The following is a 113,413-nucleotide window of genomic DNA, read 5'->3' as shown; positions in this document are numbered from 1 at the left end:
TGTGGAATTACGTCGGCATCGTGCGCACCGACAAGCGTCTGGAGCGCGCACAACACCGCATTTCCCTGCTGCGCGACGAAATCCAGGAGTACTACGCGAATTTCCGCGTGACGCGCGATCTGCTGGAACTGCGCAACCTCGTCGAAGTGGCCTCGCTGATCGTCGAGAGCGCGCGCTCGCGGCGCGAAAGCCGCGGTCTGCATTACAGCCGCGACTGGCCGAATTCGCTGCCGAAGGCGCTGCCGACCGTGCTCGCGCCCGAGCGCGTGCGCAACCGCAACGTCGCGTAAGCCGTCGCGCGAATAAAAAAGGCCGCCTCTCGCGAGGCGGCCTTTTTGCCTTTTTGCATCTGGAAGCGCGTGATGTATTGCGCTCAGACGATCCGCATCGAGTAGTCGGTCGCGCGCACGTCCTTCGTGAGCGCGCCGATCGACACGCGATCGACGCCGGTTTCGGCAATCGTGCGCACCGAATCGAAGTTCACACCGCCCGAGACTTCGAGCAGCGCGCGCCCCGCCGTGCGCTTGACCGCCTCGCGCATCATTTCGAACGAGAAGTTGTCGAGCAGCACCGAGGTCGCGCCGTGCACGAGCGCCGTGTCGAGCTGGTCGAGCGTTTCGACTTCGATCTGGATGGGCACGCCCGCGTTCAGGGCGAGCGCCGCGTCCATCGCCGCGCCCACGCCGCCCGCCGCCGCGATGTGGTTTTCCTTGATCAGAATGCCGTCGTACAGCGCGAGGCGCTGATTCGCGCCGCCGCCCACGCGCACCGCGTACTTCTGCGCGAGCCGCAGGCCCGGCAGCGTCTTGCGCGTGTCGAGAATGCGCGTTTGCGTGTGCGCGATGGCGTCCACGTAACGGCGCGTCGCGCTCGCCACGCCCGACAGCAGCTGCAGAAAGTTCATCGCATTGCGCTCGGCCGTGAGCAGCGCGCGCGCCGGTCCGCGCAACGCGCACACCACCGAGTCGGCCGCCATGCGCTCGCCTTCGCGATAGTGCCAGCGCACGTCGATGCGCGCGTCGACCTGCTTCACCACGGCGTCGAACCACAGCACGCCGCACAGCACCGCCTCTTCGCGCACGATGATGCGCGCGTCGCGCATCTCGTCGGCGGGCACGAGGCGACCGGTCTGGTCGCCGGTGCCGACGTCTTCGTTCAGCGCATCCGCAACGTTGCGCGCGATCGCCGCGTCGAACGCCGCGCCGTACTGCGCGCGCACCCCGGGCAGCACGGACGACACCGCGTCCACGGCCAGCAATTCCAGTGCTCCCATCACGCCGCTCCCACGTTCGAGAACAGCGCGCCGTCGCGCGCGAGATCGCCGCTCGCCTGCACGCGACGCTTGTGTTCCGCCGCGAACGCCAGCATGCGGTCGATCGGCAGACGCGCGCGCTCGCCGATGGCGGCGTCGACGAAAATTTCGTTATGGCCGCGTTCGAGCACGTCCGCGAGATTCGCGAGGCCGTTCATCGCCATCCACGGGCAATGCGCGCAGCTCTTGCAGGTCGCGCTGTTGCCGGCCGTAGGCGCTTCGATGAAGGTCTTGCCCGGCGCCGCGAGGCGCATTTTGTGCAGAATGCCCAGATCGGTCGCGACGATGAAACGCTGCGCGTCGAGCTTCACGGCGGCGTCGATCAGTTGCGTGGTCGAGCCGACCACGTCCGCGAGCGCGACCACGGCTTCGGGCGATTCCGGGTGAACGAGAATCTTCGCGTCGGGATATTCGGCGCGCAGCAGATCGAGTTCGATGCCCTTGAACTCGTCGTGCACGAGGCACGAGCCCTGCCACAGCAGCATGTCGGCGCCGGTTTTCTTCTGGATGTAGCTGCCCAGATGGCGGTCCGGCGCCCAGAGGACCTTTTCGCCCTTCGCGTGCAGATCGGCAACGATTTCGAGGCCGATCGACGAGGTGACCATCCAGTCCGCGCGCGCCTTCACGGCCGCGCTGGTGTTCGCGTACACGACCACGGTGCGGTCGGGATGCTGGTCGCAGAACGCCGAAAATTCGTCGACGGGACAGCCGAGGTCGAGCGAGCAGGTCGCGTCGAGGTCCGGCATGAGAATGCGCTTGTTCGGGCTCAGGATCTTCGCGGTCTCGCCCATGAAGCGCACGCCCGCGACGACCAGCGTCTGTGCGTCATGATCGCGACCGAAACGCGCCATTTCGAGCGAATCGGCCACGCAGCCGCCGGTTTCGTCCGCCAGCTCCTGCAATTCGGGATCGACGTAATAGTGCGCGACGAGCACCGCCTTCTCGCGCTTGAGCAACGCGCGAATGCGCTCCTTCAATGCAACGCGCTCCGCCGCCGACGGCGCGTCGGGCACCGTCGCCCACGCCTGCCCGACGCTGCACACCGCGCCTTGCGGCCGGTCGTACTCGACCGCTCTGATTGCCTGACTCATGATCTCCTCTACCGGCCGAAACGCGTGCTTTCGCCCTCGTTCCGGCCCCATGCCAGTTGCAGCCCTGCCGATCGCCACGGTACGCAACCCGCGCCAAGCACCGGTTTTTCCGCGGCCCAAAAAGAAAAACCCCGCCAGCGCGGGGTTTTGTGACGTACCTGAATTCTAATGGATTTTTCCGACGCTCACGCAGGCCGCATGGGCCGGGAGCGCGTATCCATCCACGAAATCAGGCGTAGCGGCGCAGGCGCGTCGCGAATTCCTGGAGTGCCTTGATGCCGCTTTGTTCGGCGCGATGGCACCAATCCTGGAGCTGCGTGAGCAGTTGTTCGCGCGAGGCGCTCGAACGTTCCCAGATGGCCGCGAGTTCGTTGCGCAGCTCGATGAACGTGCGCAGCTTCTGGCTGTTCGCGAAGATCTGCGGCAGTTGACGCTTTTGCGGCTCGTTCAGGCTGGCTTCTTCCTTGTCGAACCACTTGCGCGCGCCGCGCATGACCTTGTACTTCTCGCGCTCGCCGACTTCCTTCAGATGCGCCAGCTCCTGGCGATACGCCTGCTTCACGACCGTGGCGTAACGCGCCATGACTTCATAGCGGTTCGACAGCACGGCTTGCAGCGTTTCGTGGTCGGGCACGAGCTTGGTCTTGGTCAGACGCGGCGTGGGCGCGACCTTCTTGACCTTGGCGAGACCGACGGCCTGCATCATGCGGATGTACATCCAGCCGATGTCGAACTCGTACCACTTGCTCGACAGCTTCGCCGAAGTGGCGAAGGTGTGGTGATTGTTGTGCAGCTCTTCACCGCCGATGATGATGCCGAGCGGGAACAGGTTCGTGCTGGCGTCCGACGAATTGAAGTTGCGATAGCCCCAGAAGTGGCCGAGACCGTTCACGACGCCGGCGGCCCAGAACGGGATCCACGCCATCTGCACGGCCCAGACGGAAAGACCGACCAGACCGAACAGCGCCACGTCGATCACCATCATGATGCTCACGCCGAGGATCGGGAAGCGCGTGTAGACGTTGCGCTCCATCCAGTCGTTGGGCGTGCCGTGGCTGAAACGGCGCAGCGTTTCTTCGTTCTTCGCTTCGGCGCGATAGAGTTCGGCGCCTTCGAGCAGCACCTTCCAGATGCCGCGCGTTTGCGGGCTGTGCGGATCTTCCTCGGTCTCGCATTTGGCGTGGTGCTTGCGGTGAATCGCGGCCCACTGACCCGTCAGCATGCCCGTGGTCATCCACAGCCAGAAACGGAAGAAGTGACTCATGATCGGGTGCAGCTCGAGCGCACGGTGCGCCTGGCAGCGGTGCAGATACACCGTAACGCCGACGATCGTGATGTGGGTGGCCACCGCCGCGAACAGCAGGATCTGCCACCACGTGAAATGCAGCACGCCGTGCGCGAGGAAATCAAGCAAGGAATTCAACAAGGTTTGTACCCGTGAAACGTAGCGCGGCGGCCTTTCAGCCCGAAACCGCTGTCAAGAAAGTGAAAGCGTACAGCAGGAGGTTGGACGGCATTCTACTAGAACCGTTCCAAGTGTTTGTAACAAATGAAGATTTTTTTCTTTAACGGCCGCGGAGTCAACCGTCTTGAGGGCGCCAGAGGCGGTTTGCCGCACATTTCGCGCGCCCTTCCGACCCCTTCTTACCTTTCGCCGGCTGCCGCCTGGGGTTGATCCTGGTGTCGATCCGCGCTCGGCGCCTCGTTCTGTCCCCGAACGGGCGGACCGGCCACCGGCATCGCGCCGCCGATGATGCGCACCTCGCGCTGCGCGAACGGGATCGAAATACCCGCCTCGTTGTACAGACGCCAGATATTCATGTTCACCGCCGAACGCACGCTCGACGTGCCGTTGGCCGCGTCGGCGATCCAGAAACCGAGTTCGAGATTGATGCCGTCGCCGCCGAAACTCGCCAGATATGGCGTCGGGGCCGGATCGGTCAGCACGCGCTCGACGCCCTCGCCCGCTCGCGCGAGCAGCGCCATCGCCTGATCGAGATCCGTGTCGTAGGCGACCTGCACCGCCGCCTTGGCGTAGCCGCGCGTCAGATACGAGGACTGGTTCTGCACCACATCGGTGATCAGTTTTTCGTTCGGGATCAGCGTCTCCACGCCGTCGAGCCCGCGCACGACCGTGTAGCGCGTGCGGATCTGCGTGACCTTGCCCGCGAGTCCGCTCACGTTGATGGTGTCGCCCAGACGCAGCGAGCGGTCGATCAGAATGATGAAGCCCGACACGTAATTGCTCGCGATCTTCTGCAAGCCGAAGCCGAGACCCACGCCGAGCGCGCCGCCGAACACGCCCAGCACCGTGATGTCGATGCCGACGATCGACAGGCTGAACAGAATGGCCGCGAACACCAGCAGCGCGCGGCCCACGCGCGCGAGCACGACGCGCAGATTGGCGTCGATGGTGGTCGCGCGCATCAGCCGGTCCTCGAGCGCCGCGCCCGCCCAGACCGCCACGACCATCGTCACGCAGACCCACAGCACGCCGTTGGACAGCGACAGCAGGCTCACATGCGCGGTGCCGATGCGAAAGCGCACGCTCTCCATCCACGTGAGCACGTCGTCCTGAATGCCGAGCACGGTGAACAGCATGCCGAGCCAGACGATCAGCGACACGAGTTTTTCGACGATGCCGAGCCACGCGTGCGTCTGGCCGTTGCGGCCGAACACGCGCCGCGCGAAGAAGAACGCGATATAGATGAGCCCGATGCCGAACAGCGGCACCAGCGCGAGATTGAGCAGCGACGTGTGGATGAAATTGCTGGCGATCTCGCGCGCGATCCAGACGCAGCCGGCGCCGATCAGCGGGAAAAAGGCGCGCGACAGGCTCTCGGCGCCGAAACGCAGGCCTTCATAGCGATCCTGGCGGCGCGCTTCGAGCACGCGCCGCAGCAGCCGCGCGAGCAGCCACGCCAGCACGAGCGCGCCGATCAGCACGCCGGCCTGCCAGAGCATGACCGGCTGTCCGAAATCGCGGATCACGCCGCCCAGCATGTGCGAAAAAATGCGGTTTTCCATCATGGGTATGCAAATTCAAACGGCGCGGGGCCGCCCGATCGGAATCGGACGGCCCCGCGTTGCTACAGCTTCTGACACGTTCACCGCACTTCCAGCCCGCGGTGAGTTCAAGCGCTTATTCCTGCGTCGCGTCCGGCTCGGCGGCTGCGGGCTGCTGAGCCTTGGCGATCGCGTCGGCGGCTTCGGTCGCGGCAGCGGCCTCTTCCGGCGTGGTCGCGGCGGCGGCCTTTTTCGTCTTCGGCTGCGCGTCGCCGCGGCGCTCCAGCACGGCGGCGAAGAAGCCGTCCGTGGCGTGGCGATGCGGCCACAGCGAGAGGTAGTCGCCGGTATCGAGACCCACGCGCTGTTCCGCCAGCACGTCGCGCGCGCTGACCAGCACGAAGTCGGGATGCGCGTCGAGGAACTGCTTCACCACCGCTTCGTTCTCGGCTTCGAGAATGCTGCAGGTCGCGTAGACCAGACGGCCACCGCGCTTGAGCAGACGCGCGGCGCTCGTGAGAATCGACAGTTGCTTGGGCGCGAGTTCGGCCACCGACTCGGGCGACTGGCGCCACTTGAGGTCGGGATTGCGGCGCAGCGTGCCCAGCCCCGAGCACGGCGCATCGACCAGCACGCGGTCGATCTTGCCGATCAGGCGCTTGATCTTGGCGTCGTGTTCGCTGTCGATCAGCACCGGATTGACGTTCGAGAGGCCGCTGCGCGCAAGGCGCGGCTTGAGCTTCGCGAGACGGCGATCGGAGATGTCGAACGCGTAGAGACGGCCCGACGAGCGCATCATCGCGCCGAGCGCCAGGGTCTTGCCGCCCGCGCCCGCACAGAAGTCCACCACCATCTCGCCGCGGCGCGGCGCGACCAGCGAGCACAGCAGCTGGCTGCCTTCGTCCTGCACTTCGAACCAGCCGTCCTTGAAGGCGTCGAGGCGCGACAGCGCGGGCTTGCCCGTCACGCGCACGCCGTTCGGCGCGAACGGCGTCTCGCCCGCCTCGATGCCGGCCGCGGCCAGCGCGCGCATCAGCTCGTCGCGGTTCGCCTTGATCGGATTCGAGCGCAGGTCGAGCGGCGCCGGATAGTTGAGCGCGGACGCCAGTTGCGCCATTTCGGCGGCGTCGAAACGCGATTCGAGCGCCTTCAGGATCCACTCGGGCAGATTGAGCTGCACGCGCTGCGGCAGGCTCGCCGGATCGATCTTCGCGACGTGTTCGAGCCAGTTCGCCTCGGCGTCCGAGACGAACGGACGGATCGCCGAACGGCCGGCCGTGGCCATCAGACCGAGCAGCGTGAGGCGGCGCGTCGGGCTGCCCGTGCCGCTTTCGGCCAGGTGCGCGAACTCCATGCGACGGCGCAGCACGGCGAACACGGCTTCGGCGATCACGCCGCGCTCACCGTGGCCGAGCTTCGGATGCTCGCGGAAAAAACGACTCGTGATCGCGTCGGCGGGGCCGGCGAACTTGAGCACATCGGCGAGCAGCGTCTCGGTTTGTCCAATCAAAAATCCATGCAGCCTCATGCGCCCTCCCCGGCGTTGTGTGCTTGTGCTTCGTTTACATCGTCAAGGAAGAGCCATTGCGGCTCGGGCGGCGAGAGCGTCACACGTCCGCCGTCGAGCGCGAGGCGCCCTTCGACGAACCAGCGCACCGCGCGCGGATAAATAACATGTTCGGTCTTGAGCACGCGCGCGGCCAACGCCGCGGCGTCGTCGCCCGCGCGCACCGGAATGCCCGATTGCGCGACGATCGGCCCATGATCCAGCGTGGGCGTGACGAAATGCACCGTGGCGCCGTGCACGCGGCAACCCGCGTCGAGCGCCTGCTGGTGCGTCTTGAGGCCCGGAAAGCTCGGCAGCAGCGACGGATGGATATTGAGCATCCGACCCGAATAATGCGTGACGAAACCTTCGGTGAGCACGCGCATGAAGCCCGCGAGCACGACGAGATCAGGTGCATAACCGTCGATGGTTTGCGCGAGCGCCGCGTCGAAGGCGGCGCGATCCGGATACTGGCGATGATCGACCACCGCCGTGGCAATGCCGTGTGACGCCGCGAACGCAAGGCCCGCGGCGTCGGGACGGTTGGCAATCACGGCGGCGATGCGCGCCGGCCAGGCTTCGTGCGCGCACGCGCGCACGATGGCTTCCATGTTGCTGCCCCGCCCCGAAATCAGGATGACGAGATTTTTCATCCGCGGATTTTATCATCGGGGACGACGCCCGACGCTCGGGCGGGAGCGATCGCCCTCGCGTGCGTTTATAATCTCCTGTTTAGTCGCGGCCCAGGCCGCACCACCGGTCATATCGAGCGCGCACGGCCCGCGCGCTTTTCGAGGTTCCTCCAGGTTCCGCTATCGTGAGAGTTTTCCGCGGTCTTCCCAACGCCGAAAGTCGCGCGCCCTGCGCGCTCACCATCGGCAATTTCGACGGTGTCCACCGCGGACATCAGGCGCTGCTCGCGCGCGTGCGCGAAGCCGCGAACGCGCGCGGCCTGCCGGTCTGCGTGATGACCTTCGAGCCGCATCCCCGCGAGTTCTTCAATCCCGCCAGCGCCCCGCCGCGCATCGCCATGCTGCGCGACAAGCTCGAAGCGCTGCGCGAGAACGGCGTGGACCGCGTGGTGGTCGAGCATTTCAACCACACCTTCGCGAGCCAGTCGCCGGACGCGTTCGTCGAACGCATCATCGTGGGCGGCCTGCACGCGCGCTGGATGATGATCGGCGACGACTTCCGCTACGGCGCGAAGCGTGCGGGCGATTTCGCCTCGCTGCAGCTCGCGGGCCGCGAACACGGCTTCGAAGTCGAACAGATGGCCACCGTCGCCGACCCGTCGGGCGTGCGCATTTCCAGCTCCGCCGTGCGCACGCAGCTCGCGGCCGGCGATCTGGACGCCGCGCGCGCCTCGCTCGGCCGGGGCTACGAAATCAGCGGACACGTCGTGCACGGCCTGAAGCTCGGCCGCGACCTCGGCTTTCCCACGCTGAATCTGCCGATCGGCCACAAGCGCCCCGCGCTCAAGGGCATTTTCGTCGTGCAGGTTCACGGTATCGCCGACCACCCGCTGCCGGGCGTCGCGAGCCTCGGCCTGCGGCCCACGGTCGACGACTCGGGCCGCGTGCTGCTCGAAGTGCATCTGCTCGACTGGCACGGCAGCGCATACGGCAAGCTCGTGCGCGTCGAGTTTCTGAAGAAGCTGCGCGACGAGGAGAAGTTCGCCGACCTCGAAACGCTCACCGCCGCGATCGCACGCGACGTAAGCAACGCCCGCGCATGGTTCGCCGCGGCGGGCACGGGCGCGGCCGGCGGCGCGTCCACCGGCTTCGCCACCTCGGCGACCGATCGAATTTGACCCGCGGCCCGCGCGCGTCTTGCCGAGCAAGGCACGCGTTTCGGGCCGCCCGCCCCCAGGCGCCGCCGTGCAGCACGCGTGCGGCGCCCGAGGCGACGGTTGCGCGGCATCGCCCGCAATGCTGACGCCATGCATCCCCCGAATTCCACGTGATCTCACCATGAGCGACAAGAAAGCATCCTCCGGCAAGCCGCAAAAGTCCGAATCGAAGTACCCCGTCAACCTGCTCGACACGCCGTTCCCCATGCGCGGCGACTTGCCCAAGCGCGAGCCGCAATGGGTCAAGGAGTGGGAAGAGCAAGGTATCTACAAGAAGATCCGCGCAGCCTCGAAGGGCCGCAAGAAGTTCATCCTGCACGACGGCCCGCCGTATGCGAACGGCGACATCCACCTCGGCCACGCGGTGAACAAGATCCTCAAGGACATGATCGTCAAGGCGCGCAATCTCGCGGGCTTCGACGCGGTCTACGTGCCGGGCTGGGACTGCCACGGCATGCCGATCGAAATCCAGATCGAAAAGCAGTTCGGCAAGTCGCTGCCCGCGCAGGAAGTGATGAAGAAGGCGCGCGAGTACGCGGCCGGCCAGATCGAAACGCAGAAAAAGGGCTTCAAGCGCCTCGGCGTGCTCGGCGACTGGGACAACCCGTACAAGACCATGAACTTCGCGAACGAGGCGGGAGAAATCCGCGCACTCGCGAAGATCATGGAGAAGGGTTATGTGTTCCGCGGCCTGAAGCCGGTCAACTGGTGTTTCGACTGCGGCTCGGCGCTCGCTGAAGCCGAAGTCGAGTACAAGGACAAGACCGATCCGACCATCGACGTGCTGTTCACGTTCGCGCAGCCCGCGGAAACGGCGGCCGCGTTCGGCCTCGCCGCGCTGCCGCGCGAGGAAGGCGGCATCGTCATCTGGACCACGACGCCCTGGACGATCCCGTCGAACCAGGCGCTCAACGTGCATCCGGAAATCGAGTACGCACTCGTCGACACGCAGCGCGGCCTGCTGATCCTCGCGAGCGAACGCGTCGAAGCCTGCATGAAGGACTTCGGCCTCGAAGGCACCGTCGTCGCCACCACGCAGGGCGAAAAGCTCGCGAACCTGCGCTTCAATCACCCGCTCGCCTCGGCGCATCCGGGCTACAAGCGCACCTCGCCGATCTATCTCGGCGACTACGTGACGACCGACACCGGCACGGGCATCGTGCACTCGGCGCCCGCCTACGGCGTGGAAGACTTCGTGTCGTGCAAGGCGCACGGCATGGTCGACTCCGACATCATCAGCCCGGTGATGGGCGACGGCCGCTACGTCGAATCGCTGCCGCTGTTCGGCGGTCTCTCGATCTGGGACGCGAATCCGAAGGTCGTCGAAGCGCTCGACGCCGCCGGCACCCTGCTGCGCAGCGAGAAATACCTGCACAGCTACATGCACTGCTGGCGCCACAAGACGCCCATCATCTACCGCGCGACCTCGCAGTGGTTCGCGGGCATGGACGTCACGCCGAACGACGGCGGCAAGACGCTGCGCGAAACCGCGCTCGAAGGCATCGAAGCCACGGCGTTCTATCCGTCGTGGGGCAAGCAGCGCCTGTTCTCGATGATCGCCAACCGCCCGGACTGGACGCTTTCGCGCCAGCGCCAATGGGGCGTGCCGATGGCGTTCTTCGTGCACAAGGAAACCGGCGAACTGCATCCGCGCACGCCGGAGCTGCTCGAAGAAGTCGCGAAGCGCGTCGAAGTGTCGGGCATCGAAGCGTGGCAGACGCTCGACCCGCGCGAGCTGATCGGCGACGACGCGAACCTGTACGAAAAGAACCGCGACACGCTCGACGTGTGGTTCGACTCGGGCACGACGCATTGGCACGTGCTGCGCGGCTCGCACAAGGACGACCTGCAATTCCCGGCCGACCTCTATCTGGAAGGCTCGGACCAGCATCGCGGCTGGTTCCATTCGTCGCTGCTGACGGCGTCGATGCTCGACGGCCGCCCGCCCTACAACGCGCTGCTCACGCACGGCTTCACCGTCGACGGCGAAGGCCGCAAGATGTCGAAGTCGCTCGGCAACGGCGTCGACCCGCATGAGGTGGCGAACCGTCTGGGCGCGGAAATCATCCGTCTGTGGATCGCGTCGACCGACTACTCGGGCGAACTGGCGATCTCGGAAGAAATCCTGAAGCGCGTGACGGAAGGCTATCGCCGTATCCGCAACACGCTGCGCTTCCTGCTCTCGAACCTGTCGGACTTCGACTTCGAGAAGCACGCGCTGCCCGCGGATCAATGGCTCGAAATCGACCGTTACGCCGTGGCGCTCACGCACACGCTGCAAAACGACGTGCTCTCGCACTACGACCGCTACGAGTTCCACCCGGTCGTGGCGAAGCTGCAGACGTTCTGCTCGGAAGATCTCGGCGGCTTCTATCTCGACGTGCTGAAGGACCGCCTCTACACGAGCGCGCCGGATTCGGCCGCGCGTCGCGGTGCGCAGACGGCGCTGCATCACATCACGCACAGCCTGCTGCGCATTCTCGCGCCCTTCCTCTCGTTCACGGCCGAGGAAGCGTGGAAGGTGTTCCAGCCGCAAAGCGAAACCATCTTCACGGAAACCTTCCATGCGTTCCCGGACATCGCCGGCGCGCAGGATCTGATCGTGAAGTGGTCGCTGCTGCGCGAAGTGCGCGGCAACGTCACGAAGGCGCTCGAAGAGGCGCGCGGCGCGAACCAGATCGGTTCGTCGCTGCAGGCCGAAGTGCGCATTCTCGCGAGCGGCGCGCGTTACGACGCCCTCACCTCGCTCGGCGACGACCTGAAGTTCGTGCTGATCACCTCGGCGGCGGAAGTCATCAAGGTCGAGAACGAAGCGGACGAAGGCGTCGAAGTCGTGACCTCGAAGTACCTCAAGTGCGAACGCTGCTGGCACTATCGCGACGACGTGGGCGCGAACGCCGAGCATCCGGGCCTGTGCGGCCGCTGCGTCGCCAATCTGTTCGGCAACGGCGAAACCCGGAGCGCCGCATAATGGCCAAGACCATGACGAAGCAAATGAAGTCGAATGGCGCGAGCGGCACGCTTGCGCCGTGGCTCGGCATCGCGGTGATCGTGATCCTGGCGGATCAGCTCACCAAGATCGCCATCGCCAAAGTGTTCGCATACGGCGAAGGCCGCGTGATCACGCCGTTCTTCAACCTCGTGCTGGTCTACAACAAGGGCGCGGCGTTCAGCTTCCTCGCGGCGGCCGGCGGCTGGCAGCGCTGGGCGTTCACGGCGCTGGGCGTCGTGGCCGCGCTGGTGATCGGCTATCTGCTCAAGCGTCACGCGGGCCAGCGCATGTTCTGCACGGCGCTTTCGCTCATTCTGGGCGGCGCGCTCGGCAACGTGCTCGACCGCCTGATGTACGGCCATGTGATCGACTTCCTGGACTTCCATCTGGGCCGCTCGCACTGGCCGGCGTTCAACGTCGCGGACAGCGCGATCTGCGTCGGCGCGGCCTTGCTGGTGTTCGACGAGCTGCGGCGCGTGCGCGGCTCGCGCTAAAGCTCGACGCCAAGGCACGACGTCAAGATACGACACGATTCGGCGCGCCTCGCTGCGCCGCTTCGCGTCACGCTGCGTCACTGGAGAGAACCGACTTGAACACCTCCGCAGCCCATCCGGGCGAACTGGCCGGGCGCCATCTCGTGCTCGGCATGACGGGCGGCATCGCCTGCTACAAGATCGCCGAACTCACGCGCCTGCTCGTCAAGGCGGGCGCGACCGTGCAGATCGTGATGACCGAGGCGGCCACGCAGTTCATCACGCCGGTGACCATGCAGGCGCTCTCGGGCCGCCCCGTCTACACGAGCCAGTGGGACGGCCGCGTGCCCAACAACATGGCGCACATCGACCTCTCGCGCGAGGCGGACGCCATCGTCATCGCGCCCGCTTCCACCGACTTCATCGCCAGGCTCGCCCACGGTTTGGCCGACGACCTGCTCTCGACGCTGTGCGTTGCGCGCGACTGTCCGCTGCTGGTCGTGCCCGCGATGAACCGGCAGATGTGGCAGAACCCGGCCACGCAGCGCAACGTCGCGCAGATCCGCGCCGACGGCATCGAAACGCTCGGCCCCGATTCCGGTCCGCAGGCTTGCGGCGAAGTCGGTGACGGGCGCATGCTGGAGCCGGAAGCCGTGTACGAGGCGATCGTCGCGTTCTTCACGCCCAAGCTGCTCGCGGGCCGCAAGTTGCTGATCACGGCCGGACCGACGTTCGAGCCGCTCGATCCGGTGCGCGGCATCACCAACCGTTCGAGCGGCAAGATGGGCTTCGCGCTCGCGCGCGCCGCGCAGCAGGCGGGCGCCGAGGTGCATCTGGTGGCCGGCCCGGTCGCGCTGGACACGCCGTGGGGCGTCTACCGCGAAGACGTGCAGACCGCGCAGCAGATGTACGACGCCGTGATGCACGCCGCGCCCGACGCCGACGTGTTCATCGGCGTGGCGGCGGTGGCCGACTGGCGCGTCGATCACGTCGCCGAGCACAAGATCAAGAAAACGGCCGAGCATCGCATGCCGACGTTCACGTTCGTCGAGAACCCGGACATCCTCGCCTCGGTCGCGGCCATGCCGAATGCGCCGTACTGCGTCGGTTTCGCTGCCGAAAGCGGCGACCTCGACGTGCACGGCGAAGAGAAGCGCGCGCGCAAGAAAGTACCGCTGCTGATCGGCAATCTCGGCCCGCTCACCTTCGGTCAGGACGACAACGAAGTCGTGCTGTTCGAAGCCGCCGGCCGCACGCCGCTTCCGCGCGCGGCCAAGCTGGCGCTCGCGCAGACGCTCGTCGCCGAAATCGCGAAGCGTCTGCCGGCACCGGGCATCATCTCGTGATGCATGCGCGCGGGCGCCGCCCGCGCGCCGCTTCGCGAACGTCATCGAGGAGCAGTACGCCATGACGCTGCTTTCCGTACTGGATCAATCGCCCGTCATTGCCGGGCACACCGCGGCGGACGCACTCGCCGCCACGCTCGACCTCGCGCAACTCGCCGACGAGCTCGGCTACACGCGCTACTGGTGCGCCGAGCACCACGGCCTGCTCGGCGTGTGCAATCCCTGCCCCGAAGTCCTGCTCGCGCGCATCGGCAGTCTGACGAAGCGCATCCGCATCGGCTCGGGCGGCGTCATGCTGCCCTACTACAGCGCGTTCAAGGTCGCCGAGCAATTCATGATGCTGGAGGCGCTGTTTCCCGGCCGCGTCGATCTGGGCGTCGGACGCGCGCCCGGCGGCGACATGCGCACCGCGCAGGCGGTCGCGGCGGGCGCCTACAATCGCGGCGACCAGTTCACGCAGCAGGTGCAGGATCTCGTCGGGCTGATGGACGGCACCCTGCCCGCCGATCACCTCGCGCACGGCGTCGTCCTGCAACCGCAAATCGAGACTCGCCCGCAACTCTGGGTGCTCGGTTCGAGCGATTTCGGCGGCCTGCTCGCGGCGCAACTGGGCCTGCACTTCTCGTTCGCGCATTTCATCAACGCGCACTTCGGGCATCTGGTGTCCGAGGCGTATCACGATCGCTTCAAGGCAGGCCACGAAGCGAAACCGTACCTGGCCTGCGCCGTCTTCGTGATCTGCGCCGATACCGAAGCCGAGGCCGCCGACCTCGAAAAAGCCGTCGATCTGCGCCGCGTGCAGATGGCCTACGGTCTGAACGCGCCGATCCCGAGCCTCGAACAGGGGCGCGCCCAGGAATACGGCGAGCGCGAGCAACTCGTGATCGACCGCGAGAAGCCGCGCAGCATCATCGGCACGCCGGACAGCGTGACGGAGCGCCTGCTGGCGCTCAAAGACCGCTTCCGCGCCGACGAACTGATCGTGCTGACCGTCGCCGGCAGCTACAAGGCGCGTCAGCGCTCCTACGAACTTCTCGCCGAGGCCTTCGAACTGCCTCGCTCAAACTGACCTGAACGCCAACTCATGAAAATCGACGTCAAGATCCTCAACGAACGCATGCGCGACCAGTTGCCCCACTACGCCACGCCGGGCAGCGCGGGCCTCGACCTGCGCGCGTGCCTCGACGCGCCCGTCACGCTCGAACCGGGCGAAACGAAGCTGATCCCGACCGGCCTCGCGATTCATCTCGCCGATCCGGGCTATGCGGCGCTGATCCTGCCGCGCTCGGGCCTCGGCCACAAGCACGGCATCGTGCTCGGCAACCTCGTCGGCCTGATCGACTCCGACTACCAGGGCGAGCTGATGATCTCCACCTGGAATCGCGGCCACACGACCTTCACGCTGAACCCGCTGGAGCGTCTCGCGCAGCTCGTGATCGTGCCGGTCGTGCAGGCGCAGTTCAACGTCGTCGAGAGCTTCGAAGAGAGCGAGCGCGGCGAAGGCGGCTTCGGCAGCACGGGCAAGCACTAAGCTGCACGCGCCGCGCACGGCCATAAAAAAAGCACGCTTTCGAGCGTGCTTTTTTGTTGTCCGGCGCGGGTCGTTTAGCGCGGTGCATCGGGCGAAGCCGCGAGCGGCGCACGACGTCGATACCAGAGCGCGTAGATCACGACCAGCGCGACGAGAAACGCGACGCCATACGCGAGCGTCATGCGGAATTCGCGCGTGAACGCCGTGCCCACCAGAATGCCGAGCATCAGGATCGCGCCCAGCACGCTCGTCAGCGGAAAGCCCCACATGCGGAATGCGAGCGGCGTCTTCGCGTTCTGCATGCGGAAGAAAATCTGCGTGACGAAGATCATCAGCCACGTGAACATCGCGCCGAACATGGCGATCGACATCATCAGCGTGAAGGCCGTTTGCGGCCAGAGCGCGTTGAGCACCGCCGACACCGCAATGCCGATGGTCGAGAGCGAGAGCGCCGCCGTCGGCACGCCCTGACGCGTGAGACGGCCGAACACGGCAGGCGCGTAGCCCGCGCGCGAGAGGCTGAACATCATGCGCGTGGTGATGTAGAGCTGGCTGTTCATGGCCGAGAGCGCCGCGACCAGCACGACGAAGTTGATCGCGCCCGCCGCGTACGGCACGCCGGTTTCGGCCATCACCTTCACGAACGGGCTTTCGTTGCCGCCCGCCTCGGTCCACGGCACGATCGCGAGCATCAGCGCGAGCGTCAGCAGATAGAACAGCACGAGGCGCAGCACGGTGGCGCGGAATGCGCGCGTGACGGCGCGCGCCGGATCCTGCGCCTCGGCCGCGGCGACCGCGATGGTCTCCACGCCCAGGTAGCTGAACAGCGACACGATGGTGCCCACCCACACGCCCCACCAGCCCTTCGGCAGCAGCCCGCCGTGCGACGTGTAGTTCGCGAAGCCCACGCCCGAACTCGCGGGCGCGTGCCACACGAACCATGCGCCGAGCACGATGAAGGCCACGATGGCCGCGATTTTCAGGCTCGAAAACAGATATTCGATCGAGCCATACGCGCGCACGCTCATCGCATTCACGACGATCAGCGCCGCCGAAAATCCGACGATCCAGTACAGCCCCGGCACGTGCGGGAACCAGAATTTCATGTAGACGGCGATGGCCGCGACTTCGGTGCCGACCGCCAGCACATACGCCGACCAATACGCGTAGCGCACCACGAAACCCGCGAGCGGCCCGATGTAGTGCTCGGCGTAAGCGCCGAACGAACCCGAGGTGGGATGCGCGACCGTCATTTCGGCGAGCGCGCCCATCAGCAGCAAGGCGATCAGCGCGCCGATCGCATAGGAAATCAGCACGCCCGGACCGGCGAAGCCGATCGCGAAACCGCTGCCGAGAAACAGCCCCGTGCCGACCGCGCCGCCGATGGCGATCATCGTCATCTGACCGGCGGACAGCCCGCGGCGCAAACCGCGCTCGCGTTCGACGATCGATTCGAACGCACCCTTTTTATCTGAACTCACCTTCACCCTCGACGGCATGCGGCCATTTCACCGGCAATGCGCGCAATTACGACGACGTTCGCAGAAATTACGCGCACAAAACAAAACGGCGCGGACCGTGAAGTCCGCGCCGTTCCGGCTGGCCTGAAGCGGAAACCGCTTATTCTACTTCGACCGCCTCCGGCGGACGCGGCGCAGGCTGCTCGTCGAACGTGAGCAACACCTTGTCGTCGGCGTCCACATCCACGGTCACGCGACCGCCACTCATGAGCTTGCCGAACAGCAGTTCGTCGGCGAGCGCCCGGCGGATCGTGTCCTGGATCAGACGTTGCATCGGCCGCGCGCCCATCAGCGGGTCGAAGCCGTGCTTGGCCAGATGCTGGCGCAGCGCGTCGGTGAACAGCGCATCGACCTTCTTCTCGTGCAGCTGGTCTTCGAGCTGCATGAGGAACTTGTCGACCACGCGCATGATGATTTCCTCATCGAGCGCACGGAAGCTGATCGTCGCATCCAGACGGTTACGGAACTCCGGCGTGAACAGGCGCTTGATGTCGGCCATTTCGTCGCCTTGTTCGCGGCGCGTCGTGAAACCGATCGTCGACTTGTTCATCGTGTCGGCGCCCGCATTCGTCGTCATGATGATGATGACGTTGCGGAAATCCGCCTTGCGGCCGTTGTTGTCCGTCAGCGTGCCGTGATCCATCACCTGCAGCAGCACGTTGAAGATGTCCGGGTGCGCCTTCTCGATTTCATCGAGCAGCAGCACGCAGTGCGGCTTCTTCGTGACGGCTTCGGTGAGCAGACCACCCTGGTCGAACCCGACATAGCCCGGCGGCGCGCCGATCAGACGGCTCACCGCGTGACGCTCCATGTACTCGGACATGTCGAAACGGATCAGCTCGATGCCGAGCGTGAACGCGAGCTGACGCGCCACTTCGGTCTTGCCGACGCCGGTCGGACCCGAGAACAGGAACGAGCCGATCGGCTTGTCCGTCTTGCCGAGACCCGCGCGCGCCATCTTGATCGACGCCGACAGCGCGTCGATGGCCGGATCCTGGCCGAACACCACGGCCTTCAGATCGCGGTCGAGCGTCTGCAGCTTGCTGCGATCGTCCTGCGACACGCTTTGCGCCGGCACGCGCGCGATCTTCGAGATGATCTCTTCGATCTCGCTCTTGCCGATGGTCTTCTTCTGCTTCGACTTCGGCAGGATGCGTTGCGCCGCGCCCGCTTCGTCGATCACGTCGATCGCCTTGTCGGGCAGATGACGGTCGGTGATGAAGCGTGCGGACAACTCAGCCGCCGCATTGAGCGCGCCCGACGAATACTTCACGCCGTGGTGCTCCTCGAAGCGCGACTTCAGACCGCGCAGGATCGCCACCGTCTGCTCGACGGTCGGCTCGATCACGTCGACCTTCTGGAAACGACGCGACAGCGCCGCGTCCTTCTCGAAGATGCCGCGATATTCCGTGAAGGTGGTCGCGCCGATGCACTTGAGCGTGCCCGACGAGAGCGCCGGCTTCAGCAGATTCGAGGCGTCGAGCGTACCGCCCGATGCGGCGCCCGCGCCGATCAGCGTATGAATCTCGTCGATGAACAGGATCGCGTGCGGGCGTTCCTTCAGCTCCTTGAGCACCGTCTTCAGACGTTGCTCGAAGTCGCCGCGGTACTTCGTGCCCGCGAGCAGCGCGCCCATATCGAGCGAATACACCTGCGCGTCGGCGAGAATGTCCGGCACTTCGCCGCGCGTGATGCGCCAGGCGAGGCCTTCCGCGATCGCGGTCTTGCCGACGCCGGCTTCGCCCACGAGCAGCGGATTGTTCTTGCGACGACGGCACAGCACCTGCACCACGCGCTCGACTTCCGACTCGCGCCCGATCAGCGGATCGATGCGGCCGTCCTTCGCCATCTGGTTCAGGTTCTGCGTGAACTGCGCGAGCGGCGTTTCCTTCTGGCCTGCCGCGTCTTCGGCTTCCGCATTCGCGTCGCTGGCCTTGGCGGCTTCGCCGCTGCCGGTCTTCGCGATGCCATGCGAAATGAAGTTCACGACGTCCAGACGCGTGACGCCCTGCTGTTGCAGGTAGTACACCGCGTGCGAGTCTTTCTCGCCGAAGATCGCCACCAGCACGTTCGCGCCCGTCACTTCCTTCTTGCCGTTGGAAGTGGACTGAACGTGCATGATCGCGCGCTGGATCACGCGCTGGAACCCGAGCGTCGGCTGCGTATCGACGTCATCCGTGCCGGGAACCGTAGGGGTATTGTCATGAATGAAGTTGCGCAGGTTCTGTCGCAGGTCTTCAATATTCGCGGCGCACGCGCGCAACACTTCTGCCGCTGTCGGATTGTCCAACAGCGCCAGCAAGAGATGCTCGACCGTGATGAACTCGTGCCGCGCCTGACGTGCTTCCATGAACGCCATGTGCAGGCTGACTTCCAGTTCCTGGGCAATCATGCTTCCTCCATCACACACTGCAGCGGATGCCCGGCCTGCCGTGCGTGGGTAACGACTTGCTCAACCTTGGTCGACGCGATGTCCCGCGTATAGACCCCACAAACGCCCCTGCCCTCGCGATGAACCTTCAACATGATCTGCGTTGCGGTCTCGCGGTCCTTATTGAAATATTCCTGCACGACCATCACGACGAATTCCATCGGCGTGTAGTCGTCGTTCATCAGCACGACCTTGTACATGGAGGGCGGTTTGACCTTGTGCTCCTGCCGCTCCAGTACGGTTGAATCCTGCTTGTCCGGGATAATTGCCATACACCCATTCTAAACAACTCGGACAGGCCCGCAATCCTGCCGAAACCCGACCGGCCGTCCGGTGAAGCTGGCTCCGGCGCCCGCCACATGTGAGCAAAACCTGCGCCTTCCCCGTTCCGGGCCCGATCAACTCCGCCCAGGCGACTGCATGGGCGCCCGGCTGCGGGGCCGGTTCGATCCGCGCTTCGTTCCAACGTCGAAACCGCGGTTTGAATCACTGCCAGCAGCTTTCGGGCCACCGTCGAATCGAGTATCGCACAACCTGCGGCGTCAGGTGGTCGCCTACTGTCGGCGCCCGCACGCTCACTGTCAGATTCCACGCCACTCGATGTCAAACCTGCCTGACGCGCCGTGAGTCCCATGTGCGTCGATTATGCGACTTTTCAAGATGCACCGCTCACATGACCCCGCCGCGCGTCCGACTTCATGCGTCATCGATACTGATCGAAGACCGGACATTGTCCGACACGTTGCGATGCGGCGTTGTCTGTTGGCGGTGCAACCGATGCACCATGAAAAACGGGCACGAGCAGTTCGGGAGCATGACGCGCAACATCGCGTCGCAGCACGCAAGAAAAGCCGGAAAAACCCTGGAAATGCGATCTTTACAACGCGTCCGGCACGGTCTCAAAATATTCTTGACAGCAGAATAAAGAGCCTCAACAATCAAGCTGGCACTTTTTTCAACCGCCTTTAATTTCGAAAAAATGCCGTTGGTGAGCTTGTGAGGAGGGGGCGATTGCATAGCGATCGTTAAGCTTTTCGAACTGCTCGTGGTAGTGACATGAGTTACAGGGGAAGTTGGTATGGCAACCGGTACGGTCAAGTGGTTCAACGACGCGAAGGGTTTCGGATTCATCACGCCGGATGAAGGCGGCGAGGATCTGTTTGCTCACTTTTCGGCCATCCAGATGAATGGCTTCAAGACCCTCAAAGAAGGGCAGAAGGTGAGCTTCGAGGTCGTGCAAGGCCCGAAGGGCAAACAGGCATCGAACATTCAGGCAGCTGCCTGATACGTTCGGTACCCGTACCTTTTGGAAACCCGGCTTCGGCCGGGTTTCCTTTTTTCAGCGCCTGTTTTTGAGCTTTTTTGACACTCTTGCCGACTGGCTCACATGCTGCGCGCTTGCGTCTCCATTCGCTTCTTCTTTCGCATCTTCCTTCGCTTCGTCCTTCATTCGCACTCCGCATGTCATCGTTTCTTAACGATGCGCATGCTATACACCGCGCTCGCTGAACGCGGTCTCGCGCTGCGTCGCGGCTCAGATCACGCGCAATGTGCCCATCATGCCGAGGTCCTCGTGTTCGAGGATGTGGCAATGGAACATGCGATCGCCCGCTTCATGCTGCACGGTCGCGATATGCACGATTTCCCCCGGCCTCACGTTGATCGTGTCGCGCCATGCAAGATAAGGCTCGGCGATGCGACGACCGTCGAACTCGCGCGACAACACCTGGAACTGCGTACCGTGCAGATGGAACGGATGATCCATGTCCGTGCCGTTCGCGATCGTCCAGTTTTCGACGTCGCCGCGCCGGCTCGTGAGCGTCGCGCGGCCCGGCACGTAAGTCTCGCCGTTGATCATGAATTTCATGCCGGGCGGCATCGCGCGCGTCGACGCACCCGGCTGGTGCATCGCGTGCATGTCCATCGCTTCGCTGAAGCCCACCGACTTCTGCGCACGCGCGGGTCCGAGCGGCGCGATGGCGCGCAATGACGCAGGCAGCGCGGCAGACTTATCGGCAGCGGACGCATCGGCGCCCGACGCATCGGCGCCCGGAGCAAAGCGCACATCGGCGAGCACGACGTTCGGACCCGGCGGCAGGCTGCCGTGCGACATCGCCATTTTGTGACGGTCGTATTGCGTGGCCAGCCAACGCGCCTGCGACGCGCCCTGCCCCGCGCGCACGATCAGTTCGGCGCGCTCGCCCGGCGCGAGCACGAGCGCGGTGAGTCCGTCGCGCGGCGCGGCGAGCAGACCGCCATCGGTGCCGACTTGCGCAAACGCGCGCCCATCGTCGAAAGCGAGTTGCAGATAGCGCGCGCTGCACGCATTCCAGACGCGCCAGCGCTCGTCGCGCACGACCTCGATGCGCGGTTCGCGCGCGCCGTTGACGAGCACGAACTGGCCTTCGCGGCCATTCATCCAGTCCATCATGCTGTTGGGCGCGATGCTCGCATCGGCGGCGAGCTTGAGGTCGGAGACGAACAGATGACGCTCGGGCCACGCGACGAGCGGATCGTCGGCCGCGCGCACGACGATCGGGCCCGCGAGGCCGCGAAACACCTGCTCGGCGGTTTGCATGTGCGGATGCGGGTGATACCAGTAAGTGCCCGCGCTGCCCTTCGGCAAGGTAAAGCGATAGACGTGCTCGCCGCCCGGCGGGATCGGATTCGACGGATTGCCGTCCTGATCGGGCGGCACGGGCAAGCCGTGCCAGTGCATCGTGGTCGGTTGTTCGAGACGGTTGACGACGCGGATCTCGACGCGATCGCCTTCACGCAACGCGATCAGCGGACCGACCACCGGCCCCGACGTGTCGCCTTTGCCCGCCGCTGCGAGGCCGCCGTCGAACTGCCAGAACACGGTGTCGCGCTGACCTTGCACGAGCGCGCGCGCAACCGGTTGCGCGAGCAACGTTGCGCGGAACTCGCCAGGCGTGCGGCTTTCGTTGACGAGCGTGCGCAGGCTCGCGAGCGGCGCGCCGGCAGGCAGCGCATCGACGGGCGCGAGTTCGCTGCCTTGCATCGCGTCGTGCATGCCGGACATCGACGCCATGCCGTTCATTTTGCTCATGTCGTGCATCGGCATGCTGTCGTCGCCAGCGGCGAACGCGCTGCGCGAAAACCAGGCGGCGGCGACGGCGCTGGCCGCGCCCGACAAAAAATCTCTTCGTTTCATTGCTGCATTCCTCGTGCTCGATGGCGCGGCGCGCCGCATGAGCGGACCGCGCATAGGATCGTGCGCACCGCGCGCGGCGTGTGAGCTGCGCGGGTGCCAGGCGTATAACGCTTGGGGCGAACGTCGATCAGACGATCGGAGGAGGCAGAAGCGGCGCGTGCGTGATGCCCGCGCGCAAGCTCACGGCGACGAGGGGCGGCGCATGCGCGCCTGCGCCCGAGGCTTCGAAGCGCGCGGCGAGCGGCGGCGCGCCGCAGTGAACACCGCAGCCGGCCACGCAGCAACTGGCGTGACAATGCGATGAACCCTGATGCGCCGATGAAGACATGCAGCCCGCATCCGCGGCGTGCAATGCAGCCGACTGCGCGACAGACTGACCAACGTGCTGCGCGGCGTGCGTCATCGGCATGACCGCTGCGTGCTCGCACGCGCTCGCGCCGCGCATCGACAGAAGCGCGAAGGCGAACACGAGAAGGAGACGGCGCAGAAACGGCATCGGAAAAGGTGCGGCCAATGAGCGTGCGGGAACCGCTACATCATAGCGCAAGGCAATAAAAATCCCGGCGAACCGTCGGTGCGCCGGGGTGTCGTTCAGCGCGAGCGCTCAGACAGGACGCTCTCGATCATTCTGTTGAATTCTGGTGCTACGCCTCTGCTGGGCGCCCTTCGAATTTCAATGATGCGCAATTTCCCTCAGTTTTTCCCTCACTCGCGTTGAGATGCGTTGGTATCCGTAGCGCGCCTCAGACCTGAACAAACCTGAACATTCCGTCAGCAGAGAGAAGCGGCGTCGCTGTTGCTAGCGGCACGGCGGTCGCCCATTCCGCGCATCCTCACCGGTTCATGCCGTCGGCATCGAGTCGCCTGGTCCCGGTTTACCGCAAGGTGCGGTGTGCGGGCGCGTGCTAGGTATACGGCCCGCACAAACCGCCTGTGAGGTGGCATGGAGATGCTGTTTCGTGATTTGTACCTTGGCCCGGCCTCCAACTTCTGCAGCCGATTGCCCGAGGCGGCTTTCATCTTCTGGGGGAGCCTGCATGACGAACCCATTTACCTGAGGCTGCACCCTCAGCGCGAGGTGCGGTTGCTCCAGCATTACGCTACTGGCGAGCGGAGCGATGCGTCCGACGTGAATCAAGCCGACTGGGGTGAGTTTGTCGAGGCCATGCAGGAAGCCCGCGCCGCCTTCCTTTTGATGATGCCGCTGGCGGTGCTGGATCTCAGGGGGCGAGACGGACTGGATAGCGTGCTTGGTCGCTTTCGTCTGTCCGGTGGTGGCGCCGGGGTTCGAGATAGCAGCCCGGCGCAGGCGGTCTATCGGGCCGTGAAGGATGGCGATCTGGTTTTCCTGCCCGGCCCGCAAGCCCTGCGGGATTGCGTTCAGGCTGTCCGGAGGCGGTGGGCGAGCGCACAACGTGACGCAGCACCCCGTCAACCCACCATTGCGGAGCAAGCCGAACCGCTCTACGGCAACAGGCCACGTATGCCGAGCGGTCTTGGCGACCCGACTCCGCTCGGCGATGCGCAAGCGTTCGACTACCGGCCCGATTTGCCGGAAGGCGACGTCCTAGAGCTAGCGGGCGGCGAGGGCACGCCAGGAAACAATCAGGCTCAGAACAAGCAGTTCAAAGCCGTCGTAAAGGCATTGGGCTTAAATAAGGATCAGGCCCGGCAACTCCACGACGACATTAGTAAGCAAGGCCTCGGATATCACGAGATGCTGGAGCGGGGTCAAGATTTGTTCGGAGGTGGTGATGACTGATACCAAGGCAGAAATTACGAAGCGGCTTGCTGTGCTTGTCGGGCTTGAGGTGAGCTGGGTCAGCCACGCAGGCGACATGCTTACGATGCAATTCGGCCCGCAAAGGCGGCATACGCTCAGGGGCAGAGAGCGAGAGGATGGGGCTTGGGCGCTCCACGTGCAATGTGACTGGCGGATCGAGCGCGATGGGCGCGCCGCATCATCAAGGGAGGATCTGCGCGGTGCGGATGAAAAGGCACACGACACTGCCACGCGTTTGCACGGAATGCTCGTAGGCCAAGGCCCTATCAAGGTCGAGAAGTTGTCGGCATACGATACGGGCGGCATGGTCATTGTGCTTTCGCGTGGGTATCGTCTGGAGGTGGTGCCGGATGGAATCGAAGATGACGAGGACTGGCGTTTTTTTGCGCCAGGCATCGATGCTGCGCATCTGGTAATCGAGGGCGGCAAGGTTGCCGCCGAGTCGTTCGACTGAGATGCGATCAACCGCGAAGCGTGCGCGCCTTGTCGGACAGCTCGGCACTTTCGTCCAGCGGTACGGCCGCAAAGCACAAAAGCAGGGAGACCCAAACGACCGCCACTATGACAGGAAGGTCGAAAAGACGATGCGGGCGCTGCGCCCGGACGAGCTTTCCGAGCTGCTGTCTGGCGATGGCGACGAGGCCGAGCCGCCAGCGATGGGCGGCACGGTTGAGATTGACGAGTACCGGTAAGGCATGCGTATCGATGCAGTCACGGTCTCGCCTTTGGCTGCGTCACGCGCACCACTGCAAAGTGCGTAGACCTTTCTAAGTGCGTAGCTATGCCCACATGCGCCGTTGCACCGACTCGCCGTTGATTGCGTAAGTGACGGTCAGGCCGTGTTCATGCGTGCGAATGCCAATGCTCAAGGTGCGTTCGCCGCGGTCATTTGTCCACTGCCAGCCATACGAGAGCCCTGGCCGTAGCAGGGCCTCGCGATGCAACCGTCGCGCGTCGAGCGAATGCAGCCCGCTCGTCTTTGCCTTCGTGGCCGGCCGACCCGAGCCATACCTCGCTCCACCACGCATGACGCCTCCGCTGAACACGAAATCATCTGCGCGATCACGTTCCGTACCAGCGGCTTTCTCAATTTGTGGCGGACAGTCAGGCGATCGGTGAAGGATGACCTGACTCCAGGTGAAGCAGCCTGAAACAAACAACCCCGATAGACTTTTCGTCTATCGGGGTTGTTGATCCGCGACGATATGCCCTGAAATTTGCCTTCGATCATTCTGTTGAATTCTGGCGCTACGCCTTTGCTGGCGGCCCTTCGAATTTCAATGATGTGCAATTTCCCTCAGTTTTTCCCTCACTCGCGTTGAGATGCGTTGGTATCCGTAGCGCGCCTCAGACCTGAACAACCCTGAACATTCCGTCAGCAGCGAGAAGCGGAGTCGCTGTTGCTAGCGGCACGGCGGTCGCCCATCCCGCGCATCCTCACCGCTTCATGCCTTCGGCATCGAGTCGCCTGGTCCCGGTTTACCGCAAGGTGCGGCGCGCGAGCACGTGCTAGGTATACGGCCCACGCCCAATGCGGCGCTCGGTGAGGAAATCCATCTATGCTCTCTATCGGCTCGTATTTCGACATTTACGACGAGAACGAACGACACGCTTATTTTTTCTGGCCCAGCCTTCGGCAGCCGCTCAGCCTGAGCCTGGTCAGTCCGCGCATGTTCGAACCGGCGCACCACTACAGTTTCGGGACGAACCGCCATTTCACCGAAATCACCCGCGACGAAATCGAGGACATCACGACGGCCATGCAACTTGCTCGTCGCGCCTTCCTTTCGGGAGGCGGCATGATGCACGCCCGGTCGACGGCCGGTGAAAGCGAGCTGCGCGCCGTACTCGGTAAGGTTGGCATGTGCGGTAGTGGATCGACGGGAGGGCAACCGCTCCAGAATTCCCGGTTGCTTTGGGATGCTGTGCGAAGAGCAGTCAGGGAGGGCGCGCTCATCTTTGTGCCCGAGCGCGAGGATCTGCACGCGTGCGTCAAGGCCGTTCAGGAGGATCGCGAGAAGCGGTCCTCACACGGCGCACAGCGGACACAGGACAACAATCCCTACGCGACCGTCCAGCAGATGATGGGCAAGCCGCCGCGCGTGCCGAGCGGCCTGAAAACTCCGCTGGGCGATGCGCAACCGTTCGAATACCAGGCGGCCGGACTAAGCGACGTTACAGAAGAGCTTGCCGCGAGCACGAACAATCCTCGCTACGCCGCGAAGATGCTTGGATACGACCAAAATACGTTCAGCGAAATGCTTCACGTGTTCAAGCCAGCGAACGGGCTTGGGCCCGCCGATAACGTGATCTTTCACGATGATGGAAGCGTCGAATTCAAACTCCGAATCCTGGATGACAACATTCACAACTATGCGCCCTGACGAGAAATCCACCCCCATCGCTCACGCGCTCGCACATGCGGCGTTCATTATTTCCGGGGACTCCGTCTTGCCGCAGTTCTGGTCCGCCTACTTTGGCGTGCGGCCTGATCGCGAAATAACGAAGGGACAGCCATTCGAGCTTCCTTCGGGTAAGCAGAGTCCGCGACCGGGCAAGCTCGGTCTCTGGGCCGTCGAGAGCAAGCCGGCGGTGCGCAGCGACAGCCTTGGCCCGCACCTGAAATACCTCGTCGGCCGCCTTGGCCTACCGCGCGCCGACTTGCGCGAGGTGGCAGCCGCACAGGGCGCCAAGGTCGCGCTATGGTGCTACTGGATGAACGAGCGCGGCGACCGCGTACCCGACGTTCCCGACGACATTCGAGCGTTGCTGGAAGCGATGGGCGGCACGGTGGAGATTGACGAGTACCGGTAAGGCGTGTGTATCGTTGCGGTCACGGTCTCGCCTTTGGCTGCGTCACGCGTACCCCTGCAAAGTGCGTAGACCTTTCTAAGTGCGTAGCTACGCCCACATCGCGGCTCAATTGCGCCCGTGTGGCCTTGGTCGCTGGAAGGACCCGCCGCATCGACCGGCGTTGCTCGCGCGCGCGGGCGTAGTGGCAACGACGCTCCGCAGCCCTCACCAGCCAAGAAACCGCCGCGCGGCCGCAATGAATGCCACCTCACGGGCTTCCACCACGTGCGCCAGCTCGGCCTCCAGCCGCTCGCGCGTGCCGTACGTCATGCGCCTGCCCGATTCGAGCCGCGCCTCGATCTTGCACTGCCGACGCCACGTGCGACCGACTGCATCATCGGACTGGCTCGGATAGGCCAGATGGAAGCATCGACGGCAGGCAACCCGTCGCGAGAGGTACAGCACCGCCACGCGGTGCCGACAGTACGGACATTCGAACCAGACGCGCACGCCGCCGTAGTTGCAGCGTGTCGTGCGCAGGGCGATGCGCCGTTGCACCGACTCGCCGTTGATTGCGTAAGTGACGGTCAGGCCGTGTTCATGCGTGCGAATGCCAATGCTCGAGGTGTGTTCGCCGCGGTCATTTGTCCACTGCCAGCCATACGAGAGCCCTGGCCGTAGCAGGGCCTCGCGATGCAACCGTCGCGCGTCGAGCGAATGCAGCCCGCTCGTCTTTGCCTTCGTGGCCGGCCGACTCGAGCCATACCTCGTTCCACCACGCATGACGCCTCCGCTGAATACGAAATCATCTGCGCGATCACGTTCCGTACCAGCGGCTTTCTCAATTTGTGGCGGACAGTCAGGCGATCGGTGAAGGATGACCTGACTCCAGGTGAAGCAGCCTGAAACAAACAACCCCGATAGACTTTTCGTCTATCGGGGTTGTTGATCCGCGACGATATGCCCTGAAATTTGCCTACATATTGTCGATCATCACCTGCCCGAAGCCCGAGCACGACACCTGCGTCGCGCCTTCCATCAGCCGCGCGAAGTCGTACGTCACGCGCTTTTGCTGGATCGACTTTTCCATCGACGCGAGGATCAGATCCGCCGCCTCGAACCAGCCGAGGTGACGCAGCATCATTTCCGCCGAGAGAATTTCCGAGCCCGGATTCACATAGTCCTTGCCCGCGTATTTCGGCGCCGTGCCGTGCGTGGCTTCGAACATCGCCACCGAATCGGACAGATTCGCGCCCGGCGCGATGCCGATACCGCCGACCTGCGCCGCGAGCGCGTCCGAAATGTAGTCGCCGTTGAGGTTCAGCGTGGCGATCACGTCGTATTCGGCGGGACGCAGCAGGATCTGTTGCAGGAAGGCGTCGGCGATCACGTCCTTGATGACGATGTCGCCGCCCGTCTTCGGATTCTTGATCTTCATCCACGGGCCGCCGTCGATCAGTTCCGCCGCGAATTCCTTCTGCGCGAGCGCGTAACCGTAGTCGCGGAACGCGCCCTCGGTGAACTTCATGATGTTGCCCTTGTGCACGAGCGTCACCGAGCGGCGATCGTTGTCGATCGCGTACTGGATGGCCTTGCGCACGAGGCGCTCCGTGCCCTCGCGCGACACCGGCTTCACGCCAAGGCCCGAGCTGTCCGGGAAACGGATCTTCGAGACGCCCATCTCGTCGCGCAGGAACCGGATCAGCTTCTTCGCGCCTTCGGATTCGGCGGGCCATTCGATGCCCGCGTAGATGTCTTCCGAGTTCTCGCGGAAGATCACCATGTTGACCTTCTCCGGCGCGCGCACCGGCGACGGCACGCCCTTGAAATACTGCACCGGACGCAGACACACATAGAGGTCGAGCTGCTGGCGCAGCGCCACGTTCAGCGAGCGGATGCCGCCGCCCACCGGCGTCGTCAGCGGGCCCTTGATCGACACGACGTAGTCCTTCACCACGTCGAGCGTTTCCTCGGGCAGCCACACGTCGGGGCCGTACACGCGCGTGGCCTTCTCGCCCGCGTAGATTTCCATCCATTGAATCTTGCGCTGGCCGCCGTACGCCTTCTCCACCGCCGCGTCGACTACCTTCAGCATGACCGGCGTGATATCGACGCCCGTGCCGTCGCCCTCGATGTACGGAATGATCGGCTGGTTGGAGACGTTGAGCGAGAAATCCGGATTGACGGTGATCTTCTCACCTTCCGCCGGGACCTTGATGTGCTGATACGGCATGATCAACTCCAGTAGGGGGATCGGTCTGGCGACCGCGAACAGGATCGAAAGCGCAGAATCGGTGAAATCATGACCGGCGGCTTCGCGCAATCGATGCGGCATGATGACGGCTCACGCTCGCGGCGCAGGGGTCTGGCCGTTATTCTAGCCCACGCTCCGAACGCCCGTGCCGCGCGCTACACCGGCCTTTTCCGGCGCCGGCGATGTTGCGGCGCAGCGGCGTTCGTTGGCGCGATGCATCCTTGTCTTATGTCTTATATAAGACTGAGCACAGAGCGGCACAGCGTTTTGCTTTAAGATCTCGGCGCTTCTTTGCTTCATTTTTTTCGGCTTCCATCGACATGCGTTTGATCGCCCTCAATAAACCGTTCGGCACGATCTGCCAGTTCTCGCCGCACGAAACACGCGAGTCGCTGTCCGACTGGGTCAAGACGCCGAACGTCTATCCCGCGGGCCGTCTCGACGCCGACAGCGAAGGTCTGCTGCTGCTCACCGACGACGGCGCATTGCAGGCGCGCATCGCGGAACCGCGGCGCAAGCTCGTGAAACGCTATTGGGCGCAAGTGGAAGGCGCGCCCGGCGACGACGCGCTGGCCGCGCTCGAACGCGGCGTCGATCTCGGCGACTTCGTGACACAGCCGTGTCGCGCGAAAAAAATCGCCGACAGCGACGCCGATCTGTTGTGGGCGCGCACACCGCCCATCCGCTATCGCGCGGCGATTCCCACGACCTGGATCGAACTCGCGATCAGCGAAGGCAAGAATCGCCAGGTAAGGCGCATGACGGCGAAAGTGGGCTTTCCAACGCTGCGGCTCGTGCGCGTGGCGATCGGCTCGCTCGATATTTTTTCGCTCGGCATCGCGCCTGGCGAGAGTGTGGATGTGGCCACCGACGCGCCATGGCGTCGTTCGACGCCGCAGCGGAAGTGACCTGAAACAAGGCCAAAACGCGCACAAGTAGCTGTTGCGCAAGCACTTTTCCGTTTTGCTCCTGTTCTGCGCCCGCGCGACCGCCACGCCGCTTCTTTCATTTACAGCACGGCAGCGAGAAAACGCGAAGGAAATGAAAACTTCGCGTCAACCGCCTCGCAAGACCATGCGTTAAACCACGCAGATGCCGCCGAAGCTATCCGGCATTCAGCCTTCCAGGCTCGTGCAGCAATGCATGGTCCTGACCGCTGGCAGACGCGAATCGCGAATTTGTTCTGAATTTGCCGATCGAGACTGTCAACCGAAAGGTGGATGGCACGTTTACCGACCTGATCCCATTACCGGGTCACTTGGTTAATTAACTCAAGCTGAGGATTCACAAAATGAACAAACTGATCGCTGCTCTGGTCGCTGGCCTCTTCGCATCGGCTGCATTCGCACAAGCTTCGGCTCCGGAAGCTGCTTCGGCTGCTCCGGCAGCTGCTGCTTCGTCGGCACACAAGGCTTCGCACAAGAAGTCGCACAAGAAGTCGCACAAGAAGGCAGCAGCTAAGGCAGAAGCCGCTTCGGCAGCTTCGGAGTAAGCTAGCTGTAAGACGCATCGGAGAACGGCCCAACGTGCCGATCTTCACCGCGTTTGAAGGGCAGAGTGTCGCAAGGCGCTCTGCCTTTTTCTTTGCGCGCTCGCTTTACGCCGCACGTCGCGAGGCGGGTTTTTGACCCACGCTGACGTACTCGCGTAACATGCGCGAACTATTCTCAAGCAAGGAGCTGACTCGTGCGATTTTCCCTGCGCCCGCTGATCGCGCGTTGCGCGCTCGCCGCTGCATTGCCGCTCGCCGCCGCCGCGGCCTTCACGTTGTCCACGGCCGCGACCAGCACCGTCGCGCATGCCCAGCAGATGCCGGCCGGCGCGAAACAGCCCGGCGAATTTCCGCGCGTGAAGCTCACGGCGGGCATGTTCGTCATTGACGCCGCCGTGGCCGCAAACGATGCTGATCGCGAGCAAGGTCTCATGTATCGCACGACGCTCGCGCCCAACGAAGGCATGCTGTTCGTGTTCGGCGAGAACGCCGTGCACTGCTTCTGGATGAAGAACACGCTGATCCCGCTGTCGATCGCCTTCATGCGCGCCGACGGCACGATCACCGACATCGACGAGATGGACGCGGAAACCACCAACAACCACTGCCCGCGCAACAACGGCGTGTATGCGCTCGAAATGAGCAAAGGCTTCTTCTCGTCGAAAGGCATCAAGCCCGGCATGAAGATCCAGGGTCTGCCGCAGCCGTGATGCGCGGCGCGCAAGCGCCGTCACCGGTCCGCAAACCGGCCCCGCCTCGCGCGCGGCCGGTTTTTTTGCGCCCGCTTTTTTCGCCAGCGCGCGCATTCTCCCGGAGCCATCCCGGCGCCGGCGCCTCACGCACCCCGCCCCGCCCGCGCGCCCGCGCCGCCGTGCTCCGGCGCTGTTTCTGCAAAAGCGGCGAGCAAGCGCTATCCTATTAATCCACCGCGCGGCACGGCTGCCGGCGTCCGGCTCGCCGGACCGCCCGCCCTGCCCGCGAATCGCCGGATAGCGCGCTGCCCGCGCCGCGCGCCGTCCGGCACTTTCCATGGCGCGTCATTCCTAGGAGATCACCGTGCCTCGCAAGACTCCCATCGAGCGCTATCGCAATATCGGCATTAGCGCTCACATCGATGCCGGCAAAACCACCACGACCGAACGCATCCTTTTCTACACCGGGGTGAATCACAAGCTCGGTGAAGTGCACGACGGCGCGGCGACCATGGACTGGATGGAGCAGGAACAGGAGCGCGGCATCACGATCACCTCGGCCGCGACCACTGCATTCTGGAAAGGCATGGCCGGCAATTATCCCGAGCACCGCATCAACATCATCGACACGCCGGGACACGTGGACTTCACGATCGAAGTCGAGCGCTCGATGCGCGTGCTCGACGGCGCGTGCATGGTGTACGACTCGGTCGGCGGCGTGCAGCCGCAGTCCGAAACCGTGTGGCGCCAGGCGAACAAGTACAAGGTGCCGCGCATTGCGTTCGTCAACAAGATGGACCGTGTCGGCGCGGACTTTTTCCGCGTGCAGCGGCAGATCGGCGAGCGCCTGAAGGGCGTGGCGGTGCCGATCCAGATTCCGGTCGGCGCGGAAGATCACTTCCAGGGCGTGGTCGATCTCGTGAAGATGAAGGCGATCGTCTGGGACGACGAGAGCCAGGGCGTGAAATTCGAATACGCCGAGATCCCCGCGAATCTCCTAGAAACCGCGCAGGAATGGCGCGAAAAGATGGTCGAGGCCGCCGCCGAAGCCGACGAAGCGCTGCTCGAAAAATACCTCGACGATCACGAGAGCCTGACCGAAGAGGAAATCAAGGGCGCGCTGCGCAAGCGCACGATCGCCAACGAGATCGTGCCGATGCTGTGCGGCAGCGCGTTCAAGAACAAGGGCGTGCAGGCGATGCTCGACGCCGTGATCGACTATCTGCCCTCGCCCGTCGACGTGCCCGCGATTCTCGGCCACGACCTGCACGACAAGGAAATCGAGCGTCATCCGAGCGATGAAGAGCCGTTCTCCGCGCTCGCCTTCAAGATCATGACCGATCCGTTCGTCGGCCAGCTGATCTTCTTCCGCGTCTACTCGGGCGTGGTGGAATCGGGCGACACGGTGCTCAACGCGATCAAGGAAAAGCGCGAGCGTCTCGGCCGCATCCTGCAGATGCACGCGAACGAGCGCAAGGAAATCAAGGAAGTGCGCGCGGGCGACATCGCCGCCGCCGTCGGCCTGAAGGAAGCGACGACCGGCGACACGCTGTGCGATCCCGCGAATCCGATCGTGCTCGAACGCATGATTTTCCCGGAGCCGGTGATCTCGCAGGCCGTCGAGCCGAAGACCAAGGCCGACCAGGAAAAGATGGGCATCGCGCTCAACCGGCTCGCGCAGGAAGATCCGTCGTTCCGCGTGCAGACCGACGAGGAATCCGGCCAGACCATCATCTCGGGCATGGGCGAGCTGCACCTCGAAATTCTCGTCGACCGCATGCGCCGCGAGTTCGGCGTGGAAGCGACCGTCGGCAAGCCGCAGGTCGCGTATCGCGAGACCGTGAAAAACAAGGTCGAAGATGTCGAAGGCAAGTTCGTCAAGCAGTCGGGCGGGCGCGGCCAGTACGGCCACGCGGTCATCACGCTCGAACCGCAGGCGCCGGGCAAGGGCTACGAATTCGTCGATGCGATCAAGGGCGGCGTGATTCCGCGCGAATTCATTCCGGCCGTCGACAAGGGCATTCAGGAAACGCTCAAGGCAGGCGTGCTCGCGGGCTATCCGGTCGTCGACACGAAGGTCACGCTCACGTTCGGCTCGTACCACGACGTGGACTCGAACGAAAACGCCTTCCGCATGGCCGGTTCGATGGCCTTCAAGGAAGCGATGCGCAAGGCCAAGCCGATCCTGCTCGAACCGATGATGGCGGTGGAAGTGGAAACGCCCGAGGATTTCATGGGCAACGTGATGGGCGATCTGTCGAGCCGGCGCGGCATCGTGCAGGGCATGGAGGACATCGCGGGCGGCGGCGGCAAGATCGTGCGCGCCGAAGTGCCGCTCTCCGAGATGTTCGGCTACTCGACTTCGCTGCGCTCGCTCACGCAGGGCCGCGCCACCTACACGATGGAGTTCAAGCACTACTCGGAAACGCCGCAGAACGTGGCCGAAGCAGTGATCAACGCCAAGAAGTCGTAAGCGCCGGCCGGCCACGCCAGGCGGCCTGAAACGCAAGCCCGTCCCGCAAAGGACGGGCTTTTTTCATGCGCGTGCGCCAAGTGAACAACGCTTGCGCCGGATGCGTGCCCGGCGCATTTTTGTCCATGCCACAATGGGACGGCGAGAGCCACGCACGAACGAGGAGACACGACGATGAGCCACGATCACGACCATCCGCACGACCATCCGCACGACCATCCGCACGATCATTCGCACGACGACCCGCACGACCACGATCATCACGACGCTCCCGTCGACTGGCGCGAACACGGCGTGAAGGTGATCCGCGGCGATCAGCTCGACGCCAACACCGCGCAGACGCCCGGCATGAACCGCGCGGCCGCCATCAACGCGGCGCGCGTGGGCGCACAGAAAATCTGGGCGGGCACGGTGACGATCCATCCGAACGCGAAGACCGGCGCGCATCATCATGGCGCGCTCGAAAGCGTGATCTACGTGGTGCGCGGCCACGCGCGCATGCGCTGGGGCGAGCATCTGGAGTTCACCGCCGAAGCCGGTCCCGGCGACTTCATCTTCGTGCCGCCCTACGTGCCGCATCAGGAAATCAACGCGAGCACCGACGATCCGCTCGAATGCGTGCTCGTGCGCAGCGACAATGAAGCCGTGGTCGTGAATCTCGACATCGACGCGGTCGAACAACCGGAAGCCGTTTATTGGGTCGATCCGATCCATCGGAATCCTCATGATCATTAAACACCACCGCTCAGCCCAGATCATTCACGCATGACATCCGCCGCCTCGTCCGTCCACGCGAAACCACTGCGCCCGCGCCTGATCGTTCTCTACGCCGCGCTGATCGGCGCGAATCTCGCCGCCTGGGCCTGGGCGCTGATCGCGTTCCGCCACTATCCGCTGCTGCTCGGCACCGCGCTTCTCGCCTACGGTTTCGGCCTGCGCCACGCGGTGGACGCCGACCACATCGCCGCCATCGACGCCGTCACGCGCAAGCTCATGCAGCGCGGCCAGCGGCCCATCGGCGTGGGCCTCGCGTTCTCGCTCGGACACTCGACCATCGTGATCGCGGCGACGGTCGGCATCGCGCTCACGGCGCTCACGCTGCATGGCCGCTTCGAGCGCTTTCACGAGATCGGCTCGACCATCGGCACGCTGGTGTCGTCGGGATTTCTGCTGGTGCTCGCGGGCGTGAATCTCGTGATCCTGCGCGACGTGTGGCACCGTTATCGGCGCGCGCAGCAGGGCGAGGACGCCGCCGCGCTTGCCGCGCAGGCGCCCGCGCCCGCCGGTCTGTTCTCGCGCGCGCTGCGCCCGCTTTTTGCGCTCGTCACGAAAAGCTGGCACATGTATCCGGTCGGCGTGCTGTTCGGGCTCGGCTTCGACACGGCCACCGAAATCGGCCTGCTCGCCATCGCCGCCGCCGAAGCCGGCAAGGGCCTGCCGATGTACTCGATCCTCGTGTTCCCCGCGCTTTTCACGGCGGGCATGACGCTCGTCGATTCCACCGACAACGTGCTGATGGTCCACGCCTACGGCTGGGCCATGGACGATCCGAAACGCAAGCTCTACTACAACGCGAGCATCACCTTCGTCTCCGCGCTGGTGGCGATCGTGATCGGCGGCGTGGAAGCGCTCGGCCTGATCGCCGACAAGTTCGGCGCGAGCGGCGGCCTCTGGAACCTGGTCGCGGGTCTGAACGATCGCTTCGGCGAACTCGGCTACGCGATCGTCGCGCTGTTCATCGTCTGCTGGATCGGCTCGGTGCTGTTTCATCGCTGGCGACGGCCGGCCGCTGAGCGCTGAGCGCTGAGCGCTGAGCGCTGCGATCGCAAAGATTGCGGCGAACGCTGCAATCGCTTCGATATCCCCCCAACGCGCGCCAACGCCCTGCACGACGCCGCGATCTCGCGCAACCCCGCTGAACCCTGGCATCGTCCGCATCGCCATCAAAGGCCCGAAAACGCGTAAACTGGACCGAATCTGCTTCGTCGTCTGCCGTACCGCATGCCGCCGTCGCGTTGGCCGCTTCCGCTAACGCGCCCATTCACGGAATCGCACGGAAATCCGCACCGATGAAACGTCGTCCGCCGTCCCGCCTGTTCGCTTCATCAGCGTCATCCGCTTCATCCCTCGCGTCCGCTTTCGACTCGCTGCGCCCTCACGCCGATGCGCCCGGCAATCACGCCCTCGACGAATTCCAGGCCGGCCGCCTCACGCGCCGCGAATTGCTGCGCCATCTGAGCCTGCTCGGTCTCTCGGGGCTCGCCGTCACGGCGGGCGGTCTGCTCGCGCCGCGCGACGCCCATGCACAAAGCGCACAAGGTGCACAAGCCGCGAAGCCCGCCACGCCCGGCAACCAGACCATCCGCGTCGCGCATCTGATGCCCGCGGGCGCCGTCGATCCGCTCACCGTGACCGATGCGGGCGCGCTCTGCCTGCTGAACCAGACCGGCGAATTCCTTGCCAACGACGACGCCGAAGGCCGCCTGCAACCCGCCCTCGCGCTCTCGTGGCAAGCGAACGAGAAAGCCGACGTCTGGACCTTCAAGCTGCGCCCGAACGTGAAATTCCACGACGGCCAGCCATTCGGCGCGAAGGACGTCGTGGCCACCTTCGACCGGCTCGCCGATCCCGCAAGCGGCTCGGCGGCGCTGTCGGTGCTCAAGGGCGTACTCTCGAAGGGCGGCACGAAGCTCGTCGACGAGCACACCGTCGCGTTCCACCTCGACGCGCCGAACGGCAATTTCCCGTACTACGTCTCATCGGATAACTACAACGCCGTGCTGCTGCCCGCGAATTACGCGGGCAATTACGAAAAGAGCTTTATCGGCACCGGGCCGTTCAAGCTCGAAAAATACGAAACGCGACGCGGCGCGAGCTTCGTGCGCAACCCCGACTACTGGGGCGACAAGGCGCTGCCCGCGCGTGTGGCCTTCGCCTTCTACGCCGACGAACAGGCGCAGATCCTCGCGCTGCAAGGCCGTCAGGCCGACGTGATGGGCACCTTCACCGTGCAGGGCGGCATCGGCATCCTGAACAACCCCGACTTCAAGGTGATCGGCGTGCGTTCGAGCGCGCATCGCCAGATCCACATGCGCAACGACGTGCCCGCGTTCAGGGACAAACGCGTGCGCCAGGCGCTCGCCCTCTCGCTCGATCGCGACGTGATGGTGCGCGGGCTCTTCAAGGGCCGCGCCGTGGTGGGCAACGACAGCCCGTTCGCGCCGGTCTTCCCGTCGACGGGCACGAGCGTGCCGCAGCGCAAGCCCGATCTCGCGAAGGCACGCCAGTTGCTCGCGCAGGCGGGCGTGGGCAACGGGTTCGACATCACGCTCACGACCGAGAAGTACATGGAGATTCCCGACCTCGCCGTGGTCGTGCAGAACGCGGCGAAGGCGATCGGCGTGCGCATCGCGCTCAAGGTGGAAAGCCAGTCGCAGTATTACGGCGCGGGCACCTACGGCAAATCGGACTGGCTCGACGCGCCGATGGGCATCACCGACTACGGCCATCGCGGCGTGCCGAACGTGTTCCTCAACGCGCCGCTGACGAGCGGCGGCACGTGGAATGCGGCGCACTTTCGCAACGCGCAGTACGACAAGCTGGTCGCGCAGTTCGCGGCGACGCTCGACGTGGCCGCGCAAAAGCAGGTCGCCGCGCAGATCCAGGCGCTCCTGCTCGACGAAACGCCGGTGATCATTCCGTACTTCTACGATCAGCTGATCGCGCAGCGCACCGCGCTGTCGGGCGTCCACTTCACGGCGCTCGCGCAGCTCTACTTCGACCGCGCGGTGCTGGCGGGCTGAAGCCGCTCGCGTTGCTTCGAATCGCTTCGTGTTGTTCTTCGTGTCGCTTCAAGTCGCGCCAGCCTCAAGATCAGGAGTCCGATGGCCACACCGCTGACGAGACCGCCCCGCATCGATCCGGACGCCGCGAACGCAGCGAACACCGCGCTTGCGCACGCGGCGCGCTCGACGAACGCGCTGCGCTTTCTCGCGACGCGCGCGGCGTGGGCGCTGTTCACGCTCTGGCTGCTGTCCGTGCTGGTGTTCGCGGGCGGCCAGTTGCTGCCCGGCGACATCGGCCGCGCCGTGCTCGGCCCGCTCGCCGACGCGCGCGCCGTCGCCGCGCTCAATCACGAACTCGGCGCCGACCGCCCGCTGCTCCAGCAATACGGCGCATGGATCGGCCATGCGCTGCGCGGCGACTTCGGCACCTCGTGGACCTACAGGCAAGCGGTCGCGCCCTTCGTCGGCGACGCGCTGCTGCAATCGGCGAAACTCGGCCTGCTCGCGTTCTTCGTGGTGGTGCCGCTCGGCATCGGCGGCGGCGTGTGGGCCGCGCTCAACGGCGGACGCTGGCTCGACCGCCTGATCAGCACGCTCGGGCTGTGCGCGAGCGCGGTGCCCGAATTCGTGTCGTCGATCGTGCTGATCCTGATCTTCGGCGTGTGGCTGCGCTGGCTGCCGATCGAAGCCGTCGCGCCGCCCGACGCGGGCGTGCTGCAGACGCTGCGCCATCTCGTGCTGCCGGTGCTGCCGCTCGTGCTCGTGTTCTTCGGCTACCTCGCGCGGATCGCGCGCGCGGGCATGCTCGACGCGCTCGACGCCGACTACACGCGCACCGCGATCCTCAAGGGCTTGCCGCGTCACACCGTGATCGTGCGCCACGTGCTGCGCAACGCGCTGCTGCCGAGCGTGACGGTGGCGGCCACGCAGCTCGGCTATCTGATCGGCGGACTCGTGGTGGTGGAGTCGCTGTTCCGCTATCCGGGCATCGGCTCGCTGATCTACAACGCCGCGAAAGCGAAGGACTTTCCGCTGCTCGAAGCGGGCGTGCTCGCGGTCGGCCTCGTCTATACGCTCGCGAATCTGCTCGCCGACGGTTTGCACGTGCTGCTCGATCCGCGTCTGCGCGCGAAGGGAGGCGCATGAATCGCCCGGCCTCCGACACCCTCGACGCGAACGCGCGCGAGCAAACACCGCCGGCGTCTTCGCGCGCCGCCGCCGTCGTACGTCTGCTGCTGCGCTCGCCCGCGTTCGTGATCGGCGCGCTGATCCTGCTTGCGTGGATCGTCTGCGCGCTCGCGGGCCAGTGGTTCGCGCCCTACGACGCCTACGCGTCCGACCCGCTCAGCTCGCTGATGCCGCCCGATCACGCGCACTGGTGCGGCACCGATCAACTGGGCCGCGATATCTGCTCGCGCGTGATCGTGGGCGCGCGCGACATCCTCACCATCGCGCCGCTCGCCACGCTCACCGGCACGCTCGCGGGCGCGGCGCTCGGGCTCGTCACCGGCTACTTCGAAGGCTGGATCGGCACGCTCGTCTCGCGCGCGCTCGACGCCGTGCTCGCGCTGCCGCTCGTGATCGTCGCGCTGCTCGTGCTCGCGGCCGTGGGTGCGTCCAATCTCGCGGTCGTGCTGGTGATCGGCGTGACCTTCGCGCCGCTGATCGCGCGCACCGTGCGCGCCGCCGTGCTCGCCGAGCGCCATCTCGACTACGTGGCGGCCGCCCGTTTGCGCGGCGACCGCGCGCCCTTCGTGATGTTCGCGGAGATCCTGCCGAACGTCTGGCCGCCGATCGTCGTGGAAGCGACCGTGCGGCTCGGCTATGCGATCTTCGCGGTGGCGACGCTGTCGTTTCTCGGCTTCGGCATCCAGCCGCCGTCGGCCGACTGGGGGCTCGCGCTCGCCGAATCCTACGCGCTGCTCGCAGGCGGCGCGTGGTGGACCGTGGCGTTCGACGCCGCCGCGATCGGCTCGCTGGTGGTCGCCGTGAACCTGATCGCGGACAGCCTGCGCGAGGTGCTCGAATCGTGAACCGGCCGGTTTATCCTCCCAATGCGCCGCTACATACGCCGCTAAATGCGCAGTCAAATGCGCCACCCGCACCCGCTCCCGCGCGCGCAACCGGCGCCGCACGCGGCCCCGCACTCGCCACGTTCACCGCGCCGCGCGCGGACGACGCGCTCGCGCTCGTCGGTCTCACCGTCGCGTACCGCGTGCGCGGCAAGGACCGCGACGTGCTCACCGACGTCTCGCTGCGCATCAAGCGCGGCGAAGCCTATGGCCTCGTCGGCGAATCGGGCTGCGGCAAGTCGACGGTCGCGCTCGCGGCACTGCGCTATCTCGCGCACAACGGCCGCGTGAAGGCAGGACGCATCGCTATCGCCGGCGAGGACGTGCTCACGCTCGACCGCGAAGGTCTGCGCGCGTTGCGCGCGCACAAGGTGTCGATGGTCTATCAGGATCCGGCGAGCGCGCTCAATCCGTCGCTGACCATCGCGCGCCAGTTGAGCGAAGCCTTCGAGGCCGCCGACGATGACATCGACCGCGCTGAGGCGCTCGCGCGCTCGCGCGCCATGCTCGAACGCGTGCGCATCGCCGACCCGGCGCGCGTGATGGCGAGCTGGCCGCATCAGCTCTCGGGCGGCATGCAGCAGCGCGTGGTGATCGCGATGGCGCTCGCCTCGAATCCGTCGCTGCTGATTCTCGACGAACCCACCACGGGCCTCGACGCCACCGTCGAAGCCGAGGTGCTCGCGCTGGTCGCGCAACTGCGCGCGGAACTCGGCATGGCCGTGCTGCTGATCAGCCACGATCTGGGCGTGATCGGGCGCATGTGCGAGCGCGTGGGCGTGCTTTACGCCGGGCGTCTCGTCGAAGAAGGCGCGACGCGCGACGTGTTCGAGCACGCGCGCCATCCGTACACGGTCGGGCTGCTACGCTGCCTGCCCGCGCCGGGGCGCACCAAGCGGCACGGCGCGCTCGACACGATCGCGGGCGAGCTGCCCGCGCCGGGCACGGTCGCGCGCGGCTGCGTGTACGCGCCGCGCTGCCGCCTCGCCGATGCGCGCTGCCACGATCAGGCGCCGCCGCCGCATCGCGTGCAGGCCGCGCACGGCGAGCAGATGTCGCGCTGCCACTATCACGAGCGCGCGAACGAACTGCCCGAAGGCGACCCGGCGAATGCGGCAAGCGCGGAGGAAGCGGCGATCGTTGAAGAAGCCTCCGCAACGATGCCGGCGCAACCGCCTGAGATCGCGCCGATCATTGCTCAGACAAACGATCCATCGGAAGAAAGCCCTGAAAAACCGGCGCGCGAGGCCGAAGTCGTGCTGCGCGCAAGCGGCATCTCGCGCACGTTCGGCCGTGGCGCAGGCGCGCTGCGCGTGCTTCACGACGTCTCGCTCGAACTGCGCGCAGGCGAAACGCTCGGGCTCGTCGGCGAGTCGGGCAGCGGCAAGTCCACGCTCGCGAAGCTGCTGCTCGGACTGCACGCGCCCGATCCCGGCGGCAAGATCGAACTCGACGGCGCGCCGCTCGCGTCCGACGTCGCGCGACGCGATGCAAGTCAGCGGCGCGCGCTGCGCGTCGTGTTCCAGCATCCCGACGCCTCGCTGAACCGCGCGCTGCCGGTGCGCACGCTGGTCGGCCGGGCGCTCGCGCGCGCCGGGTCGCATGAGTCGCATGAGTCGCATGAGTCGCATGCGACCACGCAGGACGCCGCCGACGCGCGTATCGACACGCTGCTCGAAGCCGTGCGCGTGCCGCTGCGCTATCTCGCCGCCCGCGCGCGCCAGCTGTCGGGCGGCCTCAAACAGCGCGTGGCGATCGCGCAGGCCTTCGCGGGCGAGCCGCGCGTGGTGATCTGCGACGAACCCACCTCCGCGCTCGACGTCTCCGTGCAGGCCGCGATCCTCAACCTGCTCGCACGGCTGCAACGCGAACGCGGCGTGAGCTATCTGTTCATCTCGCACGATCTCGGCGTGGTGCGCTATCTCGCCGACCGCGTGATGGTGCTCTACGCGGGACGCGTGCTCGAAAGCGGCCCGGCCTCGGCCGTGTTCGACGGCCCGCGCCATCCGTACACGGAAACGCTGCTCGACGCGGCCGGCGGCACGCAGGGCGCCCGCCACGTAGACGAGGACAACGCGGATACGGTTGCGCGCGAATCGACCGTCACGCAGAGCGGTGGCCACGGCTGCCTGTTCAGCGCGCGTTGCCCGCGCAAGATCGGCGCGATCTGCGACGAGGCGGCCCCGCCCTTCGACGATATCGGCGAAGGCCATCGCATCCGCTGCCACATTCCCGCCGATCAGCTTCGCGATCTGCAACGCGTCGGCGCGCCGGAGCCAGGCCAGGCCTGATCGCCGCAGCCCGCCCGCCGCACGAGATCGTTGCGTCGCCCACGGTCCGATCCATGACGCGGACTGCCGCTTCCCTGCCCTTTCGCGTTTGATACGCAAACCGCGCGAACCGCGCCGCCGCGTTTCATCGCCGAAACGTTTTCAGCGATTTCGTCCCCGTATGCGCCACAGGGAAAACGTCAGGCCCAGACGGCGCGGCCTTCTGCGGACGATGGCACAGAACTCGCTATATCGAGACCAGGCATCCGGTCGCTTCTGCTCTTGCGACACGCCGCAGATCGCGGCGCGCCGTATCGGGCGAGCGAATGGGCAAACGAATCGCCGCACGCATGACACGCCTGTTATCCGCCGTCCCGCTCGCGGGCTCCGACAATCGGCAAGCAGTCCTGTGTAAATCGACGATTCATGCGCCCCGGACGTCGCGTGTACCGCACGCACCGGCGACACTGCATCGGCCACGAGCGCGATGCACGCCGCCGGCGCGAGGCGGCGTGGGAATGGCGGGGGTCGGCGCGCGCAGCGGTCGTCGAGACAGCATGCACAGCGGCGCGGCGTCAGACACAAAGGCACGAGGAGCGAAGCGCGAACGCGCTATCGCTTCCCGGGAGGAAATCATGAAAAACAGATTTTTTCATCAGTACTGCTATGGGTTCGGCCGCGGCCTCGCGGTGCTCGCCATCGGCGTAGTGGGCGTGAGCGCGCTTCTGCCGGCAGTCGGCGCACACGCGCAGGATAACAACGTGACCGCGCCGACGTGGGTCCTCGTCGCCGATGCGGCGCTGCCGGCAAGCGGCGGCGCGGTGACCGACTCGGGCATGCCCGCCGACGGCATGGCGCCCTTCGGCAACGGCGCGGCCGTCACGAGCGGCGGCAGCGCAGGCACCGGTAGCGCAGATACCAGCAGCAGCGCGGGCAACGCCGGCAGCGCCGCGCCCTCGCCGGGCGTGAGCCAGAGCGCCGATGCGATCGCCGCCGCCGACGCCGCAACGGTTTTCACGCCGAAGAACTGCTACGGCACCAACAGCATGAACGGCAACTGCGGCCAGGGCGGACGCGGCGGCGGCAACAGTTCGTCGGCATCCGCGAGTGCGGGTGGGGCGGGCGGGACGAGTTCGGGCAGCGCGGGCACCGGACGCGGCGGCAGCTCGGGCGTCGGCGGCGCGACCAGCGGGTCGAGCAACTCGGGCGGCGGCAAAGGCGGTGGCGGCAACAACGGTGGCGGTAACAACGGTGGCGGCAATAACGGCGGCGGTAACAACGGTGGCGGCAACAACGGTGGCGGCAACAACGGCGGCGGTAACAACGGCGGCGGCAATAACGGCGGCGGCTCCAGCGGCTGCGGTTGCGGCAGCGGCCACGGCGGGCCTTCGGGCGGCCATTCAGGCGGACCGTCGGGTGGACCGTCAGGTGGACCGTCAGGTGGCTTCGGCGGCGGCTTTGGCGGCGGGTTCGGCAAAGGCGGCTTCGGCGGAGGATTCGGAGGCGGATTCGGCAAGGGTGGATCGTCGGGCGGCCCGGGCGGCGGGTACGGCGGCGGCCACGGTGGCGGCCATGGCGGCGGAAGTCATTGAACTCGCACGGCGGTGCAGACGCGCTGCCACAGCCACCCCGAATTGGCGCGACGGCCGGTCGCGCCATTCCAGGCAGCAACGGCGGCGGTCTCCCGGTCCCCCGGCCGGGAGCCGCCGCCGGTGGCCGGAAGCCGTGCACAGCGCGTGTATTCTGGCGACCCGGCCGCGTTTCTCGTGAGCTGTGCCCCTGGACACATCAGCAGGGCACAGCGCCACCCCTCTCCTCCCGTTACAACATCTCCAGCGCGCGCTTGCCGCGCGGCGGCTTGAAGTAGGCATCGAGCGCCGCGAGATCGGTCTCGCCTAGCTTCAGGTCGAGCGCCGCGCGGTTCTCCCGCACATGCTCGATGCGCGCCGCCTTCGGAATCGCACACACGCCGCTCGCACGCAGCACCCAAGCCAGCGCAACCTGCCACACGGATACGCCATGCCCCGCCGCGATATCGTCGAGCGGCGAGCGCTTCGGCAGCCGCGCGTGATCGACCGGGCTGTACGCCATCACCGGCATGCCGCGCGCGAGACTCCACGGCAGCAGATCGAACTCCGGCCCGCGCCGCGCGACGTTGTAGAGAATCTGATTGGCCGCGCACGCCGCGCCGCCGGGCAGCGCGACCAGTTCCTCCATATCGTCGACGTCGAAATTACTCACGCCCCAGTGCCGGATCTTGCCCGCGCGCACGAGCGCCTCGAAGCCCTCGACGGTTTCCTCGAGCGGCACGCCGCCGCGCCAGTGCAGCAGATACAGGTCGATGCGATCGGTGCCGAGGCGCGCGAGACTCGCCTCGCAGGCGCGCTCCACGCCGCGCCGGCTCGCATTGTGCGGATACACCTTGCTGACGAGAAACACCTCGTCGCGCAGCCCGCGCAGCGCTTCGCCGACCAGTTCCTCGGTTGCGCCGTCGCCGTACATTTCGGCGGTGTCGATCAGCGTCATGCCGAGCGCGACGCCCTCGCGCAGCGCGGCGATCTCGTCGGCGCGACGCGACGCGCGCTCGCCCATTTCCCACGTGCCCTGGCCCAGCTTCGCGATGCGCTCGCCGCCGGGCAGCGCGATGCTGGCGATATCGGTGCTCATGTGTTTTCCCCTCGCGATGCCTTGCGTCCAACGCCAGGTTCAGCGCGACGTCCGGCAAAGCGCCCAGTGTATCGCCGCGTGTCGCGACGGGCATGCGCACGCGCGTAACTCCGGCATTACCGCGCGGCGCCGCCTATGTCATAAAATTGCCGTTCGCCTTTCATGCCTGCCTCCCATGAACGCTCCCACGGAAGACCGCTGGCGCGGCCTGCGCCCGGACCCGGACAACGACACGCCGCTGTATCTGCAGCTCGCGCGCAAGCTCAGCGACGCGATCCACGAGAATCGCTGGAACGCCGGCGAGGCGCTGCCGTCCGAGCGCGTGCTCGCCGACGCGCTCGGCGTCTCGCGCATCACCGCGCGCAAAGCCATCGCGCTGCTGGTCGAGCAAGGGTTGATCCGCCGCACGCAAGGCGCGGGCAGCTTCATCACGCCGCGCTACGAAGATCCGCTCTCGCGCCTCACGAGCTTCAGCGAAATGCTGCGCCAGCGCGGTTTCACGCCCAGTTCGCGCTGGCTCTCGCGCGAGATCCAGCCCGCGAGCCGCGACGAGGTGATCCAGCTCGGCCTGTCGCCCGCCGCCGCCGTCACGCGTCTGAAGCGTCTGCGTCTCGCGGACGGCATCGTCATGGCCGTCGAAAACTCCACGTTTCCCGCCGCACTGATTCCCGATCCGAACGCGATCGGCGACTCGCTCTACAGCTTTCTCGAACAGCGCGGACTGGCGATCGTGCGCGCGCTCCAGCATTTCCGCGCCGTGAACGCGAGCGACGAAATCGCGCAGCAGATGAGCATCACGCCCAACGAAGCGCTGCTGCTGATCACGCGCGTGGGCTACACCGCCGATCAGCGCGCCATCGAACTCACCGATACCTACTGCCGCAACGACTATTACGACTTCGTCGCGGAGTTGCGCAAGTAAGCGGCGTCTTGCCTGTTTCCTGGGCTCGCCGATGCCTGACGTTGAGCCGATTCACGAGGTCCAGCGCGGCGCATCGGTGCCGATCGGCACGCAGGGCCGCGCATAGAACGCAGGCGTGCGTTCGAGCCGTTCGGCGGGCGCCACGGCGCGCACGCGGCCGAACGGCGTAGCCATTTCTTCCATGCAGTCCGCCACGTCGGCCACGCTCACCTCGGGCGCGCGCTGGCCGTCGTCGAGCGTGCCCATCGTTTGCAGCCAGCGGCCCGTCTGCGCGAGCGAGACGCGCACGTGCCAGCTGCCGCCCTCTTTCGCGCGGCGCGCGAGCGCGGTCATCGCGGCAAACGCGGCGAGATAACCGGTGGCGTGATCGAGCGCCTGACACGGCAACGGACGCGGACTCGTGAACGGCGCGTGTTGCGACGATGAGGACGACGACGCCACGCTCTCGCTCCAGACGATGCCGCTCGCCGACTGCACGAGGCTGTCGAAGCCGCGCCGCTCGCGCCACGGACCGCGATGCGAATACGCGCAGATCGACACGCAGACGATCCCGGGCCGCTCACGCGCCAGCGCCTCGGGCGAGAAACCGTGCGCCGCGAGCGCGCCGGGACGATAACCCTGCACGAATACATCGGCCTCGCGCACCAGCGCATGCAGTTGCGCGCGCCCCGCTTCGTCGCGCAGATCGAGCGTGGCCGAACGCTTGCCGCGTCCGTTGTCGATCACGAGCGGCGCGATGTTAGGCAGATGCGGACCGTTGATCAGCAAGACGTCGGCGCCATGATGCGCGAGCGTGCGCCCCGCGACCGGCCCCGCGATGATGCGCGTGAGATCGAGCACGCGCAGGCCGTCGAGCGGACGCCCGCCCACGGTGCGCAACGCGTCGCGAGCATCGAGGTCCGCGTCGCCGATCCGCTCGATCTCGAACAGCGGCAAGCCCGCCACCGCGCGCGCCTGTTCGTGCGCGGCCCATTCGCGCGGCGTGCGCACGAGCGCGGCGCACAGCCCGGCTTCCGCCAGCGCCGCGTCGAGCGCCGCGCCGTCCCAGTCATTGCGGATCGCGCGCGCCACCTCGTCGCGCGACTCCCCGCAGCCGAGCACGCGCAGGATGCCGTGCAGGTGATGCGCGAAATTCGCGTGCAGCTGAATCCAGCGGCCATCGCGCGTTTCGAAGTAGCCGGTCACCGGATGGCGCAATTCGAACGGCGCGCCGCCATCGACGCTCAGATAGCGCTCGCTGCGAAACGCCGCGAGCGCGCGCCGCACGTCGATCGACACGCGCTGATCAGGCCCGCCGCGCAGCGCATGCAGACGCGCCGCCGCCAGCCCCGCCGCACCGATCGCGGCCGAAGCCAGCGTGCCGACGCGAAACACCGACGGCAAGCCCGGATCGTCGCCGTCGATATCGACGAGATCGAGCGCCGCGGCGGCCGCGCCGTCGTCGGGGTGAGCCAGCATCCAGAGATGATCGAGCGCGTCGCGGGGCGTCATGGCGGGAGTCCTTGTGCGGGAAATCGTTGACGGGAACGCTCCAAGGGTAAAAGCGCGCTGGCATGTCGATCAATCTTGATTATCATGATCAATATAGATCGATTTTTCCGGTTTCCCGACGCCCGCCACCATGTCCAGCTATATGACCGCGGCCGAAGCCGCCGCCGAACTCGGCATCAGCCGCGCCACGCTTTACGCCTATGTGAGCCGCGGGCTGCTCAGTTCCGCGCCCGCGACAGACGCAACCGCGCACGCCCCTCAAGCCGACAGCGCCAACGCAGCCGCCGCCAACGCACGCCGCTACGATGCCGCCGAAGTGCGCCGCCTCGCGCGCCGCAAGGCCGACGGCAAGCGCGCGGGCAAAGTCGCGCAGAAAGTGCTGGACTGGGGCGTGCCGGTGCTCGAATCGTCGATCACGCTGATCGCGGGCGGCCGGCTCTTCTATCGCGGCCAGGACGCCGTCGAACTGGCGCGCCACGCCTCGCTCGAAGAAGTCGCCGCGCTGCTGTGGGAATGCACGCCGCGCCGCGTGCTGGACGCGCCCGCCGCGCCCATCGCGGCGGCGCAATGGTCGGCGTGGCTCAAGCTCTGGAGCGGCCACTCGCCGCTCGAACGCGCGCTGGTGCTGCTGCCCGCCGCCGCCGCGCAGATGCCGCGCATCTGGGCGCAAGGCCGCGACGCGCAGCTCGACAATGCCGCCGTCCTCATGCGCCTGCTCGCGGCGGCGCTGATTTCGGCGGCGCCGTCGGGCGAGCCGCTGCATCGGCAGATCGCGCACGCGTGGGGCGTGCGCTCGCGCACCCAGGCCGATCTGCTGCGCGCGGCGCTGGTGCTCTGCGCCGATCACGAATTGAACGCCTCGACCTTCACGGTGCGCTGCATCACCTCGACCGGCACGCATCTGTTCGGCGCGGCGACGGGCGGGCTCGCGGCGCTCGCGGGGCCGCGCCACGGCGGCGAGACGGTGCGCGTCGCGGCGCTGTTCGAAGAAGCCGCGCACGCGGACGATCTGCATCGCTATCTGGCGCAGCGCCTCGCGCCCGACGAGCGCGGCGTCACGCCCGCGCTGTCCGGCTTCGGGCATCCGCTCTATCCGGATGGCGATCCGCGCGCGCGACTGCTGCTCGACTGGCTCGCGCAGCGCGCCCCGGCGCGTTCGCCGATGGCGGAAGTCGACCTGCTCGCGCAGGCGGTGATGGAAACCACGGGCGCGCGGCCCACGCTCGATTACGCGCTCGCGGCCATCGAACGCGTGTTGGCGCTGCCGCGCGGCGCGGCGTTCACGCTGTTCGCGGCCGGTCGCGTGACCGGTTGGATCGCGCACGCGCTCGAACAGAACGCCGATGGCCGCCTGATCCGGCCACGCGCGCGATATGTGGGCGAACACGTGCCCGCATGAGGCGGGACGCTGGCGTGCGTGTCATGTGCCCCGCCGCTTATTGCGCGGCGCGCGGGCTCCACGGCCAGCGAACCGAACGCGAGCGCAACGCCTGCGTCACATACGCCGCCAGCCCGCGCGCCTCGTCCGCACGCGCGACGCCTTCGGCGCGCCATTGCGGCGAGCGCGCAGCCGATGCGCCGCCCAGCGCCAGCACGAAACGCGCGCCGTCGCGCCCCGCGCTCAGCCACACGCGCGTGCCCGCCGCGAGCCGGATCGACTCGCCCGCGCGCAGCCAGTAATCGTCGGCGTCGCCGCCCATCGTGAGCCAGAGTTCGCCCTCGCTCACCTGCAGTTGCATCGCCTGCGCGAGCCGCCAGCTTTCAGCGGGCTCGCCGTGCTCCAGTTCGAAAATCCGGATTTCGCGCATTACCGTGCTCCTTGGGTGCGTTTTGTCGTCGGGCCTGGCTCGAATTCGCCAGATTGATGCCGTTTCCATCACACTGCGAAACGTCTTGAAGCCCCTGCCCGGTTGGAGCATTATTGCCCTCGGCATCTCGCCGACCCATGCACAGTTCCGAACAGTTCGTGCGGAACTGTGCAGTGAAAAAACCGGACACTTGCGCGCAGGCCGCCCATGAAACTCGAACTCGACCGCGCCAGCGACGTCCCGCTCACCGAGCAGATCGTCGCCGGCGTGCAAACGTGGATCCGCTCGCGTTCGGCGCATCCGGGCGCGCGCCTGCCGTCGATCCGCCAGCTCGCCGCCGACTACCGCATCAGCCGCTTTCCGGTGATCGAGGCCTACGACCGCCTCGTCTCGCTCGGTTATCTCGACTCGCGGCATGGTTCGGGCTTCTATGTGAGCGAGCACGCGCGGCTCGGGCTCGCGGGGCTCGGTTCCTGCGATCTCTCGAACGCCGCCGAGGAATCGGGCCATCTGCTCGCGCAACTGAATCTGCCGGGCGAGGCGCTCCAGCTCGACAGCGGCTCGGTGCCGCAAGCATGGCGCGACGTCGACGCCATCGGCCAGGCGATCCGCCACGTCTCGCGCACCGATCCGTCCAGTCTCGTCGACTACGGCTCGCCGCTCGGCGACGCCACGCTGCGCGAGCATCTGCGCAACCGCCTCGCGCCGCTCGGCATCGCCGCCGACACGCAGCAGATCCTCATCACCGAAGGCGCGAGCGAGGGTATCGACCTGCTGATGCGCTATCTGCTCAAGCCCGGCGACACCGTGTTCGTCGAAGATCCCGGCTACTACAACCTGTACGGACTGCTGAAACTGCACGGCGTACGGCTCGTCGGCATCACGCGCACGGCGAGCGGGCCCGATCTCGACCATCTGCACGCGATGCTCGCGCAGCACCGGCCGCGCGCGTTCTTCGTCAACACCGTGTTCCACAATCCGACCGGCACGACGATCTCGCCGCCCGTGGCGTTCCGGCTGCTGCAACTCGCGCGCGAGCACGGCTTCAGCATCGTCGAAGACGATATCTACGCCGATTTCCAGGCCGATCCCACCGACCGGCTCGCGGCGCTCGACCAGTTCGAGCGCGTGATTTATGTGGGCGGACTGTCGAAAACGCTGTCGTCCTCGCTGCGCGTGGGGTACGTGGTCGCGAACCCGGCCGTCGTGCGCGATCTCGCCTCGATCAAGGCGCTCACGAGCATCAGCGGTTCGCGCTTCACGCAGGCCGTGGCGGCCACGCTGCTCGAACGCGGCGCGTACCGCAAGTATCTGGAGCGCCTGCGCCGCCGGCTGGGCGAGACGCTCGGCGCGGCCACGCGCTCGCTCGAAGAACACGGCTGGGAGCTGTTCACCGCGCCGTCCGCCGCGCGCGCCGCTCGGACTGTGCAAGCCGTGCAGGCCACCGGCCTCGCGCACACGCAGACGGGCGGCAAGTTCCTGTGGTCGCGCGTGCCGCATATCGACGACTCGGCGCGGCTCGCGGCCTGCGCCGAAGCGTTCGGCGTGAGCGTGTCGGCGGGCAGCCATTTCCGCCCGCACGGCGAGCCGTGTCCGTGGCTGCGCATCAACGCGGCGTTCGCGCTCGATCCACGCGCGCAGGCGTTCTTCGCGGCGGCGGCCAGGCTCGACGCCTAAGCACGCAACCTCGCGGCGACCGCGCAGCACGCGACGAACGCGTCAGTCGCGCCAATCGCGGCAATCGCGCCGCCCCTACGCGCGCCGTCGCGCCGCCTTCTCTACAATGGCGGCTGCCAGACACCGCCAGCGCCTCCGCCTTCGCCCATGTCCGACACGTCCACTGCCGCCTCGCCTTCCACGCCGTCCGCCCGCAAGCTCTCCGTGATGCTGTGGCTCGTCGCCACCGGCTTCTTCATGCAGACGCTCGACTCGACCATCGTCAACACGGCGCTGCCCGCGATGGCCGACAGCCTCGGCGAACTGCCCTTGCGCATGCAATCGGTCGTGATCGCCTACTCGCTGACGATGGCGGTGATGATCCCCGTGTCCGGCTGGCTCGCGGACAAGCTCGGCACGCGCCGCGTGTTCATGGGCGCGATCTTCGTGTTCACGATCGGCTCGCTGCTCTGCGCGAGCGCGCACACGCTGAACCAGCTCGTGCTCTCGCGCATCGCGCAGGGCGTGGGCGGCGCGATGCTGCTGCCGGTCGGACGCCTCGCCGTGCTGCGCACGTTTCCCGCCGAACGCTATCTGCCCGCGCTCTCGTTCGTGGCGATCCCGGGCCTGATCGGCCCGCTGATCGGCCCGACGCTCGGCGGCTGGCTCGTGCAGATCGCCTCGTGGCACTGGATCTTCCTGATCAACGTGCCGGTGGGCGTGATCGGCTGCCTGTTCACCTTCATCTTCATGCCCGACAGCCGCAACGCCGACACGCCGAAGTTCGACCTGCCCGGCTATCTGCTGCTGGTCGTCGGCATGGTGACGATCTCGTTCGCGCTCGACGGCCGCTCCGAGCTGGGCATTCCGCAAGCGACCGTGCTGGTGCTGCTGATCGTCTCGCTGGCCGCCTTCGTCGCCTACGGGCTGCACGCGCAACGCTCGCCGCGGCCGATCTTCTCGCTCGATCTGTTCAGGATCCACACCTTCAGCGTGGGGCTGCTCGGCAACCTGTTCGCGCGGATCGGCAGCGGCGCGATGCCGTATCTGATTCCGCTGCTGCTGCAAGTCGCGCTCGGCTACACGCCGTTCGAGGCGGGCCTGATGATGCTGCCGGTCGCGGCGGCGGGCATGTTCTCGAAGCGCCTCGTCACGTACCTGATCACGCGTTACGGCTACCGCCGCGTGCTGGTGATCAACACGGTGCTGGTCGGCCTGATGATGGCGAGCTTCGCGCTCTCGACGCCGCACGAGCCGCTGTGGCTGCGCCTCGTGCAACTGGCCGTGTTCGGCGCCGTCAATTCGATGCAATTCACCGCAATGAACACGCTCACGCTCAAAGACCTCGGCATGGGCGGCGCGAGCAGCGGCAACAGCCTGTTCTCGCTCGTGCAGATGCTCTCGATGAGCCTCGGCGTGACGGTCGCGGGCGCGCTGCTCACGACCTTCACGGGGCTGATCGCGCACATGACCGCGTCCAACGTGATTCCGGCGTTCCACGCCACGTTCGTGTGCGTGGGCATCATCACGGCGTGCTCGTCGTGGATCTTCGGCCAGCTCTCCGACGACGTGCGCCACGCCGCGAAAAAGACCGATCCGTCCGAGCGCACCTGAGCGGCGAAAGTCGGGCGAACGCGCGGCGATGGCTCGCGCGTTCGCGGCCTGAAAACACCGCCTGAAAAACCCGCCTGAAACCCCGCTCAAATCCGCTACGGAAAAACCCGCGACCGCCGCGCACCAGGCCGGTGCACGACGCGCTCCGCGCGGTGCGCGCATTGGCCGCAAAGGCGCGTCGCCAGTGCCTGAGCGGCCGCCACAACGTCCTCGCCGACTATCCGTAAAACGCCGATATCCCGTGCGCATGGCCCGACCGGCTGTGTGTCGGGACTCGCATACTTTTTGCACGGCTATCCTGTAATGTAAACTTGACGTTCGCGCGCGCGGTCCTGTGCCGGCCAAGGCGCGCGTCACCCAGGCCTATGAACAGCATGATCGACCTCGATCCCCCCGGCTATCAGTCGCGACCCGTCGCGGGCGAAGAAGGCGCCCGGCGCACCGTACTCTACGGCGGATACACCGTGTTCAGCGTGTTCCAGCCGGTGTTTTCGGTCGCCCACCGCCGCACGATCGGCTATCACGCGTCGCTGCGCGCGCACGACGAGCACGGCCAGCAGGTGCCGTCGCAGGAAGTGTTCACGCAGGCCGCGCGCCGCGGCGATCTGCTCGAACTGGGACGGCTCGCGGAATCGCTGCATCTGGGCAACTTCAACGCCTTCGACTCGCACGACGAATGGCTCTTCCTGAGCCTGCACCCCGCCGCGCTGATGGACACGAGCTACGGCGACGCCCTGCTCGCCGGCATCAAGGCGCTCGGGCTGCAACCGCAGCGCGTGGTGCTGGAAGTGTCGGAACAGGCGGGCGGCGAAAACTCGCGTTTCGCGGAGATCATCGACGGGCTGCGCAAGGCGGGGTTCGTGATCGCGCTCGACGGCTTCGGCGCCAAGCATTCGAACATCGACCGTGTCTGGCAGCTACGTCCCGACATCGTCACGCTCGACCGCAGCCTGCTCGCACAGGCGAGCCGCCACGCACACATCGAGCGCGTACTGCCAGGGCTGGTGTCAATGCTGCACGAGTCCGGCCAACTGGTGCTGGTCGGCGGACTCTCGACCGAGCGCGACGCGCTGATCGCACTCGAAAGCAATGCCGATTTCGTGCAGGGCGCGTACTTCGCGCGGCCCGACGTCGAACCCGTGCCGCCCGCCACGGCGGCGCGTCTGATGGACGATCTGTCGGCGCGTCTGCGCGAGCGCGTGAGCGCGCGCGAGCGGGCGCAGTCGGCGCGCCTCGCGCCGTACGTGAGCGCGCTGCAGGCGGCTGCGGCCCAACTGGCCGCGGACGCCAGCATGAGCGACGCCACGCTGCCGCTGCTCGGTCTCGGCGAGACGGCGCGCTGTTTTCTGCTGGACGCCTCGGGCCGCCAGATCGGCGACAACGTGCTGCCCGACGGCCGCACCTCGCAGCGCGCCAAGCGCTTCCGTCCGCTGCTGCATTCAGAGGGCGCGAGCTGGGAGCGCCGGCCCTACTTCATCGCCGCGATGAAAGCGCCCGGCAGCGTGCAGTTCACGCCGCCCTATCTGTCGATCAACGAGGCGCACCTGTGCGTGACCGCCTCGATCGCCGCGCAGACGTCGCAGGGCTTGCAGGTGCTCTGCGTCGACATCAACTGGGAAGCCGCACAGCGCGTCTAGGCGATGGCGAGCGGGCGCGCGATCAACGTCGGCCCTTCCTGCATCGACGATGACGCCGATGACGCCGCCGCGAGCGTTTGCGCCGCGCGCATGCTGGCGTGCAGATGCATCTGCATCGATATCGACGCTCCGTTCGCCATGAAACGCGCCAGCAGCGTGCGAACGGCCTGCGCGCCGTAAGTCTGGAAATCGCGATTGGCCGCGCTGAAGTCCGCGCCCCGCGCCGCCACACACACGACCGGCGTGGCCCGTCCGTTCTCGTCCTCCCGCACATGCAGCCACGCCGCCAGCGCGCCGTCGTGCGCGACCAGCGCGACGCCCGGCGCGCCATCGAGCACGAGCGTTTCGGCGTGCAGCGCGCGCACCTCCGTCGCCTCGGCGGCCTGCGTGAGCGCGGTCGCGGTCACCCCAAGCAGATCCAGCAAGCCCGCGCGATCCTGCGCGTGCAGCACCTCGCGCAAGCGGTCGACCGCGAGCGCGTGACGCGCCGTATCGGCGGGCACGGACTGCGGCGCCTGCTCGCGCGCGAGCCGAACGCGCGCACGATGGACGATCTGGCGGCAATGCGCGAGGGCGCAGCCCGTCAGCGCCGCGATCTCCGCGTAGTCGCAGTCGAACGCCTCGCGCAGCACGAACACCGCTTGTTCGAGCGGCCCGAGCCGGTCGAGCATCAGCAACAGTCCATCCGAGAGACGCGCCGCGCGCAGCCCGGTTTCCTCGGCGGACGGCGCCGTATCGTCGAGCCAGGGCGCCAGCCAGGCCGCGTCGCGCTCGCCCGCGCGCTCGCGGCGCAGCTTGCGCAGCCGGTCGATGGCGAGACGCACCGTCACTGTGGCGAGCCACGCCTGCGGCGTGCGGACCGCCGCGGCGTCGCCGGCGCGCCAGCGGAACCAGGCGTCCTGCACCACGTCCTCGGCCTCCGCACGGCTGCCGAGCACGCGCGCCGCCAACGCCAGCAAGCGCGCCCGCTCCTTCGCGAACACGCCCGCGCGGCGGGCTTCGCTCCAGGTCTCGTTGCTCGGTGCGCCGTCTGATACGGCGCGTATTTCGGCGCCGGCTTCTTCGCTGGCTTTTTCGCTGATTTCGTCGCTGATTTCGTCGCTCATCTGCGTCATTCGCTTCGCTCCTTCGCGCTCCGGCTTCGCCGTGCTTCCCGCCATCCAGACGACCGGCCACGCGCCGATGTGACAGCCGCACGCAAAAAAATCCTCGTCACGCGCCGCGCGCGGCGCGCGTCTTGTCGACAACGGCGCGCCTCGATGACACCGCCGCGCCGGCCCACTTTTTCCGCGAGGATTTCCATGCAGCCCATCGATTCGCATCATGCAGCAAACGCGCCGCGCGCGCTCAATCTCGTGCCGACAGTCATCGAAACGTCGAGCCGCGGCGAGCGCGCCTACGACATCTATTCGCGCCTGCTGCGCGAACGCATCGTGTTTCTCGTCGGGCCGGTCAACGAACAGAGCGCGAGCGTGGTCGTCGCGCAACTGCTGTTTCTCGAAGCCGAGCAACCCGAGAAGGACATCAGCCTCTACATCAACTCGCCGGGCGGCTCGGTCTACGACGGCATGGCGATCTACGACACGATGCAGTTCATCAAGCCCGATGTGTCCACGCTCTGCACGGGCTTCGCCGCCAGCATGGGCTCGTTTCTGCTCGCGGCAGGCACGCATGGAAAACGCTTCGCACTCCCGAACGCACGCATCATGATCCACCAGCCTTCGGGCGGCGGACAAGGCACGGCGTCCGATATCGAATTGCAGGCACGCGAGGTGATTTTTCAGCGCGAGCGGCTCAACGCGATGCTCGCCGCGAACACGGGCCGCGAACTCGCGCAGATCGAACGCGACACCGACCGCGACAACTTCATGTCGGCGCAGGCGGCAGCCGATTACGGCCTGATCGACCGCGTGATCGCCTCGCGCGACCAGCAAGTGCCGCGCTGATCGACGCGCTGATCGACGCGCATTACGACGCCAGTCGCTGCGCGAGCCACGCGGCGATCACGCCTTTGTATTCGGCGACCAGCAGCTTGCGGTCCTTTGGTTTGGCCGCCGCGTAAAGCGGGTTGAGGCTCTTGATGACCTGCAGCATGACCTCGGCGATGCGATACGCCTCGTCGGACGAAAGATCGGCGTTATAGCGGCGAAACAGCCCGGCAAAACGCTGACGCAGCTTGTTGCGCGCGGCGTCGTCGCGACGAAAACCGAGCGGCACCGACAGCAGCGGCAGGTAGGCCGGATACGAAGTCATCAGATCGACCATCATGTCGAAAAGCCGCTCGGCCAGTTGCGCGAGCGGCAATTCGGCTTCCGCCTGTTCTTCGATGAGCGCGGTCCAGCGTGCGTCCATGTCGTCGCCGTAACGCAGGCGCAAGGCGAGCGCGAGCGCTTCCTTGTTCGGAAAGTACTGATACGCCGCGCCGATCGACACGCCCGCCTGCTGCGCGATCTGCGTCATGGTGGCCGCCTCGAAGCCGCGCTCGGCGAACGCGTCGGCCGCCGCCTCGAGCAGCGCATCCACGGTGCGCGCCGCGCGCTCCTGACGCGGCACGCGCCGTGTCCCCTCTTTTTTCAGGTCTTCCGCCATATCTGAGGCCATCCTCATATTCGTGTATCATATGTGAGTCCATCCTCACATATTGGTGTCCCATGACGCAAGCCCTTTCTCTCGACCCGCGCAAGACTGCGCTCGTGATGATCGATCTCCAGCACGGCATCGTGAGCCGCGCGGTCGCGCCCCACAGCGGCGCCCAGGTGGTCGAAAAAGCCAAGGTTCTCGCCGACGCGCTACGCGCGCAAGGCGGCACGGTGGTCTGGGTGCACGTGCTGCTCAACGAACTGCTGGCGCTGCCCGCCGACAACTCGATGCACAAGCCGGGCACGCCGCCCGCGCCGGCCATCGCGTCCGAACTCGTGCCCGAAATCGGCCAGCAGGACGGCGACGTGGTGATCGCCAAGCGCCAATGGGGCGCGTTCCACGGCACCAACCTCGAACAGCAGCTGCGTCGCCGCGGCATCGACACGATCGTGCTGGGCGGCATCGCCACCAACTTCGGCGTCGAGTCCACCGCGCGCGCGGCCTTCGATCAGGGCTTCAAGCTCGTGTTCGTCGAAGACGCCACGTCGGGCCTGAACGAAGAAATGCACCGCTTCTCGTTCGAAAAACTGTTCGGCTTCATGGGCCACGTGCGCACGACGCAGGAAACCATCGCCGCGATGACGGGCGCATAAGGCCCACGTCTGGCCACGTCTGGCACGCGCAAACAAAAAAGCCCTCGATGCGAATCGAGGGCTTTTTTTGTGCCGTTCTGCGCGAACGGCACGGGAACCAACGTGGGCGCTGGCCTTATCTTGCCTTACGCGAAGTTCTTCGCAGCGAAGTCCCAGTTCACGATGTTCCAGAACGCTTCGACGAACTTCGGACGTGCGTTGCGGTAGTCGATGTAGTAAGCGTGTTCCCACACGTCGATCGTGATCAGCGCGGTTGCGTCGGTCGTGAGCGGCGTAGCGGCGTTGCTGGTCGACACGATGTCGAGCGAGCCGTCTGCCTTCTTCACGAGCCACGTCCAGCCCGAACCGAAGTTGCCGACTGCAGCCTTCGTGAAGGCTTCCTTGAACGCGTCGTAGGAGCCCCACTTCGCGTTGATGGCGTCGCCGAGCGCGCCCGTCGGTGCGCCGCCGCCCTGGGGCGACAGGCTGTTCCAGAAGAACGTGTGATTCCAGATCTGAGCCGCGTTGTTGAACACGCCGCCCGACGACTTCTTGACGATCTCTTCGAGCGAGAGCTTTTCGAACTCGGTGCCCGGGATCAGGTTGTTCAGGTTCGTGACGTAAGCCTGGTGATGCTTGCCGTAGTGGTATTCAAGCGTCTCTTCCGACATGGTCGGTGCGAGGGCGTTCTTCGCGAACGGCAGCGGCGGGAGCGTAAATGACATGATGCGGTTCCTTCGTCGTGTTATGGGGAGTTGTGCGTAATAACCGGCATGGAGCACTCGATTGTAGGCGAGTTGGAATAACCCCGCAAACGAGCGGACATTATGCCGAACATCGGCTGCACAAGGCTTTCAAGGGCTTTCGCGCATAGCGAGCACACCTCGCGCGCACCTGCGCGGACGACGCGGCTCCCCGGTTCGGAAGCGTCGCGCGACATGAGCGGATGCGCTGCTCATCCGCACGAACAGGGCGTTGCGGCATCGTCGGCGCAGGCTGCGGTTTGCTGTCTGCAAGCGCTTGTGACGTTTGACGAACATCCTTCGCGCACCGCATGCGCCGACCCGCCTGTTCGCGCAAGCTGCGCGCCTGGATCCTCGATCCGTCCGATCAATTACCCAGAATCACGCGCAATCACACGCACACTCGCGCGCCGGCGGCCCAGCGTGAGTCGTTCAGAAACCTTCAGCGAGACGCGGCTGCACGTCGGCGAGCGCGACATCGGCGCTGCCCTGCGCGAGATGCACGGTGAGCCGTTTGCCCGGTTTGAGCGCGGCGGGCGCGAGCACGGCCGCGCCGCTTTGCGCGTCGAGCACCGCCGCATAGCCACGCTCCAGCGTGCGCTGGGGGCTCAGCACTTCGAGACGCGCCGCGAGTTCGGACACGCGCGCCGACGCCCGCTCGCGCTCGCGTGCGAACGCGCCGTCGAGACGGCGCGCCAGCATGTCGAGCCGCGCGCGATGCGCAGCCGGATCGGGCCGCGTGCGCTGCCAGCGCATCTGCACGACGTTGAAACTCGCACGCGCCTGCGCCGTCGCGCGCGAGCCCGCCGACGCGAGCCGGATCGACAACTGGCGCAAATGCGTGCGCTGCTGCGCAAGCCGCTCGCCGGGCGAGACGAGACGCCGCGCGAGCCAGTCGAGTTGCTGCGCGCGGCGCTCCATCAAGCGGCCGAAGCCGCGCGCGAGCGTGGCATGGCGCTGATCGAGTTCACGCAGCAGCAGCACGCGCTGCGGGCTCACGAGTTCGGCGGCGGCCGTGGGCGTGGGCGCGCGCACGTCGGCGGCGAAATCGGCGATCGTGAAATCGGTTTCGTGACCCACGCCGCTCACCACGGGAATCGCGCTCGCGGCGATGGCGCGCGCGAGCGTCTCGTCGTTGAACGACCAGAGATCCTCGATCGAGCCGCCGCCACGGCATAGCACGATCACGTCGACTTCGTTGCGCGCGTTCGCGGCGTCGAGCATCGCGGTGAGCTTTTCCGCCGATCCCGCGCCCTGCACCGGCGCCGGATAGACGATCACCGGCACGTGCGGCGCACGGCGGCACAGCGTGGTGAGCACGTCGCGCAGCGCGGCGGCCTGCATCGACGTGATGACACCGATTGCGCGCGGATGCGTGGGCAAGTCGCGCTTGCGGTCGGCATCGAAAAGACCTTCGGCTTCGAGCTGCGCCTTCAGGCGCAAGAACGCTTCGTACAGCCGCCCCTGCCCCGTGCGCCGGACCGCCTCGACATTCAGTTGCAGCTCGCCGCGCGGCTCGTACATCGTGACGAGCGCGCGCACCTCGATGCGGTCGCCTTCGCGCGGCGTGAATTCGGCGTATTGCGCGCGTCCGCGGAACATCACGCAGCGGATCTGCGCCTGCGCGTCCTTGATCGAGAAGTACCAGTGGCCGCTCGCGGCGCGCGTGAAGTTCGACACTTCGCCCGAAATCCAGGCGAGCGGAAACGAGCGCTCGAGCATCGAGGCGATGGCGCGATTGAGCGCCGAAACCGGGACGACGACGTCGCCGCCCGCAGCGGAGGAAAAACGATCGGATGGCATACGCGAAGGTGAATGAGCAGCAAGAAAAACCACTGCCGGGGCAGCAAGCATAGCGGCTGCGCGGACCCGGCGCGCGCAGGCGCGCATCGAGCCCCGTCGAGCGGGCCGGCGGACAGACGATAGACGGTGACGGGCGCCGCAGTCCAGCAGGAAACGCTCCCAGCGTACAAGGGCCGCGAAGTGTCCACATCAACGCGGTCGGGCGACGTGGCCGCAGCGACGCCCTTCGAAACCCAGGTGAAATCATTCATCCCATTGATTTATATGGATTTTTTATAACCCAAATACCGGCTCACACCGATAAGATGGCCGTCAAACGGGCCTTCGAGGCCGCGCGCAGGGCATTTCTCCACAAAGTTATCCACAAGCGCCGAATGCGCCGTTTTTTGCAATGCCGACGCCTTGCGCCGCGCCGCGTCCGGCCGCCTCCCAACTTGCCGCGTGGCGGCCTCCCGCGCTAGAGTGCCGGGTTCACGGCGCCCCTCCGCGGTCCGTTGCGGCGCGGCCGTTGTTGCGTGGATGTTGCGTGGATGTTGCACCGTTGGTCGTGCCCGCCGTCCGCGACGCCGCCGTTATCGTTTGTTTTGCCGTTTTGCAATTTTTCCCCGCCGGGCGCCTGGATTGACGCGCTCGCGCCGAACCGGAGATCCGTCCCGATGCCAGCCTCGTTCACCTGCCCGCCGCACGCGCACGGCGCCGTCCGGCCCGCCAGCGGCTGCGCGCGCTCATGAGCGGCCCGTTCGCCGATCTGAAGGCGCGCGTCGAGACGGATCTCGCGCAAGCCTGGCAACATCGCGGCAAGCTCGCCTGGGCGCTCACGCCGCTGGCCGCCGTCTTCGCCGCCGTGAGCGGCGCGCGCCGCGCGGCCTTCGCGGCCGGCTGGCTCAAGCGCGTGCGCGTGGGCGTGCCGGTCGTGGTGGTCGGCAACGTGACGGTGGGGGGCACCGGCAAGACGCCCACGGTGATCGCGCTCGTCGAGGCGCTGCGCGCCGCCGGCTACACGCCTGGCGTGGTGTCGCGCGGCTACGGCGCGAAAATCGACCGCCCGACGCCCGTGAACGCCGACACGCCCGCCCGTGCCTGCGGCGACGAACCGCTGCTGATCGCGCGCCGCACCGGCGTGCCGGTGTGGGTGTCGCCGGACCGCGTCGGCGCCGCCCAGGCGCTGTGCACCGCGCACGCCGACGTCGACGTGATCGTCAGCGACGACGGCCTGCAGCATTACCGCCTCGCGCGCGACTTCGAACTCGTGGTGTTCGACCATCGCCTCGGCGGCAACGGTTTCCTGCTGCCCGCCGGGCCGCTGCGCGAACCGCTCTCGCGCCACCGCGACGCCACGCTCGTCAACAATCCGTTCACGCGCACGCTGCCCGACTGGCCCAACACCTTCGCGCTCAAGCTCGAACCAGGCGACGCGTGGCATCTGGCCAATCCGGGCCTGCGCCGTCCGCTCGCCCAATTCGCGCAAGTGGCCGGCCAGCCGCCGCTGCGGCTTGTCGCGGCGGCCGGCATCGGCTCGCCCGAGCGCTTTTTCGCGACGCTGCGCGCGGCCGGTCTCGCCCCGCACACGCTGCCGCTGCCCGATCATTACGACTACGCGAGCAACCCGTTCGCCGACGTCGCCGCCGACGCGATCCTGGTCACCGAAAAGGATGCAGTAAAATTGGGGGCCTGGAACGACGCGCGCATCTGGGTTGTGCCCGTGGAAGCCGCGCTCGATCATCGTCTTATTACCCTGGTTGTGGAGAAACTCCGTGGACGCCCGTCTGCTTGAAATCCTGGTCTGCCCGATCTGCAAGGGCCCGCTCAGCTACGACCGCGCCGCGCAGGAGTTGATCTGCAGCGCCGACAAGCTCGCCTATCCGATCCGCGACGGCATCCCCGTCATGCTCGTGGACGAGGCGCGTCAGACCGTCGAAGGCACGCCCGTCGATCCGAACGCGGCCTGACATGAGCGCCGCTCAACCCTTCATCGCCGTCGTGCCGGCGCGGCTCGCGTCGACGCGGCTGCCGAACAAGCCGCTCGCCGACATCGGCGGCAAGCCCATGGTGGTGCGCGTCGCCGAGCGCGCCCGCGCGGCCGGCGCGCAGCAGGTGCTGATCGCCTCCGACGCCCAGACGGTGCTCGACGCCGCGCGCGAACATGGCTTCGAAGCCGTGCTCACGCGCGCCGACCACCCCTCGGGCACCGACCGCCTCGCCGAAGTCGCCGAACACTACGGCTGGAGCGACGAGACGATCGTCGTCAATGTTCAGGGCGATGAACCGCTGATCGACCCGCAGCTGGTCTGCGACGTGGCGTCGCACCTGGCGGCGCATCCGGACTGCGCGATCGCCACCGCGGCTCACCCGATCACCGCGCCCGACGAAATCTTCAGCCCGAACGTCGTGAAGGTCGTGCTCGACGCACGCGGCGTGGCGCTCTACTTCTCGCGCGCGCCGATTCCCTGGGCGCGCGACGCCTGGCAGCCGCACTGGTCGCCGGCCCGTCTCGATCTGGCCGCAATGCCCGCCCCGCCTGCACCGGCCACGGTTTATCGGCATATCGGCCTGTATGCGTATCGCGCCAAATTCCTGCGCACCTACCCGACGCTCGCGCACTCGCCGATCGAGCAGGTCGAATCGCTCGAACAGTTGCGCGCGATGTGGCACGGCGAGCGCATCGCGGTGCGCGTGACGCCCGAGGCGCCCGCGCCCGGTGTCGACACGCCCGCCGACCTCGCCCGCGTACAGGCGTTATTCCGACCTTAATAACGGTCGTAGTCCGAAAAACCCGTGGCATAATCAATTGTTTGCGCGAGCCGTCCAAGCCTTTGTGCGTGCGGGTTTGCCCGCTTTTCTTCCGTTGCTGCCCGCCTCCGCAGCGCCGTTCCCGATCCACTTCGGGCACGTTGCCGCGCGGGGCCCGGCGTCACCCCGCATGCCCCGGCCATGATCTCTTGACCGGCGAGCACGGCGCGAGCAAACGGAAGGAGACGCACGACGCCGCCGATGCCGCCCACGAGGGCAGCCGCCGCGCCGCAAGAATTCACACAGATCGGAGAAATTGGAAATGCGTTTGATCCTGTTGGGCGCCCCCGGCGCGGGCAAGGGAACCCAGGCAAACTTCATCAAGGAAAAGTTTGGCATTCCGCAGATCTCGACCGGCGACATGCTGCGCGCCGCCGTGAAAGCGGGCACGCCGCTCGGCCTCGAAGCGAAGCGTTTCATGGATGCGGGCGAACTCGTCACCGACGAGCTCATCATCAATCTCGTGAAGGAACGCCTGAAGGAAGACGACTGCAAGAACGGTTATCTGTTCGACGGTTTCCCGCGCACGCTGCCGCAAGCCGAAGCCATGAAGCAAGCCGGCGTCGCCATCGACTACGTGCTGGAGATCGACGTGCCGTTCGACGAGATCATCGTGCGCATGAGCGGCCGCCGCATGCACCCGGCATCGGGCCGCACGTACCACACGAAGTTCAACCCGCCGAAGCAGGACATGGTCGACGACGTCACCGGCGAGCCGCTCGTGCAGCGCGACGACGACAAGGAAGAGACCGTGCGCAAGCGTCTCGACGTGTACACGGCGCAAACCAAGCCGCTGATCGCCTACTACAGCGAATGGGCGCAGCGCGGTGAAGAAAACGGTCTGAAAGCGCCGCAGTACCGCGCGATCTCGGGTCTGGGCAGCGTCGACGAAATCCGCAATCGCGTGTTCGACGCACTGAAGTAAGAACGTCCCTTGCCGGCCATGCCGGGCGAGGCCCGGCGCAAGCCGGCCTCCCCTCTGGCCGGCCCTGTCTCCTCCTCTGCACGTTTTCGCCGATGAGTCGCGGGCTGGCCCGCACATAACAATCATCGAAGACACATCGAGCAGCCAGGAGGCAGACACATGCAAATCCGCGACAACGTATTCCTGATCACCGGCGGCGCTTCGGGCCTCGGTGCGGCCACCGCACGCCTGATCGCGGCGGAAGGCGGCAAGGTCGCGCTCGCCGACCTCAACGAGGAAGCGGGCCAAGCGCTCGCGAAAGAACTCGGCGGCGCGTTCGTGAAGTGCAACGTCGCGAGCGAGGAAGACGGCGCGCGAGCCGTGGCCGCGGCCACCGCGCTCGGCACGCTGCGCGGCCTCGTCAACTGCGCGGGCATCGCGCCCGCGATCAAGACCGTCGGCAAGGACGGGCCGCATCCGCTCGATGCGTTCAGCAAGACCATTTCGGTCAACCTGATCGGCACCTTCAACATGATCCGCCTTGCGGCGGCCGCCATCGCGCAGACCGCGCCCAACGCAGGCGGCGAGCGCGGCGTGATCGTCAATACGGCGTCGGTCGCGGCCTACGACGGGCAGATCGGCCAGGCGGCCTATGCGGCGTCGAAGGGCGGCGTCGTCGCCATGACGCTGCCGGTCGCGCGCGATCTGTCGCGCAGCGGCATCCGCGTGATGACGATCGCGCCCGGCATCTTCGAAACGCCGATGCTGCTCGGCATGCCGCAGGACGTGCAGGACGCGCTCGGCGCGATGGTGCCGTTCCCGCCGCGCCTCGGCAAACCCGACGAGTACGCCATGCTGGTCAAGCAGATCGTCGAGAATCCGATGCTCAACGGCGAAGTGATCCGCCTCGACGGTGCGATCCGCATGCAGCCGAAGTGAACGCACGCCGTGTGCTTTTTTACACGATGAAGTAAAAAAAGCCCGCGAATTCGCGGGCTTTTTTGCGTTGAACTGCGCGTCTCAGTCGTTGTCGAGCGTGCGCTGACGCAATTCCTGCAATTGCGATTCGACGACCGTGGCGTCTTCGGCGTCCGGGCGCTCATCGAGATAATGTTCGAGATCTTCGAGCGCAGGACGCAGATAGTCGAGCCGCGCGTAGGCGAAACCGCGGTCGCGCACTTCCTCGATGCTGTACGGCAGCAGGATCACGAGCCGTTGCTGGATGCCGAGCAGGCGCTCCCAGCGCTCGGTCTGCAAATACACCGACTTCAGATTGCGCAGCATGCGCGCCACGATCTCGCGCCGCGTGGCCGGTTCGAGCAGCATGCGCAGCGCGCGCGCCACCGAATCGCCCGCGCTCGCCACATAGGGCTCGAGCATCTCGACCATGTCCGACTCGGTGAGCGCGCGGCCCGTGGTCGGGTCGAGCATGGCGTCGCCGTCGGGCAGCGAGACGCGCAGCAGGAAATGCCCCGGAAACGACACGCCCTGCACCGGCAGCCCGAGCTGGCCCGCAATCTCCAGATAGATCACCGCGAGGGAGATCGGAATGCCGCGCCGGCGGCGCAGCACGACGTGCAGATGGCTGTTGTCGGGATCGAAAAAGTCGTTCAGATTGGCCGCGAAACCCATCTCGCGGAAGAGCACACGGTTGAGCAGCGCGACCTGCTGGCGCACGTCGGCACCCTCGGGCATGCGCTTGCTGATGCGCAGCGCCAGCTCGTCGATTTCGGCCAGCGTGCCCTGCAGATCGAGGTCCGGGTAGGCGTCCTGCGCGATCGACAGCGCCGCTTCGGTAAGCGGCAGGCTGTCGTCTTCGGCAACGAGCGTGCTGAAATAATCCAGCACCCGCGTGTTCATCGTCATCACTTCGTGCGCCTCTTGAAGTATGCGTATTTGAAGCCCATCAGCCACAGCATACCGAAATATAGCGCCGCAAACAGAACCAGGCAGGCTGCGAGCAAAGCGATGCGCGCGAGCGGTTCGTGCCGCAGGCCGATCCAGTCGTAGCTGATCGAGCACCAGTGCATCGCCCCTGCCAGCACGAGGCATGCCCCGAGCAGTTGCACGAAGAACGTCGTCCAGCCCGACGACGGCATATAGATGCCGCGGCGGCGCAGGCCGATAAAGAGCAGCAGCGCGTTCATGCAGGCGCCGAGGCCCACCGAAAGCGTCAGCCCCGCGTGCGAGAAGATCGGCACGAAGATGTAATTGCTGATCTGCGTGGCGATCAGCACGCCCACGCCGATCTTCACCGGCGTCTTGATGTCCTGGCGCGCATAAAAACCGGGCGCGAGGATCTTGATCAGAATGAGGCCGACGAGACCCACGCCGTACGCGGCCAGCGCGCGGCCCGTCATGATGACCGAAGTGGCGTCGAACTTGCCGTAGTGGAACAGCGTGGCCGTGAGCGGCTCGGCGAAGAAGAACAGCGCGACCGCCGACGGCGCGGCCAGCAGGAAGGTCACGCGCAGGCCCCAGTCGAGCAGCGCGGAATATTCGTGCGGATCGGCGTCGACGTGCGCTTTCGAGAGGCTCGGCAGCAGGATCGTGCCGAGCGCCACGCCCAGCAGGGCCGTGGGAAATTCCATCAGGCGGTCGGCGTAATTGATCCACGAGACCGCGCCCGGACCGAGCCGCGAGGCGATATTCGTATTGATGATCAGGCTGATCTGCGCGACCGAGACCGCGAACATGGCGGGCATCATCTTCGCGAGCACGCGCTTGACGCCGCGATGCGCGAGCGCCTTGAGCGGATTCAGGCCGATGCGCGGCATCATGTCGATGCGCTTCAAACCCGGCAACTGCACGATGAACTGCAGCACGCCGCCCACGATCACCGCCCACGCGAGCGCGTAGACCGGCTGCTTCATGTGCGGCGCGAACGCCACCGCCGCCGTGATGAACGACACGTTGAGCAGCACCGGCGCGAACGCGGGCAGCGAGAACTGCTTGTACGTGTTCAACACGCCCGAGGCCAGCGACGTCAGCGAAATGAACACGATGTACGGGAACATGATGCGCGTCATCACGACGGCAAGCTGATACGCCTGGCCGTCGCTCTTGAGGCCCGAGGCGACCACGGTCACCACGAACGACGCGCCGACAATGCCGAGCAGCGAGAGCACGGCGAGCACCCACGCGAGCACCGTCGAGGTGGCGTCGACGAGCGCGCGCGTGGCGTCGTGGCCTTGCTGGTTCTTGAACTCCGCGAGGATCGGCACGAAAGCCTGCGAAAACGCGCCTTCGGCCGAGATGCGGCGCAGCAGGTTGGGAATGCGGAACGCAACGTAGAAGGCGTCGGTGTACTGACTCGCGCCGAAAGCTCGGGCGATCAGCGTTTCGCGGGCCAGTCCGGTCACGCGCGACAGCAGCGTGAAGCCGCTGACCGTCAGCAGGGCTCGGAATAGATTCATGGGGCGCTTATTATACGGGTGCCGTCAGTCACGCCGGCGATGCGCGGCGTCAAGGATGCCACGGCGCGATCCGACACCATGGCGAGCCCATTCTGACCGCTGAGCGGGCGCAGCGTTCGCCGCAATCCCGTCGATTTCTGCGCTCGGCGCGCCGGATTTTCCGCCGCCTTTCCCGGCTCACCGACCGGTCCCGTCGCCCGCCCATCGACGCGCGATTGCCATGCCTCTGATTTCGTTGCTATAATTCGCGGTTTCGGGTTGCGTCAGCGATTCGAAAAGAAACTCGCGCGCCTTGGAAAGGAAGCGCAAAGCAGCGGTTCGATCCGCCCCCTTTGCGGTTTGGCACAAGAGGCGCAGCTGGCAAAGCTGTTCTGCCGGCAAATACCGTTTTGCGTGACGAATTCCCCTCGGGGTTTTCCTCGGCGCAAATCCAGGCACAGAGCGCTGCATTATCCGGTCGAACACCGGCGCACGCTCCTGAAACATCAGGAACCAACATGGCAAATACCGCACAAGCACGCAAGCGCGCCCGTCAGGCGACCAAGCAAAACGCCCACAACTCGGCACTGCGCTCGAAGTTCCGCACCGCAATCAAGGCTGTTCGCAAGGCAATCGACGCCGGCGACAAGGCAGCGGCTGCTGAAATCCTGAAGGCATCGGGCAAGACGCTGGACATCATTGCGGACAAGAAGATCGTCCACAAGAACAAGGCAGCTCGTCATAAGAGCCGTCTGGCTGCTGCCATCAAGGCAATGGCCTGAGCGATTCGGGATCTTCCCGTTTCTGCTGAATGAAAACCCGCTTCGGCGGGTTTTTTGTTGTCCGTACGTTTCGCGTCGCCCTTTCGCCCACCCACTTCGCGCGGGCGCAAAAAAACCCGCCGCGGCGGGTTTTTAGGTTGGGCGGCGCAAGCGCGCGAGCATGACGCTCAGCGACCGGTGCCCTGCTGCGTGGCGTGATCGTGCGGCAGTTCGCAGGCCTCGGTTACCACGAGGTCGTTGTCCTTGGCGAAATTCAGCACGAAGTTGAAGGCCATCGGCTCGATGTCTTTCAGACGCGAATCGAGCACCACCACCTTGAGATCGCCGATCATGGTCGGCCGCACATAGAGCGAGTAGCGCAGATAGGCGTTCGGGCCGCGCGCATTGGCCGACGCTTTCGGGCCGAAGCTCGACATCACGCCCGCCAGACGCTCCGACCAGTCGCTCGGTCGAAACTTCTTCCCCTTGCTGGTAATGCCTTGAATGAAGTATTCGGTAGGAGCGTCGTCGGCCATGTAAGGGTCCTGTGTAACTGCGCGGCGCCGCGTACGTCGTGCGGCTGAAACAAGGGCACGAGCGCGCCGCCGTCCGCGCTGTTCGCGCTGCTTTCGCGGGTCTCCAGCCCCGGACGGTTCGCCCGATGGCCGCGCGCAAGGACAGTCCGATGGAAAGGGGAGCCGCCGACCGCGCATGGCGACCCGCGCGGCGTCTCGCATTCGCCAGACGTCTGGGGCCCACGCACAGGCCGCTCCCGCGGGCCTTGCGTGATACGCCGAAAGCCCGCCGTCGTGCCTGAGAAATCGACAAGATTATAGCGCAGCAGCTCTTTTGACGCACCGCACACAAGGGGCTTGACACCGTGTCGCGGCGCGGCGACCGGCCGATGCGACACCCTCGCCGCCCGCCGGCCGGCGGTTTTGGGCGACTCGTCAAATTGCGCAAAATCCTTTATGCTGCATTGACTTACCACCAACCGCAGCGGCGTCGCCGGCCCAATCCTGCAGTTCGAGGCCGGATCGGGCGCCGTTTTCGTTTCATGACCTCCCGGACCATACGCCATTACCTCCAGTTCAAGGATTTCTCCCTTGACGATTATGAATATGTGCTGGAGCGCGCGCGCATCCTGAAGCGCAAGTTCAAGAACTACGAGACCTATCATCCGCTGCACGACCGCACGCTCGCGATGATCTTCGAGAAGAACTCCACGCGCACGCGTCTGTCCTTCGAAGCAGGCATCTTCCAGCTGGGCGGCCACGCCGTGTTCATGAACACGCGCGACACGCAGCTCGGTCGCGGCGAGCCGATCGAAGACTCGGCGCAGGTCATCTCGCGCATGGTCGACATCATCATGATCCGCACGTTCGGCCAGGACATCATCCGCCGCTTCGCCGAAAGCTCACGCGTGCCGGTCATCAACGGTCTGACGAACGAATATCACCCCTGCCAGGTGCTGGCCGACATCTTCACGTTCTACGAGCTGCGCGGTCCGATCCGCGACAAGACCGTGGCTTGGGTCGGCGACGCCAACAACATGCTGTACACGTGGATCGAAGCCGCGGAAATCCTCGGCTTCAAGCTGCGCATTTCCACGCCGCCGGGCTATCAGCTCGATCCGGCACTCGTGGCGGCGGAAAGCAAGCCGTTCTTCGAAGTGTTCGACGATCCGAACGACGCCTGCAGGGGCGCCGATCTGGTGACCACCGACGTGTGGACCAGCATGGGCTTCGAGGCCGAAAACGAAGTGCGCAAGAAAGCCTTCGCCGACTGGTGCGTGGACGCCGACATGATGGCCCGCGCCAACGCCGACGCCCTCTTCATGCACTGCCTGCCCGCGCACCGCGGCGAGGAAGTCAGCGCCGAAGTGATCGACGGCCCGCAGAGCGTGGTCTGGGACGAGGCGGAAAACCGCCTGCACGTCCAGAAGGCGCTGATGGAATTCCTGCTGCTCGGCCGCCTGAACCACTAAGCGCCACGGCCGGTCTCCCGGCGCGCGCCGCAGCGAAAGCGCGGCGCGCGGCCCGTTTGGTGTCAAAATACTGTTTTCCGCGCGTCGGGGCCGCCGATGCGCACAGATCTCACCCGTTACGGATTCACCATGAGCGATATCAAGAAAGTCGTGCTCGCCTACTCCGGCGGCCTCGATACCTCCGTCATCCTGAAGTGGCTGCAGGACAACTACGACGCCGAAGTCGTCACGTTCACGGCCGACATCGGCCAGGGCGAGGAACTCGAGCCGGCGCGCAAGAAGGCGCTTCAGCTGGGCATCAAGCAGGAAAACATCTTCATCGACGACCTCCGCGAAGAGTTCGTCCGTGATTTCGTGTTCCCGATGTTCCGCGCCAACGCGCTGTACGAAGGCGAATATCTGCTCGGCACCTCGATCGCGCGTCCGCTGATCGCCAAGCGTCAGATCGAAATCGCCCGCGCGACCGGCGCGCAAGCCGTCTCGCACGGCGCGACCGGCAAGGGCAACGACCAGGTTCGCTTCGAACTCGGCTACTACGCGCTCGAACCGGGTATCAAGGTCATCGCGCCGTGGCGTGAATGGGATCTGCTGTCGCGCGAAAAGCTGCTCGCCTACGCCGAAAACGCCGGCATCCCCATTGACATGAAGCATCGTCAGGGCGGCGCGCCCTACTCGATGGACGCGAACCTGCTGCACATCTCGTTCGAAGGCCGTCACCTCGAAGATCCGAAGGCGGAAGCCGAGGAAGACATGTGGCGCTGGACGGTGTCGCCGGAACAGGCACCGGATGCGGCCGAATTCGTCGACATCGAGTACGAGCACGGCGACCCGGTCGCGATCAACGGCAAGCGCATGACGCCCGCCGAGATCCTCACGGAACTGAACCGCCTCGGCGGCAAGCACGGCATCGGCCGTCTGGATCTGGTCGAAAACCGCTACGTCGGCATGAAGTCGCGCGGCTGCTATGAAACGCCGGGCGGCACGATCATGCTCAAGGCGCACCGTGGCATCGAATCGATCACGCTCGACCGCGAAGTCGCGCACCTGAAGGACGACCTGCTCGCCCGCTACGCCTCGCTGGTCTACAACGGTTACTGGTGGGCGCCGGAGCGTCAGGCGCTGCAAGTGCTGATCGACCACACGCAGAAGAACGTCAACGGCTGGGTGCGCGTGAAGCTCTACAAGGGCGGCGTCTCGGTCGTCGCGCGCGACTCGAAGGACACGCTGTTCGACAAGACCATCGCGACCTTCGACGACGACGGCGGCGCCTACAACCAGGCCGACGCCGGCGGCTTCATCAAGCTGAACGCGCTGCGCATGCGCATCGCCGAAAACGCACGCCGTCAACGCGGCAAGTAAGCGGTTTCCGCTTCGCTCGCGTTAGTCGCGAAATTCGCGTCATGAAAAAACCGCCCTTCGGGGCGGTTTTTTTTCGTCCTCAACTCGCGCGTGCCAGCGGTTATTCCACGCTTACTCCACGCTCATTGCACCGTTTCACCGAGACGCCGCGCAAGCGACTTCAGCAACGGCGCGACGCGTTCGCGGAACACCTCCGGTCCCATCGACGAGGCCGGACCGCTGCAACTGAGCACCAGCCAGCGCCGCTCGCGCGGCTCGCGAAACGGCACCGCCACGGCGTTGACGTCCTCGTGCCAGTCGCGAAACGAATAGCAGACGCCTTCCTTGCCGAAGGTGTCGATCTCACGCTTCGCGGCTTCCACCAGCGCCGCGCCCTCCGCGCCCGCGGCCTTTTCCAGCTCGGCGAACAGCGCCGCGCGCACGTCGAGCGGCTGCACCGCGAGGTACGCGCGCCCCATCGAACTCGTCAGCATCGACAGCCGCGAGCCGGACGCGAGGCCGAGCGTCAGCGCCGTTTCGCTGCGGATGGTCTCCAGATAGATGACATCGAGGCCGTCGCGGCAGCCGAGCGACACCGCCGCGCCCACTTCCCGCGCGAACGCGCGCAGATGAGGCCGCGCAAGTTCGAGCGTGTCGGTGCCGGAAAGCAGCGCGAAGCCCAATGACAGCACACCCGCGTCGAGCGCATATTTGCCCAGCGACTCGTCGAAACGCAGATAGCCGAGCACCGTCAGCGTGTACGCAAGCCGGTTGACGGTGGCCTTGGGCAGACCCGTGCGCTCGACGAAATCGCGATTGCCGAGCAGCGTCTCGCCGGGCCGGAAGGCGCGCAGCAATTCGAGCCCGCGTGCGAGCGCCACGACGAACTTGCGCTCGTCGATCGGCCCCGACGCCAGCGTGGTCGCAAACGATGACGAGCTGTTCATTTCAGATGCAGACATAAGCGGGCTAGTGATACACTAAAGTCAATTTGCAAAACATTGTTCCGCTTAGCGGAACCGAAGTCAAGCGCAAATTGCCCATTTCAAGGTTACGAGAGTAAGAAGGAGAGACACCATGGCCGCAAACGCCCAGTTCCATTGGGAAGATCCGCTGCTGCTCGACCAGCAGCTCACCGAAGACGAACGCATGGTGCGCGACGCCGCGGCAGCCTACGCGCAGGACAAGCTCGCGCCGCGCGTGGTGGAAGCGTTCCGTCACGAAAAAACGGACGCCGCGATCTTCCGCGAGATGGGCGAAATCGGCCTGCTCGGCCCGACCATTCCGGAGCAATACGGCGGCCCGGGCCTCAACTATGTCGCCTATGGCCTGATCGCACGCGAAGTCGAACGCATCGACTCGGGCTATCGCTCGATGATGTCGGTGCAATCGTCGCTCGTGATGGTGCCGATCCACGAATTCGGCACGGAAGCGCAAAAGCAGAAGTATCTGCCGAAGCTCGCGACCGGCGAATGGATCGGCTGCTTCGGCCTCACCGAGCCGAACCACGGTTCCGATCCGGGCAGCATGGTCACGCGCGCGAAGAAGGTCAACGGCGGCTACTCGCTCTCGGGCGCGAAGATGTGGATCACGAATTCGCCGATCGCCGACGTGTTCGTGGTCTGGGCCAAGCTCGAGGAAGACGGCAAGGACGACATCCGCGGCTTCATTCTGGAGAAAGGCTGGAAAGGTCTCTCGGCACCCGCGATCCACGGCAAGGTGGGCCTGCGCGCCTCGATCACGGGCGAAATCGTGCTCGACGAAGTGTTCGTGCCGGAAGAGAACATCATGCCGGGCGTGAAGGGCCTGCGCGGACCGTTCACCTGCCTGAACTCGGCTCGCTACGGCATCGCCTGGGGCGCGCTGGGCGCGGCGGAGTCGTGCTGGCACACCGCCCGTCAGTACGTGCTCGACCGCAAGCAGTTCGGCCGCCCGCTCGCCGCGAACCAGCTGATCCAGAAAAAACTCGCCGACATGCAGACGGAAATCACGCTCGGCCTGCAAGGCTGCCTGCGTCTGGGCCGCATGAAGGACGAAGGCACGGCGGCGGTCGAGATCACGTCGATCATGAAGCGCAACTCGTGCGGCAAGTCGCTCGACATCGCGCGTCTCGCGCGCGACATGCTCGGCGGCAACGGCATCTCGGACGAGTTCGGCGTGGCGCGCCACCTCGTGAACCTCGAAGTCGTGAACACCTACGAGGGCACGCACGACATCCACGCGCTGATTCTCGGCCGCGCGCAGACGGGCATTCAGGCGTTTTTCTAAACGCTGCTTCGAAGCCGGTGCGCACTGCGCACTGACTCGCGCGCATAAAAAACGCCGCACGGTCATCAGACGTGCGGCGTTTTTCGTTGGCGGCGATGCGGCCGCGCTTACTTGTTCGGCTGCGGCGTGAGACGCAGATACGGACGCAGCGCCTTGTAGCCCTTCGGAAATTTCTGCTTGATGACTTCCTCGTCCTTCAGCGACGGCACGATCACCACGTCGTCGCCCTGCTTCCAGTTGCCGGGCGTGGCGACCTGATAGTTGTCCGTGAGCTGAAGCGAGTCGATCACGCGCAGGATTTCGTCGAAGTTACGACCCGTACTCGCCGGATAGGTGATGATGAGGCGCACTTTCTTCTTCGGATCGATCACGAACAGCGAGCGCACGGTGAGCGTTTCGTTCGCGTTCGGATGGATCATGTCGTAGAGCGTGGAGACCGTGCGGTCGCCGTCCGCGAGGATCGGGAAACCGACGCTGGCCGCCTGGGTCTCGTTGATGTCCTTGATCCACTCGTTGTGCGACTCGGCGCTATCGACCGACAGCGCGATCGTCTTCACATTGCGCTTCTCGAACTCGTCCTTGAGCTTCGCCGTCAGGCCAAGCTCGGTCGTGCAAACCGGCGTGAAATCGGCCGGATGCGAGAACAGCACGCCCCAGCTGTCGCCGAGCCAATCGTGAAACTTGATGCGACCCACGCTCGAATCCTGCTCGAAGTCGGGTGCGATATCGCCAAGACGTAGACTCATGGTGCGGTTTCCTTTGAACATGGTGAGGCGGCGCGAGGCTCGAACCGCCAGGTTGATCAAGAGATTTCGAGACATTGAAGCATACAGGGCGATGTCGCGCGCCCGAACGAACATCGGGTCAGACTGGTATGAGTTTTTGTAATTTTGAGCCGAGTCAGGGAAACTTTACGTGCCAGATCAAATCCATGATCATTCGTCATCTACGTTTCGTGTGCGTCATGCGCAACGCGAACACACCGTACGCGCAGGCCGATCGGCCTGCCGTCAGGTCTTCTGAAGGCCTTCGCAGGGTCTTTGCGGTGTGCTCGCAGGAACGAATCGTGCGAATTCGGGCGTCGTGGCGGCGCGTCACGCTTGCCAGCGCCCGTATCTTTGTTACGATTCACGCGTAATGTGACACGATGGGAGCCAGTCAATGTCAGAGGTCAATAAGGAGAGGCTGATGTCCGATATCAAAACCGTCCTCGCGGATGCCGAGGACCTGCTCAAGCAAGCAGCGAGCGCCACCGGCGAACGCGCTTCGGAGCTGCGTGAAACGGCCCTCTCGCGCCTGAAACAGGCCAAGGAAAAAGCGGCCGACGTTCAGGTCGTGGTGGTCGAGAAAGGCAAGAAGGCGGCACGCGCCACCGACGATTACGTCCACGAACATCCGTGGACGTCGATCGGCATCGCCGCAGGTGTGGGCGTGCTGGTCGGTTTGTTGATCAACCGCAAGTAAAAGACAACGAACACAGCGCGGTCATGCGGGTTGCCCGCGTGCGGGAGCCAGCGAGCGGCTTAAGTCTGCATCCAAAGCGTCCGGAGATGCTCCGGCACACGGCGGATGCGAACCTGACGGCCTCTCGCTTTGCTCCACGCTCGCACGGCTCGACGCTCGCAGCGATATCTTCGCGACCGCGCCAGCGCTTCCCGCGCATTCGTTAGCCGGCAGGCCGGTGCAGTGCACCGGCCTGTCTTTTCTGGGCGCAATCTTTGCGTCACGCCGGTTGCGTAGCCGCCTGGCTTTCAGTCGGCGCGCCGCCGCCCCAGTCAGCGGCGTACGTCCCTACGCCGGAGCACCCGCCCTTGCCATGACAGACACTCAATCGCAGCGACACGAACATGGACCGGTGCGCCGTCTTCTCGGCTCCGCGTTCGCGATCATCCAGACGCGGCTCGAGCTGATCGGCATCGAGCTGGCCGAAGAAAAGGAGCGCCTGCTCGGCGTGCTGTTCCTCGGGTTGGCCGCGATGATGCTCGCCACCATGGCGCTGATCGCCCTGACCGCGCTGATCGCCATCGCGTTCTGGGACACCTGGCGCTGGCAGGCACTGGCCGGCATCACGCTCGTGTATGCGCTCGCGGCACTCGTCTGTGCGCTCAAGGCGCGTCAGGGCCTCCGCACCGCGCCGATGGTGTTTCAGGCGACGCTCGAAGAATTCGAGAAGGACCGCGAGATCCTTCGCAAACCATAGATTCACGTTCGCCTGCGCTCGTTCGCGTTCGTTCGAGTTCGTCCACTACCCGCCGCAAATCGAAGCCGCAAATCGAAGCCATGAGCCAACCTCGACCGGATAACGCCTTTCGCCCCTCGCGCGCACGTGGCCGCGACCTGTCTACGCCGCAGTTGCGTGCGCTGCGCAAAGAACTGCTGATCGTGCGCGCCAGCGTCGAGCGCGCCGAGATGGCCGAGTCGCTCGTCGAGCTGCGCGAAGCCGTCACGCACTTCAGCTGGCTGCGCTTTCTCGTGCCGGGCTTTGCCGGATCCAGCGGCGGCGCAAGCGCTGCCGGCCTGGGCGCCGGGATCGGCGGACTGCTCAAGCAGTATCCGCTGCTGAGTTCGCTCGCCTCGCTCGTGCTCGCCAAGCCGCTGCGCGAAAGCGTGGCCTCGGCCGCACGCCCCGTCGTCAAGTGGGGCGGCCTCGCCTTCACGGCGTGGGAAGCCTGGCGCATCTGGCAGCAGGTGCGCCGTCAGCGCAGCGCGCCGCAAGGCGGCTCGCGCCGCTATGCCTCGGAAGAAGACGATCTGACGGGCTGAGGCCCAATCAGACCGGTGCGCGATCGGCGAGCACTCAGCATGTGAGATCCACGTGCATCCGCCTGCCATCTGCGTGCGCTCATCGATCCCTCCAGCAATCCCGCACGACCGTCGCACCCGCGTTTGCCCCGGCGACGCGGTTACCGCGCGTGCCCGCCGCATCCAGCAGGAACGTTCCACACGCGTCGTCGCGCATTGGCCCGTTCTCGACCGGCGCGGCGGCGATGGCGTACGCGCCGGTCGCATCGTCGGCGGGCAATAACGTGAGCCGATAGACCGCGCGCCCCGCGGGCGGCGCCTGATCCATGCCCGCAGGCAGCGCAGCTACCGATGGACTCTGTGCATCGACGAACTGCGCGGCGCGATAGAGCGCCGCCGCCGCGTCGATCCGATGCCCGCGCGCGATCTGATTGCGCCAGCCCGGCACCGCGAACGCCGCGACAATCGCCGCTGCGGCAAGCGCGATCATCATCTCGAGCAATGTGAACGCGCGACCGTTGCGTGTCATCTCCCCTCCTCTCTTCGCGTCCTCAGAATGGCCGCATCACGATACGCCGCCAATGTTGTTCGACTCGCGTGCCATCGAACACGACCTGCATCTGCAACCAGCTCTGCGCGTTCTCGGTGGCACCGTAGCCGCGTGCTGTGACGAGATACGCGCGCGCCTCGGGCCGCGTCGCGATGCGCCACGGTTCGACCAGGCATTGCGGCGGCCGCACCGAAGCTGGCCATGACGCAATGGGCGTGGCCGCTTGCGCTGCGAAGGTGTCGCTACGCTTCCAGCCAGCGGGCTCGCCCGATTGCGCAGGGGTCGCGCTCGCGGCAGCCGTTCCGTCGATCAGCGTCCGCGTGCAGGCGATAAGCGCGGCATCGGCGGCATGAAACGCCTGCAAATGGTCGGCCATGCCCGTCGCGCTGCGCGCCTCGAACAGCGACGTCTCGAACCATGCCGCCGACGTGACGAGCATCGTCGACACGATCACGAGGACGACGGGAAGCGCCACACCGCGCTCACGCACAGAGCGCCCAACGCGGCCGTTTGCGTCGCGCATCATGAAGACGATCCCGAAAGCACGTTGCGCACGGCCACGTGCCGCCAGAACGCCTGGCGCGCGCGCCCGTCTGTCGCGGCGACACTGGCACCGTCGCAATCGACATAGCGCGTGCGACGCGCCAGCGGCGCGCCACGCACGAGCACGCACAGATCGACCGCGATCACCGAATTCCACTGTTCGCGCGCAAGCGCCGAGGCGTCGAGCGCCTGTGCCGCATCGGCAAGCCAGTAGCGCAACCGCAGACGTTCGACGCCTTCCACCAACGGTTGCGCGGTCCCAACCTTCCCGGAGCCTTCGCAGTAAAGCTCGGGCTCGCCCGTCGAACTGCTCGCCTTCGCGTGAAAGCGGTTGAGCACTTCGCTGCCATTGGCGCCGACGGCCTGGCCGAGGCAATCGGTGATCTGTCCGTTCGCCGACAGCCACGTGGATTCGCCATCGCCCTGGTAACGCAGCGCAAGTCCGTCCGAGCGATTGGACAGCGCTTCGCAGGACGGATTGGCGTCCGTGCCCGCGACTCTCCCTCCTGCGCAGCCGAACAGCGGCGGCCCGGCGAGCCCGTCTGAAGCATCGGCGGATACGAAGCCCGCCATCTGAATCTGCTCGCCGATCAGCATGAGCGCGTTCACGCCCGCTTCGTGGATGCGCGCCGCGTCGGTGCTCCACGCGAATGCCTGGCGCTGCGAACGATACGCGGCCAGCGCACCCGCCATCACGACGAGACTCAACGCGACCGCAATCGTAAATTCGAGCAGCGTGTGGCCACCCGTCATCCGTCTGCGCTTGGGCCGGATCGCGCGCTTCATTTCGCGAACGCCAGCGACAGACAGCTGCGCGGCGCTTGCACGCCAACGCTGCCCTCGCATCCCGCAGCGGCCTGTTGCGAATCGGGCGCGGCTTCGTCGCGCTGGGCCGTCCACATGAGCGTTGCAAGCGATGCCACGCCGCCCGCGCTCGTCACCGTGACGCGCGCATCGGGCAACAGCGTGGAAGCGCGCGACTTCCAGAGCTCGGACGCAGGCGCACCAGTCTGCGCGGCTTCGGCGAGCGCGTCAGCCAGAAACGCCGCCCGCGTGCGCGCCGCCGACGCCGCCGCGTGCCGCGCGAGTCCAAGCTGCGCATTCAGCAGCCCGAGCCCGCACATCGTCACGAGCGCCATTGCGATAACGACTTCGAGCAAGGCCACGCCACGCGTCGATCCACGCGGGCCTCGATGGACGGTCCGCCCGCTCATGACGCCGCGCCGCACGCACCCTCGCTCACACGCGCACGACCGCCCGCCGCCACCCGCAGGCAACGGCGCCAGGCGGCGCTGCGCGTCGACGCCGTCGTCACGCGCGGCGCGATGTCGAAATTACGCAGGCTGCCGATGGTCTGCCCCGCCGGCGGCGTGAAAGTCAGCGCGGTAAGCGTGGAAGCAATGGCGATCTCGTCGAGCGCCGGCTGTGCGCGCAGCAGCACGTTCGCGCCCGCCTGCTCCGCCACGACCGCCCAGCCGCACGACCAGTCGGCGAGTCCGGACGGGCAGGCTTTACCCGTGGCGAGGCAACGGCGCGCCGCGTCGATCCGGCACACGGTAATGCGCGTCTTGCGCCGGATCGCCTCGCTGCGCGCATAGGAGAAAGTGCCGAGCAAAGCGTTCGCGCGCGCATCGACCTGGTCGCGCATGCGCCACGCCGCGAACGTAGGCACGGCCGCGGTGACGCAGATCGCGAACAGCACGATCACGGCCATGGTTTCGAGCAAAGTGAAGCCGGCACATTTCATCTGCAATCCTGATTTTTCGGGGATTGCAATCACTCTAGAGGCGAAACGAAACCGGAACAATTAGCCGAACGGCTAGCTGTTGCGCACGCGTCTGGCTCGCGACAATGCAAGCATCACGAACCACAGCGGCAACAAAAGGGAGAAAGCGATGCGAGTAACGGCAGGCGTTACAGCGAGGCGGGCAATACGGGTGAGGCGCGCGCGTTCAGCGCTTTTTCGGCGGCGTGGCGGCGCCGCTCGCGCGGCGGAATTCCTCGATCACATCCTCGAATTCGGAGACGTCCTCGAAGCGCCGGTACACGGACGCAAACCGCACGAACGCGACCTTGTCGAGTTCGCGCAACTCGCCCATCACGAGCTCGCCGAGGCGCTCGCTGCGCACCTCGCGCTCGCCGCTGCCGAGCAGTTGATATTCGATACGGGCGACCGCCGCGTCGATCGCGTCGGCCGCAACGGGCCGCTTGCGCAGCGCCAGTTGCATGCTCGCCATGATCTTGCGGCGGTCGAATTCCGTGCGGCTGCCGTCCTTCTTGACGATCGCCGGCATCGCCAGCTCGACCCGCTCGTACGTCGTGAAACGCTTGTCGCAGGCCGGGCAGCGGCGGCGGCGCCGGATCGCGGCGCCGTCCTCGGACACGCGAGAGTCGACCACTTGCGTGTCTTCATGCCGGCAGAAGGGGCAGCGCATACTGGCTTAACGCAGGGCTTAACGGTAGACCGGGAAACGCTTCGTCAGCTCCGAGACCTGCGCCTTCACGCGCTCGATCGTCGCTGCGTCTTCCGGGTTGTCCAGCACATCGGCGATCAGATTGCCGACCTGCTCGGCTTCCTTCACGCCGAAGCCGCGCGTGGTCATCGCCGGCGAGCCCAGACGGATACCGCTCGTCACGAACGGCTTTTCCGGATCGTTCGGGATCGCGTTCTTGTTCACGGTGATGTGCGCCGCGCCCAGCACCGCTTCCGCAGCCTTGCCGGTGATGTTCTTCGCGCGCAGATCGACCAGCATCACGTGGCTTTCCGTGCGGCCCGAAACAATACGCAGACCCCGCTTGACCAGCGTTTCAGCCAGCACGCGCGCGTTCTCGACCACTTGCTGCTGATAGGTCTTGAACTCCGGCGTCGCGGCTTCCTTGAACGCCACGGCCTTGCCCGCGATCACGTGCATCAGCGGACCGCCCTGAATGCCCGGGAAGATCGCCGAGTTGATGGCCTTTTCGTGCTCGGCCTTCATCAGGATCACGCCGCCGCGCGGGCCGCGCAGGCTCTTGTGAGTGGTCGTGGTGACGAAGTCGGCGAACGGCACCGGGTTCGGGTAGACGCCCGCGGCGATCAGGCCCGCGTAGTGCGCCATGTCGACCATGAAGTACGCGCCGACGGCCTTGGCGACCTTGGCGATGCGTTCGAAGTCGATGCGCAGCGCGAACGCCGAGGCGCCCGCGATGATCAGTTTCGGCTTCGTTTCGTGCGCGCGCTTTTCGAGCGCGTCGTAGTCGATGTCTTCGTTGGCGTCGAGGCCGTAGCTCACGACGTTGAACCACTTGCCGCTCATGTTGAGCGCCATGCCGTGCGTGAGGTGGCCGCCTTCGGCGAGGCTCATGCCCATGATGGTGTCGCCCGGCTTCAGGACGGCGAAGAACACGCCCTGGTTGGCCTGCGAGCCGGAGTTCGGCTGGACGTTGGCGGCTTCGGCGCCGAACAGCGCCTTGACGCGGTCGATTGCGAGTTGCTCGACGATATCGACGTTTTCGCAGCCGCCGTAATAACGCTTACCGGGATAGCCTTCGGCGTATTTGTTGGTGAGCTGCGAACCCTGCGCGGCCATGACGGCGGGCGAGGTGTAGTTTTCCGACGCGATGAGCTCGATGTGCTCTTCCTGGCGGCGGTTCTCGAGTTCGATCGCGGCGAAGAGTTCGGGATCGACGTTGGCGATGGTGCTTTCGGCTCTGTCAAACATACGGGTTCCGTTAAGTGTGTTCAGGTTGACCGGGTCTCGCGCGGAACGCGTAGCGGGTACGCGGCGCTGCTGGCGAAGTGGCCAGCCTTGACGTGGCGGAAGAAGGTGCCGCACACGCGAGGCAGGACAGCCCGTGCAGCGCTCATTGAAGCGCGCGGATCTCGGCTGCCCAGGCGAACGGCAAAACGGCACCCTGCGCTTCACGGTGGGTCGCTCCACCTTGAGTTCCTGATCGAGCCGCGCCAGACGCAGCATGACGCGCGCTTGTTACAGCGGCCTTTACAGCGCCTTTTTCGGCATCGCGTGCAGCAAAACATGCACGCGCCGTCATTCAGGAACCCTATCGCCAGTCACGCAGGGATTGAGCGCGTAAGTGTATTGGAACGGCCCGGAATAGGCAACCGAGGCGACCCGCGCGCGGGCGTCGGCGGCGGTGGTGAGGCGCATCGCGGTTATCGCGCGCAGGCGGCCGCGCAGACAGGCGCAAAGCCGGTCGCGGCATGGCGCCGACATGCCGACACGGGGCTGGCGCGCGTTCTGACCCTTCCTTGCCGCAGCGCCGCAATGGAAGTAGGCTTTCCCCTTTCTTCGCCTACCACCGACCAGGGAGCAACCATGATCGTTTTCGTCACCGGCGCATCTGCGGGATTCGGCGCCGCCATCGCGCGGGCCTTTGTCAAGGGCGGCCATCGCGTCGTCGCCACGGCACGCCGCAAGGACCGCCTCGACGCGCTGGCCGCCGAACTCGGCGACGCGCTTCTGCCCTTCGAACTCGACGTGCGCGACCGCGCCGCCGTGGAAGCCGCGCCCGCCGCGCTGCCGCCCGAATTCGCCGACGTTGACGTGCTCGTCAACAACGCAGGCCTCGCGCTCGGCGTGGAGCCTGCGCAGAAGGCCGACCTCGACGAATGGGAAACCATGATCGAGACCAATTGCACCGGTCTGGTGCAGGTCACGCATGCCTTCCTGCCCGGCATGGTGGCGCGCAACCGCGGCCACGTCTTCAATCTGGGTTCGGTGGCGGGTCGCTGGCCGTACCCGGGCGGCAACGTCTACGGCGCGACCAAGGCGTTCGTGCGCCAGTTCAGCCTGAACCTGCGCGCCGACCTCGCCGGCACCGCGCTGCGCGTGACCGACATCGAGCCCGGCCTGTGCGGCGGCACCGAGTTCTCGAACGTGCGCTACCGCGGCGACGACGCCAAAGCCGCCAATGTTTACAAGGACGTACAGCCGCTCACGGCTGAAGATATCGCCGACTCCATCTACTGGATCGCCACACGCCCCGCGCATATCAATATCAATACGATCGAGCTCATGCCGGTCGCGCAATCGTTCGCCGGACTGAGTATCCACCGCGGATAAATTTGCTTTCAATTTTCCTGCGTATGTCAGTCGTCCGAACGGCGTTCGCGCCGCACGTTCCGGTAGAATGCGCGGCATGGAAATCTCCACCAGCAAGCCGGGTACGGCCCCAAGTTCGGAGGCCGCGTCCGGTTTTAGATGGCCGATACGCGTCTACTACGAAGACACCGACGCCGGCGGCATCGTGTTCTACGCGAACTACCTGAAGTTCTTCGAACGCGCGCGCACCGAATGGCTGCGAGCCTGCGGCGTTGATCAACGCAGGCTTGCCGAGGAAACCGGCGCCCTCTTCGTCGTGCGCAGCACCGCGCTCGACTACCGGGTGCCCGCCCGTCTCGACGACGTCGTCACGATCGTGAGCCGCCTCGACAAGCTCGGCCGCGCGTCAGTCGATTTCATGCAGGAAGCGTGGCGCGGCGACACCTTGCTGGCCACCGGCAAGATCCGCGTTGGCTGCGTGGCGAGCGTCGACGGCACCATGCGCGCGACCGCCATTCCCGACCACGTTCACGAGGCTTTGGAGCGTGGCATGAAGAAAGTCTTACCAACCGTGTCAACGGCATCCGCTTAATTGCCGTTGATACGACGCCAGTGAACTCGCGCGGGTCTTTGCAGGACCAAGCTGGGTTCGGCCGCGACGGCGCGCTGCCTTGCCGTTTGCCTTCGGGAAGCTTCGCGTTGACTTGCAGCCGCTCGCCCCTTCCGGGACGTTACAACGAACCTCTATGAACACTACACAAGATCTGTCGATCATTTCACTCGTTCTTAATGCGAGCATACTGGCACAGGCGGTGATGGGACTTCTCCTGTTGCTGTCTCTGATCTCCTGGACCTTCATCTTCCGCAAGTGGTTCGCCATCCGCCGCGCACGCCGGCAGACCGAGCGCTTCGAACGCGACTTCTGGTCGGGCGGCGACCTGCAGGCGCTCTACCAGAGCGCAGCGAACAACCGCCACACGATCGGCGCGCTCGAGCGTATCTTCGAGTCGGGCATGCGCGAATTCCTGAAGGCCAAAGAGAAGCGTCTGAACGATCCGAGCCTCGTGCTCGACGGCGCCCGCCGCGCCATGCGCGCGGCCTTCCAGCGCGAAATGGACGCGCTCGAGGCGAATCTCTCGTTCCTCGCCTCGGTCGGCTCGGTCAGCCCGTACATCGGTCTGTTCGGCACCGTGTGGGGGATCATGAATGCGTTCCGCGGTCTCGCGAACGTGCAGCAGGCCACGCTCGCGAACGTCGCGCCCGGCATCGCCGAAGCGCTGACGGCCACCGCCATCGGTCTGTTCGCCGCGATTCCGGCCGTCGTTGCGTACAACAGCTACGCGCACGACATCGACCGTCTGGCGATCCGCTTCGAAACCTTCATCGAAGAGTTTTCGAACATCCTGCAGCGTCAGGCCCACTAATCTTCACGAAGCAAGGAGTCGAAGATGGGAGGCTCAGTCCGTTCGAGCATGCGAGGCAGCCGCTCGCGCCGCGCGATGGCCGACATCAACGTCGTGCCGTACATCGACGTGATGCTGGTGCTGCTCGTGATCTTCATGGTGACCGCGCCGCTGGTGGCGCCGTCCATTGTCAATCTGCCGACCGTCGGCGGCGCGTCGCAGCAGCAGCAGGTTCCACCCGTCGTGGTCAATATCCGGCCCGACGGCAATCTGAGCGTCAAATATAAGGACGACTCGGGCGCCACGCAGCAGGAAACCATGTCGCGCGCCGACCTCAACGGCTTCGTCGCCGACCGCGAGCAGAGTCATCCCGACCAGCCCGTCGTGATCGCCGCCGACAAGTCCGTGAAGTACGAGACGGTGATGAACGTCATGTCCGATCTGAAGGCGCATGGCGTCAAGCGTGTCGGACTGCTCGTCAAATCACAATGACCGGCAAGAAAGACACTTATCCATTGCAGCCTCCGCGCGAGCGTGGCACGGGACGTGCTATAGCGCTCGCCGTGGTCATGCACGTGCTGCTCGGTTTTTTCCTCTACCACGGCATCCACTGGCAAAACAGCACGCCGGCGGGTGAAGAGGCGGAGCTCTGGACCGAGGTGCCGGACCTGTCGACGCCGAAGCCGCTGCCGCCGCCCGCGCCGGTGGCCCCTGCCCCGCCGCCGCCGCAGACGGAAGACGCCGACATCGCGCTGCAGCAGCAAAAGCGCAAGCAGCAGGAAGCGGCGCGCGAGGCGCAACTGGCCGAGCAGCAGCGCATCAAGCAGCAGCAGGAAGCCGATGCGAAGCGCCAGCAGCAACTGGCCGCCCAGCAGGCGGCGCAGCTCGCCGCGCAGCAAAAGGCCGCGAAGCTCAAGCAACAGCAGCAGGAACAGCAGCAGCAGGCCGCCGAGAAGCTCAAGCAGCAGCAACAGCAGCAGGACGCGCTGAAGAAGCAGCAGGAAGAAGAGCAACAGCAGAAACAGGCGAAGCTCGACGCCCAGAAGAAGGCCGACGCCGAGAAGGCCGCCAAGGCCAAGGCGCAAGCCGACGCCCAGGCCAAGAAGCTCGACGCCGAGCGGCGCGCGCGCATCGCGCAGATGCAAGGCTCGATGGGCGGCGGCGAAGGCACGAGCGGCAACGGTCTCGCGAAGAGCGGCACCGGCAGCGGTTCGGGCGGCAATGCAGCCACGCCGGGTTATGCCGACAAGGTGCGCCGCCGCGTGCGTCCGAATATCGTCTGGGCCGGCGACACGTCGGGTCTCGAGACGGAAATCGCGGTGCGCTGCTCGCCGAGCGGCACGCTGCTCTCGGCAACGGTCACGCGCAGCAGCGGCAATGCGTCCTGGGACGACGCCGCGTTGCGCGCGGTCCAGCGCTCGGACCCGATGCCGCAGGACACCGACGGCAAGACGCCGTCGAGCTTCAAGATTACCTTGCGCCCGGCGGGTTGACGGCGCAAGTCAGAGTGCAAAAACGCTGGCGCGCGGCGGCAGGCAGGAACGATTCGATGCTTTTCGGGTCTGTCTGCTGTCGCGCGGTGTGACAAATATCGCTTTTTCAGGAAACATCACAGCATGAGTCTGATGACGAAAATTGGCCTGCGTACCCTCGTCGCTTCCTGCCTGATCGCAGTGGGCGGCGCCGCGAACGCCCAACTCAACGTCCTCGTCACCGGCGTGGGCTCCACCCAGTTTCCGATCGCCACGGCGACCTTCGCGGGCGAAGCCAATTCGCCGCAGCAGGTCGCCGCGATCGTGCGCGCCGACCTCGCGCGCAGCGGCAAATTCACGAACGTCGACGCCGGCAGCGCGCCGGTCTCGGAAACCGACTCGGTCGACCTCGGCGGCTGGAAGGCCAAGGGCGCCAACGCGTTCGTCGCGGGCAGCGTCAACAAGCTGCCGAACGGCCAGTACGAAGTGCGCTTCAAGCTCTACGACACCGTCAAGGGCGAAAGCCTCGGCGGCCTCGTGCTGCAAAGCCCGCCCGCGGGCCTGCGCATGAGCGCGCACAAGGTCGCGGACTACATCTATCAGAAGCTGATGGGCGACCGCGGCGTGTTCGCCACGCGTCTGTCGTACGTGATCCGCACGGGCGGCCGCTATCAGTTGCAGATTTCGGACTCCGACGGACAGGACGCGCACATCGCGCTCTCCAGCCCCGAGCCGATCATCTCGCCGGCCTGGTCGCCCGACGGCACCAAGGTCGCTTACGTTTCTTTCGAAAAGAAAAAGCCCATCGTCTACGTGCATGACCTGCCTACGGGGCGGCGCGTCATCATCTCGGACCAAAAGGGCAACAACTCGGCACCGGCCTGGTCGCCGGACGGCCGCACGCTCGCCGTCGCGCTGTCGCGCACGGGCAACACGCAGATCTTCGCCGTCAATGCCGACGGCTCCGGTTTGCGCCGCCTGACGCAAGGCACGACCATCGACACCGAACCCACCTTCTCTCCTGACGGACGCTCGATTTACTTCACGAGCGACCGCGGCGGCCAGCCGCAAATCTACAGGATGTCCGCACAGGGTGAGAGCGCAGGCGCAGCACAACGCGTGACGTTCACCGGCAGCTATAACACGAGCCCGCGGGTCAGCCCCGACGGCAAACAGCTGGCGTACATCTCACGCACGGGCGGCGGATTTAAGCTGTACATTCAAGATCTGCAGTCCGGCGTCGCAACCGCGCTCACCGACACGACACATGACGAATCGCCCAGCTTCGCGGCGAACGGTCAGTACATTCTTTACGCCACTCAGGTGAACGGCCGTGGCGTGCTGGCTGCTGTATCGACCGACGGTCGTACGCGGCAAATCCTGTCCGTTCAGGGCGGCAGCGTACGCGAGCCGTCCTGGGGTCCTTTTATGCAATAACACTTCAGGAGAGCAAAAATGATGTCGAACAAATTCCGCCTGGCGCTGGCCGTCTTGATGATCGGTGCACTGGCCGCGTGTAAGTCGGCTCCGAAGACCGACGAAAACGCGAACGCCGGCTCGATGAGCACGCAGCCGAACCCGAACGCCGTCGCGCAAGTGAACGTCGACCCGCTGAACGATCCGAACAGCCCGCTCGCCAAGCGCAGCGTGTACTTCGACTTCGACAGCTACGCAGTCAAGGACGACTACCAGAGCGTGATCCAGGCTCACGCCCAGTACCTCAAGACGCACCCGGAACGTCACGTCCTGATCCAGGGCAACACCGACGAGCGCGGCACGAGCGAGTACAACCTGGCACTGGGCCAGAAGCGTGCTGAAGCTGTCCGCAAGGCGCTGTCGCTGATGGGCGTGCCCGATTCGCAAATGGAAGCTGTGAGCCTGGGCAAGGAAAAGCCGGTCGCACAAGGTCACGACGAAGCCTCGTGGGCGCAAAACCGTCGTGCCGACCTCGTGTACCAACAGTAATCTGAGCATTGGATGAAGGGGCGTATGTCGCACCGTTTCTCCCCGCTGCGGGTAGCCGCAGCCGCCTGCGTGGCCGGCGTCGCCTTTGCGGCGATTCCGGCCCACGCGGGTCTCTTCGATGACGATCAGGCGCGCCAGGCGATTCTCGACCTGCGCGCCAAGACCGACAATCTGTCGAGCCAGTTGTCCGCCGCACAGCGCACGATTCTCGATCAGTCCAACCACATCGACCAGCTCAACCAGCAGGTCGCCACGTTGCGCGGACAGACCGAGGATCTGGCGAACGAGCTCACGACCCTGACGAAGCAACAGAAGGACTACTACACGGATCTCGATACGCGTCTCAAGAAGTTCGAGCCGCAGCAAGAGACCGTGGACGGCGTGCAGGGTACCGTTCAGCCGGGCGAAATGGATGCGTTCAACTCCGCTTCCCAGCAGTTCCGCAACGGTGACTTCAAGCAGGCCGCTTCGTCGTTCCGCAGCTTCATCTCCAAGTATCCGCAGAGCCCGTATCAGCCAACGGCGCAGTACTGGCTCGGCAACGCGCTGTATGCGTTGAAGGACTACAAGGGGTCGACGGCGACGTGGCAGGGCGTGGTCAAGAACTATCCGCAACATCCGCGCGCAGCCGAGTCGCTGCTGGCGATCGCGAACAATCAGATGGAGCAGGGGCAAAAGGCTGCGGCCAAGCGCACGCTCGAACAGATCGTTTCGCAATACGGCAGTTCGGAAGTTGCCCAGACGGCACAGAGCAAGCTGTCACAGCTCAAGTAAGCGCCGCTGGATCGATGTAGCGTGAAGCGAATGCGGCCGTCGTTGCGATGTCGACGACCACCGGTTCGCCAAACGCGCCTCTCGCACTCCCCGAAAAGCCCGGAATACGCTGTATTCCGGGCTTTTTCTTTTGGGATGTCTTGCTTATGCGCTCCCGAGCGCCGAATGAACGCTCGGCTCAGGGTTGACACGTATAGGATGTCTGCTATAATCCCGCTTCTTTCGGGTCGTTAGCTCAGCTGGTAGAGCAGCGGACTTTTAATCCGTTGGTCACAGGTTCGAATCCCGTACGGCCTACCAAAGCTTGAAACAAGAAGCCCAGTCCTCGCGACTGGGCTTTTTGCTTTGGCGCGGCCGCTTTCTGATGGCGGCGGCCTGCGTTCCCCGGCAAGCCTCGCGCAACTCAGCGTGTATACTTCCCTACCCCGCCGTTCCCCCGCCGCACAGGCCACGTCAACATGAAGTTCTCGACTCTCGCCTGCGTCATGCTCGCGCTGCTCTGGATCAGTCTGCGCGTCCAGGCCCAAGTTCAAGCCCCGCCCGAAGACTACGAATATCTGCGCCGAATGAAGGTGCCCGACGCCGTGGTGAACTGCGTCGCCGCGCTCGATCAGTGGGTGCATGGCGCACCGCGCTACGATTCGCTGATGGTCCCCGACCGCCGCGCGCTCACCGCGAAAGTCGAAAGCCCGGTGCCCGCGGGTGCGCTGCCTGACGGCGCGTCGAGCCCGGTACCGCAGGCCTCGCCCATCGACACGCTGATTCACCTGCGCGGCTTCGCGAAACTGCGCGGCAAGTACGCATGGGTGCCCGTCAAGGCGACGTGCGGCATCTGGCATACGCACGTGGTCGATGTCGCGCTCGCGCCGCACGGCACGCACGGCGGCGATTCGCCGATCCACTAACGCGCCTCATCAGTTGCGCGATCCACGCGAATCAAACGATTCGCAAGATTCGCACGCATCGCGCACCGCCGCTCTCAGCGCTTGTCGCCCGCCGCGGCGCGCCTGCACATCGCCTCGTTAAACAGAATCGCCTTGCCGACGCTGCGATAGTTATCGGCGTCGCAGGGCGGCAGTTCATCCGTGCCATTCTGGATCGCGACGGTTTGCGCGAGCGTCGCGACGCACTGCGCGCTCTGCCCAAGGTGATACTGCGCGAGCGCGAGATCGCTGCGCGCGCTGTCCCGCTCGATCCAGTTCATGAACGTCTGGCACTCGCCGACCAGCGAACCCAGCGCCGCGCTCGCGCCCGCGTAATCCTTCTTCGCATACAGCGCACGCGCCGACTTCAGACGCGTTGCGCGCGCCGCATCGCGGCACGCCTCGGGCGGCTTGCGGTATTCGCCCTGGAAGTCCGCGCGCATGCCGCAGAACGAGCGGCACGCGTCCGAATCGCCGGTATCGAGTTTCAGTTGGCCGTTCGCGCCCGTCATGCTGATCCGGCAGGTGGTCTCGCCATCGGTCGCGACGCCGGTGCGGCCCACGATCTTGCCGTCGACCTGACATTCGTGGCAATTCCCGCCCAGCGTCTCGATGCTGAAGCGGCCGTTCTTCACGCTCAGCGAGCCGTGGCCGCTGCCGCCCTCGACGAAAATGTAGTCGCCTGCTTCGACGACAGGCGCGGCCTGCACCGCCGACGCGCCGAACACCGCACACAGTCCCGCGACGCATGCAGCAACGCACGCCGCGCCCTGTGCGCGCCGAACCCACGCACGCGTCCATGCGAGTCGCGACATCGCCCTTCCCCCTGTTTCGAGCCTGAGATTTCCCGGCGATGCGCGGCCAGCACGCCCCGCGCCGGACGAAGCGAGATCATCCCATAGTCGCGCCATCGCACGAACGGACCGTGCCGCGCCCATGAAAAAAGCCCGCGCGCATCACGCGCACGGGCTTTTTCGTCGAGCCTCAGCGGCTCTGGATGAGCGTCGCGAGACGCGCGCTCATCGGCTCAAGTCGGCAACAACTTAGTCGGCCTTGATGCCTTCGACCTGGATCTGCAGCGTCGTGGCCATCTTGAAGCCATACGCCTGGCCGTAGTTCACGCCGTAGTCCGAACGATCGAACGTGGCGGTCGCGTCGGCGCCGCACACTTCACGCTTGAGCATCGGGTTCTGGAAGCACTTGAACGAATCGATCTTCAGGTTCAGCGGCTTGGTCACGCCGTGCAGCGTGAAGGTGCCGATCACTTCGACGGGCTTGTCGCCGTCGTACTTGATCGACGTGCCCTTGTAGACGGCCGTCGGGTACTTGGCTGCGTCGAGCATTTCCGCCGAGCTGACGTGCTTGTCGAGCGCCTTGTTGCCCGTGTCGATCGACGATGCGTCGATGGTCACGTCGACAGTGCCGGTCTTCGCAGCCGGGTCGAGCACGACCGTGCCCGAGCTCTTCGTGAACTTGCCGCGCCACACCGAGACGCCGCCGAAGTGGTCGGTCTCGAAGCTCGGGTACGTGTGCGTCGGGTCGAGGTTGTAGGTGGTCGGCGTAGCGAAGGCGGGCGTGGCGATGGCGGCGGCGAGTGCGGCGGCGGCAGCCGCGGCGAAGATCGTGTTCTTCATGTGAGCGTGTGTCCTGATGCTGGGGTTAAGACGAAGCGAATGCGATTTGCGATGAAAACGGATAGCCGGTGCGCGTCAATGCGCGGCGGCCACGATGTGAAACTTGATCTGCACGTCGTCGGCGACGATCGAGGTGTCTTTCCACTCGCCCGTGCCGATGTTGTACGCGAGGCGCTTGATGGGCAGCGCGCCGTCGAACACCTGGTTCGCGCCGTCCTTGTGGTACTGCACCGGCACGACGACGTCGGTCGTCTTGCCCTTGATCGTGAGCTTGCCCGCGACCGAATACGCGCCGTTCGCGCCGGCCTTGATCTGCGTGGAGACGAAGGTCGCGTGCGGGAATTTGCCTGCGTCGAACCACTCGTCGCCGGCCACTTCCTTGTTGTAGTCGGGCGAGCCGAGGTCGAAGCTCGCGACCTCGACGTCGAGCTTCGCGCTCGATGCGGCGGCGTTGGCCGGATCGAAATGCACGTCGGCGCTGAAGTGGTTGAACTTGCCTTCGACCGGCACGTTCATCTGCTTGAACACGGCCGAGACGGTGCTCTTGCCGGCTTCGGGCGCCGCATCCGCGTTCAGGGCGAACGAAGCGGTGAAGGCCGCGCCGGCGGCGAGCGCCGCGCCGAGCGCGACGACGGAGGCTTTCTGGACGAGACGGTGGATCATGATCGGTTCGCTATTTACGCTGGAAGCGGTGAAAAAGACGTCGAAAAGGGACGCGGCGCGCGAGGCGCGGCGCACGGGGTGTTCAATCGCGCGGCGTGCCGAACGGCAGCATGCGCGCGAGGATGTTCTGCCGGTCGAGCAACTGATGCTTCACGACCGCGAGCACGTGCAGCGCCACCACGGCCAGCAGCGTGTAGTTCAGCGACACGTGCACGAGGCGCAGCGTGCCCTTGAGCGCGGTGTCCGGATCGATCAGCGTGGGCAGCGGCCAGATGCCGAGATACACGACCTGAATGCCGGCCGCCGAGCTGTACAGATAGCCGGTCACGGGGATCGCCACCATCAGCACGTAAAGCAGGAAGTGGCCGAGATGCGCGAGCCCCTTCTCCCACGCGGGCGTCGAGGCGGGCAGCGCGGGCGCGGCGTGCGTCGCGCGCCAGATCAGGCGCACCAGCACGAGCGCAAGCACGGTCACGCCGATCCACTTGTGCCACGAAAAATAGCGCAGCTTGGTGGGCGTGATGCCGGGAATGTCGGTCATGATCCAGCCGAGCGCGAAGCCCCAGACGATCAGCACGGCGACCAGCCAGTGCAGCAGCATGGCGACGCCGCTGTAGCGGCCGGCGGACTTGACGGTTCGATTCATCGGCATGGTTATCCTTGACGGGGAACGCGCACTTTACCCCGATGCGAGCTATTCAAACAATCGTCTAAAATGGATCGTTACCATCCAATTTTTCGATAGATCGCCCATGGACCGCTCTCCGAGCCTCGAACAACTGCGCGCGCTGATCGCGGTGGCGGAAACCGGCAGCTTCTCGGCGGCGGCCCGCCAGCTCGACCGCGCGCAGTCGGTGGTGAGCTACACGATCGCGAATCTGGAGGCGCTGCTGGGCGTGGCGCTGTTCGAGCGCGGCAAGCGCAAGCCCGAACTCACGGCGGCGGGCCGCGCGATTCTCGCCGACGCGCGCCGCCTCGACCTGCTGATGGGCCAGCTTAACGCCAAGGCGGCCGGGTTGCAGCGCGGACTGGAAGGCGAAGTTTCGGTGGCCGTGGACGTGATGTTTCCGTCGGGACGGCTGGTGCAGGCGCTGCAGGCCTTCGCGCGCGAATTCCCCACCGTCGCGCTGAATTTGACGATGGAGGCGCTCGGCGGCGTGCTCAAGCTCGTGCTCGACGGCGACTGCGCGTTCGGCATCAGCGGGCCGAACCAGAACTGGCCGCACGTGATCGAGGCGCGCGCGATCGGCACCGTCGAACTCGTGATGGTGGCCGCGCCCTGTCATCCGCTCGCGCAGGCCGCGCAGCCCGTGCGCATTTCCGACGCGCGCGAGCACACGCAACTCGTGCTCACCGACCGCAGCCGCCTGACGGTCGGGCAGACCTTCGGCGTGTACAGCAACCGCGCGTGGAAGCTCGGCGACCTCGGCGCGAAGCACCGCCTGCTGCTCGCGGGCCTCGGCTGGGGTTCGATGCCGCTCCATCTGGTGGAAGCCGATCTCGAAGCGGGCCGCCTCGTGCGCATCGCGCTCGCGGACCGCAGCTCGGTGAATTACAACGTCACGCTGATCCACCGCACCGACACGGGCGCCGGTCCCGCGACCCTGTGGCTCTGCGAATATCTGACGAACGGCACGCCGCCGCAGGCGCCGCTACCCGATGCGCCCTGACATCGTCGGCGGCATACGCTGACAGCGTCGGCTGAAGTCGCGCGCAGACTTCGCCGCCCGCCCAGTTGCGCCGATACAACCCGCCCGCCCACCTGACAAAGCTTCACAAACCCGCCTGAGCCGCGCCACGCGGCGCGCCGCGGCCATTACTGCGCGTCGGACGACGCACCGGGCGCGGCAATTCACTCATCCGCGCATTTTTCGAGAAAGACCCTCGTGCCATGATCGCGCCGCTCCAGAAGCCGGCGGCGCGCGACCTCGCGCCGCGACGGTCCGCGCGGTGCCGTGTTCCACCACGCGCGTCGTTCGACCTTGCTCGATACGTCACATGGATAACTTCGTCTACTGCCTGGTTTCGAATCTCGCCCTGCTTGCCGCCGTGCAACTGGTCTGCTGGTTTATCCGCGCGATGCGCCCGGACCTGAGCGTGCGCGGCGCGCGCGTGTTTGTCGGCATGATGGTGCTCGCGTGCGCCTTCGACGCCGCACTCACCTTCCTCGTGTTCGCCGATGCGGGCGGCCCGTGGCGCGAGCGTCATCCGGTCGAAGCCTTCTTCCCGCGCGCGGCCGCTTACGTGTTGAGCGCGCTGTTCGCGCTTGTTGCCGGCGGTCTGGCTAGCCGGCGCGCGGCTGATCGCAACGCTGAGCGCAGCAATGAACGCAGCAATAAGCGCAGCAACGAGCGCAACGCCGCGCGCGACGGCCTCGTGATCGAAACGTCGCCCTACAGCAAATCCACCTTGCCGATGTAGGCCGCGCTCCCGACGCCCTACTTCGACGCCTTCTTGCCCTTGCCCGCCGCCATATCCGCGCGTTCCGCCACTCGCACCGCCTGTGCGTTTTTCGCGGATTTCGCGCTCTGCGCCGCCGGCGGCACCACGCCGGACCAGCCCGGCAGATAACGCGCGTCCGGATCGTGCGCGTGGGCGAGCGCCTCGCTGAGCGCCTCGTCGAAGTCCTTGCGCACGCGCGCCGCCGACACCTTGCGGCGCAGATAGTCAGCCCAGAGGAATTCGCTGAACGGCGTGGTGTCCTTGGCGTAGCCGCCTGCCATGCGCAGCTCGCCCGCGAGGCTGCGGTACGGATCGTCGGCGAGACCGAGCAGCTGCTTCGGCAGATTCCCGTAATCGCAGCGCTCGCCGGACGCGTCGAACGGATGCACCCACTGGTTGTGCTCCATCATCCGCCAGAAGATCGTGGCGTCGAGCCACGACAGATCCTTGAGCACCGTGACCTTCACGCTCGGCACGCCCTCGTGCAGCCACGCGAGCCCGAGATGGTGATGATCGACCACGTAGTGACGCCCCTTCGGCCCGAGCACGGCCGGAAACCAGTGCGAATCGATCGCCGCCGCGCGGCCTTTCTTGTCGAGCGACGCCCAGTGCTCGCGCTTGGCGTTGACCTCGCGAAAGCCGACGGTAAGCTGCGTCGGACGCAGTTCGTCCAGCTTGACGTCGATGAGATGCAGATCCGTGTTCTGCAGGTTCATGGCTGGGCTCCTGATCGGGCGTGCTGAGGTGACGGGGTGCGGCGAACGGGCGTCGCGCAACGATACAACCGAACCGATATGCAGTGCGCATGAATCGAGGCGACGAGCCGCGCGGCCTGCGTCGGGTCAACCCCGACCGAGCCGGGCACGCAGGATGCACGCGATCGCCACTTCGCCTATAAATGCACGGATATGACGCGAAGGCGCGGCGCCCGGCCGGTTTATCGCCCTTTCGTTCAAGCGTCGGCGTCACCGACCGTTTCGCAGTCTTGCCTCAATGTCGTCGCAGGTTTGTTTCAGGCAGTCGCATCAACTCGCAGTGCTCTGCAGTTCGCGCGTCTTTCCGGCTCAATCATCGACTCAAGCGAGGGCATCTTGGATCTCGAAACCATCCGCGTATTCATCATGACCCGAGGCATCGACTTCGGGACCAAGGTGCTGGCGGCGATCGTGCTGTGGATCGTCGGGCGCTGGGTCATCAACCTGATCGCCGGCTTCCTGCGCAAACTGCTCAGCCGCAACGAACGCGTCGACCCCACGCTCGCGCACTACCTCAGCTCGATTCTCGCCGGCGTGCTCAACCTGCTGCTGGTGCTCGCGATCCTGCAGGTGTTCGGCGTGCAGACCACCTCGTTCGCGGCGCTGCTTGCCGGTCTCGGCCTCGCCATCGGCACCGCGTGGGGCGGCCTGCTCGCGCATTTCGCGGCGGGCGTGTTCATGCAGGTGCTGCGTCCGTTCAAGGTCGGCGACTTCGTGACGGCGGGCGGCGTGACCGGCACCGTCAAGGAGCTGGGCATCTTCGGCACGACCATCATCTCGCCGGACAACGTCATCAACATCGTCGGCAACAACAAGATCTTCTCGGACACCATCTCGAACTACAGCGCGACGCCCGTGCGCCGCGTCGAGCTGACCGCGAAGATCGCCAACGGCGTCGATCCCGTCGATGCCGCCAACCGGCTGCGCGCGGCCCTCGCGAAAATCCCGAACGTCGCGCAGGAACCCGCGCCCGACGTCGAGATTCTCTCGTTCACGCCCGAAGGTCCGTTGCTCGCGGTGCGTCCGTACACCAACAACGACACCTACTGGCAAGTGTATTTCGACACCAACCGCGCGATCGTCGAGACCTTCCGCGACGCGGGCTATCCGACGCCGGAAACGCCGTCGATCATCCGGCGCATCGGCACGCAGGGCGCGTAAGGCGTCCGCGCAAAGAAAAACGGCATCGTCCTCGCGGGCGATGCCGTTTTTGCGTGAAACGCCGCTCAACGACGTTCCGTGACCTTCAATTGCCGTCAGTGGCCATTCGGCCCGCGCACGGCATTGCCGCTGCTGTTCTTGCGCATCATCTTCCAGAGGCCGCCGAGCACGACCGGCACGATCGCCGCGCCGATACCCACCAGCACGATGATGTTGAGGTACTGGCGGATGAACGGAATGTTGCCGAAGAAATAGCCGAGCAGCACGAGCAGCAGCACCCAGAACAGCGCGCCCGCGACGTTGAAGAGCTGGAAGCGTTGCATGCTCATCTGCGAGACGCCCGCGACGAACGGCGCGAACGTGCGCACGACCGGAATGAAGCGCGCGAGCACGATGGTCTTGCCGCCGTGACGCTCGTAGAAGTTATGGGTCTTTTGCAGCGCGGCGCGGTCGAGGAAGCGTTCCAGCCCGCGTATGCGCGTATTGAACACCGCCGGTCCGATCGCCCGGCCGATCATGTAGTTGAGCGTGTTGCCCGTGACCGCCGCGACGATCAGGAGCACGAGCAGCAGGCCGAGATTCATCTCGTGCGTGGCCGCGAACGCGCCGCCGATAAACAGCAGCGAATCGCCCGGCAGGAACGGCAGCACGACGAGCCCGGTTTCGCAGAATACGATCAGGAACAGAACCGCATAGACCCAGGCACCGTACTGGTGGATGAAGACTCCGAGAAACTTGTCGATGTGCAAGACAAGATTGACGAACTGCAGCAGCGTATCCAAAAGTGTCCCTTATTGGTCGAGGACGGAGCGCTTGCAGGAAGCGCCCTCGCCCGGTGTTGCGCGAGAAGGAAAATTGACCGCGCCATGATACAGAAAGTGCCCCGCCGTCACGAAAAATTCCCGTGAACGGCGGCAAAAATGCGTCCAATAGATCGCATATTGGCGCTTAACGGACACTTAAGGGGCGCGAGCCGCACGCCAGGCCGGCGCGTCGCGACTCGCTATAATTGCGCGCATGTCTTCGAATTCCGATCCCACCGGCGCCGCCGCGCCCGACGCTCCCGCCTCCGCCGACGCCCAGGAGGCCAACGCGGCCAACGCAGCCACCGCGGCGCCCGAATCCGCCTCGCGCGGCCCGCGGCCCGCGCGCGCGATCCAGGCGCTGCCCGATCAGCTGATCAGCCAGATCGCCGCCGGCGAAGTGGTCGAGCGCCCCGCCTCGGTCGTGAAGGAACTGCTCGAAAACGCGCTGGACGCGGGCGCGAGCACGCTGCGCATTCTGCTCGACGAAGGCGGCGTCAAACGCATCTCGATCGCCGACGACGGCTGCGGCATTCCCGAAGGCGAATTGCCGCTCGCGCTGATGCGCCACGCCACCAGCAAGATCCGCTCGCTCGCGGAACTCGAAAGCGTCGCGACGCTCGGGTTTCGCGGCGAAGCGCTGGCCTCGATCGCCTCGGTCGCCGAAATGTCGATCACGAGCCGCACCGCGCAGGACGCGCACGCCGTCAAGATCGACGCGCATACGGGCGCGATCTCGCCCGCCGCGGGCGGCCAGGGCACGACCATCGAAGTGCGCGAGCTGTACTTCAATACGCCCGCGCGCCGTAAATTCCTCAAGAGCGAGCAGACCGAACTCGGTCATTGCCTGGAAATGATCCGCCGCAGCGCGCTCGCGCGTCCGGACGTGGCGATCTCGGTGCTGCACAACGGCCGCGCCGTCGAGCACTGGAATGCAAGCGATCCGGGCACGCGCGTCTCGAAGATTCTCGGCGAGACCTTCGCCACCGCGCATCTGCCGCTCGACGAGCGCGCGGGTCCGCTCGCCGTCTACGGCTGCGCGGGTCTGCCGACGGCGAGCCGCAATCGCGCCGATCAACAGTACTTCTTCGTGAACGGCCGCTTCGTGCGCGACAAGCTGCTCACGCACGCGGTGCGCGCGGCCTACGAGGACGTGCTGCACGGCGACCGTTATCCGTCGTATGTGCTGTTCCTCGACCTGCCGCCCGAGGCCGTCGACGTGAACGTGCATCCGTCGAAGATCGAGGTGCGTTTCCGCGATTCGCGCTCGATTCACCAGTTCGTGTTCCATGCCGTGCAGCGCGCGCTCGCGCGGCACGCGGGCGCGTCGCCGGAAACCACGGCGGGCGGCCACGCCGCGATGATCGAACCGCGCGCGATTCCGGGCGCGGACGTGCTCGGTGGATCGGTGGGACTCAGTTCGGGTGCGTCGGGGTCGGCGGGGGTGTCGTCAGGATCGACGGGATCGCTCGGCGACGGCGCGGGCCGCTTCGGCACCGCGAGCGTCGCCAGCAGCTTCGGCGGTTCGTCGAGCGCTTTCGGCGGCGCGGGTAGCGCTGGCAGCGGCCGCTCGTCGGGCTTCGGCGGCGGCTCGGGCGCTAGCTCAGGCAGCGGTTCGAGCAGCGGCAACACCTGGCTGCGCCAGTCGCGCATGCAACAAGGCTCGCTGCCCGTAGCGCAGCCGCTCGCGCTGTACGACGCGCTGTTCGGCCGCAAGGACGTCGGCGCCGGGCAAGGCTCGACCGTCACGCAAGCCGATGGTGCAGCCGACGGCGCCCTCTTCGACAGCGCCGCGCAACCGGCCTTCGATGCCCGCGACGACCATCCGCTCGGCTTCGCGCTCGGCCAGGTCCACGGCATCTACGTGCTCGCGCAGAACGCGCGCGGCCTCGTGATCGTCGACATGCACGCGGCGCACGAACGCATTCTCTACGAGCAGTTCAAGACGGCGCTGGCCGAGCGCTCGCTCGCCGTGCAGCCGCTCCTGATCCCGATTTCGATGCAGGCCGATCCCGTGGAAACCGGCACCGTCGAAGAAGAAAAGGCCACGCTCGAAGCGCTGGGCTTCGATCTCGCCGTGCTCTCGCCCACCTCGATCGCGATCCGCGCCGTGCCCGCGCTGCTCAAGGACGCCGATCTCCAGGCGCTCGCGCGCGCCGTGCTCACCGACCTGCACGCCTACGGCGGCTCGCGCGTGCTCACCGAGCGTCAGCACGAAATGCTCGGCACGCTCGCCTGCCATCACGCGGTGCGCGCCAACCGGCGTCTCACGCTCGACGAGATGAACGCGCTGCTGCGCCAGATGGAAACCACCGAACGCGCCGACCAGTGCAATCACGGCCGCCCGACGTGGTATCAGCTCACGCTCGCGGACCTCGACCGCCTGTTCATGCGCGGCCAGTAAGCGAGCTTCGATGAGCATGACGCAACACGCACTCCCTACGCCGGTCGCCTGCCTGCTCGGGCCGACCGCTTCCGGCAAGACCGCCGCCGCACTCCGCTATGCAGCGCAAATGGCCGCGCAGGGCCGCACGGTCGAGATCGTCAGCGTCGATTCGGCGCTCGTCTATCGCGAGATGGATATCGGCACCGCGAAACCGAGCGCGGAAGAACGCGCGGCGGCGCCGCATCATCTGATCGATATCGTCGATCCGGCCGATGCCTATTCCGCCGCCAACTTTCGCGCCGACGCGCTGCGCGTAACGGGCGAGATCGTCGCGCGGGGCAACGTGCCGCTGCTCGTGGGCGGCACGATGCTCTACTACAAGGCGCTCACACAAGGTCTGAACGATCTGCCGGGCGCCGATCCCGCCGTGCGCGCGCAACTCGACGCCGAGGCCGCCCGCGACGGCTGGCCCGCGCTGCACGCGCGCCTCGCGCAAATCGATCCGGCCACGGCCGCGCGCCTCGCGCCGAACGACTCGCAGCGCATCCAGCGCGCGCTCGAAATCTGGATGCTGTCCGGGCAGCCGATGTCGGCGCTGCTGGCCGCGCCGTCGAGCCGCGACGACGAGGCCGCGCGCTACCGCTTCGTGCCCGTCGCGCTCGAACCGTCGGACCGCGCGGTGCTGCACCGGCGCATCGAGCAGCGCTTCGACGCAATGCTCGCGGCGGGTCTGATCGACGAGGTGAAGGCGCTGCGCGCACGCGGCGACCTCGACGCGAATCTGCCGTCGATGCGCTGCGTCGGCTATCGGCAGGCGTGGGAGTATCTCGACGGCGACATCGACTACGACACGATGCGCGACAAGGGCGTGTTCGCCACGCGCCAGCTCTGCAAGCGCCAGCTCACGTGGCTGCGCGCGATGCCCGAGCGCATCGTCGTCGATTGCTGTGCGGCGGACGCCACCGCGCAGGCCGTGTCGGCGATCGAGCGGATTCACGCTTAGACCGCTTCCCCCCACTTTTCCGTTGTGCATCACAGCATCGCGCGCGGCGCCTGCCGCGCGTGCGTGCACACGCCCGCTCTCACGCACGCCCCGCCCTTGCGCGCCGCAGCGCGCCACCAAAACCCGCGCGTGTCGTCTTGACTTTCCTTCGCCCGAATACGATCATTCGTTCATCAATCGGGCAAATGCTCTGCCTTTCCCGCCCGTCGATTCGAACACCCAAACCAGCCAGACGCGCACGCTCAATGCGCGCACATCGCCCTAGACAGGCGAACACGGAGACACCTTATGGCCAGCGAACGCAGCGACGCGAACGTGATCCTGCACATCGGCGCCGGATCGTTTCACCGCGCGCATCAGGCGTGGTATCTGCACCGCGTCAATCTCGCGCGCCAGCCGGACGAGCCGCAGTGGACGCTGAGCGTCGGCAACATCCGCGCCGATATGAACCCCGTCATGGACGCGCTCGCGGCGCAGCACGGCGTCTACACGCTGGAAACCGTCACGCCGCAGGGCGAGCGCGCCTACGAGCAGATCCGCTCGATCACGCGCGTGCTGCCGTGGTCGGCGGACCTCGCGAGCCTGATCGACGCGGGCGCGGACCCGGCCTGCAAGATCATCGCGTTCACCGTGACCGAAGGCGGTTATTACCTCGACGAGCACGACCGTCTCGACACCGCCAATCCCGATCTCGCCGCCGATCTGAACGGTGCGCGCACCACGATCTACGGCGCGCTGGCCGCGATCCTCGACGCGCGCAGGACGCGCGGCGGCGGCCCGGTCACGCTGCAAACCTGCGATAACCTGCGCAGCAACGGCAAGCGCTTTCACGCGGGCATGCGCGAATTTCTCGCGCTGCGCGGCGAGAGCGCGCTGCGCGAATGGTTCGACGCGAACACCGCCTGTCCCGATTCGATGGTCGACCGCATCACGCCGCGTCCGACGCCCGACGTGCGCGAGCGCGTGAAGGCCGCCACCGGCGTCGACGACGCCTGCCCGGTGATGGGCGAGGCCTTCATCCAGTGGGTAATCGAGGATCACTTCTGCGCGGGCCGCCCCGCGTGGGAGCGCGCGGGCGCGGAGATGGTGGAATCGGTGATGCCTTACGAGGAAGCGAAGATCCGCATTCTCAACGCGACGCATAGCTGCATCGCGTGGGCGGGCACGCTGGTCGGTCTGTCGTACATCCACGAAGGCACGAACGACGCCGATATCCGCGCATTCGCGCACGCCTACGTGAGCGAGGACGTGATTCCCTGCCTCACGCCGAGCCCGCTCGACCTCGAAAAGTATCGCGACGTGGTGCTCGAACGCTTCAGCAATCCGTATATCCAGGACACCAACCAGCGCGTGGCCGCCGACGGCTTCTCGAAGATCCCCGGCTTCATCGCGCCGACGATCGCGCAACGCATCGCCGCAGGCGCGACGCCTGCCGCCACCGCCGTGCTGCCCGCGCTGTTCCTGCGCTTCCTGCAACGCTGGAACAAGGGCGTGCTGCCGTATCAGTATCAGGACGGCGTGATGGACGGCGTGGCCGTGGCGAAGCTGTTCGAAGCCGCCGATCCGCTTGCCGGGTTCGCCGCCGACAAGCTGCTCTGGGGCAGCCTCGCGGGCGGCGCGCCGCTCGAAGGCGCGCTGCGCGAAGCGCTCGCGCGCGTCGATGCGTGGCTCGCCCGGCGCGGGTCCGCGGCTTGATCGCGCGCTTGTCGCGCTTGTCGCCGCTCGTCGCTGCTCCCGACACTCCGCTTTCGCGCGCGGCCGCCGCCGCGCCGTTGTTCCACCCGCGCGTCCCCGGGTCGCCGCGCATGGCGCCGCCGTGCGCGCGCGGCTAAAGTAGCGCCTCCACCTCTGAACCTGCGCGCGCCATGTCCACGTATCTCGGCATCGACCTCGGCACCTCCGAAGTGAAAGTCCTGCTGCTCGCGCCCGATGGCCGCGCGATCGGCACCGCGGGCTCGCCGTTCACGGTTTCGCGTCCGCAGCCGCGCTGGGCCGAACAGCATCCCGACGACTGGTGGGACGGCACGCGCCGCGCGCTCGCCGCGCTGCGCGCGCAGCATCCGCACGAATTCGCGCAGGTGCGCGGCATCGGCCTCTCGGGGCAGATGCACGGCGCGGTGCTGCTCGACCGCCACGACGCCGTGCTGCGTCCCGCGATCCTCTGGAACGACATGCGCGCCGTCGACGAGTGCGCCGAACTCACCGCGCGCGCGCCGCAACTGCATCGCGTGGCGGGCAATCTGGCGATGCCAGGCTTCACCGCGCCCAAGCTGCTGTGGGTCGCGCGCCACGAGCCCGAGCTGTTTCGCCGGACCGCCTGCGTGCTGCTGCCGAAGGACTGGCTGCGCCTGAAACTCACGGGCGGCAAAGTCTCCGATCCGTCCGACGCAGCCGGCACGCTCTGGCTCGACGTCGCGAAGCGCGACTGGTCCGACGCCCTGCTCGACGCCTGCAACATGACGCGCGCGCAGATGCCCACGCTCGCCGAAGGCAGCGCGCCGTCCGGCACGCTGCTGCCCGAAGTCGCGCGCGAGTTCGGCCTGCGCGAGGACGTGGTGGTGGCGGCCGGCGGCGGCGACAACGCCACGAGCGCGATCGGCATCGGCGCGGTGCAGCCCGGCGACGGCTTCGTCTCGCTCGGCACCTCGGGCGTGCTGTGCGTGATCGGCGACCGCTTCGCGCCCAATCCGGCCTCGGCCGTGCACGCGTTCTGCCACGCGATTCCGGACCGCTGGCATCAGATGAGCGTGGTGCTCTCGGCGGCGAGCTGCCTGCGCTGGGTCTGCAAGCTCACGGGCACGCACGAGCCCGAACTGCTCGCCGAAGTCGAAAAGCTCGATGCGCGCACGCTCGCCCAGGCGCCGCTCTTTCTGCCCTACCTCTCGGGCGAGCGCACGCCGCACAACGATCCGTACGCGCAGGGCGTGTTCTTCGGCATGACGCACGCAACCGACCGCGCGCTGCTCGGCTACGCCGTGCTCGAAGGCGTGACGCTCGCGCTCACCGACGGCCTCGACGCGCTCGCCTCGGCAGGCACCACGGTCGGCGCGCTGTCGATGCTCGGCGGCGGCGCGCGCAGCGCCTACTGGGCGCAACTCGTCGCCGACGCCTTCAATACGCCCACGCGCCAGCACGGCGGCGGCGAAACCGGCGCGGCGCTTGGCGCGGCTCGGCTCGGCTGGCTCGCGGCGGGCGGCTCGTTCGACGAGGTGCTGACCAAGGCGCCCGTGGCCGCCGAATACGCGCCCGACGCCTCGCGCCACGCGGCGCTGCGCGAGCGGCTCGACGCGTATCGCGCGCTGTACCGGCACGTGCGTCCGCTGTTCGATCCGTCGCGCGAAAGGTTGGCGTAAGAACGGCGGCGTATCCAGTACACTTCGCGCGTTCGCGCCGTTTTGACGTCAGCGCGCAAAGACCGAACCGCCCGACCACGTCCGCAGAAACCCGCTCCGAAGCGAAGACCACCGTGCCCAAGTCCACCGAAAAACTCGATCTCGCCACCCGCGCCGCGTGGCTCTACTACGTGGCCGGCAACACCCAGAACGAGATCGCCGAAAAGCTGCAGGTCTCGCGCCCGGTCGCGCAGCGGCTCGTCGCCTATGCGGTCGAAAAGAACCTGATCCGCGTGCGCGTCGATCATCGGCTGGCCGACTGCCTCGCGCTCGCCGACCGGCTCTCGAAGCGCTACGGCCTCTCGGTCTGCGAGATCGTGCCCATCGACGGCGACACCCAGGACGCGATCGACCGCAAGCTCGCCGTGGCCGGCGCGCAGGTGATGGAGCGCTATCTCGCCGAGGAGCGGCCGATGGTCGTGGCCGTGAGCAGCGGGCGCACGCTCAAGGCCGCCGTCGATCAGATCGCGCAGCTCGACCGTCCGCAGCACCGGCTCGTTTCGATGGTCGGTGCGATCGCGCAGGACGGCTCGTCGAATCGTTACGACGTGGCGCTGCACATCTCCGAGAAGACCGGCGGCAAGCACTTCCTGCTGCCCGCGCCGCTGATCGCCGACAACGAGGCCGAGCGCGCGCAATGGTGCAATCACCGGCTCTATCGCATCGTCGAGGGGCTGTCGAGCGAGGCCGATGTGGCCTTCGTCGGCATCGGCAATATCGGCGAGCACTGCCCGCTCTACGAAGACGGCTTCCTGACGCTCGACGAAGTGCACGGGCTGATGGAACTGGGCGCGATCGCGGAAATGCTCGGCTTGCCGATCGACGCGAACGGCAAGCGCGTGGAATCGGCCACGGGCCGCCGCGTGACGAGCCTGTATCTGGATTCGCCGCCGAAGCGCCCGACCATCGGCTTCGCGGGCGGCGAACGCAAGCGCGACGCCGTGATCGCCGCGCTCAAGGGCGGCTGGCTCTCGGGCCTCGTCACCGACGAGAACTGCGCGCGCGCGGCGCTCGACGGCGCGGACTGAGCGCTTGGTTTAGCGCGTGTTTTAGCGCTTACTTCTCCGGGAAGGTTTCGGCGAGCGCGTTGCGGATCGCCGTCGCGTTCGGATAGCGCGCGTGTTGCGTGCGGCCGTCGCGGAAACCGCATTGGCACTGCCCGATGAACGGCGCGCTCGCGTCGCTCTGCAAGCCCACGAACACCGCGCCCTGCGCCGCCGTGCCGGTCAGCTTGTAGACGTAGCCGTCGTAGGCGTCGCCGCCGTAATCCTCGTGCTGCTGCGGCGTCTTCACGAGCACGACGAGACTGCGGCTGTGCGCCGTGTGATCCGCGTGTGCGAAAAACACCGACGCAATCTGCGGAATGCCGCCGTCTTCCTCGTAGCGGTCGAACAGCTGGTCGTGCCAGACGTGATCGGCGTCCTGGTAGATCAGGTGCGCGTCGAGCGTGTAAGGCCGTGTGCTGTCGGTCTGGCCGGGGCGCTTCGAGGTATTGTCCGTGAAGTAGACCCATGCGCCTGGCATGACCGGGCTTGCGTCGATGATCGGCGGCTGCAGCTCGTGCTGGCTGTCGAGCCGCGAATCGACCTGCTGCACCACCGCGACGGGCACGTCGGCGGCATGGGCGCTCAGGCTGGTCAGGGCGGTCAATGTGAGCGAAGCGGCAAGCGCACTCGCGATCGACACAGTCGACACGATCTTACGAATCATGATGGCACGCGGTCGGGGTTCGGACGCAGGATGATAGCGCCCGATTTCGTTTGTTCGCCTGCATGCGTGCAAAAAACGTGCGCAAAAAAAGCCCGCTCGAAAGCGGGCGTCCCTCGTTGGGGCAAGGCAACCTCAGACTACGACGACGACAACAAACTTCTCCACCTACATTCAAGCGAACACTCAGGCGGCCAGTTCCTGCGCGAAGCGCCGCTCGAACGCCTGACCGTTCGCATCGAACAGATGGCAATGATCGGCGGGCGCGCCCACTTTCAGCGCTTCGCCGCGCTCGTGCCGTTCGAGCGGCGGAATGCGTGCGATCAGGCCGTCGGGCGCGGCCGCGCATTCGGCGTAGAGATAGGCCGCGTCGCCGAGCGATTCGACCGTCATCGCCTTCGCGCTCACGCCGCCCTCCGTCACGCCCACGTGCAGATGCTCGGGCCGGATGCCCACGGTCACCTTGTCGCCTTCGCGCGCGCCGCGCGGCTCCACCGCGACCTTCTGCGTTTCGCCGCTGTCGTAACGCACGACGATGCCGTCACTCGCGACCTGCGCGATCGTGCCTTCGAGAAAGTTCATCTTCGGCGAGCCGATGAAACCCGCGACGAAGCGGTTCGCCGGCGCGTGATAGAGCCGGTTCGGCGTGCCGACCTGCTCGACGTTGCCCGCCGAGAGCACGACGATCTTGTCCGCGAGCGTCATCGCCTCGACCTGATCGTGCGTCACGTAGATCATCGTGGTCTTCAGTTCGTCGTGCAGGCGCGCGAATTCGAGGCGCATCTTCACGCGCAGCGCGGCGTCGAGGTTCGAGAGCGGTTCGTCGAACAGAAACACCTTGGGCTTGCGCGTGATCGCCCGCCCGATCGCCACGCGCTGACGCTGGCCGCCCGAAAGCTGCTTGGGCTTGCGATCGAGCAGATGGTCGATGTGCAGGATCTTCGCGGCGTTCTTCACGGCCGCGTCGATCTCGGGCTTCTTCGCGCCCGCGAGCTTGAGGCCGAACGCCATGTTGTCGTACAGCGTCATGTGCGGATAAAGCGCATACGACTGGAACACCATCGCGATGCCGCGCTTGGCGGGCGGCACGTCGTTCATGCGCGTGCCGTCGATCGTCAGGTCGCCGCCGCTGATGTCTTCGAGACCGGCGATCATCCGCATCAGCGTGGTCTTGCCGCAGCCGCTCGGGCCGACGAACACGACGAACTCGCCGTCACCGATATCGAGGTTCACGTCGCGCAGCACTTCGGTTTCGTCGTAGCGCTTGAGCACGTTTCTCAGGATCACGCTTGCCATGATGTGTCTCCATTCGTTGCGGCGGCCGGGGCTTCATCGCACCCGCCGCGATTGCACTCTTGATTCGTTTGCCGGAACACGCGCGCGCTCACTGCGCGCCCGCTTCCGCCTTCTGGATCCAGTCCGCCACGAGCGCGGGCAACGCGCGCATGTCGTCGAAAATCTCCCGTGCGCCGACTTCGCGCAACGCCAGCGCGTGCGCCTCGCCGCCCACGTGCGCGCCGCCCACGAAGCCGAGCACGGTCATGCCCGCCGCGCGCGCCGCGCTCACGCCGGCCACGCTGTCCTCGATCACGAGGCACGCCGCCGACGCGACGTTCATGCCGCGCGCCGCCGCGAGATACACGTCGGGCGCGGGCTTCGGTTTCGCGACCGTATCGGCGCAATAGAGCCGCTCGCCGAAAAAGCGCGCGAGGCCGTTGCGTTCGAGCACGCGGCGCACCACCGCCGTGTAGCTGTTGCTCGCGCAGCCCTTGGGCAGTTCGATGGCGTCGAGCGCCGCCGCCACGCCCGGAAAGAGCGGCGCGTCGGCGGCTTCGGTTTCGGCCACCGCGCGGATCGCATCGACATCGGCGCCGCTCAGCGTGCGCGCGAGCGCTTCGCCGGCGCCCGCCAGCACGCGCTCGATGCGCTGGCCGAGCAGCGGCATCAGCACGGGTGCGACGTTCGTGCCGGGCCAGCGCGCTTCGAGTTCGCGCACCAGCACGCGCGCGGCCACGGCTTCGCTGTCGATCAGCACGCCGTCACAGTCGCAGATGAGCGCCTGGATCGTCATCGTGTTTTGCGGGTTCGTCATGACGTTTGCGGTTCGGTTTCGATTATTTGACCGCGCCGAACGTGAGGCCGCGCACCAGTTGCTTCTGCGAGAGCCAGCCGACGATCAGCACCGGCGCGACCGCCAGCAGCGAAGCCGCCGAGAGCTTGGCCCAGAACAGCCCTTCCGGACTCGAATACGACGCGATGAACACCGTGAGCGGCGCCGCGTTCGAACTCGACAGGTTGATGCTCCAGAAGGCTTCGTTCCACGACAGAATGATCAGCAGCAGCGCGGTGGATGCGAGGCCGGGCACCGACATCGGCATCAGCAGATAGACGATTTCCTGCCACGTGGCCGCGCCGTCCATGCGTCCGGCTTCGAGAATGTCGCGCGGAATCTCGTTGAAGTAGGTGTACGACATCCACACCGCGATCGGCAGATTGATCAGCGTGTAGACGATCACGAGTCCGCTCACGCTGTCGAGCAGGCCGGTGTTCTTCCAAAGCAGATAGATCGGCACCAGCACGCCGACCGACGGCATCATCTTGGTCGAGAGCATCCACAGCAGGATTTTCTGCGTGCGGTGATTCGGGAAGAACGCCATCGCGTAGGCGGCGGGCACGGCGAGAATCAGGCAGACGATCGTCACGCCCGCCGAGATCAGCACCGAATTCCATGCGAACGCAAAGTAGTTGCTGCGCGCGAACACCTCGCGGAAGCTGTCGAGCGTCGGCATGAAGAACAGCGACGGAACGTAAGCCTGCTGCTCGGTCTTGAACGCGGTGATCGTCATCCAGAAGATCGGGAAGAACAGCGCGAGCGCGATAACCCACGCGAGCAGCCCCGGCACCACGCGGCCGAGCAATTGCAGCGGCGAGGCGCGATTGACCGCGTGCGGCGAATTGGGCGCGCTGGCGGGCGTAGCGGTAACCTGGCTCATTTTTCGTACTCCCCTTTGAGGTTGCGGGCGAGCATGCGCACGAGGAAGAACGACACGATGTTCGCGAGCACGACGGCCAGAATGCCGCCCGCCGAGGCGATGCCCACGTCGAACTGCTGCAGGCCCATCGAGTAGATCAGGTACGTGAGGTTGGTGGTCGCGTTGCCGGGACCGCCGCCCGTGGTCGTGTAGATCTCGGCGAAGATCGACAGCAGGAAGATGGTTTCCATCATCACCACCACGGCGATCGCGCGTCGCAGATGCGGCAGCGTGATGTAGAAGAACATCGAGATCGCGCCCGCGCCGTCGATCTTCGCGGCTTCCTTCTGTTCCTGGTCGAGCGACTGGATCGCCGTGAAGAGAATCAGGAACGCGAACGGCAGCCATTGCCACGCCACGATCATGATGACCGCGAACAGCGGATACACCGCGAACCAGTCGATCGGCGTGAGGCCGACCGCGCGCATCGCCACGGCCACGAGGCCGTAGACCGGATGCAGGATCATGTTCTTCCAGATCAGCGCGCTCACCGTCGGCATCACGAAGAACGGCGCGATGGCGAACAGGCGCGCGATGCCCTGGCCGATGAACTTGCGGTCGAACAGCACCGCCATCAGCACGCCGCCGATCACGGTGATCGCGAGCACCGAGACGATCAGCACGATCGTGTGGACGATCGACGGGATGAACGCCGGATCGGTGGCGAGAAACTTGTAGTTGTCGAGGCCGGCGAAACCCTTGAGGTCGGGATTCAGCAGGTTGTAGCGCGTGAACGAATACCAGATCGTCATCGCGAGCGGAATCGTCATCCAGAGCAGCAGGACGGCGACCGAAGGCGAGACCAGCCAGCGCGACGCCGAGCGGCGCTGTTCCACCTGTTGCACGTTCGGTTTGGGTGCGCGCGTTCGATTGAATAGAGGCATGTGGAGATGGAGATGACGCATGAGGACCACCCTTCTCTGTAGCGCGCCGCGCGGGGGCACGGCACCACATCTGCAGCGCGAGGCGGCCCGTCGTGGACGCGCCTCGCGGCGTTACTGAGCTGCGTTGCTGAGTTGCGTTACTGCGCTGCGTTACTTCTGATACCCGGCCTGCGCCACGGCGCGATCGGCGGCGGCGTTGCCCGCGCTGAGCGCCTGATCGACGCTCATCTGACCGGCGACGGCGCCGGAGATGCTCTGACCGACCACGGTGCCGAACGACTGGAACTCAGGAATCCCGACGAACTGCACACCCGTGTACGGCACCGGCTTCAAGGTCGGGTGATTCGGATCGGCGGTCTGGATCGCCTTCAGCACGAACTCCGAGAACGGCGCGGCCTGCTTGTACTCCGGACGCTGATAGGTCGAGATGCGCGTACCCGACGGCACCGACGCCCAGCCCTCGTCCTTCGCCACGAGCTCGACGTATTGCTTCGAGGTCGCCCATTCGATGAACTTGCGCGCCGAGTCCTGCGACTTCGACGACTTCGGCACCGCCAGCGCCCACGACCAGAGCCAGTGCGCGCCGTTCGGCGTGACGGCGGTCGGCGCGGCCGCGAAGCCGATCTTGTCGGCGACCTGCGACTGCGACTTGTTGTACAGAATGCCCGCGGCCACCGTCGCGTCGATCCACATCGCGCACTTGCCCGACGACATCAGCGTGAGGTTTTCGTTGAAGCCGTTCGAGCTCGCTCCCGGAGGGCCATCCTTCTTCAGCATGTCGACGTAGAAGCCCACCGCCTTCTTCCACTCGGGCGTGGTGAGCTGGGCGTGCCATTTCTCGTCGAACCAGCGGCCGCCGAAGGTGTTCACCACCGTCGTCACATAGGCCATGTTCTCGCCCCAGCCGGCCTTGCCGCGCAGACAGATGCCGTAGGTGCCGGACGCCTTGTCGGTGAGCTTGTCGGCGAAGTCCTTGATCTGGTCGTAAGTCGGCTGATCGGGCATCTTGAGGCCCTTCGCGGCGAACAGATCCTTGCGGTAGTACGTCATCGAGCTTTCGACGTAGAACGGCAGCGCGTACAGCGTGCCGTTGTACGAAAGGCCGTCGCGCGCGGTCTTCACCACGTCGTCGATGTCGTAGGAGGCGGGCAGGTTCGTCATCGGCGCGAGCCAGCCGCGCTTGCCCCACTGCGGCGCTTCATAGGTGCCGATCATCATCACGTCGAACTGGCCGCTGTTGGTCGTGATGTCGGTCGTGGCGCGCTGGCGCAGCACGTTTTCCTCGAGGATCACCCAGTTCAGCTTGATGCCCGGATTGGCTTTTTCGAAGGCCGGCGAGAGCTTCTTCAGCTCGAGCATGTCCGGGTTGTTCAACATCGCGATCGTCACGGTCTGCGCGTGGGCCGCGCCCGCGGCGGCGATCATCGCACCCGCGCTCATGGCACGCAGCACGGTCTTCAAAACGGGTTTCATGACGTTGTCTCCTTGTTTGTTACGTTATGCGTCGTAGTGCGTTGCGTGTTGCAATCTTGATGCGACGTGACGTCGTGCTGCCGGGTCCTGCCTTGCTGCGTGTCGCGGCGGTTCAGCTCATCCAGTTGCCGCCGTCGACGTTGAGCGTCTGCGCGGTGATGTAATCGGCGTCGGCGGACGCGAGAAAGAGCGCCGCGCCCGTGAGGTCGCCAGGCAGGCCCATGCGGCCGAGCGGCACCGCCTCGCCCACGAGCCGCTTCTTCTCGCCCAGCGGCCGATGCTCGTAGCGCGCGAACAGCGCGTCCACCTGCTCCCACATCGGCGTATCCACCACGCCCGGCGCGATGCCGTTCACGTTGATCCGGTGCGGTGCGAGCGCGAGCGCCGCCGACTGCGTATAGCTCAGCACCGCCGCCTTGGTCGCGCAGTAGTGCGAAACCAGCGCTTCGCCGCGGCGCCCGGCCTGCGACGACATATTGATGATCTTGCCGCCCTGCCCCTGTTCGACCATGCGGCGCGCGACGGCCTGCATCAGAAAGAACATGCCCTTCACGTTCACCGCGAAGAGCCGGTCGTAGACGTCCCAGGATTCGTCGAGCAGCGGGCGCATGTCGAACAGCGCCGCGTTATTGAAAAGAATGTCGATGCGGCCGAAGCGCTCGACCGCCGTGAGCACGATGCGCTCGATGTCCTCGCGGCGCGTGACGTCCGCGCTCAGCGTGAGCACGCGTTCGGGATGCGCGGCGGCCAGTTCGACGGCGATGGCGTCGGCGGGCTTCACGTCGACCAGCACGCAGCGCGCGCCTTCGTCCAGATAGCGCTGCGCGACCGCTTCGCCGATACCGCTCGCCGCGCCGGTCAACACCGCCACCTTGTCCTGCAAACGTCCAGCCGCCGGGTTTGCGGAATGTGCCACAGGGTTGTCTCCGAGTTCGTCCGTGCCGCCGGCGCGCGCTGATGAACACTCGCCCGACACATGAACATTTGCTCTATTAGTGGTCGAATGATCGGATACGGACGCGGACATGTCAAGGCGGACAAACGCTTGGCCGTCGGATTTCGATGGTGCGCCGCGCAAGCCGGCGCGCCGCGAACCCGACTCTGCGGCATCGGCCGTCCGGCTGACTCGCCATCCCGCGTGATACGTTATATCATCTCGCCTTCACGGATTTTCACCATTTGGCCCTTCCGGTCGTGCTTTCCGTCTTTAATCGGCCTCGCCTCTCGTCCAAGGATAGAACCATGCTCGCAATTTCCGGCGCGAAGCTGCGCACGCGCAGCCGCCTCGCGCAGGCCGCCGCCACGCTGACGTTCACCACCCTCGCCGCCGTCGCGGGCCTGCTCGGCCCGGCGCGCGCGGCGCAGGCCGACACCGCCATCCCCGTGGTGGCGGCGGAGAACTTCTATGGCGACGTCGTCAAGCAGATCGGCGGCGCGAACGTGAGCGTGACGAGCATCCTGAGCAATCCGGATCAGGACCCGCACCTGTTCGAAGCGAGCCCGAAGACGGCGCGCGCGCTCCAGCACGCGCGCGTGGTGGTCTACAACGGCGCCGACTACGACCCGTGGATGAGCAAGCTGCTCGGCGCGACCCAGGGCGGCCAGCGCGCGACCATCGTCGCGGCGGACCTCGTCGGCAAGAAAGCGGGCGACAATCCGCACCTCTGGTACGACCCGCAAACCATGCCCGCCGTGGCGCGCGCGGTGAGCGCGGCGCTCGGCGCGGCGGACCCGGCGCACAAGAGCGTGTACGATGCGAACCTGGCCACGTTCCTCGGCTCGCTCAAGCCGATCGACGTGAAGGTCGCCGCGCTGCGCGCGCAGTACAAGGGCGTGCCGGTGACGGCCACCGAGCCGGTGTTCGGCTATATGTCGGATGCGATCGGTCTCGACATGCGTAATCTGCGCTTCCAGCTCGCCGCGATGAACGACACCGAGGCGAGCGCGTCGGACATCGCCGCCTTCGAGCGCGATCTGCGCGAGCGCCGCGTGCACGTGCTGATCTACAACAGCCAGGCGACCGAGGCGCTCACGCGGCGCATGCTCGGCCTCGCGCAGCAATCGAAGGTGCCGACGGTGAGCGTGACCGAGACGCAGCCCGCGGGCGTGAATTTCCAGCAGTGGATGCTGACGCAGCTCGACGCGCTCGGCAAGGCGCTCGCGCAGCACTAAACACGAAGTACTCAGGGAACAGAAGCAATGACAGAGGCCGCGCCCTCTCCGCAACACGCACAGGACGTGCATCACCACCGCGCGCCGCAGCCGGTGCTCACGCTCGCGGGCGTGACGCTCACGCTCGGCGAACGCACGATCCTGCGCGACGCCAACTTCGCCGTGAACCAGGGCGAATTCATCGGCGTGCTCGGACCGAACGGCGCGGGCAAGACCACACTGATGCGCGCGATCCTCGGCCTCGTGCCCGCCTCGCGCGGCGCGATCCGCGTGCTCGGCGAACCGGTCGCGCGCGGCAATCCGAAGATCGGCTACATGCCGCAGACGCGCACGGCGCTCGCGAGCCGCCGCGTGCGCGGCCGCGACTTCGTGGCGATGGCCGCCGACGGGCACCGCTGGGGCCTGCCGCGCGCCGACGCCGCCACGCGCGCCGACGTCGCCCGCGTGCTCGATCTCGTGGGCGCGACGAAGCTGGCCGACCGGCCGCTTTCCGAACTCTCGGGCGGCGAGCGCCAGCGCCTGCTGCTCGCGCAATGTCTGCTCGGCGACCCGAAACTGCTGCTGCTCGACGAGCCGCTCATCAGCCTCGACCCGCACCATCAGCGCGGCGTGGTCGAACTCGTGCGGCGCGTGCAGCGCGAACTGGGCATCGCCGTACTGTTCTCGGCGCACGAACTCAATCCGCTCCTCAACGCGCTCGACCGCGTGCTGTATCTGGGCAACGGCGTGGCGGCGCTCGGCAGCGTGGACGAAGTGATCACCGCGCCCGTGCTCTCGCGCCTCTACGGCTCGCCGATCGAGGTGATGCGCATGAAGGGCCGCATTTTCGTGATGTCCGGCGACGTGGAAGTCGAAAAGCACGACCACGAACACGAGCACGATCATGGCGACGACCACGGCCATTCGCACGGCGCGCACGGTCACGCACACGCTCACAACAACAACGACGCACACGGCCACTCGCACGATGCTTGAATACGATTTCATGGTGAACGCCTTCGCGGCGTCGGGCATCGTCGCCGTGCTTGCGGGCATCGTCGGCTATTTTCTGGTGATGCGCGGACAGACCTTCGCGGGTCACGCGCTCTCGCACGTCGGCTTCACGGGCGCGACCGGCGCCGTCCTGCTGGGCGTCTCACCGATGTGGGGCATGGTGGGCTTCACGCTCGCGGCGGGCGTCTCGATGGGCGCGCTCGGCGAAAAGCTCGCGGGCCGCGACGTGGCGATCGGCGTGATTCTCTCGCTCGCGCTCGGCTTCGGCCTGCTGTTCCTGCACTTCTTCACGTCCTACGCCACGCAGGTCACAGCGCTGCTGTTCGGCAACGTGCTCGGCGTGAACCGCGACACGCTCGGCGTGCTCGCGGCGCTCGCGGTGGCGAGCCTCGGGGCGCTCGCGGCCATCATGCGTCCGCTGCTGTTCGCCTCGCTGCAGCCGGAGCTGGCGGAAGCGAAAGGCGTGTCGCTGCGTCTCGTGTCGATGCTGTTTCTCGGCATCGCCGCGCTCGCCGTGGCTGCGTGCACGCAGATCGTCGGCGTGCTGCTGGTGTTCACGCTGATGGTCGGCCCCGCCGCCGCCGCGCAGAACCTCACGACGCGGCTCTCGGCGGGCC

107 protein-coding genes, 1 tRNA gene, 1 pseudogene and 1 riboswitch (2 of these 110 cut by a window edge) are annotated in these 113,413 nt (G+C 66.1%); of the genes and pseudogenes, 64 read left to right on the top strand and 45 right to left on the bottom strand.

All coding sequences use genetic code 11. From position 1 onward, the window contains the following. Positions 1-290, top strand: partial view of an L-aspartate oxidase gene (nadB, locus tag SB764_RS11925; protein ID WP_065058116.1) — the end only. The gene continues 1,312 nt to the left of window position 1, outside the view; the window shows 290 of its 1,602 coding nt (coding positions 1,313-1,602); its start codon lies beyond the left edge, outside the window; its stop codon occupies positions 288-290. A gap of 83 nt (positions 291-373) precedes the next feature. On the opposite strand, the gene nadC is transcribed toward nadB, so the two are convergent. From nadC to purN, 6 genes are all read right to left on the bottom strand, one after another. Beyond that, positions 374-1,273: a carboxylating nicotinate-nucleotide diphosphorylase gene (gene nadC, locus SB764_RS11920; RefSeq protein WP_410863636.1), complete on the bottom strand. Its 900-nt coding sequence runs from the start codon at positions 1,271-1,273 to the stop codon at positions 374-376. Beyond that, positions 1,273-2,403: a quinolinate synthase NadA gene (gene nadA, locus SB764_RS11915; protein ID WP_410863634.1), complete on the bottom strand. Its 1,131-nt coding sequence runs from the start codon at positions 2,401-2,403 to the stop codon at positions 1,273-1,275. Before nadA ends, nadC begins: the two co-directional genes overlap by 1 nt. A 229-nt stretch (positions 2,404-2,632) precedes the next feature. After that, positions 2,633-3,829: an acyl-CoA desaturase gene (locus SB764_RS11910; RefSeq protein WP_065065186.1), complete on the bottom strand. Its 1,197-nt coding sequence runs from the start codon at positions 3,827-3,829 to the stop codon at positions 2,633-2,635. Between the two features lie 218 nt (positions 3,830-4,047). Further along, entirely contained in the window at positions 4,048-5,433 is a 1,386-nt protein-coding gene (locus SB764_RS11905) for a mechanosensitive ion channel family protein (protein ID WP_321856176.1), read from the bottom strand. 112 nt (positions 5,434-5,545) lie between these two features. Next, the gene (locus tag SB764_RS11900) at positions 5,546-6,937 is read right to left on the bottom strand and encodes an RsmB/NOP family class I SAM-dependent RNA methyltransferase (RefSeq protein WP_065065188.1); all 1,392 of its coding nucleotides are present in this window, start codon (positions 6,935-6,937) and stop codon (positions 5,546-5,548) included. Continuing rightward, positions 6,934-7,608, bottom strand: a complete 675-nt coding sequence (gene purN, locus SB764_RS11895) for a phosphoribosylglycinamide formyltransferase (protein ID WP_065065189.1) — start codon at positions 7,606-7,608, stop codon at positions 6,934-6,936. Before purN ends, SB764_RS11900 begins: the two co-directional genes overlap by 4 nt. Positions 7,609-7,772: 164 nt before the next feature. Between purN and SB764_RS11890 the strand changes: the two genes are divergently transcribed. From SB764_RS11890 to dut, 6 genes are all read left to right on the top strand, one after another. Next, positions 7,773-8,765 carry a bifunctional riboflavin kinase/FAD synthetase gene (locus SB764_RS11890; RefSeq protein WP_065065190.1) on the top strand — a complete coding sequence of 331 codons (993 nt, stop codon included), beginning with the start codon at positions 7,773-7,775 and terminating at the stop codon, positions 8,763-8,765. A gap of 160 nt (positions 8,766-8,925) precedes the next feature. Next, positions 8,926-11,775 (top strand): isoleucine--tRNA ligase, encoded by a 2,850-nt coding sequence (gene ileS, locus SB764_RS11885; protein ID WP_074984015.1) that lies wholly within the window; start codon positions 8,926-8,928, stop codon positions 11,773-11,775. Continuing rightward, positions 11,775-12,290 carry a signal peptidase II gene (lspA, locus tag SB764_RS11880; protein WP_074984016.1) on the top strand — a complete coding sequence of 172 codons (516 nt, stop codon included), beginning with the start codon at positions 11,775-11,777 and terminating at the stop codon, positions 12,288-12,290. The genes ileS and lspA overlap by 1 nt, the downstream gene beginning before the upstream one ends. A gap of 95 nt (positions 12,291-12,385) precedes the next feature. Then, positions 12,386-13,615: a bifunctional phosphopantothenoylcysteine decarboxylase/phosphopantothenate--cysteine ligase CoaBC gene (gene coaBC, locus SB764_RS11875; RefSeq protein ID WP_260183576.1), complete on the top strand. Its 1,230-nt coding sequence runs from the start codon at positions 12,386-12,388 to the stop codon at positions 13,613-13,615. 61 nt (positions 13,616-13,676) lie between these two features. Next, a complete protein-coding gene (locus tag SB764_RS11870; RefSeq protein ID WP_410863631.1) occupies positions 13,677-14,684 on the top strand; it encodes an LLM class flavin-dependent oxidoreductase in 1,008 nt (335 codons plus the stop codon). 15 nt (positions 14,685-14,699) lie between these two features. Beyond that, positions 14,700-15,146 (top strand): dUTP diphosphatase, encoded by a 447-nt coding sequence (dut, locus tag SB764_RS11865; protein ID WP_065065194.1) that lies wholly within the window; start codon positions 14,700-14,702, stop codon positions 15,144-15,146. Between the two features lie 74 nt (positions 15,147-15,220). Here dut and SB764_RS11860 read toward each other — a convergent pair whose 3' ends face one another. From SB764_RS11860 to clpS, 3 genes are all read right to left on the bottom strand, one after another. Beyond that, positions 15,221-16,627 (bottom strand): amino acid permease, encoded by a 1,407-nt coding sequence (locus tag SB764_RS11860; RefSeq protein ID WP_237181283.1) that lies wholly within the window; start codon positions 16,625-16,627, stop codon positions 15,221-15,223. A 139-nt stretch (positions 16,628-16,766) separates the two neighbouring features. Beyond that, positions 16,767-19,058: an ATP-dependent Clp protease ATP-binding subunit ClpA gene (gene clpA, locus SB764_RS11855; RefSeq protein ID WP_065065196.1), complete on the bottom strand. Its 2,292-nt coding sequence runs from the start codon at positions 19,056-19,058 to the stop codon at positions 16,767-16,769. Continuing rightward, positions 19,055-19,369 (bottom strand): ATP-dependent Clp protease adapter ClpS, encoded by a 315-nt coding sequence (gene clpS / locus SB764_RS11850; protein ID WP_027817520.1) that lies wholly within the window; start codon positions 19,367-19,369, stop codon positions 19,055-19,057. The genes clpA and clpS overlap by 4 nt, the downstream gene beginning before the upstream one ends. A gap of 806 nt (positions 19,370-20,175) precedes the next feature. On the opposite strand from clpS, the gene cspD reads away from it, so the two are divergent. Beyond that, the gene (cspD, locus tag SB764_RS11845; RefSeq protein ID WP_017776809.1) at positions 20,176-20,382 is read left to right on the top strand and encodes a cold shock domain-containing protein CspD; all 207 of its coding nucleotides are present in this window, start codon (positions 20,176-20,178) and stop codon (positions 20,380-20,382) included. Positions 20,383-20,631: 249 nt separating this feature from the next. On the opposite strand, the gene SB764_RS11840 is transcribed toward cspD, so the two are convergent. Continuing rightward, complete coding sequence (locus SB764_RS11840) at positions 20,632-22,272, bottom strand: multicopper oxidase family protein (RefSeq protein ID WP_410863629.1); 1,641 nt, start codon at positions 22,270-22,272, stop codon at positions 20,632-20,634. A gap of 127 nt (positions 22,273-22,399) precedes the next feature. Continuing rightward, positions 22,400-22,786 (bottom strand): hypothetical protein, encoded by a 387-nt coding sequence (locus SB764_RS11835; RefSeq protein WP_410863627.1) that lies wholly within the window; start codon positions 22,784-22,786, stop codon positions 22,400-22,402. A gap of 429 nt (positions 22,787-23,215) precedes the next feature. Here SB764_RS11835 and SB764_RS11830 point away from each other — a divergent pair, with 429 nt between their 5' ends. From SB764_RS11830 to SB764_RS11810, 5 genes are all read left to right on the top strand, one after another. After that, positions 23,216-24,034 (top strand): hypothetical protein, encoded by an 819-nt coding sequence (locus SB764_RS11830; RefSeq protein WP_321905078.1) that lies wholly within the window; start codon positions 23,216-23,218, stop codon positions 24,032-24,034. Continuing rightward, positions 24,027-24,509, top strand: a complete 483-nt coding sequence (locus SB764_RS11825; protein WP_074984025.1) for a hypothetical protein — start codon at positions 24,027-24,029, stop codon at positions 24,507-24,509. The genes SB764_RS11830 and SB764_RS11825 overlap by 8 nt, the downstream gene beginning before the upstream one ends. Position 24,510: 1 nt before the next feature. Continuing rightward, entirely contained in the window at positions 24,511-24,747 is a 237-nt protein-coding gene (locus SB764_RS11820; protein ID WP_321890750.1) for a hypothetical protein, read from the top strand. An 867-nt stretch (positions 24,748-25,614) separates the two neighbouring features. Next, complete coding sequence (locus tag SB764_RS11815; RefSeq protein WP_321905079.1) at positions 25,615-26,439, top strand: hypothetical protein; 825 nt, start codon at positions 25,615-25,617, stop codon at positions 26,437-26,439. Then, positions 26,411-26,869, top strand: coding sequence for a DUF4279 domain-containing protein (locus SB764_RS11810; protein ID WP_321944513.1), 459 nt, complete (start codon positions 26,411-26,413; stop codon positions 26,867-26,869). Before SB764_RS11815 ends, SB764_RS11810 begins: the two co-directional genes overlap by 29 nt. Before the next feature lie 204 nt (positions 26,870-27,073). Here the strand turns inward: SB764_RS11810 and SB764_RS11805 are convergent, their stop codons facing one another. Beyond that, positions 27,074-27,631 carry a hypothetical protein gene (locus SB764_RS11805; RefSeq protein WP_321905081.1) on the bottom strand — a complete coding sequence of 186 codons (558 nt, stop codon included), beginning with the start codon at positions 27,629-27,631 and terminating at the stop codon, positions 27,074-27,076. Positions 27,632-27,824: 193 nt separating this feature from the next. Beyond that, positions 27,825-29,081, bottom strand: a complete 1,257-nt coding sequence (gene icd / locus SB764_RS11800; protein WP_065065245.1) for an NADP-dependent isocitrate dehydrogenase — start codon at positions 29,079-29,081, stop codon at positions 27,825-27,827. A 341-nt stretch (positions 29,082-29,422) separates the two neighbouring features. Between icd and SB764_RS11795 the strand changes: the two genes are divergently transcribed. The 11 genes from SB764_RS11795 (at position 29,423) to SB764_RS11745 (ending at position 43,478) form a co-directional block, all read left to right on the top strand. Then, positions 29,423-30,010, top strand: a complete 588-nt coding sequence (locus tag SB764_RS11795; protein ID WP_065065201.1) for a pseudouridine synthase — start codon at positions 29,423-29,425, stop codon at positions 30,008-30,010. A 383-nt stretch (positions 30,011-30,393) separates the two neighbouring features. Beyond that, positions 30,394-30,594 carry a hypothetical protein gene (locus tag SB764_RS11790; protein WP_027817526.1) on the top strand — a complete coding sequence of 67 codons (201 nt, stop codon included), beginning with the start codon at positions 30,394-30,396 and terminating at the stop codon, positions 30,592-30,594. A gap of 194 nt (positions 30,595-30,788) precedes the next feature. After that, positions 30,789-31,304 (top strand): DUF192 domain-containing protein, encoded by a 516-nt coding sequence (locus SB764_RS11785; protein WP_065065202.1) that lies wholly within the window; start codon positions 30,789-30,791, stop codon positions 31,302-31,304. 346 nt (positions 31,305-31,650) lie between these two features. Then, positions 31,651-33,759, top strand: coding sequence for an elongation factor G (gene fusA, locus SB764_RS11780; protein ID WP_065065203.1), 2,109 nt, complete (start codon positions 31,651-31,653; stop codon positions 33,757-33,759). Between the two features lie 174 nt (positions 33,760-33,933). Continuing rightward, positions 33,934-34,494 (top strand): cupin domain-containing protein, encoded by a 561-nt coding sequence (locus SB764_RS11775; protein ID WP_410863625.1) that lies wholly within the window; start codon positions 33,934-33,936, stop codon positions 34,492-34,494. Positions 34,495-34,524: 30 nt separating this feature from the next. After that, positions 34,525-35,559 (top strand): HoxN/HupN/NixA family nickel/cobalt transporter, encoded by a 1,035-nt coding sequence (locus tag SB764_RS11770; protein WP_410863623.1) that lies wholly within the window; start codon positions 34,525-34,527, stop codon positions 35,557-35,559. 269 nt (positions 35,560-35,828) lie between these two features. Beyond that, a complete protein-coding gene (locus tag SB764_RS11765; protein ID WP_410863622.1) occupies positions 35,829-37,562 on the top strand; it encodes an ABC transporter substrate-binding protein in 1,734 nt (577 codons plus the stop codon). An 81-nt stretch (positions 37,563-37,643) separates the two neighbouring features. Beyond that, positions 37,644-38,690: an ABC transporter permease gene (locus SB764_RS11760; protein ID WP_410863620.1), complete on the top strand. Its 1,047-nt coding sequence runs from the start codon at positions 37,644-37,646 to the stop codon at positions 38,688-38,690. Next, positions 38,687-39,577: an ABC transporter permease gene (locus SB764_RS11755; protein WP_065065208.1), complete on the top strand. Its 891-nt coding sequence runs from the start codon at positions 38,687-38,689 to the stop codon at positions 39,575-39,577. The genes SB764_RS11760 and SB764_RS11755 overlap by 4 nt, the downstream gene beginning before the upstream one ends. Beyond that, positions 39,574-41,907, top strand: coding sequence for a dipeptide ABC transporter ATP-binding protein (locus tag SB764_RS11750; RefSeq protein ID WP_410863618.1), 2,334 nt, complete (start codon positions 39,574-39,576; stop codon positions 41,905-41,907). The genes SB764_RS11755 and SB764_RS11750 overlap by 4 nt, the downstream gene beginning before the upstream one ends. Positions 41,908-42,521: 614 nt before the next feature. Next, positions 42,522-43,478, top strand: a complete 957-nt coding sequence (locus tag SB764_RS11745) for a hypothetical protein (RefSeq protein WP_065065210.1) — start codon at positions 42,522-42,524, stop codon at positions 43,476-43,478. Positions 43,479-43,707: 229 nt separating this feature from the next. Here SB764_RS11745 and SB764_RS11740 read toward each other — a convergent pair whose 3' ends face one another. Then, complete coding sequence (locus SB764_RS11740) at positions 43,708-44,553, bottom strand: aldo/keto reductase (protein WP_065065211.1); 846 nt, start codon at positions 44,551-44,553, stop codon at positions 43,708-43,710. 175 nt (positions 44,554-44,728) lie between these two features. On the opposite strand from SB764_RS11740, the gene SB764_RS11735 reads away from it, so the two are divergent. Further along, on the top strand, positions 44,729-45,475 hold the full coding sequence (locus tag SB764_RS11735) for a GntR family transcriptional regulator (protein ID WP_410863615.1): 747 nt from the start codon (positions 44,729-44,731) through the stop codon (positions 45,473-45,475). 51 nt (positions 45,476-45,526) lie between these two features. On the opposite strand, the gene SB764_RS11730 is transcribed toward SB764_RS11735, so the two are convergent. Further along, positions 45,527-46,966, bottom strand: a complete 1,440-nt coding sequence (locus tag SB764_RS11730) for a CoA transferase (protein ID WP_410863613.1) — start codon at positions 46,964-46,966, stop codon at positions 45,527-45,529. Positions 46,967-47,096: 130 nt separating this feature from the next. On the opposite strand from SB764_RS11730, the gene SB764_RS11725 reads away from it, so the two are divergent. Then, positions 47,097-48,365 (top strand): citrate synthase family protein, encoded by a 1,269-nt coding sequence (locus SB764_RS11725; RefSeq protein WP_065065214.1) that lies wholly within the window; start codon positions 47,097-47,099, stop codon positions 48,363-48,365. 37 nt (positions 48,366-48,402) lie between these two features. Here SB764_RS11725 and SB764_RS11720 read toward each other — a convergent pair whose 3' ends face one another. Then, the gene (locus SB764_RS11720) at positions 48,403-48,774 is read right to left on the bottom strand and encodes a DUF2917 domain-containing protein (RefSeq protein ID WP_065065215.1); all 372 of its coding nucleotides are present in this window, start codon (positions 48,772-48,774) and stop codon (positions 48,403-48,405) included. Positions 48,775-48,981: 207 nt separating this feature from the next. Between SB764_RS11720 and SB764_RS11715 the strand changes: the two genes are divergently transcribed. The 3 genes from SB764_RS11715 to SB764_RS11705 all read left to right on the top strand — a co-directional run bounded on the left by SB764_RS11715 (position 48,982) and on the right by SB764_RS11705 (position 53,681). Next, positions 48,982-50,451: a PLP-dependent aminotransferase family protein gene (locus SB764_RS11715; protein ID WP_074986249.1), complete on the top strand. Its 1,470-nt coding sequence runs from the start codon at positions 48,982-48,984 to the stop codon at positions 50,449-50,451. A 147-nt stretch (positions 50,452-50,598) separates the two neighbouring features. After that, a complete protein-coding gene (mdtD, locus tag SB764_RS11710; RefSeq protein WP_183038311.1) occupies positions 50,599-52,044 on the top strand; it encodes a multidrug transporter subunit MdtD in 1,446 nt (481 codons plus the stop codon). Between the two features lie 365 nt (positions 52,045-52,409). After that, on the top strand, positions 52,410-53,681 hold the full coding sequence (locus SB764_RS11705) for an EAL domain-containing protein (RefSeq protein WP_410863611.1): 1,272 nt from the start codon (positions 52,410-52,412) through the stop codon (positions 53,679-53,681). Here the strand turns inward: SB764_RS11705 and SB764_RS11700 are convergent. Next, positions 53,678-54,796, bottom strand: coding sequence for a sigma-70 family RNA polymerase sigma factor (locus SB764_RS11700; RefSeq protein ID WP_410863610.1), 1,119 nt, complete (start codon positions 54,794-54,796; stop codon positions 53,678-53,680). The genes SB764_RS11705 and SB764_RS11700 overlap by 4 nt on opposite strands. Positions 54,797-54,982: 186 nt before the next feature. On the opposite strand from SB764_RS11700, the gene clpP reads away from it, so the two are divergent. After that, entirely contained in the window at positions 54,983-55,627 is a 645-nt protein-coding gene (clpP, locus tag SB764_RS11695) for an ATP-dependent Clp endopeptidase proteolytic subunit ClpP (RefSeq protein WP_065065220.1), read from the top strand. 22 nt (positions 55,628-55,649) lie between these two features. Here the strand turns inward: clpP and SB764_RS11690 are convergent, their stop codons facing one another. Then, entirely contained in the window at positions 55,650-56,282 is a 633-nt protein-coding gene (locus SB764_RS11690; protein ID WP_244145744.1) for a TetR/AcrR family transcriptional regulator, read from the bottom strand. Positions 56,283-56,332: 50 nt separating this feature from the next. Between SB764_RS11690 and SB764_RS11685 the strand changes: the two genes are divergently transcribed. Next, entirely contained in the window at positions 56,333-56,914 is a 582-nt protein-coding gene (locus SB764_RS11685) for an isochorismatase family protein (protein ID WP_065065222.1), read from the top strand. A 125-nt stretch (positions 56,915-57,039) separates the two neighbouring features. Here SB764_RS11685 and sodB read toward each other — a convergent pair whose 3' ends face one another. Both sodB and xseA read right to left on the bottom strand, forming a co-directional pair. After that, positions 57,040-57,618 carry a superoxide dismutase [Fe] gene (gene sodB / locus SB764_RS11680; RefSeq protein WP_065065223.1) on the bottom strand — a complete coding sequence of 193 codons (579 nt, stop codon included), beginning with the start codon at positions 57,616-57,618 and terminating at the stop codon, positions 57,040-57,042. 450 nt (positions 57,619-58,068) lie between these two features. Next, the gene (gene xseA / locus SB764_RS11675; RefSeq protein ID WP_074986254.1) at positions 58,069-59,439 is read right to left on the bottom strand and encodes an exodeoxyribonuclease VII large subunit; all 1,371 of its coding nucleotides are present in this window, start codon (positions 59,437-59,439) and stop codon (positions 58,069-58,071) included. A gap of 727 nt (positions 59,440-60,166) precedes the next feature. Here xseA and lpxK point away from each other — a divergent pair. From lpxK to SB764_RS11650, 5 genes are all read left to right on the top strand, one after another. Continuing rightward, positions 60,167-61,213 (top strand): tetraacyldisaccharide 4'-kinase, encoded by a 1,047-nt coding sequence (gene lpxK / locus SB764_RS11670; protein WP_065065226.1) that lies wholly within the window; start codon positions 60,167-60,169, stop codon positions 61,211-61,213. Then, positions 61,194-61,388, top strand: a complete 195-nt coding sequence (locus tag SB764_RS11665) for a Trm112 family protein (RefSeq protein WP_065065227.1) — start codon at positions 61,194-61,196, stop codon at positions 61,386-61,388. The genes lpxK and SB764_RS11665 overlap by 20 nt, the downstream gene beginning before the upstream one ends. A 1-nt stretch (position 61,389) precedes the next feature. Continuing rightward, positions 61,390-62,190, top strand: a complete 801-nt coding sequence (gene kdsB, locus SB764_RS11660) for a 3-deoxy-manno-octulosonate cytidylyltransferase (protein ID WP_110327929.1) — start codon at positions 61,390-61,392, stop codon at positions 62,188-62,190. A 301-nt stretch (positions 62,191-62,491) separates the two neighbouring features. Further along, positions 62,492-63,154: an adenylate kinase gene (adk, locus tag SB764_RS11655; protein WP_065065229.1), complete on the top strand. Its 663-nt coding sequence runs from the start codon at positions 62,492-62,494 to the stop codon at positions 63,152-63,154. A gap of 159 nt (positions 63,155-63,313) precedes the next feature. Next, positions 63,314-64,072 (top strand): 3-hydroxyacyl-CoA dehydrogenase, encoded by a 759-nt coding sequence (locus SB764_RS11650; RefSeq protein ID WP_065065230.1) that lies wholly within the window; start codon positions 63,314-63,316, stop codon positions 64,070-64,072. Positions 64,073-64,153: 81 nt separating this feature from the next. On the opposite strand, the gene SB764_RS11645 is transcribed toward SB764_RS11650, so the two are convergent. Together SB764_RS11645 and murJ are read right to left on the bottom strand one after the other, a co-directional pair. Beyond that, positions 64,154-64,999, bottom strand: coding sequence for a SirB1 family protein (locus SB764_RS11645; RefSeq protein ID WP_410863607.1), 846 nt, complete (start codon positions 64,997-64,999; stop codon positions 64,154-64,156). Then, positions 64,999-66,549, bottom strand: coding sequence for a murein biosynthesis integral membrane protein MurJ (gene murJ / locus SB764_RS11640; protein WP_065065232.1), 1,551 nt, complete (start codon positions 66,547-66,549; stop codon positions 64,999-65,001). The genes SB764_RS11645 and murJ overlap by 1 nt, the downstream gene beginning before the upstream one ends. A gap of 497 nt (positions 66,550-67,046) precedes the next feature. Here murJ and rpsT point away from each other — a divergent pair, with 497 nt between their 5' ends. Continuing rightward, on the top strand, positions 67,047-67,310 hold the full coding sequence (rpsT, locus tag SB764_RS11635; protein WP_065065233.1) for a 30S ribosomal protein S20: 264 nt from the start codon (positions 67,047-67,049) through the stop codon (positions 67,308-67,310). Between the two features lie 167 nt (positions 67,311-67,477). Here the strand turns inward: rpsT and SB764_RS11630 are convergent, their stop codons facing one another. Beyond that, complete coding sequence (locus SB764_RS11630; protein ID WP_065065234.1) at positions 67,478-67,825, bottom strand: DUF3579 domain-containing protein; 348 nt, start codon at positions 67,823-67,825, stop codon at positions 67,478-67,480. A 521-nt stretch (positions 67,826-68,346) separates the two neighbouring features. Here SB764_RS11630 and argF point away from each other — a divergent pair. Together argF and SB764_RS11620 are read left to right on the top strand one after the other, a co-directional pair. Further along, the gene (gene argF / locus SB764_RS11625) at positions 68,347-69,276 is read left to right on the top strand and encodes an ornithine carbamoyltransferase (protein WP_124260745.1); all 930 of its coding nucleotides are present in this window, start codon (positions 68,347-68,349) and stop codon (positions 69,274-69,276) included. 129 nt (positions 69,277-69,405) lie between these two features. Further along, positions 69,406-70,635, top strand: coding sequence for an argininosuccinate synthase (locus SB764_RS11620; protein ID WP_065065236.1), 1,230 nt, complete (start codon positions 69,406-69,408; stop codon positions 70,633-70,635). 122 nt (positions 70,636-70,757) lie between these two features. Here SB764_RS11620 and SB764_RS11615 read toward each other — a convergent pair whose 3' ends face one another. Beyond that, complete coding sequence (locus SB764_RS11615) at positions 70,758-71,561, bottom strand: IclR family transcriptional regulator (RefSeq protein WP_110327927.1); 804 nt, start codon at positions 71,559-71,561, stop codon at positions 70,758-70,760. A gap of 130 nt (positions 71,562-71,691) precedes the next feature. On the opposite strand from SB764_RS11615, the gene SB764_RS11610 reads away from it, so the two are divergent. Next, complete coding sequence (locus SB764_RS11610) at positions 71,692-72,882, top strand: acyl-CoA dehydrogenase (RefSeq protein ID WP_065065238.1); 1,191 nt, start codon at positions 71,692-71,694, stop codon at positions 72,880-72,882. A 107-nt stretch (positions 72,883-72,989) separates the two neighbouring features. On the opposite strand, the gene SB764_RS11605 is transcribed toward SB764_RS11610, so the two are convergent. Beyond that, positions 72,990-73,628: a peroxiredoxin gene (locus tag SB764_RS11605; RefSeq protein ID WP_065065246.1), complete on the bottom strand. Its 639-nt coding sequence runs from the start codon at positions 73,626-73,628 to the stop codon at positions 72,990-72,992. A gap of 415 nt (positions 73,629-74,043) precedes the next feature. On the opposite strand from SB764_RS11605, the gene SB764_RS11600 reads away from it, so the two are divergent. The 3 genes from SB764_RS11600 (at position 74,044) to SB764_RS11590 (ending at position 75,645) form a co-directional block, all read left to right on the top strand. Then, positions 74,044-74,346, top strand: coding sequence for a YqjD family protein (locus tag SB764_RS11600; protein ID WP_027817793.1), 303 nt, complete (start codon positions 74,044-74,046; stop codon positions 74,344-74,346). Between the two features lie 352 nt (positions 74,347-74,698). Continuing rightward, positions 74,699-75,082, top strand: a complete 384-nt coding sequence (locus SB764_RS11595; RefSeq protein WP_065065239.1) for a phage holin family protein — start codon at positions 74,699-74,701, stop codon at positions 75,080-75,082. An 80-nt stretch (positions 75,083-75,162) separates the two neighbouring features. Next, positions 75,163-75,645: a DUF3318 domain-containing protein gene (locus tag SB764_RS11590; protein ID WP_074986261.1), complete on the top strand. Its 483-nt coding sequence runs from the start codon at positions 75,163-75,165 to the stop codon at positions 75,643-75,645. 79 nt (positions 75,646-75,724) lie between these two features. On the opposite strand, the gene SB764_RS11585 is transcribed toward SB764_RS11590, so the two are convergent. The 7 genes from SB764_RS11585 to glyA form a co-directional block, all read right to left on the bottom strand. Then, positions 75,725-76,153: a type IV pilin protein gene (locus SB764_RS11585; protein ID WP_321856226.1), complete on the bottom strand. Its 429-nt coding sequence runs from the start codon at positions 76,151-76,153 to the stop codon at positions 75,725-75,727. 22 nt (positions 76,154-76,175) lie between these two features. Beyond that, positions 76,176-76,649 carry a hypothetical protein gene (locus SB764_RS11580; RefSeq protein WP_410863603.1) on the bottom strand — a complete coding sequence of 158 codons (474 nt, stop codon included), beginning with the start codon at positions 76,647-76,649 and terminating at the stop codon, positions 76,176-76,178. Between the two features lie 47 nt (positions 76,650-76,696). Next, positions 76,697-77,503 (bottom strand): PilW family protein, encoded by an 807-nt coding sequence (locus tag SB764_RS11575; RefSeq protein ID WP_410863602.1) that lies wholly within the window; start codon positions 77,501-77,503, stop codon positions 76,697-76,699. Next, positions 77,500-77,931 carry a hypothetical protein gene (locus SB764_RS11570; protein WP_410863601.1) on the bottom strand — a complete coding sequence of 144 codons (432 nt, stop codon included), beginning with the start codon at positions 77,929-77,931 and terminating at the stop codon, positions 77,500-77,502. The genes SB764_RS11575 and SB764_RS11570 overlap by 4 nt, the downstream gene beginning before the upstream one ends. After that, positions 77,928-78,464 (bottom strand): GspH/FimT family pseudopilin, encoded by a 537-nt coding sequence (locus SB764_RS11565; protein ID WP_065065248.1) that lies wholly within the window; start codon positions 78,462-78,464, stop codon positions 77,928-77,930. Before SB764_RS11565 ends, SB764_RS11570 begins: the two co-directional genes overlap by 4 nt. Positions 78,465-78,669: 205 nt before the next feature. Beyond that, positions 78,670-79,152 (bottom strand): transcriptional regulator NrdR, encoded by a 483-nt coding sequence (nrdR, locus tag SB764_RS11560; RefSeq protein ID WP_028220157.1) that lies wholly within the window; start codon positions 79,150-79,152, stop codon positions 78,670-78,672. Positions 79,153-79,170: 18 nt separating this feature from the next. After that, the gene (gene glyA, locus SB764_RS11555) at positions 79,171-80,418 is read right to left on the bottom strand and encodes a serine hydroxymethyltransferase (protein WP_124263255.1); all 1,248 of its coding nucleotides are present in this window, start codon (positions 80,416-80,418) and stop codon (positions 79,171-79,173) included. A gap of 160 nt (positions 80,419-80,578) precedes the next feature. Beyond that, positions 80,579-80,782: riboswitch (ZMP/ZTP riboswitch) on the bottom strand. Between the two features lie 251 nt (positions 80,783-81,033). Between glyA and ydfG the strand changes: the two genes are divergently transcribed. The 10 genes from ydfG to SB764_RS11505 all read left to right on the top strand — a co-directional run bounded on the left by ydfG (position 81,034) and on the right by SB764_RS11505 (position 88,278). Further along, a complete protein-coding gene (gene ydfG / locus SB764_RS11550) occupies positions 81,034-81,780 on the top strand; it encodes a bifunctional NADP-dependent 3-hydroxy acid dehydrogenase/3-hydroxypropionate dehydrogenase YdfG (RefSeq protein WP_074986727.1) in 747 nt (248 codons plus the stop codon). Between the two features lie 67 nt (positions 81,781-81,847). Next, positions 81,848-82,351, top strand: coding sequence for a tol-pal system-associated acyl-CoA thioesterase (gene ybgC / locus SB764_RS11545; RefSeq protein ID WP_065059252.1), 504 nt, complete (start codon positions 81,848-81,850; stop codon positions 82,349-82,351). Positions 82,352-82,505: 154 nt separating this feature from the next. Further along, positions 82,506-83,183: a protein TolQ gene (gene tolQ / locus SB764_RS11540; protein ID WP_027817805.1), complete on the top strand. Its 678-nt coding sequence runs from the start codon at positions 82,506-82,508 to the stop codon at positions 83,181-83,183. Positions 83,184-83,207: 24 nt separating this feature from the next. Beyond that, positions 83,208-83,654 (top strand): protein TolR, encoded by a 447-nt coding sequence (gene tolR / locus SB764_RS11535; RefSeq protein WP_065059253.1) that lies wholly within the window; start codon positions 83,208-83,210, stop codon positions 83,652-83,654. Further along, on the top strand, positions 83,651-84,655 hold the full coding sequence (gene tolA, locus SB764_RS11530) for a cell envelope integrity protein TolA (RefSeq protein ID WP_410863598.1): 1,005 nt from the start codon (positions 83,651-83,653) through the stop codon (positions 84,653-84,655). The genes tolR and tolA overlap by 4 nt, the downstream gene beginning before the upstream one ends. A 123-nt stretch (positions 84,656-84,778) precedes the next feature. Then, positions 84,779-86,071, top strand: a complete 1,293-nt coding sequence (tolB, locus tag SB764_RS11525) for a Tol-Pal system beta propeller repeat protein TolB (protein ID WP_065059255.1) — start codon at positions 84,779-84,781, stop codon at positions 86,069-86,071. An 18-nt stretch (positions 86,072-86,089) separates the two neighbouring features. Next, entirely contained in the window at positions 86,090-86,599 is a 510-nt protein-coding gene (pal, locus tag SB764_RS11520) for a peptidoglycan-associated lipoprotein Pal (RefSeq protein WP_065059256.1), read from the top strand. Between the two features lie 24 nt (positions 86,600-86,623). Continuing rightward, complete coding sequence (gene ybgF, locus SB764_RS11515) at positions 86,624-87,373, top strand: tol-pal system protein YbgF (RefSeq protein WP_065059257.1); 750 nt, start codon at positions 86,624-86,626, stop codon at positions 87,371-87,373. 224 nt (positions 87,374-87,597) lie between these two features. Beyond that, positions 87,598-87,673: transfer RNA gene (locus SB764_RS11510), tRNA-Lys, on the top strand. Between the two features lie 158 nt (positions 87,674-87,831). Beyond that, complete coding sequence (locus SB764_RS11505; protein WP_231957504.1) at positions 87,832-88,278, top strand: BspC domain-containing protein; 447 nt, start codon at positions 87,832-87,834, stop codon at positions 88,276-88,278. Between the two features lie 74 nt (positions 88,279-88,352). On the opposite strand, the gene SB764_RS11500 is transcribed toward SB764_RS11505, so the two are convergent. The 4 genes from SB764_RS11500 to SB764_RS11485 all read right to left on the bottom strand — a co-directional run bounded on the left by SB764_RS11500 (position 88,353) and on the right by SB764_RS11485 (position 91,239). After that, positions 88,353-89,111, bottom strand: coding sequence for a hypothetical protein (locus SB764_RS11500; protein ID WP_234774956.1), 759 nt, complete (start codon positions 89,109-89,111; stop codon positions 88,353-88,355). A gap of 228 nt (positions 89,112-89,339) precedes the next feature. Continuing rightward, complete coding sequence (locus tag SB764_RS11495) at positions 89,340-89,930, bottom strand: YceI family protein (protein WP_410863595.1); 591 nt, start codon at positions 89,928-89,930, stop codon at positions 89,340-89,342. 75 nt (positions 89,931-90,005) lie between these two features. Further along, positions 90,006-90,593: a YceI family protein gene (locus SB764_RS11490; RefSeq protein WP_074986791.1), complete on the bottom strand. Its 588-nt coding sequence runs from the start codon at positions 90,591-90,593 to the stop codon at positions 90,006-90,008. A gap of 82 nt (positions 90,594-90,675) precedes the next feature. Further along, positions 90,676-91,239 (bottom strand): cytochrome b, encoded by a 564-nt coding sequence (locus SB764_RS11485; protein WP_065059377.1) that lies wholly within the window; start codon positions 91,237-91,239, stop codon positions 90,676-90,678. A gap of 106 nt (positions 91,240-91,345) precedes the next feature. Between SB764_RS11485 and SB764_RS11480 the strand changes: the two genes are divergently transcribed. Both SB764_RS11480 and SB764_RS11475 read left to right on the top strand, forming a co-directional pair. Beyond that, positions 91,346-92,263, top strand: coding sequence for a LysR family transcriptional regulator (locus SB764_RS11480; protein ID WP_065059259.1), 918 nt, complete (start codon positions 91,346-91,348; stop codon positions 92,261-92,263). A 328-nt stretch (positions 92,264-92,591) separates the two neighbouring features. Then, positions 92,592-93,014 carry a hypothetical protein gene (locus SB764_RS11475; RefSeq protein WP_074986728.1) on the top strand — a complete coding sequence of 141 codons (423 nt, stop codon included), beginning with the start codon at positions 92,592-92,594 and terminating at the stop codon, positions 93,012-93,014. A gap of 122 nt (positions 93,015-93,136) precedes the next feature. On the opposite strand, the pseudogene SB764_RS11470 reads toward SB764_RS11475, so the two are convergent. Then, positions 93,137-93,751, bottom strand: a pseudogene (locus tag SB764_RS11470) (ParB-like protein); the annotation flags it as partial. A 375-nt stretch (positions 93,752-94,126) separates the two neighbouring features. On the opposite strand from SB764_RS11470, the gene SB764_RS11465 reads away from it, so the two are divergent. Further along, positions 94,127-94,951: a mechanosensitive ion channel family protein gene (locus tag SB764_RS11465; protein WP_065059261.1), complete on the top strand. Its 825-nt coding sequence runs from the start codon at positions 94,127-94,129 to the stop codon at positions 94,949-94,951. 95 nt (positions 94,952-95,046) lie between these two features. On the opposite strand, the gene SB764_RS11460 is transcribed toward SB764_RS11465, so the two are convergent. Continuing rightward, positions 95,047-95,733 carry a DedA family protein gene (locus SB764_RS11460; protein WP_074986729.1) on the bottom strand — a complete coding sequence of 229 codons (687 nt, stop codon included), beginning with the start codon at positions 95,731-95,733 and terminating at the stop codon, positions 95,047-95,049. A 235-nt stretch (positions 95,734-95,968) separates the two neighbouring features. On the opposite strand from SB764_RS11460, the gene mutL reads away from it, so the two are divergent. From mutL to SB764_RS11435, 5 genes are all read left to right on the top strand, one after another. Then, on the top strand, positions 95,969-98,158 hold the full coding sequence (gene mutL, locus SB764_RS11455; RefSeq protein WP_410863592.1) for a DNA mismatch repair endonuclease MutL: 2,190 nt from the start codon (positions 95,969-95,971) through the stop codon (positions 98,156-98,158). Between the two features lie 16 nt (positions 98,159-98,174). Further along, on the top strand, positions 98,175-99,143 hold the full coding sequence (gene miaA / locus SB764_RS11450; protein WP_375790444.1) for a tRNA (adenosine(37)-N6)-dimethylallyltransferase MiaA: 969 nt from the start codon (positions 98,175-98,177) through the stop codon (positions 99,141-99,143). Between the two features lie 288 nt (positions 99,144-99,431). Next, entirely contained in the window at positions 99,432-100,838 is a 1,407-nt protein-coding gene (dalD, locus tag SB764_RS11445) for a D-arabinitol 4-dehydrogenase (RefSeq protein WP_410863591.1), read from the top strand. 170 nt (positions 100,839-101,008) lie between these two features. Further along, on the top strand, positions 101,009-102,496 hold the full coding sequence (gene xylB / locus SB764_RS11440) for a xylulokinase (protein ID WP_410863589.1): 1,488 nt from the start codon (positions 101,009-101,011) through the stop codon (positions 102,494-102,496). A 113-nt stretch (positions 102,497-102,609) separates the two neighbouring features. Then, positions 102,610-103,563 carry a sugar-binding transcriptional regulator gene (locus SB764_RS11435; protein ID WP_065059267.1) on the top strand — a complete coding sequence of 318 codons (954 nt, stop codon included), beginning with the start codon at positions 102,610-102,612 and terminating at the stop codon, positions 103,561-103,563. Between the two features lie 28 nt (positions 103,564-103,591). Here SB764_RS11435 and SB764_RS11430 read toward each other — a convergent pair whose 3' ends face one another. From SB764_RS11430 to SB764_RS11400, 7 genes are all read right to left on the bottom strand, one after another. Continuing rightward, positions 103,592-104,245 carry a hypothetical protein gene (locus SB764_RS11430; protein ID WP_410863587.1) on the bottom strand — a complete coding sequence of 218 codons (654 nt, stop codon included), beginning with the start codon at positions 104,243-104,245 and terminating at the stop codon, positions 103,592-103,594. A 183-nt stretch (positions 104,246-104,428) separates the two neighbouring features. Continuing rightward, complete coding sequence (locus SB764_RS11425; RefSeq protein ID WP_065059269.1) at positions 104,429-105,538, bottom strand: ABC transporter ATP-binding protein; 1,110 nt, start codon at positions 105,536-105,538, stop codon at positions 104,429-104,431. A gap of 88 nt (positions 105,539-105,626) precedes the next feature. Continuing rightward, positions 105,627-106,334, bottom strand: a complete 708-nt coding sequence (locus tag SB764_RS11420; RefSeq protein ID WP_065059270.1) for an HAD family hydrolase — start codon at positions 106,332-106,334, stop codon at positions 105,627-105,629. Between the two features lie 22 nt (positions 106,335-106,356). After that, positions 106,357-107,235: a carbohydrate ABC transporter permease gene (locus SB764_RS11415; RefSeq protein WP_065059271.1), complete on the bottom strand. Its 879-nt coding sequence runs from the start codon at positions 107,233-107,235 to the stop codon at positions 106,357-106,359. Beyond that, a complete protein-coding gene (locus tag SB764_RS11410) occupies positions 107,232-108,179 on the bottom strand; it encodes a carbohydrate ABC transporter permease (RefSeq protein ID WP_065059272.1) in 948 nt (315 codons plus the stop codon). The genes SB764_RS11415 and SB764_RS11410 overlap by 4 nt, the downstream gene beginning before the upstream one ends. Before the next feature lie 129 nt (positions 108,180-108,308). Continuing rightward, on the bottom strand, positions 108,309-109,631 hold the full coding sequence (locus SB764_RS11405; RefSeq protein ID WP_065059273.1) for an ABC transporter substrate-binding protein: 1,323 nt from the start codon (positions 109,629-109,631) through the stop codon (positions 108,309-108,311). A 112-nt stretch (positions 109,632-109,743) separates the two neighbouring features. Further along, positions 109,744-110,547, bottom strand: a complete 804-nt coding sequence (locus SB764_RS11400; protein WP_074986737.1) for an L-iditol 2-dehydrogenase — start codon at positions 110,545-110,547, stop codon at positions 109,744-109,746. Between the two features lie 326 nt (positions 110,548-110,873). Here SB764_RS11400 and SB764_RS11395 point away from each other — a divergent pair, with 326 nt between their 5' ends. The 3 genes in view from SB764_RS11395 to SB764_RS11385 are tightly spaced (at most 27 nt apart) and all read left to right on the top strand, a layout consistent with a single transcriptional unit that may run on beyond the window. After that, positions 110,874-111,803: a metal ABC transporter solute-binding protein gene (locus tag SB764_RS11395; protein ID WP_082991826.1), complete on the top strand. Its 930-nt coding sequence runs from the start codon at positions 110,874-110,876 to the stop codon at positions 111,801-111,803. 27 nt (positions 111,804-111,830) lie between these two features. Beyond that, positions 111,831-112,778, top strand: coding sequence for an ABC transporter ATP-binding protein (locus SB764_RS11390; protein ID WP_410863584.1), 948 nt, complete (start codon positions 111,831-111,833; stop codon positions 112,776-112,778). Continuing rightward, positions 112,771-113,413, top strand: partial view of a metal ABC transporter permease gene (locus tag SB764_RS11385; protein ID WP_065059275.1) — the 5' portion only. The gene runs 146 nt beyond the window's last position; 643 of the gene's 789 nt are visible here — the first part of the coding sequence; its start codon is at positions 112,771-112,773; its stop codon lies beyond the right edge, outside the window. The genes SB764_RS11390 and SB764_RS11385 overlap by 8 nt, the downstream gene beginning before the upstream one ends.

This window comes from Paraburkholderia sp. SIMBA_027 (genome assembly GCF_046535315.1).
GTDB lineage: Bacteria > Pseudomonadota > Gammaproteobacteria > Burkholderiales > Burkholderiaceae > Paraburkholderia > Paraburkholderia tropica.
Note: the sequence above shows the minus strand (reverse complement) of the source record. Positions and strands in the feature narration are given on the sequence as shown.

What these genes read in the sequence shown, in the direction of transcription:
- nadC (WP_410863636.1), bottom strand. Translation starts at nt 1,273, where the DNA reads ATGGGAGCACTGGAATTGCTGGCCGTGGACGCGGTGTCGTCCGTGCTG.
- nadA (WP_410863634.1), bottom strand. Translation starts at nt 2,403, where the DNA reads ATGAGTCAGGCAATCAGAGCGGTCGAGTACGACCGGCCGCAAGGCGCG.
- SB764_RS11905 (WP_321856176.1), bottom strand. Translation starts at nt 5,433, where the DNA reads ATGATGGAAAACCGCATTTTTTCGCACATGCTGGGCGGCGTGATCCGC.
- SB764_RS11900 (WP_065065188.1), bottom strand. Translation starts at nt 6,937, where the DNA reads ATGAGGCTGCATGGATTTTTGATTGGACAAACCGAGACGCTGCTCGCC.
- purN (WP_065065189.1), bottom strand. Translation starts at nt 7,608, where the DNA reads ATGAAAAATCTCGTCATCCTGATTTCGGGGCGGGGCAGCAACATGGAA.
- ileS (WP_074984015.1), top strand. Translation starts at nt 8,926, where the DNA reads ATGAGCGACAAGAAAGCATCCTCCGGCAAGCCGCAAAAGTCCGAATCG.
- lspA (WP_074984016.1), top strand. Translation starts at nt 11,775, where the DNA reads ATGGCCAAGACCATGACGAAGCAAATGAAGTCGAATGGCGCGAGCGGC.
- SB764_RS11870 (WP_410863631.1), top strand. Translation starts at nt 13,677, where the DNA reads ATGACGCTGCTTTCCGTACTGGATCAATCGCCCGTCATTGCCGGGCAC.
- dut (WP_065065194.1), top strand. Translation starts at nt 14,700, where the DNA reads ATGAAAATCGACGTCAAGATCCTCAACGAACGCATGCGCGACCAGTTG.
- clpA (WP_065065196.1), bottom strand. Translation starts at nt 19,058, where the DNA reads ATGATTGCCCAGGAACTGGAAGTCAGCCTGCACATGGCGTTCATGGAA.
- clpS (WP_027817520.1), bottom strand. Translation starts at nt 19,369, where the DNA reads ATGGCAATTATCCCGGACAAGCAGGATTCAACCGTACTGGAGCGGCAG.
- cspD (WP_017776809.1), top strand. Translation starts at nt 20,176, where the DNA reads ATGGCAACCGGTACGGTCAAGTGGTTCAACGACGCGAAGGGTTTCGGA.
- SB764_RS11840 (WP_410863629.1), bottom strand. Translation starts at nt 22,272, where the DNA reads ATGAAACGAAGAGATTTTTTGTCGGGCGCGGCCAGCGCCGTCGCCGCC.
- SB764_RS11830 (WP_321905078.1), top strand. Translation starts at nt 23,216, where the DNA reads ATGGAGATGCTGTTTCGTGATTTGTACCTTGGCCCGGCCTCCAACTTC.
- SB764_RS11825 (WP_074984025.1), top strand. Translation starts at nt 24,027, where the DNA reads ATGACTGATACCAAGGCAGAAATTACGAAGCGGCTTGCTGTGCTTGTC.
- SB764_RS11820 (WP_321890750.1), top strand. Translation starts at nt 24,511, where the DNA reads ATGCGATCAACCGCGAAGCGTGCGCGCCTTGTCGGACAGCTCGGCACT.
- SB764_RS11815 (WP_321905079.1), top strand. Translation starts at nt 25,615, where the DNA reads ATGCTCTCTATCGGCTCGTATTTCGACATTTACGACGAGAACGAACGA.
- SB764_RS11810 (WP_321944513.1), top strand. Translation starts at nt 26,411, where the DNA reads ATGACAACATTCACAACTATGCGCCCTGACGAGAAATCCACCCCCATC.
- SB764_RS11805 (WP_321905081.1), bottom strand. Translation starts at nt 27,631, where the DNA reads ATGCGTGGTGGAACGAGGTATGGCTCGAGTCGGCCGGCCACGAAGGCA.
- icd (WP_065065245.1), bottom strand. Translation starts at nt 29,081, where the DNA reads ATGCCGTATCAGCACATCAAGGTCCCGGCGGAAGGTGAGAAGATCACC.
- SB764_RS11795 (WP_065065201.1), top strand. Translation starts at nt 29,423, where the DNA reads ATGCGTTTGATCGCCCTCAATAAACCGTTCGGCACGATCTGCCAGTTC.
- SB764_RS11790 (WP_027817526.1), top strand. Translation starts at nt 30,394, where the DNA reads ATGAACAAACTGATCGCTGCTCTGGTCGCTGGCCTCTTCGCATCGGCT.
- SB764_RS11775 (WP_410863625.1), top strand. Translation starts at nt 33,934, where the DNA reads ATGAGCCACGATCACGACCATCCGCACGACCATCCGCACGACCATCCG.
- SB764_RS11770 (WP_410863623.1), top strand. Translation starts at nt 34,525, where the DNA reads ATGACATCCGCCGCCTCGTCCGTCCACGCGAAACCACTGCGCCCGCGC.
- SB764_RS11765 (WP_410863622.1), top strand. Translation starts at nt 35,829, where the DNA reads ATGAAACGTCGTCCGCCGTCCCGCCTGTTCGCTTCATCAGCGTCATCC.
- SB764_RS11760 (WP_410863620.1), top strand. Translation starts at nt 37,644, where the DNA reads ATGGCCACACCGCTGACGAGACCGCCCCGCATCGATCCGGACGCCGCG.
- SB764_RS11755 (WP_065065208.1), top strand. Translation starts at nt 38,687, where the DNA reads ATGAATCGCCCGGCCTCCGACACCCTCGACGCGAACGCGCGCGAGCAA.
- SB764_RS11745 (WP_065065210.1), top strand. Translation starts at nt 42,522, where the DNA reads ATGAAAAACAGATTTTTTCATCAGTACTGCTATGGGTTCGGCCGCGGC.
- SB764_RS11740 (WP_065065211.1), bottom strand. Translation starts at nt 44,553, where the DNA reads ATGAGCACCGATATCGCCAGCATCGCGCTGCCCGGCGGCGAGCGCATC.
- SB764_RS11735 (WP_410863615.1), top strand. Translation starts at nt 44,729, where the DNA reads ATGAACGCTCCCACGGAAGACCGCTGGCGCGGCCTGCGCCCGGACCCG.
- SB764_RS11730 (WP_410863613.1), bottom strand. Translation starts at nt 46,966, where the DNA reads ATGACGCCCCGCGACGCGCTCGATCATCTCTGGATGCTGGCTCACCCC.
- SB764_RS11725 (WP_065065214.1), top strand. Translation starts at nt 47,097, where the DNA reads ATGTCCAGCTATATGACCGCGGCCGAAGCCGCCGCCGAACTCGGCATC.
- SB764_RS11720 (WP_065065215.1), bottom strand. Translation starts at nt 48,774, where the DNA reads ATGCGCGAAATCCGGATTTTCGAACTGGAGCACGGCGAGCCCGCTGAA.
- SB764_RS11715 (WP_074986249.1), top strand. Translation starts at nt 48,982, where the DNA reads ATGAAACTCGAACTCGACCGCGCCAGCGACGTCCCGCTCACCGAGCAG.
- mdtD (WP_183038311.1), top strand. Translation starts at nt 50,599, where the DNA reads ATGTCCGACACGTCCACTGCCGCCTCGCCTTCCACGCCGTCCGCCCGC.
- SB764_RS11705 (WP_410863611.1), top strand. Translation starts at nt 52,410, where the DNA reads ATGAACAGCATGATCGACCTCGATCCCCCCGGCTATCAGTCGCGACCC.
- SB764_RS11700 (WP_410863610.1), bottom strand. Translation starts at nt 54,796, where the DNA reads ATGACGCAGATGAGCGACGAAATCAGCGACGAAATCAGCGAAAAAGCC.
- clpP (WP_065065220.1), top strand. Translation starts at nt 54,983, where the DNA reads ATGCAGCCCATCGATTCGCATCATGCAGCAAACGCGCCGCGCGCGCTC.
- SB764_RS11690 (WP_244145744.1), bottom strand. Translation starts at nt 56,282, where the DNA reads ATGGCCTCAGATATGGCGGAAGACCTGAAAAAAGAGGGGACACGGCGC.
- SB764_RS11685 (WP_065065222.1), top strand. Translation starts at nt 56,333, where the DNA reads ATGACGCAAGCCCTTTCTCTCGACCCGCGCAAGACTGCGCTCGTGATG.
- sodB (WP_065065223.1), bottom strand. Translation starts at nt 57,618, where the DNA reads ATGTCATTTACGCTCCCGCCGCTGCCGTTCGCGAAGAACGCCCTCGCA.
- xseA (WP_074986254.1), bottom strand. Translation starts at nt 59,439, where the DNA reads ATGCCATCCGATCGTTTTTCCTCCGCTGCGGGCGGCGACGTCGTCGTC.
- lpxK (WP_065065226.1), top strand. Translation starts at nt 60,167, where the DNA reads ATGAGCGGCCCGTTCGCCGATCTGAAGGCGCGCGTCGAGACGGATCTC.
- kdsB (WP_110327929.1), top strand. Translation starts at nt 61,390, where the DNA reads ATGAGCGCCGCTCAACCCTTCATCGCCGTCGTGCCGGCGCGGCTCGCG.
- adk (WP_065065229.1), top strand. Translation starts at nt 62,492, where the DNA reads ATGCGTTTGATCCTGTTGGGCGCCCCCGGCGCGGGCAAGGGAACCCAG.
- SB764_RS11650 (WP_065065230.1), top strand. Translation starts at nt 63,314, where the DNA reads ATGCAAATCCGCGACAACGTATTCCTGATCACCGGCGGCGCTTCGGGC.
- SB764_RS11645 (WP_410863607.1), bottom strand. Translation starts at nt 64,999, where the DNA reads ATGACGATGAACACGCGGGTGCTGGATTATTTCAGCACGCTCGTTGCC.
- murJ (WP_065065232.1), bottom strand. Translation starts at nt 66,549, where the DNA reads ATGAATCTATTCCGAGCCCTGCTGACGGTCAGCGGCTTCACGCTGCTG.
- rpsT (WP_065065233.1), top strand. Translation starts at nt 67,047, where the DNA reads ATGGCAAATACCGCACAAGCACGCAAGCGCGCCCGTCAGGCGACCAAG.
- SB764_RS11630 (WP_065065234.1), bottom strand. Translation starts at nt 67,825, where the DNA reads ATGGCCGACGACGCTCCTACCGAATACTTCATTCAAGGCATTACCAGC.
- argF (WP_124260745.1), top strand. Translation starts at nt 68,347, where the DNA reads ATGACCTCCCGGACCATACGCCATTACCTCCAGTTCAAGGATTTCTCC.
- SB764_RS11620 (WP_065065236.1), top strand. Translation starts at nt 69,406, where the DNA reads ATGAGCGATATCAAGAAAGTCGTGCTCGCCTACTCCGGCGGCCTCGAT.
- SB764_RS11615 (WP_110327927.1), bottom strand. Translation starts at nt 71,561, where the DNA reads ATGAACAGCTCGTCATCGTTTGCGACCACGCTGGCGTCGGGGCCGATC.
- SB764_RS11610 (WP_065065238.1), top strand. Translation starts at nt 71,692, where the DNA reads ATGGCCGCAAACGCCCAGTTCCATTGGGAAGATCCGCTGCTGCTCGAC.
- SB764_RS11605 (WP_065065246.1), bottom strand. Translation starts at nt 73,628, where the DNA reads ATGAGTCTACGTCTTGGCGATATCGCACCCGACTTCGAGCAGGATTCG.
- SB764_RS11600 (WP_027817793.1), top strand. Translation starts at nt 74,044, where the DNA reads ATGTCAGAGGTCAATAAGGAGAGGCTGATGTCCGATATCAAAACCGTC.
- SB764_RS11595 (WP_065065239.1), top strand. Translation starts at nt 74,699, where the DNA reads ATGACAGACACTCAATCGCAGCGACACGAACATGGACCGGTGCGCCGT.
- SB764_RS11590 (WP_074986261.1), top strand. Translation starts at nt 75,163, where the DNA reads ATGAGCCAACCTCGACCGGATAACGCCTTTCGCCCCTCGCGCGCACGT.
- SB764_RS11585 (WP_321856226.1), bottom strand. Translation starts at nt 76,153, where the DNA reads ATGACACGCAACGGTCGCGCGTTCACATTGCTCGAGATGATGATCGCG.
- SB764_RS11575 (WP_410863602.1), bottom strand. Translation starts at nt 77,503, where the DNA reads ATGAAGCGCGCGATCCGGCCCAAGCGCAGACGGATGACGGGTGGCCAC.
- SB764_RS11570 (WP_410863601.1), bottom strand. Translation starts at nt 77,931, where the DNA reads ATGAGCGGGCGGACCGTCCATCGAGGCCCGCGTGGATCGACGCGTGGC.
- SB764_RS11565 (WP_065065248.1), bottom strand. Translation starts at nt 78,464, where the DNA reads ATGAAATGTGCCGGCTTCACTTTGCTCGAAACCATGGCCGTGATCGTG.
- nrdR (WP_028220157.1), bottom strand. Translation starts at nt 79,152, where the DNA reads ATGCGCTGCCCCTTCTGCCGGCATGAAGACACGCAAGTGGTCGACTCT.
- glyA (WP_124263255.1), bottom strand. Translation starts at nt 80,418, where the DNA reads ATGTTTGACAGAGCCGAAAGCACCATCGCCAACGTCGATCCCGAACTC.
- ydfG (WP_074986727.1), top strand. Translation starts at nt 81,034, where the DNA reads ATGATCGTTTTCGTCACCGGCGCATCTGCGGGATTCGGCGCCGCCATC.
- ybgC (WP_065059252.1), top strand. Translation starts at nt 81,848, where the DNA reads ATGCGCGGCATGGAAATCTCCACCAGCAAGCCGGGTACGGCCCCAAGT.
- tolQ (WP_027817805.1), top strand. Translation starts at nt 82,506, where the DNA reads ATGAACACTACACAAGATCTGTCGATCATTTCACTCGTTCTTAATGCG.
- tolR (WP_065059253.1), top strand. Translation starts at nt 83,208, where the DNA reads ATGGGAGGCTCAGTCCGTTCGAGCATGCGAGGCAGCCGCTCGCGCCGC.
- tolA (WP_410863598.1), top strand. Translation starts at nt 83,651, where the DNA reads ATGACCGGCAAGAAAGACACTTATCCATTGCAGCCTCCGCGCGAGCGT.
- tolB (WP_065059255.1), top strand. Translation starts at nt 84,779, where the DNA reads ATGAGTCTGATGACGAAAATTGGCCTGCGTACCCTCGTCGCTTCCTGC.
- pal (WP_065059256.1), top strand. Translation starts at nt 86,090, where the DNA reads ATGATGTCGAACAAATTCCGCCTGGCGCTGGCCGTCTTGATGATCGGT.
- ybgF (WP_065059257.1), top strand. Translation starts at nt 86,624, where the DNA reads ATGTCGCACCGTTTCTCCCCGCTGCGGGTAGCCGCAGCCGCCTGCGTG.
- SB764_RS11505 (WP_231957504.1), top strand. Translation starts at nt 87,832, where the DNA reads ATGAAGTTCTCGACTCTCGCCTGCGTCATGCTCGCGCTGCTCTGGATC.
- SB764_RS11500 (WP_234774956.1), bottom strand. Translation starts at nt 89,111, where the DNA reads ATGTCGCGACTCGCATGGACGCGTGCGTGGGTTCGGCGCGCACAGGGC.
- SB764_RS11495 (WP_410863595.1), bottom strand. Translation starts at nt 89,930, where the DNA reads ATGAAGAACACGATCTTCGCCGCGGCTGCCGCCGCCGCACTCGCCGCC.
- SB764_RS11490 (WP_074986791.1), bottom strand. Translation starts at nt 90,593, where the DNA reads ATGATCCACCGTCTCGTCCAGAAAGCCTCCGTCGTCGCGCTCGGCGCG.
- SB764_RS11485 (WP_065059377.1), bottom strand. Translation starts at nt 91,239, where the DNA reads ATGAATCGAACCGTCAAGTCCGCCGGCCGCTACAGCGGCGTCGCCATG.
- SB764_RS11480 (WP_065059259.1), top strand. Translation starts at nt 91,346, where the DNA reads ATGGACCGCTCTCCGAGCCTCGAACAACTGCGCGCGCTGATCGCGGTG.
- SB764_RS11475 (WP_074986728.1), top strand. Translation starts at nt 92,592, where the DNA reads ATGGATAACTTCGTCTACTGCCTGGTTTCGAATCTCGCCCTGCTTGCC.
- mutL (WP_410863592.1), top strand. Translation starts at nt 95,969, where the DNA reads ATGTCTTCGAATTCCGATCCCACCGGCGCCGCCGCGCCCGACGCTCCC.
- miaA (WP_375790444.1), top strand. Translation starts at nt 98,175, where the DNA reads ATGACGCAACACGCACTCCCTACGCCGGTCGCCTGCCTGCTCGGGCCG.
- dalD (WP_410863591.1), top strand. Translation starts at nt 99,432, where the DNA reads ATGGCCAGCGAACGCAGCGACGCGAACGTGATCCTGCACATCGGCGCC.
- xylB (WP_410863589.1), top strand. Translation starts at nt 101,009, where the DNA reads ATGTCCACGTATCTCGGCATCGACCTCGGCACCTCCGAAGTGAAAGTC.
- SB764_RS11430 (WP_410863587.1), bottom strand. Translation starts at nt 104,245, where the DNA reads ATGATTCGTAAGATCGTGTCGACTGTGTCGATCGCGAGTGCGCTTGCC.
- SB764_RS11425 (WP_065059269.1), bottom strand. Translation starts at nt 105,538, where the DNA reads ATGGCAAGCGTGATCCTGAGAAACGTGCTCAAGCGCTACGACGAAACC.
- SB764_RS11420 (WP_065059270.1), bottom strand. Translation starts at nt 106,334, where the DNA reads ATGACGAACCCGCAAAACACGATGACGATCCAGGCGCTCATCTGCGAC.
- SB764_RS11415 (WP_065059271.1), bottom strand. Translation starts at nt 107,235, where the DNA reads ATGAGCCAGGTTACCGCTACGCCCGCCAGCGCGCCCAATTCGCCGCAC.
- SB764_RS11410 (WP_065059272.1), bottom strand. Translation starts at nt 108,179, where the DNA reads ATGCGTCATCTCCATCTCCACATGCCTCTATTCAATCGAACGCGCGCA.
- SB764_RS11405 (WP_065059273.1), bottom strand. Translation starts at nt 109,631, where the DNA reads ATGAAACCCGTTTTGAAGACCGTGCTGCGTGCCATGAGCGCGGGTGCG.
- SB764_RS11395 (WP_082991826.1), top strand. Translation starts at nt 110,874, where the DNA reads ATGCTCGCAATTTCCGGCGCGAAGCTGCGCACGCGCAGCCGCCTCGCG.
- SB764_RS11390 (WP_410863584.1), top strand. Translation starts at nt 111,831, where the DNA reads ATGACAGAGGCCGCGCCCTCTCCGCAACACGCACAGGACGTGCATCAC.